Genomic DNA, 111,864 nt, shown 5'->3' with positions numbered 1-111,864 from the left:
CGGCGAGGCCGCGGATGAGGCCACCGCCTTCCAGCGCGGCGTCTCGCGCGGCGCGGCCGACTCGGCGCTGGCCGCGCTCAAGAAGGCCGGCGTCACCGTCACCGAACTGCCGCCGGCCGAAGTGGCCAAGCTGCGCGAGAAGGTCAAGCCCGTGATCGACAAGTACACGGCCAGCGTGGGCGAGGCCACGGTCAAGGAATTGATGGCCGAGATCAGCAAGGTCCGCAACTAGTCCGGACAATGACGGCGAGCGGCGTGGCCTCCTGAATGGCACGCCGCTTGCTGGACTCTTCAGTGCGCAACAAGCCTCTTCCCTTCGCCCTCCTGCTTCCCCTGCTGCTGGCTGCACAGCCGGTTGCCACCGACAGCTACCTCCCTGCGCTTCCGGCCATCGCACGCGCGCTGGGCTCGGCCAGCGCCAGCCTCACCGTCTTCGTGCTTGCCTTCGGCATCGCGCAGTTGATGTGCGGGCCGCTGGCCGACCGCTGGGGCCGCCGCCCGCTGCTGCTGGCCGGGCTGGCCTGCTACGTGCTGGCGGGCCTGGGCAGTGCGCTTTCGTTCCATGTGGCCATGCTGGTGGCCTGCCGCGCGCTGCAGGGCGCCGCGATGGCGGCCGTGCTGGTGTGTGCGCGTGCCGCCGTGCGCGACCTCTATGCCCCGCAGGACGGCCTGCACGTGATGGCGCGCGGCCTCACCGGGCTGGGCATCGTCGCGCTGGCCGCACCGCTGCTGGGCGCCTGGGTGGTGCAACTGGCCGGCTGGCGCTGGGTGATGGCGCTGATGGCCGCCTATGCCAGCGTGTTGTGGGTGCTGTGCTGGCGCGGCTTTGCCGAAACGCTGCCGCAGGGCAGCGCCGCCAAGGCCAGCGCCGGCAGCGTGCGCGAGGTCTTCGCCAGCCGCAGCTTCCGCGTCTGGGCCTCGGTGGCGGCCAGCACCTATGCGGGCATCTTCTGCTTCCTGCTGCTTTCGCCCATGGTCTACATCGAGTACCTGGGCCTCTCGCCGGCCCTGTACGGCTGGATCCCCGCGGGCGGCTCGCTGGTCTACATCTTCAGCACCATGGCCTGCCGGCGGCTGCTGCGCCGCTGGGGGCCGCTGCGCACCGTGCGCCTGGGGGCTACGCTGAGCCTGGTCGGCCCCTGCATCCAGGCCCTGGGCTGCCTGCTGGCGCCGCAGGCCGTGTGGCCGCTGCTGCTGGGCCATGCGGTGTACGTGCTGGGCCATGGCATCCACCAGCCCTGCGGCCAGGCCGGCGCCGTGGCCGACCTGCCCACCCAGGCCGGGCGCGCGGTCTCGTGGTCGGGCTTCGGCATGATGGCGGCGGCCTTCTGCGTGGGGCAGGTGGCGGCACAGTTCGTCGATGCGCAGCAAAGCCACGGCGCCTGGCCCATGGTGCTGCCCATGCTGCTGGCCGGCGTGCTGCTGATGCTGCTGGCCTGGTGGCGGCTGCCGCGCTTGTACGGCGCGCGCTGAAAGTCCTTTCAGCGATTGCGCCGCGTGAGCACGCGCGGCGCCTCATCGGGCGCATTGCCCCAGGTGCCCACGTTCGCAGACTTGAGCAATGCCGAGGCATTGCCCGTCAGCGCCAGCTCCTGCGCCGCGGCGAGCAAGGCCGGGCCGAACTGCTGCATGCGTTTGGCCGTCAGCCGCAGTGAAGGGCCCGCGATCACGATCACGCCCGTGGCCGGCTCACCCTTGCGCTGCACGGGCGCGGCCATCGAACTCATGCCCGGCGCATAACCTTCCTCGATCAGGCTGAAGCCGCGCTTGCGGTGCTCGTCGAGCTGCTTGAGCAGCGCCTTGAACGAGGTGGGCGCCTGCGGGCCGTAGTGCCGCGGCTGGCCCATGCCCTGGTGCGTGACGTACTCGATGGCCAGATCTTCGGGCAAGGTCATCAGCCAGGCCTGCCCCGCTGCGCTGCAAGACAGGCGCAGGTCGATCCCCATGTCGGGGTCGTACAGCAGGCCCGAGCGCGCGCCCTGCGCCTTGGCCACCAGCGTGAGGCGCTCGCCGTCCACGATAGCCAGGCGCACCAGCTCTTCGGTGCTCTGCGCCAGGCGGTTGATCACGGGCTGCGACAGATCGACCACGCCCGACTTGCTGATGAAGCGCATGCCCATCGACGCCATCTTGGTGGTCAGCGCATAGTCGCCGCGCGTGGGCAGCTGCCGTACATAGCCCAGGCGGATCAGCTCCTGCAAGCTGCGGTGGCAGCCGCTGCGCAGTTGCTTCAGGTCGGTGGCGATCTGCACCAGCGCCGCCCCGTCGGGGTGGTCGATCAGGTGTTCGAGGATGGCCAATGATTTTTCGAGGGCGCCGCTCATGGTCTTGCCGTCTCCAGCTGCTTTCAATTTTTGAAAGATATCAAAAAGTTGAACGCCTTTCACAAAATTGGCAGCATCGCATGCACTTTTGTTCAGAACTCAGGAGACACCCAATGGCCGCTTACCGTCCCGTGCGTCGCGCACTGCTTTCATTGCTGGGCGCGGCCGCGCTGCTGGGCGCCACGCCCGGCCTGGTCCACGCCCAGGACATCAAGGAGCGCAACCTGCGCTTTGCCTTCAGCCTGGCCAAGGACCATCCGCTGGGGCAGGGCGCGCAGAAGTTTGCCGACGCCGTCGCCAGCAAGAGCGGCGGCAAGATGAAGGTCACGCTCTTTCCCAACGCGGTGCTGGGCGGCGACCCGCAGAACCTTGCGGCCGTGCGTGGCGGCACCTTGGATTTCACATCGATGGCCACGGGCCTGATCGCTTCCATCGACAAGCGCTTCATGGTCTTTGACCTGCCCTTCCTGTTCAACAACGCGCAGGAGGCCTATGCGATTGCCGACGGCCCGGTGGGCACGCAGATGCTTGACGACCTTGCCAAGCACGGCGCCATCGGCCTGGGCATCTGGGACCTGGGTTTCAGGCACATGACCAACAGCCGCCGGCCCATCACGAAGTTCGAGGACGTGCAGGGCCTGAAGATTCGCGTGATTGCATCGCCGATCTTCATCGACCTGTTCAACACGTTGGGCGCGAACCCGCTGCCCATGACCTTCGGCGAGGTCTATGGCGCGCTGGAGTCGCGTGCCATCGACGGCCAGGACAACCCCGTGGCCGTCATCGAATCGGCCAAGTTCGCGGAAGTGCAGAAGTACCTCTCGCTCACGCGCCATGTGTACACAGGCATGCCTTTTCTCATGAGCAAGAAGACCTGGGACGGCATGTCCGAGGGGGAGCGCGCGATCATTCGCGCCGCCGCCGACGAGGCCAAGCAGGAAGAGCGCAAGCTCACGCAGCAAAAGGAAAGCCAGGCCGTGGAGGGCCTGAAGAAGCTCATGCAGGTCAATGAGGTCAGCGCGCAGGAAGTGGCGCGCCTGCGCCAGAAGGTGCAGGGCGTCACGGCCAAGTTCACCGCAGAAATCGGTGAAGGCGTGGTACAGCAGGTCAACGCTGAGCTCACGCGCCTGCGCGCCGCGAAGTAAGGGCAGGCATGGCATTGCAAGGCAGGGCTGCGCTGGCCATGTGGTGGGACATGGCGTCCGATGCGCTGGACGAGTTTGCGCACTGGCACGCGCATGAGCATTTCCCGGAACGTCTGGGCATACCGGGCTTCCGGCGCGCGAGCCGCTGGGTCTGCGCGCAAGGCGGCGAGGGCATCTTTGTGCTCTATGAGCTGGAAAGCCACGCGGTGCTGGGCTCGGCGCCCTACCTCGCGCGGCTCAACGCGCCTTCGCCCTGGTCGCAGCGCATGATGCCGCACCACCGGAACATGGTGCGCAGCCAATGCCATGTGCTGGAAAGCGTGGGCGGCTGCACGGCACAGCAGATGCTGACTGTGCGGCTCGCACCCGCGCCGGGCCAGGCCGAAGCCTTGCGTGCAGCCTTGCGCGCGCTGGGAGAGCAATGGGCGCAGCAAAGCGGCGGTGTGGGCCTGCACCTGTTGCGGCATGAGGCGCCGGTTATCGGCGCAACCGAAGAGCAGCGCATCCGTGGCCTCTCGGACCAGGTGGCCGACTGGGTGCTGCTGGTGGTCGGCTATGACGCGCCGGCGCTGCAGCAGTGGGCGCGAGAGGCGCTGAGCGATTCAGCGCTGGCGCGCATGGGCACTGCGGCTCAGGTCACGCGCAGCTCCTACGCGCTGGCTTATGCCGCAGTGCCAGAAGACGTGACTCGCTTCTAGCCCGCGCTGGGCGCGAAGTTCTCCGTGTCCACCTCGCCCGTGGCCTGCGGCGCATAGCGTGGGCCGACCACGTTGTGCTCGCCGATCAGCGTTTCGAGCTGCGCCATCTGCGCGGGCGTCAGCCGCACGTCGGCCGCGCCGATGTCTTCGTGCAGATGGTCCAGTTGCGTGGTGCCCGGAATGGGCACGATGTGCGGCGCCTTGTGCAGCAGCCAGGCCAGCGCGAGCTGCGCGGGCGTGCAGCCCACTTCGGTGGCCAGTGCCTTGTAGGCCGGCAGCAGCTTCAGGTTGGCGGCGTAGTTCTCGGGCGCGAAGCGCGGCATGGGGCGGCGGATGTCCTTGGCGTCGAGCGCGCCCACGTCGTGCAGCGTGTCGGTCAGGAAGCCGCGCGCCAGCGGGCTGAAGGCCACGAAGCTGGCGCCGATCTCGCGGCAGGCCTCGAGCACCGCGATCTCGGGGTTGCGCGTCCACAGCGAGTACTCGGTCTGCACGGCCGTGATCGGATGCACCGCATGCGCCTTGCGGATCGTGGCGGCCGAGACTTCCGACAGGCCCAGCGTGCGCACCTTGCCCTGGCGCACCAGATCGGCCATCGCACCCACGCTGTCTTCGATGGGCACTTTCTTGTCCCAGCGGTGCAGGTAGTACAGGTCGATCACGTCGGTCTTCAGGCGGCGCAGGCTGTCTTCACAGCTTTGGCGCAGCGCCTCGGGCCGGCCGTCGATCACGCGGCGCAGCACGCCGTCTTCGCCGCGCACGCCGCCCAGCCCGCCCTTGCTGGCCAAGGTGAAGCGGCTGCGGTGCGGCGCCAGCACGCGGCCCACCAGCTCTTCATTGGCGCCAAAGCCATAGAGCGCGGCCGTGTCGAACAGCGTCACGCCGGCATCGAGCGCGGCCAGCAGCACGCGCTCGGCCTGCTCGGGCGAGGGCGGCACGCCGTAGGCGTGGGAGAGATTCATGCAGCCCAGCCCGATGGCCGAGACGGTGAAAGGTCCGATGGCGCGTGTGGTTTGCATGGTCAGCCGCCCAGCTGCTGCTCCAGCTGATGCAGCACCTGGTAGCAGGGCAGCACCTGGGCCACGCTGGAGTTGGGCTCGCGGCCTTCCTTGATGGCGGCGAAGAACTCGCGGTCCTGCAGCTCGATGCCGTTCATCGACACGTCGACCTTGGAGACGTCGATCTTTTCTTCCTTGCCGCTGAACAGGTCGTCATAGCGCGCGATGTAGGTCGCGGTGTCGCCGATGTAGCGGAAGAAGGTGCCCAGCGGGCCGTCGTTGTTGAAGGACAGGCTCAGCGTGCAGATCGCGCCGTTGGCGGCCTGCAGCTGGATGCTCATGTCCATGGCGATGCCCAGGTCCTTGTGGATCGGGCCCTGGATGGCGTTGGCTTTGACGATGGGGCTGCCGGCCTGGTAGGCGAACAGGTCCACGGTGTGGGCGGCGTGGTGCCACAGCAGGTGGTCGGTCCAGCTGCGCGGCTGGCCCAGCGCGTTCATGTTGGTGCGGCGGAAGAAGTAGGTCTGCACATCCATCTGCTGGATGTTGAATTCGCCGGCCTCGATCTTCTTGTGCACGTACTGGTGGCTGGGGTTGAAGCGGCGGGTGTGGCCGCACATGGCGACCAGGCCGCTGGCCTTGGCCGCTTCCACCACCTGCTCGCCTTCCTTGAGCACGTCGCACAGCGGAATCTCCACCTGCACATGCTTGCCGGCCTTCAGGCAAGCCAGCGTCTGCTCGGCATGCATCTGCGTGGGCGTGCACAGGATCACGGCGTCCACTTCCTTGATGGCCAGGCTGTCGGCCAGGTCGGTGCTCACGTGCTTGATGCCGTACTTGTCGGCCACTTCCTGGGTCTTGGCCAGGTCGCGGCTGATCAGCGAGACGACTTCCACGCCGTCAATGTTCTTGATGCCGTCCAGGTGCTTGATGCCGAAGGCGCCGGCGCCGGCCAGGGCTACTTTGATGGTCATGTCGGTTTTCCTTGCGAGAGTCGGGTTGGCGGTTCAGTTCTGTTCTTCGAGGATCAGGTGACCCACGGCGGTGTTGGAGGCGGGCACATGGAAGAAGCGATGCGCCACCTTCGGCGCCGGGCCTGCGCCGTTCACGTCGGCCATCGCGCCGCGCGCGATCAGCCACATCACGAGCTCGATGCCTTCGCTGCCGGCCTCGCGCACGTAGTCGATGTGCGGCACGGCGGCCAGGCCATGCGGGTCGGCGATCAGCCGGTCGAGGAACTGGTTGTCCCACTCCTTGTTGATCAGGCCGGCGCGCGCGCCCTGGAGCTGGTGGCTCATGCCGCCCGTGCCCCAGATGTGGACGTTCAGGTCCTCGTCATAGCTTTCCACGGCCTTGCGGATCGCGCGGCCCAGGTTGAAGCAGCGCTGGCCGCTGGGCACCGGGTACTGCACCACGTTCACCGCGAAGGGGATCACGGGGCAGGGCCAGGCGCCTTCGCGCGGGTCCTTCTCGCCGCACATCAGCGACAGCGGCACCGTCAGGCCGTGGTCCACGTCCATCTTGTTGACGATGGTGAGGTCGAAGTCCTGCTGGATCACGCTCTGCGCGATGTGGCTGGCCAGGTCGGGGTGGCCCACCACCTTGGGCACGGGGCGCGGGCCCCAGCCTTCGTCGGCCGGCTGGTACTCGGCCGCGGTGCCGATGGCGAAGGTGGGGATCATGTCCAGGCTGAAGGCCGTGGCATGGTCGTTGAAGACCAGGAAGACGACGTCGGGCTTGTTGTCCTTCATCCATTGCTTGGAGAAGTCATAGCCCGCGAACAGCGGCTTCCAGTAGTCTTCCTGGGTCTTGCCCAGGTCCATGGCCGCGCCGATGGCGGGCACGTGGGAGGTGTAGACGGATGCGGTGATGCGGGCCATGTCAATGTGCCTTGTTGGGGTGATTGGCGCCTTGGGGCTGGTTCTGCGGCTGGGCGTCGCCGTCTTCGCCAAGGTAGCGGTTGCCTTCGACCGAGCGGCCGCCGCGGATCATCATGTCGCGGTACTCCTGCTCGGTCATGCCGGTCATGGAGCCGGCCATCTGCTGGAAGCTGCGGCCGTCGGTGGCGCCGATCTTGGCGAGGAAGTAGATGTTGCCGCCTGTGCGCATGCACCAGTTCAGGTCGCGCGCCAGCACGGCCTGCTTCTGCTCCTCGCTCATGGGCCATTCGTCGAGGTAGGCGCGCTCGTCGGCCTTGAAGCGTTCGCGGTTCTCGGCCTTCATCAGGCTCATGCAGAACTGGTTGAGCCAGTAGCCCTTGCGGCTTTGCTCGGCGTCAAAAATGATGGTGCCTGGTACATCCAGGTAGGGTTTGTCGAGGGACATGTCAAAAAGCTCCTGCAAGTCGATGCGGTGTCGCGCATGCATGGCGCGCACGGGGGCGCGTGTTTCAGATCTTCGGCAGCTTGGCGGCGGCGATCACCTCGGCCCAGCGCTGCGTGTCGGCCTTGATGTGTTCGCTCAGCTGCGCCGAGCTGCTGCCCTTGGCCGTCAGGTTCAGCTCGGCCAGTTGCTTGACCACGTCGGGCTGCGCGACGGCGGCCTGCACTTCGCGGCTGAGCCGCTCGACGATGGCCGGCGGCGTCTTCGCGGGCACGGCCAGGCCGTTCCAGGAACTGGCGTCCATGGAGGCCAGGCCGCCGCCGCTTTCCGCAGCCGTGGGCACCTGGGGCAGTTGCGGCGAGCGCTCGCGGCCCGTCACCGCCAGCGCGCGCAGCGTCTTGCCCTGGATCTGCGTCAGCAGCGGCCCCAGGATGTCGAGCATGACGTGCAGTTCGCCACCGCGCACGGCGGTGATGACCGGCGGCGTGCCGTTGAAGGGCACCACCTGGGCCTGGATGCCGGCCTTGAGCTTGAACAGCTCGGCCGCGAGGTTCTGCGTGGTGCCGATCTGTGGCGTGCCGATGTTCAGCTGGCCCGGATGGGCCTTGGCCCAGCTCACCAGCTCGCCCAGCGTCTTGAACGGGCTGTTCTCGGCCACGGCAATCACCAGATCGAAGCGCGCCAGTTGCGAGACCTGCGTGAAGTCCTTGATCGAGTCGAAGGGCAGCTTCTTGAAGTAGGCCTCGCTGACGGCCGTGCCGCTGGAGACCAGCAGCAGCGTGTGGCCGTCGGGCTGGGCGCGTGCCACCTGCTCGCCGGCCACGATGCCGCCTGCGCTGGGCTTGTTGTCGATCACCACCGGCTGGCCGAGCCGCTTGGCCAGCGCCTGCGCCACCACGCGCGCGGTCAGGTCGGCGCCGCCGCCGGCCGCATTGGGCACGACGATGCGCAGCGGGCGCGAGGGAAAGCCGGCCTGCGCCTGCGCCACGCCCGCGGCACTGCCGGCCGCGGCCAGCGAGGCCAGTTGAAGTAGAAAGTGGCGCTTGGTCGTCATGCCGGTGTCCTCAAAAGCAGGGCTGTCTGTCTGTCAACGCTCAACGTCCATTGCTCAACGCTGAACGGCTTCCTCAGGCCAGTACAGGCGCATGGGGTTGTCCACCAGCAGCTTGCGCTGCAGCTCGGCCGTGGGCGCGATGTGCGGGATGAAGTCCACCAGCAGGCCGTCGTCGGGCATGTGGTCCTTCAGGTTCGGGTGCGGCCAGTCGGTGCCCCACAGCACGCGGTCGGGGAACTCTTCCACCACGCGGCGCGCAAAGGGCACCACGTCCTGGTAGGCGTTCTGTTCGCCATCGAGCGCCTTGGGGCCGCTGATGGTCAGGCGTTCGGGGCAGCTCACCTTGCTCCACACGTTCTTGTGTTCGCGCATGAACTTCAAAAACAGCGCGAACTCCTCGCTGTCCACGCCCTTGCTCACGTCGGGGCGGCCCATGTGATCCACCACCACGGTGGTGGGCAGGCTGGTGAAGAAGTCCCACAGCTCGGGCAGGTCCACGGCCTCGAAGTAGATGACCACATGCCAGCCCAGCTTGGCGATGCGGCCGGCGATTTCCATCAGCTCGTCCTTGGGTGTGAAGTCCACCAGGCGCTTGACGAAGTTGAAGCGCACGCCGCGCACGCCGGCGTCGTGCAGTTCCTGCAGTTGCTCATCAGAGATGCTGCGCTTGACCGTGGCCACGCCGCGCGCCTTGCCGCCCGAGGCCTGGCAGGCGTCGACCATGGCGCGGTTGTCGGCGCCGTGGCAGGTGGCCTGCACGATCACGTTGCGCGCAAAACCCAGGTGGTCGCGCAGCGCAAAGAGCTGGGCCTTGCTCGCATCGCAGGGCGTGTACTTGCGCTCGGGCGCAAAGGGAAATTCATCGCCCGGGCCGAACACATGGCAATGCGCGTCGACGGCACCGGCAGGCAGCTGGAACCTGGGTTTGGACGGGCCGGCGTACCAGTCCAGCCAGCCGGGGGTCTTGGTGAAGTTGCTCATGGGCTCAGTCCAGAGATATGTTGGCTTTGCGAATCACATCGCCAAAGCGCTGGCTCTCGCTCTTGACGAAGGTGTTGAACTCGGCGCGCGTGGCCGGGAAGGGCTCATAGCCGAAGACCTTGTACTTCTCCAGCATCTCGGGCGAGGCCAGGGCGGCCTGCACGTCGGTGCGGATCTTGTTCGTCACGGCTTCGGGCAGGCCCGGGGGCACGGCCAGCGCGTTCCAGCCGATCACTTCGAAGTTGGCAGGGCCGCCCGATTCAGCCACCGTGGGCACTTCGGGGAAATGCGGCGAGCGCTTGGGCGCGGCCACGGCCAGCAGGCGCAGGCGGTTGGCGCGGTACATCGGGCCCGCGGTGCCGGCGCTGCCCAGCGCGAACTGCAGCTCGCCCGTGGAGACCGAGGTGTAGAGCTGCGTGGTCTCCTTGAAGATCACATGCTCCATCTGCGTGCCGGTCACGCTTTCGAACAGCTCCGAGCCCAGGTGCACGGGGTTGCCCACCGACCACGAGCCGTAGTTGAGCTTGCCCGGGTTGGCCTTGGCGTCGGCAATGATGTCGCCCACGCTCTTGTACTTGCTGTTCGTGCCCACCGTGAAGAAGAAGTAGGTGCGGAACAGCGGCAGCAGCGTGTCGAAGTCCTTCACCGGGTCGTAGGGCAGCTTCTTGAACAGGGCCGGGTAGGCGGCCAGGTGCACGTTGTCCAGGATCAGGATGTCGGTGCCGTCCTTGGCGCCGCGCTTCCACGCGTCGATCGCGATGAAGCCATTGCCGCCGGGGCGGTTGTCCACGGTGACGGGCTGGCCCCAGCTGCGGCTGAGCTTCTCGGCGATCACGCGCGCCGCGCCATCGGGTGCACCGCCCACGGGGAAGGGCGTGATGATGCGCACGGGCTTGCTGGGGAAGCTGGTGGCCTGCGCGTTCGCAGCCATCGGCAGCGCCGACAGGGCCAGCGCGGCGCCGGCCAGGCCCATCAGCGTGCGGCGGGTGCTCTTGTTGTGTTGCATCTCGGTCTCCTCGTTGCTTGGTTGAGTGGTGGGACAGGGAACTCGGTCGGTCGATCCAGCAGGTGTCAGTCGATGTACTTGAGCCCGGCCGCGGCCAGCGGCTCGCGCATCTTGTACATGTCCAGGCCGAGCACGCCGCTGGCGAGCTTGGCGCGCTTCTCGCCTTCGAAGGACTCGCGCTTGCGTGCGGCCTCCAGCGTGGCGGCGGCCTTCTCGCGCGGCACGCAGACCACGCCGTCGTCGTCGGCCACGATCACGTCGCCCGGCGTGACCAGCATGCCGGCGCAGACGATGGGAATGTTCACCGAGCCCAGTGTGGCCTTGATCGTGCCCTTGCTCGAGATGGCCTTGCTCCACACCGGGAAGTTCATCTCCTGCAAGGTCTTGACGTCGCGCACGCCCGCGTCGATGACCAGTGCGCGCGCGCCGCGGGCCTGGAAGCTGGTGGCCAGCAGGTCGCCGAAATAGCCGTCGGTGCATTCGGCCGTGACGGCCGCGACCACGATGTCGCCGGGCTGGATCTGCTCGGCTGCCACATGCATCATCCAGTTGTCGCCGGGCTGCAGCAGCACGGTGACGGCGGTGCCGCTGACCTGCTGGCCCGCGAAGATGGGGCGCATGTAGGGCTTGAGCAGGCCCACGCGGCCCATGGCCTCGTGCACCGTGGCCGAGCCCAGCGCGGCCAGGCCGTCGGCCGTGTCGCGGTCTGCGCGGGTGATGTTTCTATAAACGACGCCAAGTTCGTACATGAAGAGGGTGCTCCGTTGAGAGTTTTGCGGCAGGCGTGAAAGGGGCGGGCGAAGCGCTCAGCGGCCCTGGCCCTTCAGGCGTGCATCCAGGCGCGGGAACACGCGGCGCACGTTGGCTTCGTAGATCTGGTGCTTGTCTTCGGCGCTCAGGATCTTCGAGGCTTCGATGTAGCGCTTGGTGTCGTCGTAGTAGTTGCCGGTGGTCGGGTCGATGCCGCGCACCGCGCCGATCATCTCGCTGGCGAACAGCACGTTCTTGACCGGGATCACGGTGTTGAGCAGGTCGATGCCCGGCTGGTGATACACGCAGGTGTCGAAGAACACGTTGTTCATCAGGTGCGTGTCCAGCAGCGGCTTCTTCATCTCCTGCGCCAGGCCGCGGAAGCGCCCCCAGTGGTAGGGCACCGCGCCGCCGCCGTGCGGGATCAGGAACTTCAGCTCGGGGAAGTCCTTGAACAGATCGCCCTGGATCAGTTGCATGAAGGCCGTGGTGTCGGCGTTCAGGTAGTGCGCGCCCGTGGTGTGGAAGCAGGCGTTGCAGCTCGTGCTCACATGGATCATGGCCGGCAGGTCGTACTCCACCATCTTTTCGTAGATGGGGTACCAGTGCCTGTCGGTCAGCGGCGGGCTGGTCCAGTGGCCGCCCGAAGGGTCGGGGTTCAGGTTGATGCCCACGGCGCCGTACTCCCTGACGCACTTCTCCAGCTCGGGAATGCAGGTGGCGGGATCCACGCCGGGCGACTGCGGCAGCATGGCCACGGGCACGAAGTTTTCGGGAAAGAGCTGGCTCACGCGGAAGCACAGCTCGTTGCAGATGGCGGCCCAGGTGCTGGAGACGTTGAAGTCGCCGATGTGGTGCGCCATGAAGCTGGCGCGCGGGCTGAACAGCGTGATGTCGCTGCCGCGTTCCTTCATCAGGCGAAGCTGGTTGCTCTCGATGGACTCGCGCAGCTCGTCGTCGCTGATCTTCAGATCGGCCACTTTGGGCATGACGGCCGGGTCCTGGATGCCGGCGATCTGCTGGTTGCGCCAGGCCTCCAGCGCCTTCGGGGCGGTGGTGTAGTGGCCGTGGCAGTCGATGATCAGACTCATGGGAAATGCTCCTCGGGGTTGTGGGGGCGTTGCCGGCGATGCGCGCGCCGGCTTCAGACGGGTTCCATGCCCTGGCGGCGCTTGGCCTCGGCCGCCTCGGGCGCGGCCATGAAGGCCAGCAGGCGGCGCACGGCATCGGCCTGCGCCGAGCCGGCAATCACGCCGGCGGAAAACACGGTGTCGATGGCAATGGCCGGCGGCAGCGCGCCGACGATGGCGATGCCCTCGACGTGGATCAGCTCGCTCAGTTGCTGAAAGCCCAGCGCCACCTCGCCGCGGGCCACCAGCGAACCCACGGGCACGCCGGGCGGCGCCTGCACGGTGCGGGCCTTCACCTCGTCGGCGATGCCCCAGCGCTCGAACAGCTTTTGCAGCGCCACGCCGCTGGGGCCGGTGGAATAGCCCACGGTGGGCGCGGCCAGCACGGCGGCGCGCACGGCTTCTTCGCTGCCGATGTCGGGTTGGGGGCTGCCCGCACGCACGGCCACGGCCGTGCTCGACAGCACCAGATCCACCTTGCTGCCGGGCAGCACACGGCCTGCGGCTTCGAGCTTTGCAATGGCGTCCGCAGCCAGAAAGACCACGTCAAAACTTTCTTCGCCGGCCTGCACGCGCCTGGCGGCGTCCACGCCGCCCACCGATTCGATGTGTACGGGCTCGCCGCCGGCCGCCTGCCAGGCCGTGGCAAGCTCGGCCAGCACCTGGCGCGTGGCCATGGACGAAATGCCTTGAAGGGGGGTGGTCATGCGCCTTGTCTCCAGAAGGCGCCCGGGCCGCTGCCGGGCGCTGGTCCAGGAACGCCTTTTTTCGAGTGCCTGGGCGGTGGCAACAGCTGCCTGGCGCGCGGCTCGCAAAAGCGATTTCCTGCCGCGCATTCTGCGCAGCCCAGGCCCCGGCGCCCAGCGGGCCCACCGGCTAGCAGTTAGATCAAAACGGCATAGCTGATGGTATGGTTGCAGCTTTATGAACAGTCTCGCGGTGCCGTCTTGGACCTGAAGCAGCTCGAATACTTCGTCCGCGTGGCCGAGCTGGGCAGCTTCACGCGCGCCTCGCAGGCGCTGGACGTGGCCCAGCCCGCGCTGTCGCGCCAGGTGCGCCTGCTGGAAGTGGAACTGCGCCAGAACCTGTTGGTGCGCAACGGCCGCGGCGTGACCTTGACCGACGCGGGCGCGTTGCTGCTGCAGCATGGCCGCGGCATCCTGCACCAGGTGGCGCGCGCGCAGGAAGAGCTGGCAGGCGCGCGCGACGGCCTGGCCGGCCGCGTGGCCCTGGGCCTGCCGCCCAGCGTGGCGCGCGCCTTCGCGGTGCCGCTGATGCGCGCCTTTCGCCAGCAGATGCCGCACGCGCAGCTGTCCATCAGCGAGGGCCTGTCGCTGGCCATGCAGGAGGCCCTGGGCGCGGGCCGGCTGGACATTGCCGTGCTCTACAACGTGCGGCCCGTCGCGGGCCTGGACATCGAGCCGCTGATGGAGGAAGAACTGGTGCTGGTGCAGGCGCGCCCGCCCGGCCTGCAGGAAGACCCGCCGCTGCCCCTGCCGCTGGCCGCGCTGGCTGCGCTGCCGCTGATCATCCCCAGCCGGCCCAACGCCATCCGCATGCAGGTGGAAGCCGAACTGGCCGCGCTGGGCCTGCGGCCGCAGGTGGCACTGGAGATCGACGGCGTGCCCGCCATCCTGGAACTGGTGGCCGAAGGGCTGGGCAGCGCCGTGCTCACGCGCCATGCCGTGAGCAGCGCGGTGCGCCCTTCAGCCTTCTCGGTGCGCGCCATCGGCGAGCCCGGCCTGCACGTGCGCGCCTGGCTCGCCACCAGCTCGCAGCGCCCCGCCACGCGCACGCAGCAGGCGGCGCTGGGGTTGTTGCGGGAGGTGGTGGGGCAGCGGAGGGATTGAGGGGCGTGTTGTGCCAGGGCCGTTGCACGCTGCGTGTTGAGCATTGAGCGCTGGGAAACGTGTTTGCCACACTCTTGAAAGCCAACGGTCTGCAAACTCACGTTGAGTTCTCGCTTTTGGAGCGAGCTGACATGCGCGACAGACCCAGGGCAAGGTGCAAGATCAACGCTCGAGCGGCCCACTTGCCCTATTCCTCGCAAAGGTATCCTGCCAGCAATCAAACGATCCGGAGGTATGCGCATGGGCGAACTCGAGAGCAAATCGTCTCGACTGCAGCTAAGGATTGAAACGCAAGGCCCAGCACCATCGGCCGTCCGGGACGGGGCGGCTCCGCGAACCATCCTGCTATGTCTTGTATCGGCGGTGGTGGCCTCACTGGTAACCATCGGATTCTGTTTCAACAGAATCGACTGGGATCTGATTCAGCAAGTTCATGGCACTTTCTGGGCGGCATTGATAGTCGCTCCGATCACGCTAACCGGCGTGTTTTTGACGAACAACAGCCACGACCGTCGCGCAACGGCTCAACTTGCCGCGGAGGCGGACAAGTCGGACAAGCAACTGCTCCACGATGCGGATCGCCTCGCCATGCAACTGGATCATGCGGCCAATGAAGCTCAGATTGCACGCCAACTGAACATGCGCCGGGAGGTCTACCTAGAGGCGGCTGAAGAGATGGTCCGCGCCAACACATTTCTCGGGTCGATGTTCAATCTCGACTACGAAGATCCCAAGGCACTTGAAGGTTTGGCGGGATATGTCAGCGCAAACGCGAAGGTCTTGATGGTCTCCGAACCAGACGTTGCCTATGAAGCGCTGCGGCTGCAGACGATGGTCGGAAAGCTAGCCTTACTCGCAACGCCCGCCGGCGTATCGGCCTCTCGCATACATGCCGAGGCCAAGCTTGCAGAGGTCCGCGCCGCTCGGCTCGGCCAGAAAGTCCAGGCGTTGGAGGAGGAACAACAAGGCGTTGATGCTGACAACGCCTCCTCTCGCTGGATGCAACTGGGCCAAGAGATTGGGCGTTGCAGAGCAGCTCATATCGAGGCGTTGAATGTCTCCGCAGACCGTTTCGGGAGTTCGGCTGAGGCTCGCCGGAATTTTGTAGCCTTCCTCAGACCGCATATCAACGAGATTGGTGATCAGCAAGTACGGGTGCTGGCTCGACTCCGTGTGGAGCTAGGCTTCGATGCGGACGAGGAACAAATGCTCGCGGAAGCCCGTGAAGTCCGGTGCGCAATATTCGCCCAGGTCGATTCGGTGCTCGAAGGGTTGGGAGCTCGCACGAAGGTAGGGGCTCCTGATACATAAGGGCGGGTTAAAAATCCGAACTGCAACACCCGCAGTTTTCAGTAAACAAGCGTGCCAGGAGATGAAGGCGATGCAATTGGCTGGGGCATGAGGCCTGGGAGTCGCACTCTCTTCGCGCAGATCAGTCTGCCCGTTGCGGCGGCGCTGGCTTGATGGCCGCGTCCTGTCTTTGCTGTACGCTGTGGAGAGGTCGAATTCGGCATGCCCAGGTGCCGAGTGCGTTTCCATACAGGCTCGGCCGGATTCTGCCGTAGCGAGCACGCGCGGGATGCGCGCAAAGCACCAGCGCGATTCACGCCTTGCTTCGCTGATCCAACAATTTTTCAGCCTCAGCGTAGCTCAAGACCAGAGCCATCGATTCAGCAAACTGCTGCACCCGCCAAGGGTCTATCAGATCGGGGTTGCTCAGATCGGTGTGCATGTCGACAACTAGCTGCGGGGTCGGGTTCTGCCGAGTAAACATTGCACCCGTGCCGTGCTGGGACACCACCCACCGTTCGTCATCTACGACCAGTTCACCAAAAACGCGAATACCTACAAGCCGTTCATTGCCGCGAACCTCTGGGTGGCGCTCTAATAGCGCACAACTCAGGCGGCGCTGGTGCATCTTCAGTTCGTCTAGCAAATCACTGCTCATTGACACCTCATGCCGATGGACCCAAGAACGTCCGCTCTTGGGGCCGAATGCTGCCGCACAGCCGCCGCTTCGACGATAAAGACATTCACCCATCCGCCGGGTTCACGCCGCTACGCCAATTGGCCCATGGGCCACGGGCGGCTCTAAATCTGCGGCCAGGGCTCCCCTTCAGGCGGCAGCAGATGCCACAGCCCCTCAGGCAAGCCCGCAAAGTTCTGCACAAAGCGCGCAGCAGCACGCCCTTCGGCCTGCACATCGCGGATCACGATGGCCGCGATGCGCGTCGGGTGTTGGCGCGCGACCTGGGCGTAGATCTCGGGGTCGGCCTCGCCTGAATCGCCCACCAGCAGGAAGCGGCGCCGCGGGAAGTCGGCCAGCAGCCGCTCGATCACGCCGAGCTTGTGCGCACGCGAATCGCCGCTGCCTGGGATCAGCGTGTTCCAGCGCGTGCTTTCGCGCAGGTGCAGGCTGCCGGCCGGGAAGGCTTCGGTCTGCAGAAAGTCTTCCAGCGCCGGGGCCAGCTGGAAGGGGCTGGCCGAGAGGTAGTGAAAGCGCGTGCCTTCGGCTTTCGCCAGCCGGCGAAAGTGCGCGGACAGGCCCGGCGCGGCCTGGAAGGGGCGCACAAAGGTGTTGAGCAGCATCTCGCGCCGGTCGTTCACCTGCGTGATCTTGACCGTGTCGTCGATGTCCGAGACCACCGAGAGCCCGTCCTCGGGCACCAGCAGCGCATGGCCCAGGAACTGGCGCGCATCGCCTTCGGTCAGTTGGGCGCGAAAGCCCACGGTGCGCGCGTCGGGCGGCAGCGCCCGGGCGTCGAGCACGATGCGCGCCTGGCTGCGGCCGGCCGCGTCGGTGGGCGGCAGGGCATGTGGCTGGCTCTGCAACGGTGCGTCGAACACGAGGTCCACCACCTTGGCGCGTTCCGAATCGGTCAGAAAGAGGGCGCAGCGCGCATCGAAGCGGGCGCGGTCTTCGGCGGGCAAGGTGGCGCGGTCCAGCCCCAGGTAGCGCGCGAACAGCGCCTGCACGCCGCGGCGGCGCTCGCGTTCATAGACCCAGGCATGGATGTCCACCTCCACGCGCTGGGCATCAAGCCAGCGCGCGATGGCAGGCACGAAGAGCACCTGTTCGTCGGCCCGCAGCGCGCGCGCCCTGGCGCGGCCGGGCCAGGCCGCCATCAGCGCGGCCAGCAGCGCGGCGCGCTGCAGCAGGTGGCGGCGTGTGGCGGCGCCGCAGGGTGCGGGCGCTTCACGCTCCATGCTCGTAGGTTACAAAGGCAAAGGGCAGGCCGCTGGCGGCGATGTGCGATTCGCGCGCCGTCTCGCGCCAGGCCGGGCCCAGCGTGGGGGCGAAAGCGTCGCCTTCAAAGTCCTGCGCGATTTCGGTGACGATTGCGCGCCGGGCCAGCGGCTCGGCCTCGGCATAAATCTGGGCGCCGCCGATGACCCACAGCTCGTTCACGTCGCCGGCCAGCGCAAAAGCTTCCTGCAGGCTGCCCGCGCGCTGCGCACCTTCGGCCTTCCAGTCACTCTGGCGCGTCACCACGATGTTGGTGCGGCCCGGTAGCGGGCGAAAGCGCGGCGGCAGCGAATCCCAGCTCTTGCGGCCCATGACCACGGGCGCGCCCAGCGTCTGGCGCTTGAAGTGCGCAAGGTCTTCCGGCAGGTGCCAGGGCAGCGTGTTGTTCGCGCCGATCACGCCGTTGGCGGCGCGCGCGTAGATCAGGTTGATGCGCGGGCTCATGCCTTCTTCAAGCCTTCACACCGCCACGGGCGCCTTGATGGCCGGATGCGGGTCGTAGCCCTCGAATTCGAAGTCTTCGTACTGGTACTCGAAGATGGACGCAGGGCGGCGCCTGATCTTCAGCGTGGGGTAGGGGCGCGGCTCGCGCGAGAGCTGCAGCGCCACCTGCTCGGCATGGTTGCTGTAGATGTGGCAGTCGCCGCCGGTCCAGATGAAGTCGCCCACCTGCAGGTCGCACTGCTGCGCAATCATGTGCGTGAGCAGCGCATAGCTGGCGATGTTGAAGGGCACGCCCAGAAAGATGTCTGCGCTGCGTTGATACAGCTGGCAGCTGAGCCGGCCTTCGGCCACGTAGAACTGGAAGAAAGCGTGGCAGGGCATCAGCGCCATCTTGTCCAGCTCGGCCACGTTCCAGGCGCTCACGATGATGCGGCGCGAGTCGGGGTTCTTCTTCAGCGTGTCGATCACCTGGCTGATCTGGTCGATGTGGCCGCCGTCGGGCGTGGGCCAACTGCGCCACTGAACGCCATAGACCGGGCCCAGGTCGCCGTCTTCGCGCGCCCATTCGTCCCAGATGGTCACGCCGCGCTCGCGCAGCCAGTTGTTGTTGGACGAGCCTTCCAGGAACCACAGCAGCTCATGGATGATGGACTTCAGATGGACCTTCTTGGTCGTGACCAGCGGGAAGCCTTCATTGAGGTCAAAGCGCATCTGGTGGCCGAACACGCTCTTGGTGCCCGTGCCCGTGCGGTCGGCCTTGAACACGCCGTGCGTGTCCACATGGCGCATGAAGTCCTCGTATTGGTGGCGGATCGGATGGGGGGTCATTTCAGTCGGAGCCAAAGAGGGTGTCGAGGGCATCTTGGATCTGGTCCTGGAAGCGCTTCAGGTTGTCTACGGGGCGTCGCAGGTCGGTGACAGGCAGCGCGCCGATGGATGCCGTGTCCATCACGACGGATTTGCCGGCCGCCTGGAACTCGGGGTTGAGGTTGCGCACACGCGCTTCGAAATGGGTGCGTGCATACAAGGGGACGACCACCCGCGTGTGCAGGCCGCCAAGAAAGTCGTTCTGGACATCCAGAAAAAACGGGATCGCCTGGCGATCGGAAGGATCGGGGTTGGCATATACGTCAAAGCGCGGCATCGTGGCGGCCCGGATCATCAATCCTGGCGGCCGTCGCCCAGGCTCCTGCCAAAGCTGCGGTACTTCGCCAGCGGAAGCCCCTCACGCGCGATGCGTTCGTTGTAGGCGGCGATGGCCTCCTTGTTGTCTTCCGCCCAGCGCTCCCAGTAGCGGCGCTTGACTTCGGCGGCGAGCAACTCGTCCACCGTCTGAGACAGGTTCATGCCCATCTCGCGGGCCATCTCCAGCACCTTGGAATTCAGCGACAGGTTCGTCGCCTTCTTGGGGGCATTGTCGAAGCGGAGCATGGGAGATCCTCGTGAGGAAAGGATGCGCAGATTTTATGCGCATGACTGCTGAGCGCGCCGGGCGCCCGGCCATGCTCCAATCGCGACCCCATGTCTTCGTCTTCCCTCGTTGCCTGCCGCAGCGGCTGTGCTGCGTGCTGCATCGCGCCTTCGATCAGCTCGGCGATTCCCGGCATGCCCGGCGGCAAGCCCGCAGGTGTGCCCTGTGTGCAACTGGACGAGCAACTGCGCTGTCGCATCTTCGGCCAGCCGCAGCGCCCGGCCGTCTGTGGCGGCCTGCAGCCTTCGGCCGAGATGTGCGGGGCCGACCGGGACCAGGCGATGGTGTGGCTCACCCGGCTGGAGCAGGCCACGGCGCCTGCGCGCTGAACGGCGCGCTCAGGCGTCGAAGGCCTGGCGCACCTGCGCGATGAAGGCCGTGGCCAGGGCCGAGGGCGGCTCGTTGCTGGGCCTGAGCATGTGGACCTTGTGCGTGGGCGCGGCGCGCAGCGGCCGGTAGCTCAGCTTCTGGCCGTTCCACGCGCGCGCCGTGAGTTCGTCGACGATGGCCACGCCGGCCCCGCAGGCGGCCAGCGAACAGGCCACCTGGCCCGAACGCACTTCGATCTGCGCATTCGGTTGCAGCCCCTTGTCCTGCCAGTGCCGCGCGATCAACTGCCCCTGCGGCGTGTCGGAGCTGAACGCGATCAGGCGCTCATCCCGAAGGTCTTGCAGCCTGATGTGCCTGTGCGCCGCCAGCCGATGGTCGGGCCTGAACACGCAGGCAAAGGACCAGCGCCCCACCACCTGCGAGCTGAGCATCGGATGCTCCACGGGCAGCGTGGAGATCGCGATGTCGGCCTCGTGCCGCACCAACTGCGCCACCATCTCGCGCACCAGCTGCGTTTCCATGTAGATGCGCGCGGTGGGAAAGCGGGCCGTGAGCGCCGAGATGGCCTGCGGCACCACCTCCAGCGCCGTGCTGGGGCTGGCCAGCACGCGCAGCGACAGGCCCGTGCCTTCCTTCAGTTCCTGCGCGCGGCGCTCGATGCGCTGCACGCCCTGGTAGACCCGGTCCACTTCCGAATAGAGCGCGCTGGCTTCGGGTGTGGGGCGCAGCTTGCCGCGCGTGCGTTCGAACAACTGCATGCCCAACTGCAGCTCGATGTGGCCGAGCATGCGGCTGATGCCCGGCTGCGAGACATGCAGCAGGCGCGCGGCATCGGTCACGGAGCCCGTGAGCATCACCGCCCGGAACACCTCGATCTGTCGGAGATTCATCGCCAGGAAGCACGCAGTTTGAATAACCTGATGTTATGACCAAGGCATGCCATGGTATTTGTGGCTATGGCCGGCCTGAAGCACCATCGAAGCCGTCAGACAGACAGATGGAGACAACCAATGAGTTCTGCGCTTCCCCGCCGCCGCGTGCTGGCCAGCCTGGCGGCCTGCACGGCCGCACTGGCCACTGGCGGCAGCTTTGCATCCACCCCGTGGCCCAACAAGGCCGTGCGCATCATCGTGCCCTTTGCGCCCGGCGGCGGCGCCGATTCTTCGGCGCGCCTGCTGGCCGACCTGTTCGCGCCGCAACTGGGGCAGGGCGTGATCGTCGAGAACAAGCCCGGTGCGGGCAGCGCCATCGGCGTGACTGCGGCGGCCCAGGCCAGGGACGGCCACACCCTGCTGATGGCCAGCAACAGCATGGTCATCAACCCTTCGCTCAACCCGCAACTGGCTTCAGACCCGGCGCGTGACTTCGACGCCATCGGCATGGTGTCGGCGCAGCCGCTGGTGCTGGTGGTGCCGGCCAACTCCCCGGCCAAGTCCTTCAAGGAACTGCTGGCGCTGGCCAAGGCCAGGCCCGGCATGACGGCCGGCAACAGCGGCAATGGCACCCTGGCCCACATCGCCTCGGAAATCTTCGCGGGCCAGGCCGGCACGCAGATCACGCCCGTGGCCTACAAGGGCGAAAGCGCGCTGCTGCCCGAGATGATCAGCGGCCTGGTGGACTTCGGTTTCCTGAACCTGCCCAGCGTGGCTGCGCACATCAAGTCGGGCCGCGTGCGCGCGCTGGCCGTGTCTTCGCCGCAGGACGTGGCGGAGCTGCCCGGCGTGCCCACGGTGCGCGCGCTGGGCTTTGCCGCGCTTGAAGTGCAGGGCTGGGCTGCGCTGCTGGCGCCCAAGGGCAGCATCGCGCCAGAGGGCCTGACGCGGCTGGAGGGCCTGCTGGCCCAGGCCCTGGCCTCCGACGCGGCCAGGACCCGCTTCGCCCTGCTCAACGTCACGCCCTTCGTGCTTGACCGCGCCGCCACCACCGAATTCCTGCAGCAGGAGACGGCGCGCTATGCCGGCGTGATCAAGGCGCGCGGCATCAAGGCGGGATGATGACGCTCGCCCCCGCAACCCTCCCTTCGTCTTCATCGTCGGACGCCATCTTCCACACCGACGTGCTGGTGTGCGGCGGCGGCGTGGCCGGCACCATGGCCGCCGTGGCCGCGGCCCGCGCCGGGGCCCGCGTGATGCTGATGGAGCGCTATGGCTTTCTGGGCGGCAACGCCACGGCGGGCGCTGTGGCCCAGTTCAACAGCTGGCAGACGGCCAATGGCCGCACGGTGGTCGCGGGCCTGGCGCAGGAGGTGGTGGACCGGCTGCGCATCTACGGCGCGGCCGCGGCGCATGAGCGCTTCGTGATGTCCACCGGCCACCGCATGGACCGCGTGGCCTACGCGCCCGAGGTGCTCAAGCTGGTGCTGGACGACATGGTCAGCGACGCGGGCGTGCTGCCGCTTTTGCATGCCAGCGTGCTGGACGTGCAGCGCGAAGGCCGGCGCATCGTGCAACTGCGCGCGCTGACCAAGAGCGGCATCGTCGCCATCCGGCCGGGCGTGCTCATCGACAGCTCGGGCGACATGGACGCGCTGCGCAAGGCCGGCGCCTCCTTCCTCGAACTGGAGGCGGATGAAGCGCTGCAGCCCGCCACCATGATGTTCCGCTTCGGCCCCATCGATTTCGATGCGCTGGAGGCTGCCGACATCCAGGCGCTGGCGCGGCGCGGCTATGAAGAAGGGGCGCTGGCCCGCGCAGCATTGCATGTGGCGCGCGACCCCTATTCGCAGGACGGCTGGTTCAACGTGAGCCGCCTGGCCATCGACGCCACCGACGCCATGGCCCTGGGCCGGGCCGAGATCGAAGGCCGCCGCCAGGCCTGGAGCGCGGCCAAGTTCCTGCGCCACAGCGTGCCCGGCTGCGCCGACGGCCGGCTGCAGGCCTTCGGCACGCAGGTGGGCGTGCGCGAAACGCGCCGTGTGCAGGGCGAGCATGTGCTCACGGCGCAAGAGCTGCTGGCGCCGGTGGCCTTCGACGACGCGATTGCGGCCGGCGCCTACCCCATCGACATCCATCCGGCCGCGGGCGGCGAGCTTGAATATTCGGCGCTGGGCGAAGACCACGCCTACCAGATCCCCTACCGCAGCCTGTGCCCCGTGGGCCTGGACAACGTGCTGGTGGCGGGCCGCGGCATCTCGGCCTCGCACAAGGCGCTGGCGGCGATCCGGGTCATGACCATCTCGATGGCCGTGGGACAGGCTGCGGGCATGGCGGCGGCCCTGGTGGTGCAGGGCGCGGGCAGCAGCGTGCGCAATGTGCCGGTGCCACGGCTGCGGGCGGCGCTGCTCGATGCGGGCGCGCTGCTGGCCTGAACGGCCGCGCACCTGCAAACCTGTGTTGCGATGGCTCACAAGTCTGCACGCGCGCGTCGGGTAAGCTGCACTGTGAACACAGGCGCGCGCAGCAGTAGCAGCGCGACGCTCCGGAAGGAATGCAGTGAGATCAGGATGGGGGGCGCTGGCATGCGCCCTGGCCGCGGCCTGCACGGCGTGCGGCAAGTTGTCTGGCGATTCGGCCATCGACCGCACGATCGCCAAGGCCAAGAACTACTTTCAAGCCGATGCGCGCCAGTGCTCCGTCGCCCTGTGGGGCGATTCGGTGCTCTATGGCGGCTACGACCTGGGCGAGTCGCGCCTGGATGAACCGCCGGCCGATGCGCTGCGCCGGCTGCGACCCAGATGGAAGGTCACCGACCATTCGTCCAACGGCGCCAGCGCCACCTACTTCAGCGACGACTTTCTGCGCAGCGAACTGCCCGAGCGCGTGCAGCTGATCCAGTACGGGCACAACGACCAGATCCTCGAGCTGCCGTATGAGGAGCGCATGCGCGAGATGATCGAGCATGCGCAGGCCAAAAAGCGCAGTCTGATCATCACGGGGCTGAGCAACGTCGAGCGGACCGACAAGGAGATCGGCTACCACGCGATGGCGCGCCGGCTGGCGCAGCAGCATCACGTGTGGTTCGCCGACTTCGGCAACGTGGAGTTCCACGACGGCGACACCTTCGACGGCCGACACCCACGCCCCGCCTATTCACTGCGCCTGGTGCAACGCATCGTGCAGACGCTGGACCAGGTGGCGCCTGAATGCGCCAGTTCCTGAACTGAGTCGCTCAGCCCTCCATGGCTGGCGCTGCAGCGCGAAAGGCTTCCGTTTCTTTTTTCTCGCGGCTGCGCTGACGCCCCGATGGCGGGCCGTCCTGCACGGCGGTCACAGCGCGCTCCCTACGGTAGGTGTTCACTTCAACCCCAACCCTAGGAGATAGCGATGACTGACGACAAGAAGGCAACCGGCCTGGGCGCCGCCGTAGGTGGCGTGGCCGGCGGTGTGGCAGGCGGCGCTGCAGCGGGCGCGGCCGTGGGCGGCATGACGGGCCCCGTGGGCGCAGCCGTGGGTGCGGCGGCAGGCGCGGTCATGGGCGCGATGGCCGGCAAGAGCATGGCCAAGGTGGATCCGGCCGAGGAAGACTCCTACTGGCGAGACAACTTCTCGAGCCGCTCCTATGCCAGCGGCGCCAGCTATGACGACTACGGCCCGGCCTACAGCCACGGCGTGAACTCGTACGCCAAGTACCAGGGACAGGGCCGCAGCTTCGAGGACCTGGACGCGGACCTGGGCCGCGACTGGAGCGGCGTGCGCGGCCGCTCGACGCTGGACTGGGACCGTGCCAGGCCCGCCTCGCGCGATGCCTGGCAGCGTCTGAGCGACCGCGTCGAACGGGCGGTGCCAGGCGATTCGGATCGGGACGGGCTGTAAGCCCGGCAGGGGGCGCGGCGGCCTGCGGCCTCAGTGGCCCTGCGCCGCCTGCGCGCGCAGCACGCGCCCCGGGTTCATGAGGCCCTGCGGGTCCAGCGCGCCCTTGATGGCGCGCATCATGCCCAGCGCCACGGGCGACTTGTGCTTCTCGAGCTTGTGCACCTTGAGCTCGCCGATGCCGTGCTCGGCCGAGAAGGAGCCGCCGAACTTCTCCACCTGGTCGTAGACCAGCGTGTTCACTTCCTCCTCGCGCTCGCGCAGGAAGGCCTTGGGGTCGCCGTCGACCGGCACCTGCACGTTGTAGTGCAGGTTGCCGTCGCCCAGGTGGCCGAAGTTGACCAGGCGCACGCCGGGCAGGCGCTGCTGCAGCAGCACGTCGGTTTCGGCGCAGAAGGCCGGGATGCGGGAAACCGGCACCGAGATGTCGTGCTTGATGTTCAGCCCTTCCTCGGCCTGCGCCAGCGAGATGCTCTCGCGGATGTGCCACAGCTCATGCGCCTGGGCCAAGCTCTCGGCCACCACGGCATCGCTCACGCAGCCGGCCTCGAAGGCGGTCTCCAGCAGCGCCTCGAAGCGCGAGCGTGCGTGTTCCTCGGACTCGTTGTCGGAGTTCTCCAGCAGCACGCTGTAGGGCACCTCGGGGTTGTCGATGAAGGGCACGCGCAGTTGCGGCATGTGCTTGTCGACCAGGCTCAGCGCGAAGCGGCCCATGACCTCGAAGCCCGTGAGCCCCGAACCCAGGTGCTGGTGCGCCAGGCCCAGCAACTCCACCGCCGCATCGAAGCTGGGCACGGCGGCCCAGGCCGTCAGTTGCACGGCCGGGCGCGGGTACAGCTTGACCGTGGCGGCCGTGATGATGCCCAGCGTGCCTTCGCTGCCCACGAAAAGGTCGCGCAGGTCGTAGCCCGTGTTGTCCTTGCGCAGCCCTGAAAGGCCCGACCACACCTCGCCCTGGGCCGTGACCACTTCAAGGCCCAGGCACAGCTCGCGCGCATTGCCGTAGCGCACCACCTGCGTGCCGCCGGCATTGGTGGCCAGGTTGCCGCCGATGGTGCAGCTGCCTTCGGCTGCCAGGCTCAGCGGGAACAGGTAGCCGGCCTTGTCGGCGGCCTCCTGCAGCACCTGCAGCACACAGCCTGCTTCCACGGTCATGGTCAGGTTGGCGCCATCGATCTCGCGGATGGCGTTGAGCCGCGTCAGGCTCAGCACCACCTGCTGGCCGCTGCTGTCGGGAATGGCGCCCACGGCCATGCTGGTGTTGCCGCCCTGCGGGACCAGCGTGACGCCCGCGGCCGCGCAGGCCTTGACCACCGCGGCCACCTCGGCCGTATTGGCCGGCCGCACCACGGCCAGCGCCTTGCCGCGTGCGCGCTTGCGCCAGTCCTGCTCGTACGACGCGAGGTCGCCGCCGGTCAGCACATGGGTGGGGCCGACGATGGCCTGGAGGGAAGCGAGAAAGTCTGCAGGGGCGGCGTGGGTCATCGAGGGAACAGGACAAACGGGGAAGGGGAGGGCCAAGGTTAAGCGCTGGCATTGTGTTTGCCAATCCTGATAATTCGAAGAGTTATGTTTGATCTTGCGAACAAAGTCAGCATGCGCCAGCTGCGCGCCTTCGAGGCCGTGGCGCGGCATGGCGCCTTCGCGCCGGCCGCGCGCGAGCTGTTCATCACCCAGTCGGCCCTGTCGGGCCTGATCCGCCAGTTGGAAGAAGCGGCCGGCGTGCGCCTGCTGGAGCGCACCACGCGCACCAGCGGTCTCACGCAGGCCGGCGGGCTGCTGCTCGAGGACGTGCGGCTGGCGCTGGGCTCGGTTCAGCACGGCCTGCGCCGCATGGACGAGCTGGCGTCGCTGCGCGAAGGCGTGCTCACGCTGGCCGCGGCGCCCTCGGTGCTGGCCGCGGTGGTGCTGCCCTGCCTGCCCGCGCTGCGCGCAGCGCACCCGGGCATCCGCGTGGTGCTGCGCGAGGAAAGCGGCGGCGTGATCGTGCGTTGCGTGCGTGATGGCGAAGTGGATTTCGGCGTGGGCGGCTGGCATTCGCAGGCCCAGCACCTGGACGCGCTGCCGCTGTTCAGCGACCGCCTGGGCGTGGTGGCGCCGGCCGGCCACCCGGTGCTGCGCAAGCGCCGGCTGGTGGGGGCCGACCTGGCCACGCAGGTGTTCGTGGGGCTGACGGGCGACACCGCCATCAGCGAGCTGCTGGGCGCGCAGGCCAGCCTGCCCGTGGCCGTGCGCGAGCCCGCGCTGCGCGTGTCGAACCCGCCGCTGATGCAGCAGGCGATCCGCGCCGGGCTGGGCCTGGGGCTGGTGCCCGCTCTGGTGGCGCAAAGCCCTGGTTTTCAGGGGCTGAGCTTCAAGCTGCTGGCCGAGCCTGCGCTGGCACGGCGCATTGTGGTGCTGCGCAACCCGCGGCGCTCGCTCTCGGCGGCGGCGGCGCTGTACCAGGAAGCCATCGTGCGACAGGCGCGCCGCGTGGCTCAGCAGCCCGGCCAGGGCTTCGTGCTCAGCGAGGATTGAGCCTGCCGGCCGCGCGCAGCCGCAGCCGCACATGGGCCGCGCAGGCGACGAACAGCAGCAGGCACAGCACGATTTCCAGGCCGGCCAGAGCACGGCTCAGGGCCAGTGTGTCGCTCCAGGCGCGCACCACGCCTTCGGTGAAGTACAGCCACACCAGCAGGCTGACCCAGCGGTAGGTGTACATGCGGTGCTTGAGCAGGCCCGCCAGCGGGATCGTGAGCGGCAGCACCTTGAGCGCGAGCCAGGAGCCGCCGGGGCGCAGGGGCGCCAGCCACAGCTCCCAGGCCAGCCCCAGCACGATCAGGCCCAGCAGGCTGCCCACGGCCAGCCAGCGTGTGGCGTCGACGATCACGGGGGGCTGGGAAGGGGCTGGGTTCACGGAGCGGAGAAATGCACGGAGGGCGCGCTGCGAACAGGCGTTGCGCCGGGCTGGGCCAGGGGTGGGCCAGGCGGGTGGCATCATACCGAGCATGAATCGCCAGCAACTGTGGCAGGACCTGAGCCGCTTTCCGTGGCGCAACACCGCGATGGTGTTGGGCGAACGCTTCCGCGAAGACCGCCTGGGCCTGACGGCCAGCAGCCTCACCTTCACCACCACCATGGCGCTGGTGCCCTTCTTCACGGTGGCGCTGGCGCTGTTCACGGTTTTCCCCATCTTTGCCGATCTGCAGCAGGGCCTGGAGCGCTGGCTGGTCCAGAGTCTGATCCCGCCCAACATCGCGCGCCAGGTGCTGGGCTACCTCAACCAGTTCGCCAGCGCAGCCAGCAGCCTGGGCGTGGCCGGCCTGGTGGTGCTGCTGGCCACGGCCATCGCGCTGATCCTGACCATCGACAAGACGCTCAACAGCATCTGGCGCGTGAGCGCGCCGCGCCCGCTGGGCCAGCGCGTGCTGGTCTACTGGGCCGTGATGACGCTGGGCCCGCTGCTGCTGGCGCTGAGCCTGTCCACCACGGCCTGGGTCTTCGCCGCCTCGCGCGGGGTGGTGGGCGACGGCGGCGGCTTGCTGCGGCCGGTCTTCGACAGCCTCGAATTCCTGCTGCTGGCCGGCGGCGTGGCGGCGCTCTATCACTATGTGCCCAACACGCGCGTGCGCTGGTCGCATGCCTGGGCCGGGGGGCTGTTCGTGGCCGTGGCCATCGCGCTGGCCAAGCGCGTGCTGGGCCTGTACCTGGGCTCGGTGCCCACCTATTCGGTGATGTACGGGGCTTTCGCCACGGTGCCCATCCTGCTGATCTGGATCTACGTGGCATGGGTCATCGTGCTGCTGGGCGCCGTGATGGCCGCCTACCTGCCCAGCCTGCTGACCGGCGTGGCCCGCCCCGGCGGCGCGCCGGGCTGGAACATGCAGCTGGCCGTGGAAGTGCTGCAGCAGCTGTGCGCCGCGCGCGAAGGCCCGCGCCGCGGCCTGACGGTGCCCGAGCTGGCCCAGCGCCTGCGCGTGGGCGTGCTGCAGCTGGCGCCCGTGCTCAAGACCCTGGCCACGCTGGACTGGGCCGTGGAAGTGGCCGACGACCCGCTGAGCGATTCGCCGCGGCATGTGCTGCTGATCGACCCCGAGCGCACGGCGCTGGCCCCGCTGGCGCAGGCGTTGATGCTGCCGCGCGAACCTTCGGTGCAGGCACTCTGGCAGGGCGGGGCGCTGGCCGATCTGCGCGTGGCGGACGTGCTGGGTCCGGCGCCGGCGCCACGCTGATCCGCAGGCGCTGCCGCCGCCTTGCGGCGCCATCCGGCGTGTGCTCTGGCGCGCTTCCTGCGTGTCTGCCGGGGCTGCATGCTCTTACACTTTTGAGCGACGCGCGGAGTCCGCGCAACCGGTCGATGATGCGCGCGCACAAGCGCAGAAAAAGAAGGATGGCGGCATGGCCGAGTTCGTGAAGATGGTGGTCTACGTGGCCCGCAGCAAATGGGGGCGATGGCCCGCTGCGGACTTCGTGCCGGCCGCCCGGCAGACCGCGCTGGCGCAGTGCATCACCGGTGCGCTCGTCGAAGACGGTGCCGCCATCTTCCACATCGTCGAAGGCCCGGCCCCGGCCGTGGACCGCTTCATGGCTTTTGTGTCCCTGTCCCGCCACCTGAGCAATGTGCGCGTGGTGCACGACTACAGGCGCGAGAACCGCCTGTTCGCCGACATGCCCCTGGCCCACATCTCGGACCCGGCCTGGAGCGAGCGCATCCAGAACCTGCTGGCCGGCGGCGAGGTGATCCGCGGCGACGTCTGGCAGTTCTGCGTGGAAGTGTCCGAGCGCGTGCGCCCTGCCCCTTGAACGGGCCCGCCCCTCGCAACTGGACACCCCTCTTCACCAGCCCTTCACGCGACTTTGCACATCGCTGCGCCGCACAGGCGCGAGCGCAACATTCGGGGCACAAGATCGAGGCGTCGTTCAACGAAAAGGGGAACACGCACATGAAACTCTCGAAGCTCACCGCCGCCGCACTGGCTGCCACCCTGGGTCTGGCCTCCGTCGGCGCCCATGCCCAGCACGGCCATCGCGACGGACGCGACCGGGACGACCATCCCGGCTACTCGCAGCGTCATGAGGCATGGCGTGGCCACGCTCCCGAGCGCCGCTACGAGCGCCATGACCATGGCGACCGTCATGACCGCTACGACCGCCGTGACTATCGCGACTATCGTGCCTACGGCCCGCAGCCGCAGTTCTACCGCGGCCAGCGCCTGCCGGCCGAGTGGCGCGGCCACCAGCACCGGGTCAACGACTGGCGCGCCTACCACCTCTCCGCGCCGCCGCAGGGCCAGCAGTGGGTGCAGGTCGGTTCTTCGGACTTCGCGCTGGTCGCGCTGGCCACGGGTGTGATCACCTCGCTGATCCTGGCCAACAACTGAGCCAGGTCAGCAGGTCGCCCCGGCTTTGGCCGGGGTGCCTCAGCGCTTCTCGACGCCGATCTGGGCGGCGATCTCCGCCACAGGATCCTTGAATCGCGCCAGGCCGCTGGCCACTTCGGCATCGATCTCGCTGCCGCTCACAGGCGACAGCCGGGTGGTGCCCAGCCGCTGCGCGAAGTCGCGCAAGGCGTTGCCTGTCAGCGTCTTGCGCAGCTCGGCCTCCAGGCTGCGCACGATCTCGCCCGGGGTGCCGGCGCGCACGGCCAATGCCGTCCAGAGCGCGAAATCGAAATCGATGCCGCTTTCGCGCACGGTGGGAACGTCTGCAAGGACGGGCTCGCGCTCCTTCGATGCGCTGGCCAGCACCCGCAGCTTGCCTGCCGCGGCCAGCGGCACGACCGGCGTGGTGTCGACCAGCGCAAGGTCCAGCACACCCACGTTCAGATCGTTCAGGATCTGCGGAAAGCTCCTGTAGCTGACGTGGCGGAACCTGCCGCCCATCTTCGTGCCCAGCAGCGTGGCGCCGACCTGGTAGGACAGGCCCGAGGTGCCCAGTGACACGGCCTCGGGTTCCTTGCGCATGGCCGTCTGCAGGTCAGCCAGCGTGCTGAATCTCGAGTTCGCAGCCGCGACCAGCACGGTCCATGCGCGGGAAACACCGATCACCGGAACCAGGTCGGTGGGCGTGTAGGGCAGGTTGGTGCGCAGCAACGGGTTGAAGACCATGGGCTGAGGGCCGATCAGCAGCATGGTGTAGCCGTCGGCCGGTGCCGACAACAGCGACTGCATGGCGATGAGGCCATCGGCGCCAGGCTTGTTCTCCACGATCACCGGCTGCCTGATCTGCGTCGAGAGCTGCTCGGCGATCACGCGGCCCAAGGTGTCACCGCCGCCGCCAGTGCCCACCGGCAGCACCATGCGCAGACTTCGGGACGGATAGCTATGGGCGCGCACAGGCAGCGCGCAGGCCAGCGCTGACGAGGCCAGCAGGCCGGTGAGGCTGCGGCGGGTAAGGCCATGGTGCATCGGGTTGTCTCCGTTCATTCTTGGGTCTAGAGCCTGCGCCGCTGCGGGCGCTCGATCAGGCCGCAGCCGCCGGCGCGGCTTCCTCCGCGGGCGCACGGACCAGGCGGACGGCGGTATAGCTCAGCACCGTCGTCCCTTCCTGGTTGAGCACGTCGATGCGCGATCGCAGGATTGCGCGCCCGGGCTTGGAAGTCAGTCTTCGCTCAATGACTTCGCACTCCACATGGAGGGTATCGCCCACGCGCGTGGGCGCCTTCATCACCAGCGTGGCTTCCAGAAAGGCCAGCCCGATGCCTTCCATCGTGCGTTTGGCCAGGCCCTCGGCATAGGCATAGACGAGCGCGCCGGGCACCACCCGGCCCGACAGCGCACTGTGGGCGCGCTCGGCGTCGTCCACGCTCGTGAACAGACCTTCGGTCAACCAGCTCGCATTGACGAAATTCACGAGGTCGGTCTCGGTGATCGTGCGGCCGCCGGAGCGGTGCCGCAGGCCTGGCGCCAGATCATCCCAATAGAGCGCCCTGTCCATCATCTTCATTGCAGTCCTTGGTGAATGCCTCTGCATGCCATTGCATGAATGGGCCAGCGCATTCTGGGGTCGGCGGCTGCTGCGGGCGCCCCCCGCAACGGGTGGTGTGCTCCATCGACGATGCAGCGGCGAAGCCCGCCGGTATCATGAAATCATGCTCTTGCGTCACGGTGATCGCGCGCCTTTCACGCCTTTGTCGTCACGGTCTGCGATGCGCCGTCCATGACACGCACGCTCGCTCCCCGCCTTGCCTCGGGCATGGTGCCCCGCACCTCGCTGGTGAATCGGCTGATGGACGCGCGTCGCAAGCGCTGCATCGTTCTTCAGGGGCCACCCGGCAGTGGCAAGACATCACTGCTGCTGGCCATGCGCGGGCAACTGCTGACGCACGGCTTCGAGGTCGCCTGGCTGTCGCTGTCACAGGAGGACGGCGATCTCGACACCTTCCTGCAGGGACTGATCGCAAGCCTGGGTGGCCTGGACCCGGCCTTGGTCCGGCCCGCAGCGCTGCTGGCTGGCGAAGGGCCGCGCGATGCCGATGCGGTGGAGCACTGCATGATCGCGCTGGCCCAGGGCCTGGCAGCCCGCAGCGGCGAACTGGTCCTGATGATCGACGACGTCCATCTGCTCACGACGGCGCCCACCTTGCAGGCGCTCACCTGGCTGCTGGACTATGCGCCGTCCGCGTTCCACTTGGTGCTGGCCTGCCGCGAAGCCCCGCAGCATCCGCTGGGCACGGCGGTCGCCCGACTGCGGCAACGCCAGATGGCGGTCGATTTCTCCTGGCCCGACCTTCGCTTTTCGCTGGCGGAGTCGCAGCAGTTTGTGCAGAGCCGGCTGGGCGCGCTTGCGCAGCAGGAGGCCATGCGCCTGCACAAGCGCACCGATGGCTGGATCGCAGGGCTTCAATTGCTGTGCCTGCACTACAAGGAGCCAGCCACGCCGTTGCCCGAGATGCCGCTGAGGGATGCAGGAAGTTTTGCGGCCTACTTTGAGCAGCATGTGCTCGAACACCTGTCTGCGGCCGACGTCGAGCTGCTCACCCGCGTCGCCATCTGTCATCGCGTCTGCGCCGATCTGGGCGCCGCGTTGCTGGACGGCGCGCGCAGCCCAGCGCAGATCGAGCAGCGCCTGGCGGCGCTGGAGCGCGACAGCCTCTTCATCGCCCAGGAGCAGGAGCGCGGCCAGCATGTCTGGTGGCGGCTGCACCCGCTGCTGCGCGAAGTCCTGCAAGCCAGGATCGAAGGCGGCGAGGGCGAAACCCTGCCCTCGCTGCATCGTCGCGCCTGGCGCTGGTTCGCGGTCCATCAGATCGTCTCGGAAGCCGTGCATCACGCCGTCCTGGCCGGCGAGGCCGAGGCCGCCGTCGCGATGCTTTCGGACTGTTCGCGCGAACTGCTGGAGCGGGGGGAATTCGCGCTGATCAAATCTCTGCTGCGGCGGCTGCCGGTGCAATTGCTGCAGCGGCATGTGGGCCTGCGTCTTGCGCAGGCCCATGTGCATCTGAATTCGCGCGAGTTCGCCGCGCTGGATGCCGGCCTGGCTGCGCTGGCGGGAGAGCCGCTGACGCCCTTGCAACGCGCCGAACTGGATTTGCTGCACTGCGCCACCGCGCTGCATCGCGACGATGTCGATGCTGCTGCGCGCGCGCTGGGCTGCCTGGAGTCGCTTCCCGCGGGCGCCGACGCGCTCTTGCGCTCCACCCGCGCGAATCTGACGGCCTGGACGCATTTGGCGCGAGGCGAGTACGCGCTTGCGCGCGAGGTGCTGGGGCGGCGCCATGCGCAGCACGATGGACCGGTGGCTCGCCTGACCGGCATGTGTCTTGAAGGGCTGCTTCACACGCTGGAGGGCCGCATGGGCGATGCGGAACACCTGTACCGGCAGGTGCTCGACGCCGAATGCGACGGCCCCGCGGGCGTGCAGCTGTCCCAGCTTGCCGCGGCACTTCTGGGCGACGTGCTGTATGAAATGGACGAGCTGGACGCCGCATGTGCCCTGCTGGACTCGCGCATGGACCTGATCGAGCATGCGGGCATTCCCGAAGCCATCCTGCGTGCTGCCCTGGTCCTGGCCAGCGCGCACTGGCTGTGCGGCCGGCGGCTCGAAGCGCTGGCTCAGCTCGATCGGCTGGAAGACCATGCCGCGCGGCGCGAACTGCCCCGGCTGCAGGCGCACGCGCTGTGCCTGCGCGTGCGCCTGCAGCAGCAACGCGGTGAGATGCTCGCGGTGTCGGAAGCCCTGTGCAAGCTGGACGAGCTGGCAGCCAGACGCCGCGGCCAGGAGGATTCGGTCTCGCAGGAGATCATGCGCCTGGCCGAACGGGCACAGATCGCCGTGCACCTCAATCGCGGCGAACTGGCGCCTGCCGCCGATGGGCTGCGCGCGCTGTTGCAGCGCTTTCAGGCCGCGGGTCGGCTTCGGCCTGCGGCGGCGCTTCTGGCGCAGCTTGCGCTGGTGGAGCGAAACCTCGGCAACGAGGCCGAGGCCGTCCCGATGCTGATCGACGCGCTGCGCCTGGGCCATCGTCTGGGGCTGGTTCACACCTTGCTGGACGTCTCGCGCCGCGTGCCGGCCGCGCTGCACGGGCTGGTGGAGTCAGGCACGCTGGAGCCGGTGCTGGCGTTCTACGCGCAGCGCCTGCTGGACGTGGCGGGCCGCCAGCGCGCGCTGCACGGCGTTGCGCAGGCGCCGGCGGCGCAGCGCGAGCCGCTGGAGCCGCTCAAGGAGCGTGAGCTGGAGATCCTCGGCCTGCTGGCCCAGGCATTGCCCAACAAGAAGATCGCGCGGGTTCTGGGCCTCTCGCCCGAGACGGTGAAGTGGCATCTCAAGAACATCTATCTCAAGCTGGGCGTCAGCGCGCGGGACGCCGCAGTCGCGCGGGCGCGCGACCTGCAGCGCTGAACGTCGCCGCTGCTGTTCAACGCGGTGCCGTGCTCCGGAAATCGGGGCTCAGAAGCCGCCGCGGCCGCCGCCGCAGATGAGGGTCTGCCCGCTGATGTAGTCGGATTCGGGCAGGCAGAAAAGATAGATCGCGCCGGCGGCCTCTTCAGGCGTTCCGAGGCGCCCCAGCGGGATCTCGCGCTCAGCCAGTGTTGCGCGCTCGGCCGGAATGCCCACGCGCACCTCGTTGCCGTCGATGTTGACGAGGGCGCGCTCACCCTGGGGCACGCGCTGGGTCAGCCGCGTTTCGATCGCGCCGAACGCCACGCAATTGACGTTGACCTTCATGCGTCCCCACTCCTTGGCCATTGCTTTGGTCAGGCCGATGACGCCCGCCTTGGCAGCCGAGTAGTTGACCTGCCCCGCATTGCCGCCGGTGCCCGAGACCGACGAGACATTCACGACCTTGCGAAAGATCTCGCGGCCCTGCGCCTGCTCGGCGCTGCTGGCGCTGCGCAGGTAGGGCTGCGCCGCGCGGAGCAGGCGAAAGGGCGCACTCAGGTGGCAGGCCAGCATGGCCTCGAACTGCTCGTCGCTCATCTTCTGGATCACGTTGTCCCAGGTGTAGCCGGCGTTGTTGATGATGATGTCGATGGCACCGAAGCGCTCGAGCGTGGCAGCCACCACGCGCGTGCCGAAGTCGGGTGCGGCCACGTTGCCTGCGCAGGCCATGGCCCGTGCGCCTGTGCCTTCGATCTCGGCGACCACCTCGTTTGCAGGCGCCTCGTCGAGATCGTTCACGACCACGGCTGCGCCGGCGCTGGCCAGCTTGAGCGCCACGGCGCGGCCGATGCCACGGCCGGCGCCGGTCACGATGGCCACTTTGGATTCAAGGCTTCGATGCATGTTGGTCTGTGTGTGCATGGCGTCAATGTGTGTCCGCGCGGCCGTAGAGCGTCACCACGCAGGCGCCGCCCAGCCCCAGGTTGTGCTGCAAGGCGATATCGACCTTCTGGACCTGGCGTGCCTCGGCGCTGCCGCGCAGCTGGTGCGTGAGCTCGTAGCACTGTGCGAGCCCGGTCGCGCCCAGGGGATGGCCCTTGGACAGCAGGCCGCCCGACGGATTGGTGACGCACTGGCCGCCGTAGGTGTTGTCGCCATCGAGCACGAAGCGCTCGGCCTGTCCTTCCTGGCACAGGCCGATGGCTTCGTAGGTGAGCAGTTCGTTGTGCGCGAAGCAATCGTGCAACTCGCACACGCGAACATCCTTCGGATCCACGCCGCTGTGTTCATAGACCGCTTGCGCCGCAGCGCGCGACATGTGGAAGCCCACGTAGCCGATCATCGAAGGCGGATCGAAGGACTCCACCACGTCGGTGGTCATGGACTGCGCGAGCACCTGGACGTCGGTGCGAAGGCCGTGGCGGCGAGCGAATCGCTCCGAGACCACGATCGCCGCGGCCGCGCCGCAGGTTGGCGGGCAGGCCATGAGGCGCGTTGCCACGCCCGGCCAGATCGCCTTATCGTTCATGACATCGTCCACCGTCAGCACGGTGCGGAACATCGCGAGCGGATTGTTGGCGGCATGGCGGCTGGCCTTGGCCCGGATCGCCGCGAAGGTCTCGAGCTTCGTTCCATACTTGCGCATGTGCTCGCGCCCGGCGCCGGCAAAGCAGCGCACGGCGCGCGGCACGCCTTGCGCGTCCGCCGTCAGCGTCTGCCAGACGGGGTGGAAGCGCTCGCGCGTCTGGGGCCTGTCGTCCCAGTGCGATTGCAGGGCGCCTGGCTGCATCTGCTCGAACCCCACGGCGAGCGCGCAGTCCACCTGGCCCAGCTCGACCGCCGTGCGGGCCAGGAAGAGGGCCGTGGAGCCCGACGAACAGTTGTTGTTGACGTTGAAGATGGGGACGCCGGTGCGCCCCACTTCGTACAGCACGGTCTGACCGCAGGTGGAGTCGCCGTAGACATAGCCGGCGTAGGCGGACTGGACCTGGTCGTAGGCGAGGCCGGCATCGTCAAGGGCGCGGCGCACGGCCTGGGCGCCCATCTCCACATAGCTCAGGCTTGCGCCCGGCTTCGTGAACGGGATCATGCCGACGCCGGCAATGAAGGTCTTCTGGCTCATGGATTCAAGGCTCGCAGAGGGTGTGGGTCTGAGCCTGATCTTGTCGTGCAGCGGCCCGCGAATCACCACCCTGGTCGGGGGGGCGCGGCCGTGGCACCGACGTACATGGCACGCAGTTCGCGCTTGAGCACCTTACCGACCGGGCTGCGCGGAAGCTGTGCCACCAGTTGCAGATCGGCCAGGCGCTGCGTCTTGCCCAGCTGTGTGTTGCACCACTTCAGGATCTCGTGCGCATCGGGCCGCGCGCCCGCAGGCGGCACCACGAAGGCCACGGGCGTCTCACCCCAGCGATCGGACGGCACGCCCACCACGGCGGCATCCTGCACCTGCGGATGGCGGCGCAGTTGCAGCTCGAGGTCGCTCGGATAGACGTTGAAACCGCCGCTGATGATCATGTCCTTCTTGCGGTCCACCAGCACCAGAAAGCCATCTGCATCGAAGTAGCCGATGTCGCCACTGCGCAGGAACCGTCGGCCTTGCGCATCGAACCAGTCGAGCCCCTCCTTGCCCGCGTGGCCGTGATAGCCCTCCATCATGGTGTCGGACCTGCCGACGATCTCGCCCGGCTCGCCCGCAGGCAGGATCTGGTCGTGTTCGTCGATGATGTGGAACTCGCTGCCGCCGGCTGGCCGGCCCACGGTGTGCAGCTTGTCGGGGTGGCGATGCGCTTCGAGCGTACAGCTGCCGCCCCCTTCGGTGGTGCCGTAGAACTCCAGCAGGCCGCCGGGCCAGCGCTGGATGGCGTCGCGCTTGAGCTGCGCAGAGAACGGAGCGCCCGCGCAGAGCTTCATCCGGAAGCGGCTGAGGTCGAAGACATCGAAGTGCGGCTCGGCGAGGATGCGCTGGTACTGCACTGGCACCAGCATGGTGTGCGTGGCGCCTTCGTCTTGCGCCAACTCCAGGTAGCGGGACGCATCGAACTTGGGCATCAGCACCACGGTGCCGCCGCCCGCCAGCGCAGGAAAGAGCGCCACCAGCGTGGTGTTGGAATACAGCGGGGTCGCCAGCAGCGTCACAGCGTCGGCCGTGAAGCCCAGCAGTTGCCGGCGCGCAACCTGGCTCGCCCTTCGCTCGTGCGATTGCACGATCCCCTTGGGCGCTCCCGTGGTGCCCGACGAGTAGATGATGTTGAAGGGCCACTGGGCTTCAATGGTCACGGGCCTCGCGCGAGCGTCTGCCGCAGGCAGCCAGGCGCCAAGGCTGCCGATGCCTTCACCGAGCTGGATGCACAGGTCGGAGAGCCCGGCATCGCGGATCAGCGCCAGCGTGCTTTCGTCGGCAAAGACCAGACGAGCCGGGCCGTCCTGCACCATCGCCGCCAGCGATTCGGGCGTAGTCGTCGGTGGCAGGGGCGCCACCACCAGCCCCGCACGCACGGTGGCGAGGAAGGCTGCCACATAGGGGATAGAGGTGGCCGCGCAGATTGCGACGATGTCCCCGGCTCGCAGCCCCTCACGCTGCAGCCCCAGTGCGATCCGCTCCACCAGCGCATCCAGTTGCGCGTAGGTGCTGCGCTGCAGCCCGCAGACCAGGGCCACCGAGTCGGGCCGCTCGCGCGCCTGGTCGCGCACGAGGTCGGCCACTGCACAGAAAGGGGAAGAGGATGGGATCGGAAGGGCGTTTGACATGGCAGCGGCAACGCCGGGGACGTTTCCGGACGCAAGTTGCTTCGCCAGGATGCTACGCAGGGCCCGCAAAAGAGCACCCCCCGAACCGGGGGGGGCTCTGGCGGATTGCCGATCGCGCCAGCATGCATGGCATCGAGGCCGCGCCAAAGAAAAAAGCCAAGCCGTTCTTCGCGAACGTCTTGGCTTTCAATGCGCCCGCGCAACTCGCGTTGCCGCTGGGTCTTTGACCTTGGCTCCCCGACCTGGGCTCGAACCAGGGACCTACGGATTAACAGTCCGGCGCTCTACCGACTGAGCTATCGGGGAATGGATGTCGGTTGGTCATCAAAAAGCCCGCGTGGATTCGCATCCGACGGGCTTCTTGCGGGCTGCCTGCTGTGATGAGCTGGCAGCACTTCTTGTGTTTGGCTCCCCGACCTGGGCTCGAACCAGGGACCTACGGATTAACAGTCCGGCGCTCTACCGACTGAGCTATCGGGGAATAAGCCCGCTAGTATAGCCAATCTTTGCGGGGCTCCGGAAGATTCGCTTCCTGCAGTTGCAAAAAGTGTCGCGGCGCTGCGCATCTGCAGACCGCGGCCCTCCCAGCTTCAGCGCATGCCCTGCTGCATGCGCGCCATCAGGGCGCGCGCAGCACCCTCGGGATCGTCGGCGCCCACGATGGCGCGCACCACCGCGATGCTGCCCACGCCGGCTGCCAGCGCCTGCGGCAGGCGATCCATGTCGATGCCGCCAATGGCCACCAGCGGATAGCCGCGCATCAGGTCGGCGTAGCCGTGCAGGCGCGCCAGGCCTTGCGGCGCAGTGGCCATCTTCTTGAGCGTGGTGGGGAACACGGCGCCCAGCGCAAGGTAGCTCGGGCTCACGGCATCGGCGCGCACCATCTCGGCATAGCCATGGGTGCTCACGCCCAGGCGCAGGCCGGAAGCGCGCAACTGCTGTACTTCGGCCGGCGTCAGCGCGTCCAGGTCTTCCTGGCCCAGGTGAACGCCATAGGCGCCGGCCTCGATGGCCAGCTGCCAGTGGTCGTTGATGAACAGCAGCGCCGACGTGCCGCGCACCGCTTCAACGGCGGCCTGCACTTCACGCGCGATCGCAGCCGGGTCGTCGGACTTGAAGCGCAGCTGCACCGTGGGCACGCCGGCGCGCGCCATGCGGCCCACCCAGGCCGCGTCGGGCAGCACGGCGTACAGGCCCAGTGCGATGGGGCAGGGCGGGAAGCTGTTGGCGCGCGCGGCGGGTGGGAAGCTGCCCAGGCCGAAGTCGCGCGGATCGGCAGGCCATTGCGCGGCATCGAAGTGGCCCAGCCGTTCGGTCTGTGCCTGCCACGCGCGGGCCACGCACTCGCTGTCGATGGCGATGAAGCCCAGCCGAGCGCAGGCTTCGCGCGCGCCGCGGTAGACCGGCGCGTCGCTGCTGAAGCCGTCGAAGGCGGCGGCGGGGTGGCCGTCGAAGCGCGCGCTGTGCGCAGCCAGGATCGCCCGTGCGATGTCGGAAGCGTTCTGCGTCATGGTGGAACTCATTGCGCGTGGTGCCAGAAGGGCGTGCCCAGCACCGGCGTGCTGGGTTGGGCGCTGTCCTGCGCCTGCATGGCGCCAGCCAGTCGCGCGGCGCGGCCGGCCTGCACGGCGTCTGAGAAGGCGCCGGCCATGGCCACCGGGTCCTGCGCCAGGGCCACGGCGGTGTTCAGCAGCACGCCGTCATAGCCCCACTCCATCACCTGGCAGGCATGCGAGGGCAGGCCCAGGCCGGCATCGACGAGCAGGGGCACATCAAGCCGTTCGCGCAGCACCTGCAGCGCATAGGGATTGACGGGGCCGCGGCCGGTGCCGATGGGCGCGGCCCAGGGCATGACGGCCTGGCAGCCCACGTCGACCAGGCGCTGGCACAGCACCAGGTCTTCGGTGCAGTAGGGCAGCACCTGGAAGCCGTCGCGGATCAGCCGGTCTGCGGCTTCGACCAGGTTCAGCGTGTCGGGCTGCAGCGTGTAGTCGTCGCCGATCAGTTCGAGCTTGATCCAGGGCGTGTCGAACAACTCGCGCGCCATCTGTGCGGTGGTGATCGCTTCCTGGATGCCGTGGCAGCCCGCCGTGTTGGGCAGCACGGGCACGTCCAGGCGGCGCAGCAGTTCCCAGAAGCCCTGGCCGCCTTCCTGCTCGCCGTTCGCGCTGCCGGTCGCGGCGCCCTGGCGGCGCACCGAGGCGGTGAGCATGGCCGGGCGTGCGCGCCTGACGGCGGCTTCGAGCACGTCGGGCGAAGGGTAGCGCGCGGTGCCCAGCAGCAGGCGGCTTTCGAAACGCTGGCCGTACAGGACCAGTGCGTCGTCTTGGGGGGTGTTCATGGGGGACTGGCTCATGGTTCAGCCTCCGGTCACTGGGCGGATGATTTCGACTTGATCGCCTTCGTGCAGCAGGTGCGCGGCATGCTGGCTGCGCGGCACGAACTCGCGGTTGACGGCGGCGGCATAGGGCGGCTGGGCGGCCAGCAGGGTCACGGCGTCGGCCACCGTCGCGCCTTCGGCGATCTGGTGGGGCTGGCCATTGATCTGGATGTTCATTCGGGCGTGAAGAGGTTCAGGTTGAATCGTTCGGCCAACGGCGTGCGGGTGCCGGCTCGCGGCGCGGCCAGCTGTTCCAGCGTGGCGTCCAGCATGGCCGGCGAGATCATGAAGCCGTGGCGGTACAGGCCATTGACCTGCAGCATGCGCGGCGCCAGCCAGCGCAGTGCGGGCAGGTTGTCGGGCAGGGTGGGGCGGCTTTGCGTGGCGATCTCGAGGATGCGCGCCTCGGCAAAGCCGGGGTGCACGGCATAGGCCGCGCTCAGCAGCTCCAGCGTGGAGCGCACGCTGGGCGGCGAGAGGTCGTCGCTTTCAATCTCTGTCGCGCCGATGACGAAGAGATGATCGGGCTTGGGCGCGATGTAGATCGGGTAGCGCGGATGCACCAGCCGCGTGGGCCGCGTGAGCGTGACTTCGGGCGCATGCACGCGCGCCACCTCGCCGCGCACGCCGCGCAGCGCATGGCTTGCGGGCCAGTGCGCGCGGGCGCCCAGGCCGCGGCAGTCGATGAGGCGCTCGCCCTCGGCGGGCAGCGCGAAGTCCTCGGGCGCGCGCGGGCTGTGCCAGTGCAGCTGCACGTTGGGCATGGCGGCCAGCGTGCTGTGCAGCGCGGCCAGCAGCGCGCGGTTGTCCAACTGGCCCTCGCCGGGCAGCAGCACGCCGCGTGCAAAGCGCCGCTCCAGCGAAGGCTCCAGCGCCGTCACGGCCTCACCATGAAGCGCCTGCATGGCAGGCAGCGTGGGCTCGGCCGCCTGCGTGCGCGCCAGCGTCTGCGTGAAGCGCGCGGCCTCGGTGGCGTCCTGCCGGTGCCACAGCAGCAGGGTGCCTTCGCGCTGGAAGAACACGGGCGCATCGAGTTGCGCCAGCAGCTCGGGCCAGCGCTCCAGGCCATACTGGCCCATGCGCACCACGGGCAGCGGCGCGATGGCCGATTCGGCCAGCGGCGCCAGCATGGCGGCGGCCACGCGCGCGGCGGCGCCCTGGGCGTCGGGGCCCTGGGCTTCGAACAGCTCCACTTGGCAGCCTGCGCGCGCGAGCTGCAGCGCCAGCAGGCGGCCGATCAGTCCGCCGCCAAGAATGCGCGCGGTGTGGAAGGGAAGGGAAGGGGAACTCAACATGACCAGACGATGACGTGGCCGATAATTTTCCGGCCATGACGACAACAACAACTCCGCCCACCCACGCGCGCTACCTGCGCCTTCTTTCGGTCGCCGGTTCCGACAGCGGGGGCGGCGCCGGCATCCAGGCCGATCTCAAGACCTTTGCCGCGATGGGCTGCTACGGCATGACCGCCATCACGGCGCTGACGGCCCAGAACACGCAGGGCGTGCGCGGCATCCACGCGGTGCCGCCCGACTTTCTGCGCGCGCAGCTTGCGGCCGTGATCGAGGACATCGGCGTCGATGCCGTCAAGCTGGGCATGCTGCACGCGCCCGAGGTGGTGGGCGTGGTGGCCGAGGCCATCGCGCGCTACGGGCTCGACAAGGTGGTGCTGGACCCGGTGATGGTGGCCACCAGCGGCGACCGCCTGATTGCCGAAGAGACCGTTCAGGAACTCGTGCGCCAGCTGTTCCCGCGCGTGGCGCTGATCACGCCCAACCTCGACGAAGCCGCGCTGCTGGTGGGCCACGCCATTGCCGACGCCGACGCACTGGAAGGCGCGGCCGACGAACTGCTGGCCCTGGGCGCGCGCGCCGTGCTGCTCAAGGGCGGCCACCTGCCCGGCGACGAAGTGGTGGACCTGCTGGCCACCGCCGACGGGCAGCGCCAGCGCTTCAGCGCGCCGCGCATTGCCAGCCGCAACCTGCACGGCACGGGCTGCACGCTGTCTTCGGCCATCGCCTGCGGACTGGCGCAGGGCCTGGCGCTGGAGCCGGCCGTGGCCCAGGCACGCGCCTACATCCGCGGCGCCATGCAGGCTGGCGCGCAGGTGCAGATCGGCCAGGGCCACGGGCCGCTCAACCATGGTTTTGCGCCAGTGCCGACGCACCGGCTCCCGGCTGCGTAGCACCGCGGGTCAGCCGCGCCAGCACGAAGGTCAGCGCCAGCGTCGGCAGGGCCGAGCCCCACTGCGGCGCCCATTGCGCGCAGGCGTGGTAGGTGGCGATGCCCAGCAGCCACAGCGCAGCGGCGCTCCACACCACGCGCTCTTTGTTGGCCCCGCTCACGGCCTGGCCCGCGCCCAGCCGGCCCAGGATCACGCCGTACAGCGGCACGAAGACCGAGCTGAGCATCAGCAAGAAGGGCTCGAGCTGGTGCATGGGCAGCACCAGCGCCAGCGCGATGCACGCCGCGGCCAGCAGGAGGCCCCAGTGGCGCACGCTCCAGCGCGGGCGCAGGCTGTGGGCCGAAACCGAGCCCGAATACACATCGCCATAGGCGTTGTCCAGCTCGTCGATCAGGATCAGGCCCAGCGCGATCAGCCCGCCCTGCGCCACCAGCAGCGCCGTGACCAGCGAGCTGCCCGGCTCGGCCGTGCTGACCACCATCACGCCCAGCGCATAGCACCAGATGTTGGCCAGCGCGTAGCCCAGCCAGGTGCCTGCGAAGGCGCCGCCGATTCGGCCCTTGCCGGCGCGCAGGCCATGGCGCGCGTAGTCGGCCACCAGCGGCAGCCATGACACGGGCATCGCGATCACCAGGTCCATCGCGCTGAACAGGCCCATCTGGCCGTTGCCGGGGCGGTTCCAGAAGCCGTCGAAGCCCTGGGCCTGCAGCCTTGCGCCGAACTGCCACGTGAGCCACAGCAGCGAGCACAGCACCAGCGGCAGCCCGAAGCGCGCGACGAACCGGCGCACCAGCGTGACCATCGAACCCGTCAGCAGCGCCAGCAGCACCGCGCCCCACAGCAGGGTGCCCAAGAGTACGCCGCCCCAGCCCGTCAGGTCGAGGCCGAAAGCCTGCTTCGCGATGGCCTGCGTGCCCTCGCGCATCACCACCAGCTCGAAGGTGGTCCAGCCGATCAACTGCACGATGTTCAGCAGCACCGGCAGCCGCGCGAAGGCGCTGCCGTAGGTGGCATGCATCAGGCCCGCGCTGGCCAGACCGCTCTGGCTGCCCAGGCGCGCCGTCCAGGCCAGCAGGCCCGCGCCCACGCAGGAGCCCAGCACGATGGCAAGCACGGCATCGCGCGTGCCCACGGCCGGCACCAGGTAGGCGCCGATCTGCATCACCAGCAGGCCCACGCCCAGGCTGAACCACAGCGACAGGTGGTCGTGCCAGCGGAACACGCGCGCCGCATCGGGCAGCGGCGTGAGCGCCTCGTTGGCGGAGGAAGAAGAGGAAAGGGGTTGTGCCATCCAGATGCTCCAGTGCAAATGAGTGGCAGGTCGGCATCCGGTGGCGGGGCCAGGCGGCTGTCCTTTTTGGAAGCGCCGCGGGGTCGGGCTGAACGGAAAGCTTCCCTGCGCGAGGATTACCTCAGGCCTTCCTCGGAAGAAAGGCGGGACAGGTTCAAAGGGTCTGATCTCAGCCGGGCCGTCTTTTGGACGGCCCAGCACCCCTAGCGAGCGGACTATTGTAAGGAGGGTGGGAAGGGAGGCCGTGGCGATGGCCGCGTTGTGGCTCCCTCTCCCTTTGGGACAGGAGAAAGACCGCCTCAGCCCAGCAGATCGGCCAGCGCGCGCGCCACCACCTTGGTCGCGCGGCGCAGGTCTTCCAGTTCCAGGCGCTCGTCGCTGCGCTTGGCGTGCGATTCGAGCACCGTGCGCGGGCCGGCGCCGTAGATCACGCCCGGGATGCCGTTCTCGACGTACAGGCGCACGTCGGTGTACAGCGGCGTGCCCACGGCCGGGATGGCGGTGCCGAACAGCGCCTGGCCATGCTTTTGCAGCGCATCGACCAGCGGCTGGTTGCCGGCCAGCGGCTTCATGGCGTTGGCCAGCAGCAGGCGGCGGATCTCCACCTGCAGCGCCTTGCCGCCGCGCGGCGGCGCGAAGCTGGCCGCGGCCCTGGCGATGGTCTGGCGGATCGCGGCCTCGACCTGCACCGGTTCTTCCTCGGGGATCATGCGGCGGTCCAGCTTGAGCACCACCTTGCCGGGAATCACGTTGGTGTTGGTGCCGCCCTGGATCAGGCCCACGTTCAGGTAGGGGTGCGTGATGCCCGCAACCTGCGAGCGCACCTGCAGGTAGTCGGTGTTCAGCGCATACAGCGCGTTGAGGATGTGCACGGCGCCCTGCAGCGCGTCGGTGCCGCTGTCGGGGATGGCCGCATGCGCCATCTCGCCCTGCACCGTCACTTCCATCTGCAGGCAGCCGTTGTGGGCCACCACCACTTCGTAGCTGAAGCCGGCGGCGATCATCAGGTCGGGCTTCGTGAGCCCCTTCTTGAGCAGCCAGCCCGGGCCCAGTTCACCGCCGAATTCCTCGTCGTAGGTGAAGTGCAGTTCCACACCGCCCTTCTGCGGCCTGGCCACGGCCTCGAGCGCGCGCACGGCGAAGGTGAAGCTGGCGAAGTCGCTCTTGCTCACGGCGGTGGCGCGGCCGTAGATCTTGCCGTCGGCGATCTCGCCACCGTAGGGCGGACGCGTCCAGCCTTCGCCCGGAGGCACCACGTCGCCATGCGCGTTGAGTGCCACCGTGCGGCCGCCGCTGCCGTAGGGGCGGCGCACGATCAGGTTGGTGATGGACTCCAGGCCGTAGTCCTTCACCTCCTGCGCAGGCACGGCGTGCTTCTCGGCCTCGAAGCCGAAGGCCGCGATCAGCTCGGCCGTGCGCTGCGCATGCGGGGCGTTGTTGCCCGGTGGCGTGTCGGTGGGCACGCGCACCATCTCCTGCAGGAAGCGCACTTCCTCGTCGAAGTGGGCGTCGATCCAGGCGTCGAGCGCGGCGTAGGTGGCGGCGGCGGTGGGGTTGTTGCTCATGGCTGTGGTTCCAGGGCCAGGTTGTCCAGAAGGTGCTGCAGGGCCTGCACGGCCAGCTGCATGTCGTCGCTGGTGCTCGATTCGAGCGGGTTGTGACTGATGCCGCTGTTGAGGCCGCGCACGAAGAGCATGGCCTGGGGCATCACCTCGTGCAGCTTCATGGCGTCGTGGCCGGCGCCGCTGGGCATGCGGAAGACGGGCAGGCCCAGCGATTCGACGGCGCGCTCCCAGCGCTGCTGCCAGGCCGGCGCACTGGGCGCGGCGGCGGCGCGCATGGTCTCTTCGAGCGTGTAACGCAGGCCGCGGCGCTCGCAGATGTCCTTCAGCGCGCCCAGCACGTCGGCCACCACGGCATCGCGCTGCGCGTCGATGGGCGCGCGGATGTCCAGGCTGAACCTGCAGTTGCCCGGCACCACGTTGATGGAGCCGTTGGGCACCTGCAGCATGCCCACCGTGGCCACCGAATCGGCGTCGCGCGCGGCGCGCTGTTCGGCAAAGAGGATCAGCTCGGCCACGGCGCAGGCCGCGTCGCGGCGCCGGTCCATCGGCGTGGTGCCCGCATGGCTGGCCATGCCGATCACCTCGCCCACGAAGCGCACGCTGCCGTTGATGGAGGTGACCACGCCCAGCGGCAGGTCCAGCTCATTGAGCACCGGGCCCTGTTCGATGTGGACCTCGACGAAGCCCAGGTACTTCGACGGATCGCGCTGGATCTTGGGGATGTCTTCGGGCTTCAGGCCCGCGTGCGCCATCGCGGCGCGCATCGTGATGCCGTCGGCGTCCTGCTGGTCCAGCCAGGTCGGGTTGAAGTGGCCGATGAGCGCGCCCGAGCCCAGGAAGGTGGCCTTGTAGCGTTGCCCTTCCTCTTCGGCAAAGCCCACCACCTCGAAGGCGAAGGGCAGGCGGCGGCCCTGGTCCTTGAGCGCCTTCACGCAGGCCATGGGCACGTAGATGCCCAGGCGGCCGTCGTACTTGCCGCCGTTGCGCACGGTGTCGTAGTGCGAGCCGGTGAGCAGGGTCTTCCCGTCCGGGCTCTGGCCTTCATAGCGCCCCACCACATTGCCCACCGCGTCGATGTGCACGCTGTCGAAGCCGATCTCGCGCATGGTCTGCGCGATCTGCGCCGCGGCGGCGCGGTGCGCGTCGGTGAGGTAGGTGACGGTGAGCTGGCCCTGTTCGGCGTAGCCCGGGTCGCTGTGCACGGCCAGTGCCTCCTGCCAGTCCCACACCAGCTCGCCCAGCGCGTTGGCGACGCCGAACTTGTCGTTCAGGCGGATCTCTGCGATGCGATGGATGTTGCGCAGCGCTTCGGCACGCTCGAAATCCGGATGGTGGTGCACGCGGCGCTCGAAGGTGGCGATGATCTCGGCCTTCGTCAGGCCCGTGCCGCGCGGGCCGCGCACGGCCAGGATGAAGGGGAAGCCGAAGCGCGCGTTGTAGTCGGCATTGAGCTGCTGGATGCGCGCAAACTCCTCGGGCGTGCAGTTCGTGAGGCCGGCCTTGTTCTGCTCGTTCGTCGATTCGGCCGTGAGCGACTTTGCGACCATCGCCTTGCCCGCCAGTTCCGGGTGGGCGCGGATCAGGCCCAACTGCTCGTCGACGGTGGCCGCGGCCAGCGCCTGCACCAGCGCATGCTTCAAGTGCGCCAGCGAGCGGAAGGGCCGCGTGTCGAGCGCGCGCTGCGCGATCCACGGTGAATGCTCGTACACGCCGTCGAGCAGGGTGATTGCGTCCTGCGGCGTGGCGGCGTTGAGCTGATCCAGGGTCAGGGAAGGCATCTCTATGTCCTTTGTCTCAAGCGGTGAACGGATGCACCTGCTTCCAGTGGCGCGCGAGGTCCACGCGGCGGCAGACCCACACGTCGGCATGCGCCTGAATGTGATCAAGGAAGCGCTGCAGCGCCGTGATGCGGCCGGGCCGGCCCAGCAGGCGGCAGTGCATGCCGATGCTCATCATCTTGGGCCGGTCCAGTCCGGCCGGATCCCCTTCTGCGTACAGTGCGTCGAAGCTGTCCTTCATGTACTGGAAGAAGGGGTCGGCATGCGAATAGCCCTGCGGCAGCGAAAAGCGCATGTCGTTGCAGTCCAGCGTGTAGGGCACGATCAGCTGCGGCGCCACGCTGCCGTCGCTCTTTTGCACCTGCATCCAGAAGGGCAGGTCGTCGCCGTAGTAGTCGCTGTCGTACTCGAAGCCGCCCCAGTCGGCCACCAGGCGGCGCGTGCGCGGGCTGTCGCGGCCCGTGTACCAGCCCAGCGCGCGCTGGCCCGTGAGCTGCTCGATGGCCTCCATACCGAGGCGCATATGTTCGCGCTCGGTCGCTTCGTCGATGCTCTGGTAGTGAATCCAGCGCCAGCCATGGCACGCGATCTCGTGCCCCAGTTCCGTGAAGGCCGCCGTCAGCTCGGGGTGGCGCTGCAGCGCCATGCCCACGCCGAACACGGTCAGCGGCAGGCCGCGCTTCTCGAACTCGCGCAGGATGCGCCACACGCCCGCGCGCGAGCCGTATTCGTAGATGCCGTCCATGCTCACATGGCGGTCGGGGAAGCTGGCCGGGTTGAACATCTCCGACAGGAACTGCTCCGAGCCCGCATCCCCGTGCAGCACATGGTTCTCGCCGCCTTCCTCGTAGTTCAGCACGAACTGCACCGCCACGCGCGCGCCGCCGGGCCAGCGCGCATGGGGCACGTCGCGGCCGTAGCCGATCAGGTCGCGGTAGTAGGGCTGGGTGCTGTCGTAGGTCTGGGCCATGGTGCGATGGACAAACGGGAGTGCGGGAATTGCGCGGGGTTGCGAAGACGGCCGGCCTTCTCAGGAAAGCGCCAGCGCGATGTCGCTGGTAGGCACCGGCCGGTCGAAGGTGAGGTTGGCTTCCACATGCAGCAGGTGCTCGGTCATCAGGCGCACGGCGCGCTCCTCGTCGCGGGCGGCCAGGGCCTTCACGATGTCGGCATGCTCGTCGTTGGAATGGGCGGCCTCGGTGGCGCTCTGGTACATCAGCGTGATCAGTGCGCAGCGCGAGATCAGCTCGCCCAGCATCTGCGCCAGTACCTGGTTGCCCATGAGTTCGGCCATGCGCACGTGGAAGTCGCCCAGCAGCTCGGTGCGCTCGGAAACGTCTTCGCCGGCCACCGCGGCCTTTTCCTGTGCCACGTGTTCGCGCAGGGCCTTCAGGCGCGCGGGCGTGACGGTGCGCACGAACTCGCGCGTCATCGCCACCTCGAGCATGCGCCGCACGGCGAAGACCTGACGCGCCTCGTCGGCCGAAGGCGTGGCCACGAAGGCGCCGCGCGCAGGCTCCAGGCGGATCAGGCGGTTCTGCGAAAGCTGGAACAGTGCTTGCCTCACCAAGGTGCGCGAGACGCCGAAGTGGTCCGCCAGCTTCTGTTCGGCCAGCTTGGCGCCGGGCTGCAGGCGATGCTCCACGATGGCCCGGGTCAGGGCCTGGACGATCGCGTGGGTGGACGTGGACTCCATGAATTCATGATAGTCCCGGCCCCAGATTTTCTATACACTTTTGTGGACGATGCGTCGGAGGCCCTGTGCCCGGACGCCGCAGCAACCAACGAGGACAACGCCCATGGGATTGAGCACCCACGTGCTGGACACGATGCATGGAACACCCGCCGCCGGCATGGCCGTGGCGCTGTACACCACCGCCGCAGACGGGCAGGCCACGCTGGTGCGCCGCTTCACGCTCAACGCCGACGGGCGCAGCGACGGCCCGCTCTACGACAACGCGAGCCTGCGCGTGGGCACGTACAGGCTGGTCTTCGACGTGGCGGGCTACTTCAAGGCCCGCGGCGTGTCGCTGCCCGAGCCCAACTTCCTGAACCAGGTGGCGCTGGACTTCGGCGTGGCGCACACCGACCAGCACTACCACGTGCCGCTGCTGGTGAGCCCCTGGAGCTATTCGACCTACCGCGGCTCATGAGCGCGCGCGGGGCCGGGCCCGGCCCGGCCGGCCGCTGCTCACTCCTGCAGTTGGCCCTCGGTCAGCGTGTCGAGCTGGAAGCGGCCGCTCTTGTCCCACAGCCAGGTGTCGGTCCACACCACGCCATTGCGGCCGGGCGGGGCCGGGAAGGGCGCGTCGGCGCGCACCATGCGCTCGATTTCGCGCACCACCTCGGGCGCATGGCTGGGCGCGCGCAGCCAGTTCAGCCGGCGCACGCCGCCGTCACTGTCCAGCGTGACCTGCAGCGTGCCGATGGCGTAGAGCAGCGGCGGCAACTTGCCGGCGTAGATGCGCGAGGCGTGCCGCTGGTAGATGTGGCGCGCCGCGCTCTGGCGGTAGGCGCGGGCGGCAGCCGAATTGGCGTCGGGCGCCGGGGCCGGCGCGCGGGTGCCGCAGCCGGCCAGCCAGGTGGCGGCCGCGGCCAGGGGCAGCGCCAGGGCGCTGCGACGCACGAAGGAAGCGGGTGCATGGAAGGTTCGCATGCGCTCAGTTATACCCGTGGCCCGACCCTCCTGGAGGCAGCCGATGCTCGATGAACTGCTCAGCCGCCTGCTGCGCGAAGCGGGTGTGCTCGTGCGCGTGCATGCCACGCAGGGCTCGGCGCCGCGCGAGGCCGGCACCTGGATGGCCGTGTGGCGCGAGGGGCTGACCGGCACCATCGGCGGCGGGCAGCTCGAGTTCCAGGCCATCGCGGCGGCGCGCGCCTTGCTCGATGCGCCGCCGCAGCCCGGCGACGACGCGCCGGTGCGCTACCCCCTGGGCCCCAGCCTGGGGCAGTGCTGCGGCGGCGTGGTGCATCTGCGCTTTCAGCGCATCGCGGCTGCAGATATCGAAGCCCTGCGCCATGAACTGACCCCGCCACTGCAACCCGTGGCCCTGTTCGGCGGCGGCCACGTGGGCGCCGCCCTGGCCCGGTTGCTGGCGGGCCTGCCCTATGCCGTGCGCTGGATCGACAGCCGCGACGGCGTCTTTCCCGCGGCGCTGCCGGCCCGGGTGCAGACCGAGCACAGCGAGCCTGTACAGGATGCCGTGGCGCAGCTGGCGCCGCACTCGCAGGTGCTGATCATGAGCTTCAGCCATGCCGAAGACCTGGACATCGTGATCGCCTGCCTCCGGCGCCTGCGCGAGAAGGGCGACCTGCCCTACGTGGGCCTGATCGGCAGCAAGACCAAGTGGGCCACCTTCCGCCACCGGCTCGAGGCGCGCGGCTTCAGCGCGGATGAACTGGCGCGCATCACCTGCCCCATCGGCATTCCCGGCATCACGGGCAAGGAGCCCGAGGTGATCGCCGTGGCGGTGGCGGCACAGTTGTTGCTCCAACGCCCGGCGACCGAGGGTTAACCGCAGGCACGCGGCGCTTCCGCCATGTTGGTGGAGTCCCTCAAACTGTATACACTTCGGTCCACAAACAGTGCCGCAGCGGAGCGAGAGGTGTCCCCACGACACCGGCGTTCGCGGCCCATTCTGCTTACAGCGCCCGCGGTGGTGAGCAGGCACCAAGGATGATCTTCACGAATCCTCGCGCCGTGTGCATCTGCGGTCTCGGGCGATCTGCGTCGTTGCAAATGCTCGCAATAGCTTGGGCTATTGCTGCGCTTTGCGCCTCGCAGCTCATCCCGATCCGCAGCGCACACTTTCCGCTCGATTCGTGAAGAGCATCCCTAACCTTGGTCTGACCATGGACAGCTACCTTCTCGACTGGGCCAACCTGCTGCTGCGCTGGGTGCACGTCATCACCGCCATCGCCTGGATCGGCGCATCCTTCTACTTCGTGATGCTGGACTCCAGCCTGGAGAAACCCCAGGACCAGGAGTCGCTGGACAAGGGCGTGGGCGGCGAACTCTGGGCCGTGCACGGCGGCGGTTTCTACAACAGCCAGAAGTACCTGCTCTCGCCCAAGAAGCTGCCTGAGCACCTGCACTGGTCGTACTGGGAAAGCTACTCCACCTGGCTCTCGGGTTTTGCGCTGTTCACGGTCTCCTACCTCTGGAACGCCAGCAGCTACCTGATCGACAAGAGCAAGATGGACTGGCAGCCCGGCGCGGCCATCGGCGTGGCGCTGGCCTTCTTCGTCGTGTTCTGGATGGTCTACGACGCCATCTGCCAGATCTTTGGCCGCCGCAAGAACGGCGACACCATCGTGGGTGTACTGGTGGCGCTGACGGTGGCCTTCGCCGCCTGGCTGGCCTGCCAGTGGTTCGCGGGCCGCGCGGCCTTCCTGCTGGTGGGCGCGATGATGGCCACGGCCATGAGCGCCAATGTGTTCTTCTGGATCATCCCGGGCCAGCGCAAGAACGTGAAGGCGCTGCGCGAGGGCCGGCCGGTCGATCCGGTGCACGGCATCCGCGGCAAGCAGCGCAGTGTGCACAACACCTACTTCACGCTGCCGGTGCTGTTCGCGATGCTGAGCAACCACTACAGCTTCACCTACATGCACGAGCACAACTGGATCGTGCTGCTGCTGATCATGCTGGCTGGCGCCGGCATCCGCCAGTTCTTCGTGCTGCGCCACCGCTGGAAGCTGGGCCAGGTGCGCAACCCCATCGGCTACGCACTGATCGGCGTGGCGGTGCTGGGCCTGACGATCCTGTGGATGAAGCCGGCCCCCGTGGCGGCGCCCGCGCCCGGCGCCGCCGCCGTCGCGCCCGTCGCCTTTGCCGACGTGCAGAAGGTGCTGGAACAGCGCTGCTACCTGTGCCACGGCGCCACGGTGCAGCAAAAGAGCGTGCGGCTGGACCAGCCCGGCGAAGTGGCCCGCCATGCGCAGGGCATTGCGCAGCAGGTCAGCACCAAGGTCATGCCGCTGGGCAATGCCACGCAGATGACCGAGGACGAGCGTGCGCTGATCGGCCGCTGGTTCAAGGAAGGCGCGAAGACGCAGTAGAGGGCGCAGCAGCGCGCCACAATGGACGCCGTGTCCAACACCAAGCACGGATCGGAGTCCTTCGCGCATGCTCAGTCACGCCGTTCAATACGTGGGCGATGCCTACGACCACAGCACCCCGCTGGGCCCGATCGATGGGGCCGGCTTCAAGGCCGCCATCGACGACTTTCCCTGGGCCGCCCAGCATGCGCAGTGGGACAAGGCGCAGGAGGGCCCGCTGCCCTGCCTGATCCTGCGCGCCGAGGTGGACCAGCGCGAGCTCTGGGTCACGGCGCTGGGCGGCGAGCCGGGCGATGCCTACCAGCTGCAGTCGGTGAGCATTCAGATGCGCAAGAGCCTGTTCGGCAAACCCAAGGCGCAGCACGACGCCACCGCCTTCGACGTGGACGACCGCGCCACGGTGGACCAGCTGATCGACCTCTTTGCCAGTGCCAGCTATGCACAGCTGGATGCGCAGGTGCAGCGACTCGCGCGCGAGTCCGACTGAGCGCACCGCCGCAGGCACCCGCGGCTGCGCTGCCGTCGTACGCCCTCGCGGGCATGTGATGATGCGGCGCTGCGCCCGCGCACCCGCGCCTGCCGATGGTGCAGGCGGGTGAAGGCGCCCTTGATTTCAGACCCCATGAGTGAGCACGGAGACCGAACAATGATGGCATCGACGCTGCCGGCGCCCCAGCCGCAGGATGACCCGCGCGCCTTTCTGGCGCATCTGTACCAGGCCGCGGTCACGCGCGCGCTGCCGCTGGCCAACATGGGCGCGCACCTGCCGCCGCCGCCCAGGGGCCGCACCTTGGTGCTCGGCGCGGGCAAGGCCGGCGGCTCGATGGCGCAGGCGCTCGAAGCGCTGTGGCCGGCCGACGCGCCGCTCGAAGGGCTGGTGGTCACGCGCTACGGCCACATCCCGCCGCGGCCCGAGGGGCTCAGGCAGCGCATCGAGGTGGTGGAAGCCGCCCACCCCGTGCCCGACGCGGCCGGCCTGCGCGCGGCCGAGCGCATCCTGGCGCTGACCGAGGGCCTCACGGCCGACGACCTGGTGCTGTGCCTGATCTCGGGCGGCGGCTCGGCGCTGCTCACCCTGCCGGCCGAGGGCCTGACGCTGGAAGACAAGCAGCGCATCAACAAGCAACTGCTCGAATCGGGCGCCCACATCGGCGAGATGAACTGCGTGCGCAAGCACCTCTCGCGCATCAAGGGCGGGCGCCTGGCCGCGGCCTGCGCGCCGGCCCGCGTGCTCACGCTCACCATCAGCGACGTGCCCGGCGACGACCCGGCCGTCATCGCCAGCGGCCCCACCGTGCCCGACGCCAGCACATGCGCCGACGCGCTGGCCATCCTCGATCGCTACCGCATCGAGCTGCCGCCCGCCGTGCGCGCGCAGTTGCAAAGCGGCGCGCTGGAAACGCCCAAGCCTGACGAGCCCGTGTTTGCGGGCCAGCAGGTGGCACTGATCGCCACGCCGCAGCAATCGCTGGAAGCTGCGGCCGAGGCCGCGCGCGCCGCCGGCATCGAGGCCCACATCCTCAGCGACGAGATCGAAGGCGAATCGCGCGAAGTGGGCAAGGTGCATGGCGCACTGGCGCGCGCCGTGGCGCTGCGCGGCGCGCCTTTTGCGCGGCCCTGCGTCATCCTTTCGGGCGGCGAGACCACGGTCACCGTGCGCCCGCGCCCGGCCGGCTCGCCCAAGGGCCGCGGCGGGCGGGCCGGCGAGTTCTGCCTGGGCCTGGCCGGTGCGCTGGCCGGCCAGCCCGGCGTGTGGGCCCTGGCCGCCGACACCGACGGCATCGACGGCGTGGAAGACAACGCCGGCGCCCGCGTCACGCCCGACACGCTGGCGCGCGCACAGGCCGCGGGCCGCAAGCTGGCCGAGCACCTGGACCGCAATGACGCCTATGGCTATTTCGATGCCATCGGTGACCTGGTGCTGACCGGCCCCACGCACACCAACGTCAACGACTTCCGGGCCCTGCTGATTCTTTGAGCGCGCCGGGCGCTGGCGCAACAATTGCTGAGCGAAAAAAGCCCTGCGCGGGCGAGATGCCGGGAAAACCCGTGGCTTTCATACCCGCGCTTGCATAGGCACTATGACCAGTGCGGTATGTCGGGCTGCGCCAAAGCCAGGACCATCGCCGGATGAATCCGCCAGAAGGGCGCCTGGCCCTCGGCGCGCCGACCCACGAGCACAGCAGAACATGAGCACAAGTCCAGCAGCCAGCTTGGCCGCCCCCCCTGAAGCAAGCGCGCAGCCGGTGCGCTTTTTCCATCGCGGCCAGGTGGTGGAGGTGCAGGGCGCCCATCCCACGCGTTCCGTGCTCGACTGGCTGCGCGAGGACGCGCGCTGCACCGGCACCAAGGAAGGCTGCAACGAAGGCGATTGCGGTGCCTGCACCGTGGTCATCGGCAGCCTCGACGAGCAAGGCGCCACGCCCGGCCTGACGCTGCAGACGGTCAACGCCTGCATCCAGTTCCTGCCCACCCTGCAGGGCAAGGCGCTGTTCACGGTCGAAGACCTGCAGCCCATGGCGCGCCGCTGCGGCGCGGCGCCCGAAGCCGACGCCCTGCACCCGGTGCAGCAGGCCCTGGTCGAGTGCCATGGCTCCCAGTGCGGCTTCTGCACGCCGGGCTTTGCGATGTCGCTGTGGTCCAGCTACGAAAAGCACCAGCGCGCGGGCAGCCTGCCCACGCGCCAGCAGCTGGCCGACGACCTGTCGGGCAACCTGTGCCGCTGCACGGGCTACCGGCCCATCCTCGATGCCGGCCAGCGCATGTTCGACCTGCCTGCGGCGCCGCTCGATGCGCAGCCCGTGATCGCGGCGCTGCAGGGCTTGCGCCAGAGCGGCTCAGGCTCTTTTCACTACGCGGCGCCCGCGCGCGGCATCGGCGTGGCTGGCCGCACCGACCGCTTCTGGGCCCCGCGCACGCTGGACGAACTGGCCAGCCTGCGCCTGCAGCACCCCGAGGCCCGGCTGCTGGCCGGCTCCACCGACATCGGCCTGTGGGTCAACAAGCAGTTCCGCGACGTGGGCGACCTGATCCATGTGGGCGAGGTGGCGCAGCTGCAGCAGGTGGCCGACGAGGGCGACGTGCTGCGCATCGGCGCCGGCGCCTCGCTCGAAGCCGCCTGGCGCGCGCTGGTGCAGCGTGCGCCCAGCCTGCAGGACGTGTGGCTGCGCTTCGCCTCGCCGCCCATCCGCAATGCCGGCACCATGGGCGGCAACGTGGCCAATGGCTCGCCGATCGGCGATTCGCCGCCGATCCTGATGGCGCTGGACGCGCAGATCGAACTGCGCCGCGGTGATGCAGTGCGCCGCATGCCGCTGACGGACTTCTACCTGGACTACATGAAGAACGCGCTGCAGCCAGGCGAGTTCGTGCAGGCCCTGCGGGTGCCGCATGCGGCCTTTGCGCGGCAGCTGCGCGGCTACAAGATCAGCAAGCGTTTTGACTGCGACATCTCGGCCCTGTGCGCGGGTTTTGCCATCGAGCTGGATGGCGAGACCGTGCGCAGCGTGCGCCTGGCCTACGGCGGCATGGCCGCGACCGTCAAGCGCGCCGCGCAGGCCGAAGCCGCGCTGGTGGGCCAGCCCTGGACCGAGGCCACGGTGCGCGCCGCGCAGCAGGCCCTGGCACAGGACTTCAAGCCGCTGTCGGACATGCGTGCCAGCGCGGCCTACCGGCTGCAGGTGGCGCAGAACCTGCTGCTTCGCCTGTGGCTGGAGACGCGGCCCGCCGATGCGCTGCCCGCCAGCGCCACCAGCGTGTTCAGCGTGATGCCGCATCAGGCCGCCTGAAGGAGTTGCCGCAATGAACAAACCCCTTTCCCCCGACCTGCTGCAAAGCGCAGAAGCCTTTGCCGACTACCGCCGCAACCAGTCGGTGCGCGTGGACGATGCTGCCGAGGCCAAAGCCCATGCGGGCGGCGCGCGCGTGGGCATCAGCCGGCCGCATGAATCGGCCGCGCTGCATGTGGCCGGTGCCGCCCCCTACATCGACGACCTGCCCGAGCTGGCCGGCACCCTGCATGCGGCGCTGGGCCTGTCGCCCGTGGCCGCGGGCCGGCTGCTCGGCGTGGACGTGGCCGCGCTGCGCGCCCTGCCCGACGTGGTGGACGTGCTCGTGGCGGCCGACGTGCCGGGCAGCAACGATTGCGGCTCCATCGTGCATGACGACCCGATCCTGTGCGCGGGCGAGATCCGCTTCATGGGCCAGCCGCTGTTCGCCGTGATCGCGCGCAACCGCCAGGCCGCGCGCCGCGCCGCCGCGCGCGCCAGGGACATGGTGCGCGTGGAAGCCGGCACGCCCGTGCTCACGCAGCGCGAGGCGCATGCCCAGGGCCGGTACGTGGTGCCGCCCATGCACCTGGTGCGCAGCGCCGGCACCAACACGCATGGCGCCGCGGCCCAGCCCGCGGTGCAGGCCGCCATCGCCGCCGCGCCGCACCGCCTCAAGGGCAGCCTTGAAGTGGGCGGGCAGGAGCAGTTCTATCTGGAAGGGCAGATCAGCTACGCCATCCCGCGCGAAGGCGGCGGCATGCATGTGCACTGCTCCACCCAGCACCCGAGCGAGATGCAGCACCTGGTGGCGCATGCGCTGGGCGTGCGCTCGCATGCGGTGCAGGTGGAGTGCAGGCGCATGGGCGGCGGCTTTGGCGGCAAGGAGTCGCAGTCGGGCCTGTTCGCGTGCGTGGCCGCCATTGCCGCGCGGCGCCTGGGCCGCCCGGTGAAGCTGCGGCTGGACCGCGACGACGACTTCATGATCACCGGCCGGCGCCACTGCTTCAGCTACGACTGGGAAGTGGGCTACGACGACGCCGGCCGCGTGCTGGGCGCGAAGATCGACATGATCTCGCGCGCGGGCCATTCGGCCGACCTGTCGGGCCCGGTGATGACGCGCGCGCTGTGCCACTTCGACAACGCCTACTGGCTGCCCGAAGTGGCCATGCACGGCTACTCGGGCAAGACCAACACGCAGAGCAACACGGCCTTCCGTGGCTTCGGCGGCCCGCAGGGTGCGATCGCCATCGAAAGCATCCTGGACAGCATCGCGCGCGAGCGCGGGCTGGACGCACTCGACGTGCGGCAGGCCAACTTCTACGGCACCGCGCAGAACAACGTCACGCCCTACCTGCAGACCGTGCAGGACAACATCGCCGCGCCGCTGGTGGAGCAGCTGGCCGCCAGCAGCGACTACCGCGCGCGCCGCGCGGCGGCAGCCGCCTTCAACGCCGGCAGCCCCGTGCTCAAGCGCGGCATCGCGCTCACGCCGGTCAAGTTCGGCATCAGCTTCAACGTCAAGCACTTCAACCAGGCCGGCGCGCTGGTGCATGTCTACACCGACGGCTCCATCCTCGTGAACCATGGTGGCACCGAGATGGGGCAGGGCCTGAACACCAAGGTGGCGCAGGTGGTGGCGCATGAACTGGGCGTGGCCTTCGACCGCGTGCGCGTGACGGCGACGGACACGACCAAGGTGGCCAACACCTCGGCCACGGCCGCGTCCACGGGCGCCGACCTCAACGGCAAGGCCGCGCAGGACGCGGCGCGCCAGATCCGCGAGCGGCTGGCCGCCTGCGCGGCGGCGCGCCATGGCGGCACGGCCAGCGAGGTGCGCTTCGCCAACGACAAGGTGCAGGTGGGCGGCCGCGAGCTGGGCTTCGACGTGGTGGTGGGCGAGGCCTACCTCGACCAGGTGCAGCTGTGGTCCGATGGCTTCTACGCCACGCCCGGCCTTTCGTGGGACCGCGACACCATGACCGGCCGCCCCTTCTACTACTTCGCCTATGGCGCCGCCGTGAGCGAGGTGATCATCGACACGCTGACCGGCGAATGGAAGCTGCTGCGCGCCGACGTGCTGCACGACGTGGGCCGCTCGCTGAACCCCGCGGTGGACATCGGCCAGGTGGAGGGCGCCTTCATCCAGGGCATGGGCTGGCTCACCACTGAAGAGCTGGTGTGGCACCCGCAAAGCGGCAAGCTCATGACGCACGCCCCCAGCACCTACAAGATCCCCACGGCCAACGATTGCCCGCCGGTGTTCAACGTGCGCCTGTATGAAGGCGACAACGTCGAGGACTCCATCCACCGCAGCAAGGCCGTGGGCGAGCCGCCGCTGCTGCTGCCCTTCTCGGTCTTCTTCGCGATCCGCGATGCGGTTTCGGCCGCGGGCGGGCACCGCGTCGATCCGCCGCTGGCGGCACCGGCGACCAGCGAATCCATCCTGCGCGCGCTGGGCGCCGTGCAGGCGAGCGGGGGCCGCGCCGGTGCCTGATGCGCCGCCGCAGGCGCCCATGGGCAAGCCGCGCAGCGCGGCGCCGCTGGAGCGAATCGACCTGCACCTGATTCGCGTGCTGCACACGGTGCTGACCGAGCGCAGCGTCTCGCGCGCGGCGATCCGCCTGGGCACGCACCAGCCGGCCGTCTCGGCCGCGCTCAAGCGGCTGCGCACGCTCACCGGCGACGCGCTGCTGGTGCGCTCGGGCGCAGGCATGGTGCCCACCGAAGTGGCGCTGGCCATGGTGGAGCCGGCCGCCGCCATCCTGCGCGCGGCGCAGATGCTGTTCACCGACGCGCGCGGCTTCGAGCCGCAGACCGCCGAGCACAGCTTCCGCATCGCCGCCAGCGACTACCTGGACCCGTTGTTCCTGCCCGCGCTGGTGTCGGAAATCAAGCGCCAGGCGCCGCTGTCGCGCATCGAGATCCATCCGCTGTCGGCCGAATCGGACTACCACGCGCACCTGGCGCAGGGCGACGTGGACCTGGTGATCGGCAACTGGCTGCAGCCGCCGGGCGACTTGCACCTGGCGCGGCTGTTCGGCGACGAGGTGGTTTCATTGGTCAGCCGCGACCACCCGGCCGTGCGCCGCGGCTGGGACGTGAAGACCTGGCTGGCGGCCGAGCACATCGCGCCCATGCCCACGCACCCGGGCGCGCGCGGCGTGATCGAGCAGATGCTCGACGCGCAGGGTCTGCAGCGCAACATCAGCACGCGCTGCGCGCACTTCGGGCTGATCCCGGGCATGGTGGCCTCGAGCCTGCTGGTGCTGACCACGGGCCGCCAGTACTGCGAGCGCGTGGCCCAGCACCTGCCGGTGGTGATCCTGGACTGCCCGGTGGAGCTGCCGCGGCTGATGTACTACCAGCTCTGGCATGCGCGCAGCCATGCCTCCAGCGCCGGCCAGTGGCTGCGCGCGCGCACCAAGGAGGTGGCAGCCGCGCTGCGACCGCCGCCGCGCGAGACCCCGGGGCCTGGCTGAGCCCTGCGGCGCGCCCGCCTTCCCCTTTCCGACAACAACAGCAGAGAAAGAGACAAACCCATGAACTGGACCGAACGCGTGTTCAAGCTGAAGGAGCACGGCACCAGCGTGCGCACGGAGCTGGTGGCAGGCCTGACCACCTTCCTGACGATGGCCTACATCATCTTCGTCAACCCCTCGATCCTGGGCGATGCGGGCATGCCCAAGGACGCGGTCTTCGTCGCCACCTGCCTGATCGCGGCGCTGGGCACCACCATCATGGGCCTGTACGCCAACTACCCCATCGCGCTGGCGCCGGGCATGGGCCTGAACGCCTACTTCGCCTACGTGGTGGTGCTGCAGATGGGCTTCACCTGGCAGGCGGCGCTGGGCGCGGTGTTCGTCTCGGGCTGCCTGTTCCTGGCCGTCACGCTGTTCGGCCTGCGCGGGTTGATCATCCGCGGCATTCCGCATTCGCTGCGCTATGCCATCACGGTGGGCATCGGGCTGTTCCTGGCGCTGATCGCGCTCAAGAGCGCGGGCATCGTGGCTGCATCGCCCGCCACCTACGTGACCCTGGGCGACTTGCACCAGCCGCCCGTGGTGCTGGCCGTGCTGGGCTTCGTGCTGATCGTGGTGCTGGACAAGTGGCGCGTGCCCGGTGCCATCCTGATCGGCATCGTGGCCGTCACGGTGGCTTCCTTCTTCTTTGCCGGCAACACCTTCCGCGGCGTGTTCTCGGCCCCGCCGTCCATCGCGCCCACCTTCCTGCAGCTGGACATCCAGACCGCGCTCTCGCACGGGCTCCTGAGCGTGATCCTGGTGTTCTTCCTGGTCGAGCTGTTCGACGCCACCGGCACCCTGATGGGCGTGGCCAAGCGCGCGGGCCTGCTGGTGCCGGGCAAGATGGACCGGCTCAACAAATCGCTGATGGCCGACAGCGGCGCCATCTTTGCCGGCGCGCTGCTGGGTACTTCCAGCACCACGGCCTATGTGGAAAGCGCCGCGGGCGTGCAGGCCGGCGGGCGCACGGGCCTGACGGCGCTGACGGTGGCGGTGCTGTTTTTGGCCTGCCTGTTCATCTCGCCGCTGGCCGGCGTGGTGCCGGCCTACGCCACGGCCCCGGCGCTGCTCTTCGTGGCCTGCCTGATGCTGCGCGACCTGACCGAACTGGACTGGGACGACACCACCGAGGTGATCCCCGCCGCGGTCACGGCCCTGGCCATGCCCTTCACCTATTCGATCGCCAATGGCCTGGCCTTCGGTTTCATCACCTATGGCGTGCTGAAACTGCTGACGGGCAAGGCCAACGATGTGCACTGGATGGTGTGGTTCATCGGCGGCCTGTTCCTGTTCAAGTTCATCTACATCGGCGGGCATTGACGCCGCCCCCGGGGAAGGGGCGGTGCGGGCCCGGCGCTTGCTTGGTGCTGAGCCTGCACGAGGCGGCGAGAATGCCGCCCGAATTTGTCCGAAAAAAGAACCAGAGCGACGACCGAAGGCCAGCATTCATGTCCCATCCCCGACTCCAGCTCACGGGCATCACCAAGCGCTACCCCTTAGTGGTGGCCAACAGCGAGGTGTCGCTGACGGTGATGCCTGGCCAGGCCCATGCCGTGCTCGGCGAAAACGGCGCCGGCAAGTCCACGCTGATGAAGATCATCTACGGCTCCGTCAAGCCCGACGAGGGCAGCGTCCTGGTGGACGGGCGGGCCGTGAGCATCCGCAACCCGCAGGAGGCGCGGCAGCTGGGCATCAGCATGGTGTTCCAGCATTTCAGCCTGTTCGACACGCTGACGGTGGCCGAGAACGTGTGGCTGGGCCTGGACAAGCACCTCTCGCTGGCGGAGGTCACGCGCCGCATCAGCACCAAGGCTGCCGACTACGGCCTGCACATCGACCCCGCGCGCCCCGTGCACACCTTGTCGGTGGGCGAGATGCAGCGCGTGGAGATCATCCGCGCGCTGCTGACCGACCCCAAGCTGCTGATCCTGGACGAGCCCACCTCGGTGCTGACGCCGCAGGCCGTGGACAAGCTCTTCGTCGTGTTGCGCCAGCTCGTGGCCGAGGGCTGCTCCATCCTCTACATCAGCCACAAGCTGCATGAGATCCGCGCGCTGTGCTCGGCCTGCACGGTGCTGCGCGGCGGCAAGGTCACGGGCGTGTGCGACCCGCGCGAGGAAAGCAACGAATCGCTGTCGCGCCTGATGATCGGCGCCGAGCCGCCACCGCTGACGCACCGGCCGCAACAGCTGGGCGCGGTGGCGCTGCAGGTGCAGGGGCTCAGCCTGGCGCGCGAGGACCAGTTCGGCGTGGACATCGAACAGCTCGCGCTGGAAGTGCGTGCGGGCGAGGTGGTGGGCATCGCGGGCGTCTCGGGCAACGGCCAGAAGGAGCTGCTGTACGCGCTCTCTGGCGAAGACGTGCGCGCCGCACCCGATGCCATCCGCCTCTTCGGCCAGAACGCGGGCCGGCTGCGGCCGCGCGCGCGGCGCCGGCTGGGCCTGCATTTCGTGCCCGAGGAGCGGCTGGGCCGCGGCGCCGTGCCCACGCTGGCGCTGGCGCACAACCTCCTGCTCACGCGCGACGACGCGGTGGGCCGCGGCGGCTGGCTGCGCATGGGCGCGCTGGAAAAGCAGGCCGCCTCCATCATCGAGCGCTTCAAGGTCAAGGCCGGCGGGCCGCAGGCGGCGGCGCGTTCGCTTTCGGGCGGCAACCTGCAGAAGTTCATCGTGGGCCGCGAGATCGATGCTGCGCCGAAGCTGTTCATCGTCTCGCAGCCCACCTGGGGTGTGGATGTGGGCGCGGCGGCCCTGATCCGCGCCGAGATCCTGGCGCTGCGCGACGCGGGCTGCGCGGTGCTGGTGGTCAGTGAGGAGCTGGACGAATTGTTCGAGATCAGTGACCGCATGCATGTGCTGGCCAAGGGGCGGCTGTCGCCCTCCATCGCGCGGGCTGCGGCCACGGTGGCGCAGATCGGGGAATGGATGAGCGGGCTGTGGCCCGGGGCGGCGGCGCCCCTGGCCGCCGAAGGCGCCAAGGAGGTGCAGCATGCTGCGGCTTGAACCCCGCCCCCAGCTCTCGCGCTTCTGGAGCTATGCCTCGCCGCTGCTGGCGCTGGCCATCACCGTGCTGATTGGCGTGGCGCTGTTCGCCGCGCTCGGCAAGGACCCGGTGCGCGGCCTGCAGGTCTTCTTCTGGGAGCCCATCAAGAGCGGCTACGCCATCGGCGAGCTGCTGGTCAAGGCCACGCCCCTGCTCATCATCGCGCTGGGCCTGGCCGTGTGCTTCCGCTCGAACGTCTGGAACATCGGTGCCGAAGGGCAGTTCGTGGTCGGCGCCATCGCGGCCGGCAGCGTGGCGCTGCTGGCCGACAAGAGCACGGGGCCGTGGATCGTGCCCGTGATCCTGATGGCCGGCGTGCTGGGCGGCATGGTGTGGGCCGGCCTCGTGGCCTGGCTGCGCGACGTGTGCAATGCCAACGAGATCCTGGTCAGCCTGATGCTGGTCTATGTGGCCACGCTGACGCTGGTGTATCTGGTCACCGGGCCGCTGAAGGACCCGATGGGCTACAACTTCCCGCAGAGCAAGACCTTCGAGGCCGTCACGCAGATCCCGCGGCTGGTGAAGGGCTCGCGCGTGAGCATCGGTGCGCTGATCGCGCTGGCCGGCGTGGCGCTGCTGTGGGTGTTTCTGTTTCGCACCCGCGCGGGCTTTGCGCAGCAGGTGGGCGGGCTGGCGCCGGCGGCGGCGCGCTACGCGGGCTTTTCGGCCCGGCGCGCGCTGTGGACGGCGTTGCTGGTCTCGGGCGGCGCGGCCGGCCTGGCCGGCGCGCTGGAAGTGGCCGGCCCCATCGGCCAGCTCACGCCCTACGTGCCCGCGGGCTACGGCTTCGCGGCCATCATCGTGGCCTTCGTGGGGCGCCTGCACCCGGTGGGCATGGTCTTCTCGGCCCTGCTGATGAGCATGTTCTACATCGGCGGCGAGCTCGCGCAGTCGCGCCTGGGCCTGCCCAAGTCGCTCACGGCCGTGTTCCAGGGCCTGCTGCTGTTCTCGCTGCTGGCCTGCGACACGCTGGTGGCCTATCGCATTCGCCGCCAGGCGGCGCGGACTTCCACGCCCAACGCCCAACGCCCCACGCTCAACGCGCAGAACTGACATGGACAGCTACGCACTCCTTCTGGCTTCGATGCTCAGCGCCGGCACGGTGCTGGCCATCGCCGCGCTGGGCCTGCTGATCAACGAAAAAGCCGGCATCGTGAACCTGGGCGCCGAGGGCATGATGCTGTGCGCCGCCATCGCGGGCTTTGCCGCTTATGTACACACGCACAACCCCTGGCTGGGCTTCCTGGCCGGCGCCGCGGCCGGCGCCGTGCTGGCGGCGCTGTTTGGCGTGCTGGTGATCTGGCTCAACACGAACCAGTACGCCACGGGCCTGGCACTGTCGCTGTTCGGCGTGGGCTTCTCGGCTTTTGTGGGCATCAACTACGTGCAGGCCAAGGTGCCGGGCGGCTTCAGCTATGCGCTGCCGGTGCTGGGCGACATTCCCTGGCTGGGCGTGGCGCTGTTTCGCCACCACCCGCTGGTCTATGGCGCGGTGCTGCTGGCCATCGGGCTGGTCTGGTTCCTCTACCGCACGCGCGCGGGGCTGGTGCTGCGCTCGGTGGGCGAATCGCCCGAATCGGCCCATGCGCTGGGCTACCCGGTGCGGCGCATCCGCCTGATGGCCGTGGTGGCCGGCGGGGCGCTGTGTGGCGTGGCGGGCGCCTTCCTGTCGGTCAGCTACACCGGCCTGTGGGTGGAGAACATGGTGGCCGGCCGCGGCTGGATCGCGCTGGCCCTGACCACCTTCGCCACCTGGCGCCCGGCGCGCGTGCTGCTGGGTGCCTACCTGTTCGGCGGTGTCACGCAGCTGGCCTTCCACTTGCAGAGCGTGGGCGTGCACGTGCCCAGCCAGGTGCTGGCCATGATGCCCTACCTGGCCACCATCGTGGTGCTGGCGCTGATCTCGCGCAACCCGGCCTTCATCCGCGTGAACATGCCTGCGTCCATCGGGAAACCCTTCTACCCGGGCTCATAATTGCGGGCGATTTTTTCCGCCAACTCCCTTCTCCTTCCTCTTCCTTTTTCAAGGACTTCGCTGATGACCGAACTGAACAAGCGCTCCCTGCTCAAGCTTGCGGCCCTGACCGCCGTGGCGTCTGCCGCCCTGATCGGCTGCGGCAAGAAGGAAGAGGCCGCTGCGCCCGCCGCCGCCCCGGCACCGGCACCCACGGCCGCTGCGCCCGCCCCGGCGGCTGCACCGCTGGAAATCGCCTTTGCCTATGTGGGCCCGGTGGGCGACGGCGGCTGGACCTTCGCGCACGACAACGGCCGCAAGGCGCTGGAAGCCGAGTTCGGCGACAAGATCAAGACCACCTTTGTCGAAAGCGTGCCCGAATCGGCTGACGCCGAGCGCGTGTTCCGCGACTTCGCCAGCCAGGGCAAGAAGCTGATCTTCGGCACCACCTTCGGCTACATGGAGCCCATGCTCAAGGTGGCGAACGACAACAAGGAAATCAGGTTCGAGCACGCCACCGGCTACAAGACGGCCGAGAACATGCGCACCTACGACAGCCGCACCTACGAAGGCGCGTACATGGCCGGCATCATCGCGGGCGCGATGACCAAGTCCAACAAGCTGGGCGTGGTGGGCTCGGTGCCGATCCCCGAAGTGCTGCGCAACATCAACAGCTTCACGCTGGGCGCGCAGTCGGTGAACCCCAAGATCACGACCAGCGTGGTGTGGGTCAACGAATGGTTCAGCCCGCCGAAGGAAACCGAAGCCGCCACCGCGCTGCTCAACGGCGGCGCCGACGTGCTGTTCCAGAACACCGACTCGCCGGCCGTGCTCAAGACCGCGCAGGAGCGCGGCGCCCGCGCCTTCGGCTGGGACAGCGACATGACCGCCTACGGCCCCAAGGCCCACCTGGGCTCGGCCATCATCAACTGGGGCCCGTACTACATCAAGGCCACCAAGGAAGCGCTGGAAGGCACCTGGACCACGGGCCAGACCTGGTGGGGCGTGAAGGAAGGCGCGATCGACATGGTCTCCATCGCCGAGGACGTGCCGGCCGAAACCAAGGCCAAGGTCGAGGAAGTGAAGGCCGGCCTCAAGGCTGGCACCTACAACATCTGGAAGGGCCCGCTGGTGGGCCAGGACGGCAAGGAGATCCTCGCCGCCGGCGCCGTGGCCGACGACAAGTTCCTCTCGGGTGTGAACTTCTACATCAAGGGCGTGGAAGGCAAGGTGCCGGGCAAGAACTGATCTTCAGTTCAGGCAGTGCCACAAGGGCCGCAGATGCGGCCCTTTTTTCGTTCTGAGCCGGGCCGCGCGGTGCTCAGCGCACATCGAGCTTCTTGTGTTCCCCCAACTGCGGCCGGGCTTCGCCCGTCACTGCCGCTTTGGCGATCTTGAGCAGTTGGCTCACCTTGCTTTCCTTCACGTCCCAGAACTCGGCGTGTTCGATGCGCACGGCCAGCAGCGCGAGGTTGGGGTCTTCAGGGCCATCGGGGAACCAGGCCTTGGCCGCGGCGTTGAACAGCGCCTGCTTGCGCGCCGCATCCTCCAGCACCATCGCGCGGCCCGCGATGGAGACGTAGCTGTCGGAATCCGGGTTCGCGTAGGCCACGTTCACGCCATCGTCCTCGGCCAGATGGCTCACGATCTCGCCATTGCGCGGCACGAAGAAATACAAGGTCGCATCCTCGTCCACCGAGCGGTTCTGCGTGGTCAGCGGCTGGCTGTGCAGCATGCCGCCGGCATGGCGGTGCGTGTACATGCCAAAGCGGGTGTCCTTGATCAGGTCCCACAGGCGGGCGTGGTCGTTGGCATGGGTGGTCATGGTCGGGTCTCCAGTAGCGGGGAACAGATGGAAAGTGCCGGCACCGATCCATGAACAGCACGAATGCCAGCTGCTGAGTGCACCGTAGGCCGCGCCGCTTGTGCCCCGGCCCCGAGAAGGCCGCGTGGCGCTGTGGGTACCCGCTGACCCGCCTGTCAGCCCGAAGGCGGCTTATGCTTGCGGGCCAAGTCCCCCACGCACTGCATCATGAGCCTGCCCTTCAACCCCGCCGCCATCTTTGCCGACCGCATGCCCGAGCTGCTGCGCACCATGCCCAAGGCCGAGCTGCACATGCACATCGAAGGCTCGCTGGAGCCCGAGCTGATCTTCGCGCTGGCCCAGCGCAACGGCGTGAGCATTCCCTACGCCAGCGTGGAGGAACTGCGCAGCGCCTACGCCTTCACCAACCTGCAGAGCTTCCTGGACATCTACTACGCGGGCGCCAGCGTGCTGCTCACCGAGCAGGATTTCTACGACATGGCCTGGGCCTACCTGCAGCGCGCAGCGGCCGACCATGTGCTGCGCACCGAGATGTTCTTCGACCCGCAGACCCACACCGAGCGCGGCGTATCCATGCAGACCGTCGTCCAGGGCCTGCACCGCGCCTGCGTCGATGCCAAGGCCCAACTTGGCGTGGACGCCGCGCTGATCCTGTGCTTCCTGCGCCACCTGAGCGAGGAATCGGCCTTCGAGACGCTGGAACAGGCGCTGCCCTTCAGGGACCTGTTCATCGGCGTGGGCCTGGACTCGAGCGAGGTGGGCCATCCGCCCGAGAAGTTCGCGCGCGTGTTCGCGCGCTGCCGCGAGCTGGGCCTGCACCTGGTCGCGCACGCGGGCGAGGAGGGCCCGCCGGCCTACGTGTGGAGCGCGTTGGACGTGCTCAAGGTCGAGCGCATCGACCACGGCGTGCAAAGCATCAAGGACGCCGCCCTGATGAAGCGCCTGGCCGCCGACCGCATTCCGCTCACCGTGTGCCCGCTGTCCAACCTCAAGCTCTGCGTATTCCCCGACCTGGCCCAGCACAACCTCGGTCAACTGCTGGACGCGGGCCTGGTCGCCACCGTCAACTCCGACGACCCAGCCTACTTCGGCGGCTACGTCAACGAGAACTTCACCCAGACCTTCGCCGCCACCGGCCTGAGCGCCCAACACGCCTGGCAACTGGCGCGCAACAGCTTCGAGGGCAGCTTTGCCAGTGCCGACGCCAGGCGCGTGTGGCTGGACAAGGTGGATGCGCACTTCGCGGGGTTTGTGTGAGGTGCGTGCGCCTTGACTGAAATGGGTGGGGTACTGGGCGCGCTGTGATAGGAGGCTTCCGGCCAAGAGCAGAAACTCGCCAGCGACCGCTCTGGGACGACATGGGCGTGCCTGCGCAATCAACGCCCCGATAGCGGTGCATCGGGAAAAGTGGACGGCGGACGGCGCCCGACCGCCAACTCAATGCCAGTTCGCAGCGATCGTCGCCTGCAAGGCTGCCCGATCACACGATCGCATCATTCGAAGTGATCGCGCTCCTCACGGATTTCTTCCCTCTGAATCTCGCGATCATGACCTTCGATCTCTTGTTCGATCCATTGCGCCACGGGGTACTCGAATCCAGCGGCCAGCCATCTGCGCAAGGTGTCTCTGCGGCCCTTCAGATGCAGGCTTGCAGGGCCCATCCAGCCTCCCGAATGGAACGACGCACTGATGCCTGATTTAACGCCCGAGATGTGCCCGTACCTGATCAGCAATTGCCGCGTCAGCTTGCCGCCGTGTTCATCATCGAGCGTAGGAAGCGCCGCATGCGCAATCAACGCGGCTCGCTCGTTGGGGTCAACCTCGATCCAAGCCAAGATGCTGTGCTCCGGCATGGAGGCAATGGGGCCTCGCGGTTCGCGTTCGTCCATCGTGCCGATCCCGCCCTTCAGCCAGTGATACAGATCACTTCGCCACTTCGGCAGAGTGCCCTCGAATTGTCTGGCCGTGACCTGCCAAGCTCCTTCGGGATCCAGGGGAACCAACTTTTTTACCAGTTCCTCGACGGTGTTGTCGTAACTCAGCCTGAATTCATTGCCCATCGCAACAAGGATCGCCTCAAGCAACGGCATGGCAAGAGAAGGCGCCTCCTTGACCAATCTTTCGCAAGCGCGACTCCAGCTGTAGCCGAAGTGATGCCCCAGGACGCGGGGGCCGGGAATGGTCTCCACCGCAATGGCAAAGATGAACTCCGGGCCGCAGGGCAAGGGTTGATCTGGCGCGCCCGCATTCATCAACCCAATGAGCATTTGCAACGCCTCGGGAGTCCCTTGCGCGCGAAGCGACCGGAACAGCCGCTCCGCGAGTGACAGCGGCAAGGCTTTCATTGCCCCGCCGAACTGCAGCAGGCCGAACGGCGAAGGGTCTATCCAACCCGACTCCAGGGCGTCGAGACAACGTTCGAAGTCGGCGTCAGCGTACGGCGACCGCAGGATCACTTCTGCGCCCAGCGCTGCCGTGTCCTGGCTCTGGAACATCTCCGCCAACCAGGCGCCAAATCGCTCGGGCGATTGCGTCGTCATGCCCGTCAGATAGCCATTCAGGCAAGTGACATGGCCAGACTTGCGGGCCGATTCTGTCAGGGGGCGAAGCAGGTCGTTATGCGTATCGCCCGCAGCCAGTTGCTCGCCAAAGTACCAGATCGCCGGGCTCTGGATGGTCGGCGTCAGCAAATGCGATATCTCAGCCAGGCGAAGCGGGTTCGCGGCCACGCGCCGCGCGAGCGCTGCAACCAGAGCCTTCGCATGCGTCGGCGCCAGCTTGCGCCTTTCGCGGAAGTCCTCCTCCCATTCGAGCCAATCCACGTCGAGGACGTAGCGCTGAAAGCGACTGGCCAGGTCGCGACGCGCGTAGCGACGGGCCAAACGTCGGATGCGCTGCTTGATCTCGGCGTGTTGCTCGTCCGTGTCGCGATCCTGCCAGCGCCAGAAGAAATTGTTCAGCTGGCTAGATGCCATGGCACTGTCAGAGGTCAACTGCTCCAAGACCTGAAACGCGAGCTCGGCGCAGGGCTGCAGGCGGATCTGATGACTCACAGCATCGAGCAGGGCTGAGCAAACTTGCGGCCGCAGTGCCGCCGGCCATGTCGCGGTCTCGTCGACCAGCGCGCGGAAATAGAGCAGGTGCGCCTGCCACCAGTCGCCGTAGGTGGCCGGACGCCACAGCTTCGCTCGCGGCTGGAGTCCTTGGTATTCTGGCCCCACGGTCCGAAATCCCGTGCCGCCTGCATTCAAGGCTGATCCCATTGCCTTGAGACCGAGCAGCCGTTCGGCATCTGTGCTCCCTCTGAGCATCGTAAGCAGGGCGGGCAGCCGTTGCTCGGGACTAGCCTCCGTCGCAGCGGCCTCGGGTCCGATGAGGAAGAGCCCCAGCAGCGTGCCGGTCGCGTTGTTCGAGTAGTCCGAGTTTTCGTTGACCGCAAAGCGCGCCAAAGCATTCAGAGCCCTCACGGTGTACTGCGGCCAAACGGCGATCTTTTCAAGGGCCCAAACGATGTTCTGGCGATCCGACTTGAATTCCGCGAGCTCGGCATCCGACCACGCAGCCACCGTGTTCTCCAGCAGGCGCAAGACAGCGGCCGGGTTGGGTTCAGCCAAGGTGGACAGAAATCGTGATCCCGTCGCCGAAGTCAGCACCGCACGGCTGGAGAAGACGCCCTCCGGCTTCAGAATCTGCTCGACGACGAACGCAGCATCCTTTCCTTCGGCGAACCTGAACTTGTTCAAGAACCAGGCGTGGAGCGATGCGGGCATGGTCTCAAAGACCGACACGAAATCAAAGCCTCGCCCGTAGCGTGTCCAGAACTGCTTCCAAAGGTAGATGTGGAGCGCTTTTGGAACAAAGAACAGAGTTCGGCTGCCCTGCAGAACGCGTCGAGACCGGAGGCTCTGGACGATTTCCTGGAAACGTGCCCAGCCGATCGTTTGATCCACCTTGTGCACCAGCCCCGCGATGTAAGCAGCCTCATCCGAGACGGGGTCTTCAAATCCGAATCGACTGAACAAGGCTAGGTGGTGAGCCACGCAGTCAACTTGCCTTGACGCTGCGCCCTCCTGTGCTCCATAGCCGTGCAGGAACCGCGACCAGAGCGGGATGGTTGCCGGTGGCCGCAGCAAATCAGCGGGATTTGCCGCCAGATTCTCTGCAACCGCGTGCGCAACGCGCGGCGAGCCTTCACAGATTTCGACCCAACGCCTCAGTCCATCGGATTCGCCCACTCGGCTGGCGAGGATCTTGCGGATGGTTTCGTCGGGGATTCGCGGCGCTTGGAGACGGACGATCTCGTCGTCATTTCCCTCGTCGTGGCCGTGGTCCAGGGAGATCAACTTCAGCGCGCCACAGCGCGTCTTCAAATGGCGCCACACGTCGGACATGTCGCCCTCCGACAGATCGTCGAGCACGAGCACGAGAGGCTTGGTCCAGCCGGTCCTCAGCAACTGTCGGAACAACGCCGTCTGACCGAATTGCGCGCCATGGCGCAGGTACAACACCGCAGGAGCGAGATGTGGCGCCCTCAGGGCCTCGAGCACCATGCGCGTCTTGCCCAAACCCGGCTCACCCAGGACGCGGATGTGCTTCGCGTCGCCGTCGATGCCTGCCCGAATCTGATCGATCAGCTCAGCCTGAGCCGGCGCCGACTCAAACGCATTGCTCATGTGCGCATCGCGAGCCCACTCGTTGAGCACCCAAGCTTCCTGGATGGTGTCGAAGGTCAGCCCTGCCGCAATGCCCGGGTAACGCTCGGCAAAGCTTGCCAGCTGGCTGGCCCCCAGGACGTCGACCATCCCGGCACAATCTCCCAAGCCCAAAGACTTGAACACGCTGATGACGCGCTCGCAGGCGTCATTGCGCTGCTGAGGGGTGAGATCGTGCCCCGTGCACACGACCACGTAGCGCCCTCCTCTTGCGATCAGGCGAGCCACCTCGGGGAAGAGGTTGCCGGCCTTGTCGATCAACTCTCCGCGGACTGAGCTCTCCGTCCACGGCTTGAAAGAGATGCCGGACTTCAGCTGAATGCCCGTCAGGCCAGCTGCAAAGAAACAGTCTGCAGGAACCGGCGCGCCCGCAGGAACGTCAATTTCTGCGTCGATGCCGCCATCTGCGACGGTGAGCCGACTCGAGATCGTGACGACGGCAGGACTGAGCTTGGCGTAGGCCGACTCGACCTTCAAGAGGCTAGTCAGCAAATCCACCGCGCCCTCTGCGGTGAGGGGCAGTACGGTCGAAACGGGGACGCTGATCATTGGGGTCATATAGACGTTCGCGAAGGAGAATTGCTCCGGAATTCTGGAGCAACGCGGTGGCTCGGACGTCTGCTTCTTTGGGCGCCGATAGGACTTCGTAGTCCAGCGTCGAAAGTCCTTTGGGACTGGTCAGCCAGAACTTGATGTTCCGAATAGCTAAGGTGAACACAAGGCGTAACTATCCGCGAAGGCTCACGGCCTGAGCAGATCGAAGTGGCCTGAAGGCGTTTTTACCTAGCCGACTGGCCGCTCTCGGGCAATCTATCCGCCTGGTCCGCCGACGGCACCGGGCACCAAGCGGAAGTTCGTGCGTCGACGTTCTGCTCCGCTTCAGATCATCCCGGCGGGGGCTTCAGCCACGTTGTGGCAGACCGCAGCGGCGATGCAGAGCCGCAACCCGCTCAAGCGAATCGCTAACGCCCTATTCCTCGCGCGGCCGCGGGTAGCCCGCCTCCGCCCACCGCTGCGCCGACGCGCGGTTGAGCTGGTGGTTCGGCCCCACGCGCACTGCCGCCAGCGCGCTGCCGTCCGCCCCGGTGGCCGTGAGCGTTGCAACAGGGTTCTCTTCATCTGGCTCGATGTCGAGCGCGACCGTTACGCGCGCGCCGCCGACCTCGATCTGAACTTCCTTGTGCAGCTGCGCGGCCACATGCTGCTCATGCCTGCGCAGCACCTCGCTGGCCGTTTTCACCAGCGTGTTGAAGGCCGACACATCCAGCGGTTTGGGGTTCTTCTTGTCGCGCCCCATCGTCCAGGGGCCGACCAACGCAGGCTCGGCATGACCATCAAGGGTCATCGCCACCGCCCATCCATCGTCATCCTCGTTCTTGATGACGCTGGCCGTCCAGCCGTTGTCGCGCCAGAGGCGATCTTCGTGGATTGAGGGGATGTCTTCGTCGAGGGAGTCGGGCATGTGCAGATCTGGGTTCGCAAGGGCAAACCCGGCATGCTACTGCCCGCCGCCGCCCATCCGGCCTGCGCGGATCACCTGAACCGAAGTGCCGGCGCTGATCCTGCGGCGCCGCTGCACCCACGCGTTCCCCATCGCCCCCGCCGCCATCAGCACGCAAGTGCCGATGAACACCGCGTGCATGCCGATGTGCCCGCCCACGTAGCCGCCCAGCAGCGGCCCGGCGACCTGGCCCGCGTACTGGGCAGAGACCGACCAGCCCAGCATCTGGCCCGCGGCGTTCTCGGGCACGTTGTGGCGGATCACCGCGGCGATGCAGGGCAGCAGCCCGCCCAGCGACAGGCCCATCAGGAAGCGCAGCACCACCAGCTGCCAGCCGGCCGTGACGAAGGCCTGCGGCACCAGCAGCAGGGCCGAGACGGCGAGGCAGGCCACGATGACGTTCCAGTGCCCGATGCGGTCGGCCAGCTTGCCCAGGCGCGCGGCCGAAAGGATGCTGCCCAGCGCGGCGGCCGACATCACCACGCCGGCCATCAGCGTGACCTGCGCGGCATCGTGCACCAGCGTGGCCACGTACACGGTGATGATGGGTTCGATGGACATGTTGGCCAGCATCAGCAGCATGCCCGTGACGAACATGGCCGTGACCGGGCCCTTGTCGGGGATGGCGGCCCAGCCTGCGCCCAAGGGCTTGCCCCGGGCATCACGTGGGCGTGGTGCTTCGCGGATCAGCAAAGCGGTGGCGATGAAGGCCACGAAGATCACCGCGCCGGCCGCGAAGAAGGTGGCGCGGATGCCGATCAGCGGCGGCAGCACGCCGCCCACCAGCGGCCCCACGAGGTTGCCGGCCATGATGGCCGACGACAGGGTACCCAGCGCCCAGCCCGCGCGCGCCTTGGGCGTTTGCGTGGCCACCAGCAGCATCGAGCCCGAGGCGTACCCGCCCAGGAAGCCCGCGAGCAGCCGCAGCCCCACCAACTGGTAGACGTCCTGCGCGACGCCGATCAGCGCCATCGCCACGGCCATGCCCAGGCTGGCGCGGATCAGCATCAGCTTGCGTCCGTACAGATCGGCCAGGCGGCCCCACAGCGGCGCCACCAGCGCGGCCGTGAGGAAGGTGGCGCCATAGGCTGCGCCCGACCACTGGACGATGGCCGCGTGCGCCTTCACGCCCAGTTGCTCCACATACAGCGGCAGGAAGGGCAGCAGCAAGGTCATCGCCACGATGGTGGTGAAGGAGCCGAACATGCACACCGCGAGGTTGCGGCGCCAGGGGCCTTCGTCGTGTTCTTTCTGGTGGGCGGATGGGGAAGGTGCGGCGACGGATGACATGCGGCAGGTGCGGGGTTTGCGCCATTCTGGGCGGGCGCGCGGCATTGCGCCCTTGCCGATGCGCGGCCCGGGCCATCGCGAGCCCAGACCCCTGGCTGCCCTGGCGTCGGCATGTGCTCGCCGAGGCCTCTACAATTTCGGCCTCAACGCTGCAGTGCCCCGGCTGCAGCGTTTTTCTTTGTTCATTCCGGGGCCATGTAGAGGAACACCATGTACAAAAACCTCGCAGCCGCATTCGCGGCCGCCTGTTTTTTCTCCCCCGTTTTTTCACAGCAAGCACCCGGCTCGGCGCCCCCGCTCAAGGTGGGCTTCGTCCAGGTTGCGCCCATCGGCGATGCCGGCTGGGTGCGCCAGCATGACGATGGCCGCAAGGCCATGGAAGCCGCGCTGGGCAACCGCGTGCGCAGCACCACCGTCGAGAACGTGCCCGAGGGCGCAGACGCCGAGCGCGTGATCCGCGACCTCGCGCAGCAGGGCCACGGACTGATCTTCACGCCCAGCTTCGGCTACATGGAGCCGACGCTGCGGGTGGCCAAGGACTTCCCCGAGGTCCGCTTCGAATCGGTCACGGGCCTGAAGACCGCGCCCAACGTGGCCACGGCCAACGCGCGCTACTACGAAGGCCGCTACCTGGCCGGCATCGCGGCGGGCCGCATGACGAAGAGCAACGTCGCAGGCTACGTGGCCGGCTTTCCGATCCCCGAGGTGCTGCAGGGCATCAACGCCTTCACCCTGGGCATGCGCTCGGTCAACCCCAAGGCGCAGGTCAAGGTGATCTGGCTCGACCTTTGGTTCGACCCGCCCAAGGAGCGCGACGCGGCCATGACCCTGTTCAACCAGGACGCCGACGTCATCGCCTTCCACACCGGCTCCACGGCCGTGATGCAGGCCGCGCAGGAGCGCGGCAAGCTCGCCATCGCCTACCACTCCGACATGCGCAAGGTGGCGCCGCAGGCGCAGGTGCTGGCCGTCACGCACCAGTGGGGCGGTTACTACACGCAGCGCGCGCGCGAGGTGCTGGAAGGCCGATGGAAGCCGGGCTCGGTCTGGGGCGGCGTGCGCGAGGGCATGATCCGCGTGGGCGATTTCGGCCCCAAGGTGCCCGAAGCCGTGCAGCGCGAAGTGCTGGCGCGGCAGAAGGACATCGGCGAAGGCCGGCTGCAGCCCTTCCGCGCCGCTGCCGATGTGCGCGACAACGAAGGCAAGGTGGTGATCGCCAAGGGCCAGAGCCTGAGCGACGCGCAGATCCAGCAGATGAACTGGCTGGCTGAAGGTGTGCAAGGCCGCATCAATCGTTGAGGGCGCAGGGCAGGGCGCCCATATGAACCCCATACGCATGCAGGCATGGCGCAGGCCGCCGGCCTGCGTCAAGATCGCATGCCTGAGCGTCTGCTCTCCCTGATTCCCCAAGAAGACGATGAAAAAAGCCTACCGCGCCAGCCTGCTTCGCTTCGATGACGAAGGCCAAGCCCTGTACGAGCAGGACGGCCTGCTGGTCACCGGCCCCGATGCACGGGGTCGTGAGCGCGTGCTCGACGCGGGCAGCCATGCGGCGCTGGCTGCCAGCCATGCCGATGCGCAGCTCACGCATCTGCCCGGGCGCATCCTGGCGCCGGGCTTCGTGGACATGCACATCCACTTCCCGCAGCTGGACATCATCGGCGCGCCGGCCGACGGCCTGCTGCCCTGGCTGGAGAACTACACCTTCCCGGCCGAATCGCGCTTTGCCGAGGCTGCCCATGCGCAGGAGGCGGCCACCTTCTTCTTTGACGAACTGCTGCGCCAGGGCGTGAGCACGGCGCTGACTTTCTGCACCTCGCATCCGGCCTCGGTCGATGCCTTCTTCGGCGAGGCGCAGCGCCGCGGCCTGCGCATGCTGGGCGGCAAGGTGCTGCAGGACCGGCATTCGCCCGATGGCGTGCGCGACCAGACCGAGCAGAGCCTGATCGACACCGAAGCGCTGATCCAGCGCTGGCACGGACAGGACCGGCTGGGCTATGCCATCACGCCGCGCTTCGCGCCCACCAGCACCGAAGCGCAACTGCGCGGCGCGGGCGAACTGGCCGCGAAGTACGCCGACACCTGGATCCATTCGCACGTGGCCGAGAACAAGGACGAGGTGCGCTGGGCGCGCGAGCTGTTCCCGAAGGCGCGCTCCTACCTGGACGTGTACGCCGGCTTCGGCCTGATGCGCGAGCGCGCCGTGTACGCGCACTGCATCCACTTCGACGACGCCGACCGGCAACTGATGCACGACACGAAGACGGCCGCGGCCGTGAGCCCCACCAGCAACCTGTTCCTGGGCAGCGGCTTCTTCGACTTCGAAGGTGCGCAGCGCACGCACATGCGCCACGGCCTGGCCAGTGACGTGGGCGGTGGCACCAGCTTCAGCCCCTTCCACACCATGCTGGCGGCCTACTACATCGGCCGCGAAGGGCAGACCAAGCCGGGCCTGAGCCTGGCGCCCTCGCGCCTGTGGTGGCTGCACACGGCCGGGGCGGCGCAGGCGCTGGGCCTGGCCGGCACCATCGGCAACCTGCAGCCGGGCTGCGAAGCGGATTTCCTGGTGCTCAACCCCCAGGCCACGCCGCTGCTGGCGCGCAAGAGCGCGCGTGCCGATTCGCTGGAAGAGCTGCTGTTCGCGCTGATCGTGCTGGGCGACGACCGCCTGATCGAGCGCACGCACGTCGCCGGCCGCTGAGCGGGGCCGCAGTGGGGCCCACCTAGAATGCCGGCCCTACCGAGGAAGCGCAGATGAGCATCAAGAGCGACAAGTGGATCCGCCGCATGGCCGAGCAGCACGGCATGATCGAGCCTTTCGAGCCCGGCCAGGTGCGTCAGTCGCCGCAGGGCCAGAAGATCGTGAGCTACGGCACCAGCAGCTATGGCTACGACATCCGCTGCGCACCCGAGTTCAAGGTCTTCACCAACATCCACAGCACGGTGGTCGATCCGAAGAACTTCGACGAGAAGAGCTTCGTGGACATCAATGCCGACGTCTGCATCATCCCGCCCAACAGCTTTGCGCTGGCACGCACGGTGGAGTACTTCCGCATCCCCCGCAACGTGCTGACCATCTGCCTGGGCAAGAGCACTTATGCCCGCTGCGGCATCATCGTCAACGTCACCCCCTTCGAGCCCGAATGGGAGGGCTATGTGACCCTGGAGTTCTCCAACACCACGCCGCTGCCGGCCAAGATTTATGCAGGCGAGGGCTGCGCCCAGGTGCTGTTCTTCGAAAGCGACGAGGTCTGCGAGACCAGCTACAAAGACCGCGGCGGCAAGTACCAGGGCCAGCACGGCGTCACCTTGCCCAAGACGTAAGCACCCCCCAGGCCGCTTCGCGGCGTGTAAGCCGATTCCGCTTGCTGGCGGCGTGGGGTTCGGGCCGCAACGGCAGGGCGTACCATCGCGCGCACGGCGGCGCTTCGGGGCGCTGCATGGAGCCAAGACATGCGCTGGGAAGGCAACGAACAATCCGAGAACGTGGAAGACCGCCGTGGCAGCGGCGGCGGCGGTGGGTTTCCCATCGGCGGCCGGGGCATCGGCCTGGGCACCGTGGCCGTTGCCGTGGTTGCGGGCCTGATCTTCGGCGTCAATCCACTCACCATCCTCGGCCTGCTTTCAGGCGGTGCACCGACCGAGGTCGTGCAGCAGCAACAGGGCCCGGCGCAGGCCCCGCCGGCCGACGACCGCGAGGCTGCCTTTGTCTCCACCGTGCTGCGCAACACCGAGCAGGTCTGGGGCCAGGTCTTCCAGGCCAACGGCGCCAGCTACCAGCAGCCGCGCCTGGTGCTGTACCGCGGCGTGACGCCCACGGCCTGCGGCGCGGGCCAGAGCGCCATGGGCCCCTTCTACTGCCCTGGCGACAAGAAGATCTACATCGACCTGGGCTTCTTCGACACGCTCAAGCAGCAACTGGGCGCGCCAGGCGAGTTCGCGCGTGCCTACGTCATTGCGCACGAGGTGGCCCACCATGTGCAGGACCAGCTGGGCGTGACCGGCCGCGTGGACGCGCTGCGCGGCCGTGTGAGCCAGAGCCAGCAGAACGAGCTGAGCGTGCGCGTGGAACTGCAGGCCGACTGCTTCTCGGGCGTGTGGGCGCACCACTCGCAGCAGTCCAAGCAGTGGCTGGAGCCGGGCGACATCGAATCGGCGATGAACGCGGCGGCCAAGATCGGCGACGACGCGCTGCAGCGCTCGGCCGGCCGCGCCGTGGTGCCCGACAGCTTCACCCACGGCAGCAGCGCCCAGCGCCAGCGCTGGTTCGCGGCGGGCTACAAGACGGGCAGCATCGAGGCCTGCGACACCTTCGGCGCCTCACGCCTTTGAGCCTTCGGGCACCCCCTGACAGGCCCTGCCGGGGCCTTTTCCCTGCCCCTGGCGTGGTTTTGTGACAGGCGGGTGAAGCGCTGTGGCCCTGCCGCCACTGCCGCTTTTTGCGGCAATGCGACAATCGCGGGTTCATGAGTACTCTCTATTCCGACCTCGCGCTGGCGGATTCCCTCAAGCGCGCCGTAGCCGACATGGGCTACGAGAACATGACGCCGATCCAGGCGCAGGCCATTCCGGTGGTGCTGACAGGCCAGGACGTGATGGGCGCAGCGCAGACCGGCACCGGCAAGACGGCCGCCTTCTCGCTGCCGCTGCTGCAGCGCCTGCTCAAGCACGAAAACGCCTCCACCTCCCCGGCCCGGCACCCCGTGCGCGCGCTGGTGCTGCTGCCCACGCGCGAACTCGCCGACCAGGTGGCCCAGCAGATCAAGCAGTACGCCAAGTACACGCAGCTTCGCAGCACCGTGGTGTTCGGCGGCATCGACATGAAGCCGCAGACGGCCGAGCTGAAGAAGGGCGTCGAGGTGCTGGTGGCCACGCCCGGCCGCCTGCTGGACCACATCGAAGCCAAGAACGCGGTGCTCAACCAGGTCGAGTACGTGGTGCTCGACGAGGCCGACCGCATGCTGGACATCGGTTTCCTGCCGGATCTGCAGCGCATCCTTTCGTACCTGCCCAAGCAGCGCACCACGCTGCTGTTCAGCGCCACCTTCTCGCCCGAGATCAAGCGTCTGGCCGGCAGCTACCTGCAGAACCCCGTGACCATCGAGGTCGCGCGGCCCAACGAGACGGCTTCCACCGTGGAGCAGCGCTTCTTCCGCGTGCATGACGACGACAAGCGCCGCGCGCTGCGCCAGGTGCTGCGCGAGCGCGGCCTCACCCAGGCTTTTGTCTTCGTCAACAGCCGCCTGGGCTGTGCGCGCCTGGCACGTTCGCTGGAGCGCGACGGCCTCAAGACCTCGGCCCTGCACGGCGACAAGAGCCAGGACGAGCGCCTGAAATCGCTGGCCGCCTTCAAGGCCGGCGAGGTGGAACTGCTGGTGTGCACCGACGTGGCCGCGCGCGGCCTGGACATCAAGGATGTGCCCGCGGTCTTCAACTACGACATTCCCTTCAACGCCGAAGACTACGTGCACCGCATCGGCCGCACGGGCCGTGCCGGCGCTTCCGGCCTGGCCGTGAGCTTCTCGGGCGGCGGCAACGATGCGCGGCTGGTGGCCGACATCGAGAAGCTGATCAAGAAGAAGATCGAGCTGGAGCCGCTGGACCTGGAGGCCGACCGTCCGCGCGGCCGCATCAACGACGGCCGCCGCCACTGGCGCGAGGAAGGCGAGACCGGCGACGCCCGCGATGCGCTGGACCAGCCGCGCGAAAGCCGCGAGGCCTATCGCTCGCCGCGCCCGCACCGTGCGCCGGCTGCGCCGCGCGATCCCTTCTTCGACCGGCCCTACGAAGCCAGCGAAGGCGACCAGCCCGCGGCCTGGGAAGCTGCCGGCAAGGCGCCCGTTGCCCGCGCGCCCTCCGCCAACATCCGCGCCAAGCGCAAGGTGGCGGCGCTGTTCAAGGCGGCAGAGCCTTCCAACTGACCGAACCGAAGGCTTCGACCGTCCTCGGAACAAGGCGCCTCGCAAGGCGCCTTTTTTGTGCTCGGAGGGGGTGGTGTTCAGCCCGGCTGCTGCGCCGCCTCGCAATGCACCTCGATGCGCTCGCGCTCGTCCAAGGTGCTGCCGATGCGCACGGCCGTCAGGCAACCGCCCCAGACGCAGCCGGTGTCGGTGGCCAGCAGGTCGGGGCGCGACACATAGCCCAGCGTGGACCAGTGGCCGAAGGCGATGGTGGCATCGGCCGTGCGCCGGCCCGGCACGTCGAACCAGGGCATGAAGCCGGCCGGGGCGCTGGCGGCGTCGTCCTTCGTGTCGAACTCCATCACGCCCTCGGCGGTGCAAAGGCGCAGGCGGGTGAGGGCATTGACGATCACGCGCAGCCGCGCGCTGCCGCGCAGGCCGTCGTCCCAGCGGTCGGGTTCATTGCCGTACATCTGGTGCAGGAACTCGCCCAGCTGCGGGCTGCGCAACACGGCCTCCAGTTCGGCGGCGCAGGCCAGGGTCTGCGCCACGTCCCACTGCGGCAGCACGCCTGCATGCAGCATCAGCAGGTCGCGTCCGCCGATGCGCCGGTGCAGCGCCATCGACTGCTGGCGCAGCCAGTCAAGCAGGGCCTCGCGGTCGGGCGCCGCGAGCAGCCCGGCCAGGGTGTCGCGCCGGCCGGGCTTGCGCACGCCATGGGCCACGCCCAGCAGGTGCAGGTCGTGGTTGCCCAAGAGGCTCTGGGCGGCGCCGCCCAGCGCATGCACGCGGCGCAGCACGGCCGCTGAATCGGGGCCGCGGTTGACCAGGTCGCCCAGCAGCACGAGCTGATCGCGGCTGGGCGAGAAATCCAGCATATGAAGCATGCGGCCGAGGGCTGCGTCGCAGCCCTGCACGTCGCCGATGAGATAGAGTGCCATCTCCGCATTCTCCCCAGAAGGTGCGTCCGCGCCTTCGTCCCCTTCGATGGACGTTCTGTTATTGGCGTTGCTGACCACCTGCAACGCGATCTTCGCCATGTCTGAAATGGCGCTGGCCACCAGCCGCCGTGCGCGTCTGGCGGCTTTGGCCGAAGCCGGGGATGCCGGCGCCGCCGCGGCGCTCAAGCTCATGGAGGAGCCCACGCAGTTCCTGTCGACGGTGCAGATCGGCATCACCTCCATCGGCATGCTCAGCGGCATCGTGGGCGAGGCCGCCTTCGCCGGCCCGCTGGCGCTGCGAATGGAAGGCATGGGCATGGGTGCCGGCGTCGCCAGCGTGGTGTCCACGGCCGTGGTGGTCACGGGCATCACCTTTTTCTCCATCCTCTTTGGCGAGCTGGTGCCCAAGCGCATCGGTCAGCTCTACCCCGAGCCCGTCTCGCGCTGGATCTCGCGCCCCATGCGCGGCCTGGCCAAGGGCGCCAAGCCTTTCGTGCTGCTGCTCTCGGGCGCCACGGCCGGCGTGCTGCGGCTGCTGCGCATCGACGCCACCGGCGCGCGCGCCGTGACGGAGGAAGAGATTTCGGCCAGCCTGGAAGAGGGCGTGGATGCCGGCGTGATCGAGCAGCACGAGCACCAGATGGTGCGCAACGTGTTCCATCTGGACGACCGCCGCCTGTCCTCGCTGATGATCCCGCGCTCGGACATCGAATGGATGGACGCCGGGCTGGACGTGGGCCAGGCGCTGGCCCAGGTGGCCGAGGCGGCCAAGCTCAACCTCGTGCACTCCTGGTACCCGGTGTGCCGCGGCTCGCTCGATGACGTGGTGGGCGTGGTCAGCGTGGCCCAACTGCTGCAGCTGGACCGCGGGCATGCGGACACGCTGGGCGATGTGGCGCAGGCGGCTTCCTTCGTGCCCGAGACGCTGTCGGGCATGGAGCTGCTCGAGCAGTTCCGCACCCGCGCCGGCCGCATGGTGTTCGTGGTGGACGAATACGGCGTGGTGCAGGGCCTGATGACGCCGCGCGACCTGCTGGAAGCCATCACCGGCGAGCTGCAGCCCGGCGTGCCGGCCGATGCCTGGGCACGGCCGCACGAGGACGGAAGCTGGGATCTGGACGGGCTGATGCCGGTGTCGGAGCTGCGCGCGCGGCTGGCGATCCGAGAGCTGCCCGACGAGGACCGCGGGCTCTACAACACCGTGGCCGGCCTGCTGATGGCCGTGTCGGGCCAGTTGCCCGGCGTGGGCCAGCGCGTGGAATGCGCGGGCTGGCAGTTCGAGGTGCTGGCGCTGGAAGGCCGGCGCATCGACCGCGTGCGCGCCCGGCCTGAGCCGGCGGCCAAGCCCGAGTCCTTCGACCCCTCACTGTGAGGCGTTCTGGCGCTGCGCCTCGTGGCGCCAGCGCCAGGGCGGCACCGCGCGCGCAGGGCCGTCTTGCCAAAGCCCGATGCGCCGTGCCCGCGCGGCCTCTTCGGCGGCGGCATAGCGCGCACGGCCGGCCGCATCCTGCGCCTGGCTGAAGGCGCGGTACCACCAGGCCAGGCCGGCCTCGATCTGGGCCAGGCCCACATCTTCAGCCGCGTGCCCCGCTGCGGCGGGCTTGATGACCTGGCACACGCGCCGGCCATAGGCATCCGTGTCCACGCAGTGCAGCGCCACGCGCTGGCCCTGCACGCGCGCACGCAAGGCCTGCCGCGCGCGGCGGCCCCAGGGCTGGCCGTGCTCGGGGGCGTCGATGGCGTGGAGGCGCACTGTCTGCACCGCTGGCTGCGCATCGCAGCGCACGCGCAGGCTGTCGCCGTCCTGGACGGCGAGCACGAGACACAGCAGCGTGGTGGTGGCGATGGGCATGGGCGGTGATTGGCCAGGGGCGAGCGCGGCCAAGAGAGGCTAGCCTACACTTTTGCGCCCGCACCGGCGCCCGACCTGCGCGCGCCCTGTGCCTTGAACCGCCCCCCTGGAGACCCCCATGCCCGGACTGCTTCCCGACGTCGATCCCGACGGCCTGCTCGAATTCTCGGTCGTCTACACCGACCGCGCGCTCAACCACATGTCCAAGCGCTTCACGGGCGTGATGCAGGACATCCTTTCGATGCTCAAGGAGGTCTACAACGCCCACACGGCCGTGCTGGTGCCCGGCAGCGGCACCTTCGGCATGGAAGCCGTGGCGCGCCAGTTCGCCAACCGCGAGAAGGTGCTGATCGTGCGCAACGGCTGGTTCAGCTACCGCTGGAGCCAGATCTTCGACGCCGGCGGCCTCGGTGGCGGCGCGGTGGTCTGCAAGGCCCGCAGGCAGGGCGACGGCCCGCAGGCCCCGTGGGCGCCATGCCCGGCTGAGGAGGTGGCCGCGACGATCCGCGCCGAAAAGCCCAAGGTGGTGTTCGCGCCGCACGTGGAAACGGCCAGCGGCATCATCCTGCCCGACGACTACCTGCGCACCGTGGCCGACGCCGCGCACGAGGTGGGCGCGCTCTTCGTGCTCGACTGCGTGGCCTCGGGCGCGATGTGGGTGGACATGCGCGCCACGGGCGTGGACGTGCTGATCAGCGCGCCGCAGAAGGGCTGGAGCGGCTCGCCTTGCTGCGCGATGGTGATGCTCAGCGAACGCGCGCGCGCGGCCATCGACGGCACCACCAGCAGCAGCTTCTCGTGCGATCTGAAGAAGTGGATGCAGATCGCCGAGGGCTACGAGAAGGGCCAGCATGCGTACCACACCACCATGCCCACCGATGCACTGGTGCGCCTGCGCGACGTGATGCGTGAAACGCGCGACTGGGGCTTTGCGCCCGTCCGGGCCGCGCAGATGGAGCTGGGCCACAAGGTGCGCGCGCTGCTCGAATCGCGCGGCTTTCCGAGCGTGGCGGCCGAGGGCTTCAAGGCCCCGGGCGTGGTGGTCAGCTACACCACCGACCCGGGCATCCAGAGCGCGAAGAAGTTCATCGAGCTCGGCCTGCAGACCGCCTCGGGCGTGCCGCTGCAGTGCGACGAAGGGCCGGATTTCATGAGCTTTCGCATCGGCCTGTTCGGGCTGGAGAAGTGGAAGAACGTGGACCGCAGCGTGGGCCACCTGCGCGCAGCGCTGGACAAGATCGCGCCGTAGCCGGGGCAAAAGGGCGCTACGACGGCGCCAGCAGCACCACCAGCGCGCCCGCGCCGCCGTCCGACGGCCGGGCCTGCACGAAGGCCATCACTTCCTTCTTCTGGATCAGCCAGCGCTGCGCCTTGAGCTTGAGCACGGGCTGCTTGCCCGGCGAGCCCAGGCCCTTGCCATGCACCACGCGCACGCAGCGCAGGCCGTTGCGCCATGACTGGCGGATGAACTGCGCCAGCGCCTCGCGCGCCTCGTCGCTGCGCAGGCCGTGCAGGTCGATCTGGCCCTGCAGCGACCAGTGGCCCGCGCGCAGCTTGCGCGTGACCTCCGTGCCCACGCCGGGCCGGCGAAAGCTCATCTGGTCGTCGGCATCCAGCAGGGTGCTGACGTCGAATTCGTCGCTCAGCGCCTCGCGCAGTGCCTGCGCCTCGTCGCGCAGGTGCTGACGCGCGATGGGTTCGGGCGGCGTGGGCGCCAGCACCACCACCGGCTTGTGGCGCAGCGGCCGCGTGGCACCCGTGTCGGCGCCGATCGCGCGCGCAAAGAGGTTCTTCTCGGCCAGCTGCTTCTTGGCCTCGGCGGCGCGCCGGGCTTCGGCCTGCGCCTGCTGCTCGCGCTGCTCGGCCAGTTCGCGCTGGACCTGTCGCAGATCGGCGAGGCTCTTGAGGGAAGGGGGACGACTGGGCATGGCGACGGGCGAGGGATTGGGCGGATGCATCGGGAAGGGGTCTGCGCGCGCAGGGGTTGCGCAGGCGTCTCGCGTCAGCCTGCGTCCATCTTACAAAAGGCCGGCTTCCGCCATCGAAAGACTGCGCCCCGGCCCGACCACCACATGGTCGAGCACGCGCACGTCCACCAGCGCCAGCGCGGCCTTGAGCGATTGGGTCAGGGCCTCGTCGGCCCGCGAGGGCTGGACTTCGCCGCTGGGGTGGTTGTGGGCCAGCACCACCGCCGCCGCGTGGTGATGAAGGGCGCGCTGCACCACCTCGCGCGGGTACACGCTGGTCTGGCCCAGGGTGCCGCGAAACAGCTCCTCCAGCGCCAGCAGCCGATGCTGGCTGTCGAGGAACAGCACCGCGAAGACCTCGTGCGGGTGATGGGCCAGGTGCAGCTGCAGGTAGTCCTTCACGGCCTGGGGGGCATCGAAGGCAGGCCGGGCCGCCAGCTGCTGGGCCAGCGCGCGGCGCGCCAGCTCCAGCACCGCCAGCAGCTGCGCGCGCTTGGCGGTGCCGCCCAGGCCCTTGACCTGGCGCAGGTCTTCGGCGCTGGCCTGCAGCAGGCCGGCAATGCCGCCGAACCGGTCGAGCAGCTGCTGCGCCAGCTGCAGCACATGGGTGCCGGCCATGCCCGTGCGCAGCAAAAGGGCGAGCAACTCGCTGTCGCTCAGGGCCGCGGCGCCGCGCGCGATGAGCTTTTCACGCGGGCGCGCGTCGGCCGGCAGATCCTTCAGACCCATGACATCTCCCTCCCTTTGGGGGCTCTGTCCAGGCCATTCGGGCGCCCGCACAGGCCCTCTTTTAAAATCCGGGACCAGTTTATCGGGGCCCGCCCTTGTCCTTGCCTACTTCTGCGGCCGTGGTTCAGCCCGGCTCCTTCCTCACCTTGCACTACCGGCTTGCCGGCCCGGCCGGGGACATCATCAACACCTTCGCCGACAAGCCTGCCACGCTGTCGCTGGGCACTGGCGAACTGTCGCCGGCCATGGAACAGCGCCTGCTGGGCCTGGCCGAGGGCACGCACACCACCTTCGAGCTGCCCGCCGGCGAGGCCTTCGGCGAGCGCAATCCCGAGATGCAGCAGTGGGTGGCGCGCTCGCTGATGCGCCAGCTGGGCGACCCGGACGAACAGTACGCCGTGGGTGACGTGGTGCAGTTCCCCACGCCCGACGGCACGGGCAGCTACGCGGGCGCCGTGATCGCCCTGAGCGACACGGCGGTGCAGTTCGACTTCAACCACCCCCTGGCCGGTCAGCCCGTCACCTTCGAGGTGAAGCTCATCGGTGTTCTCTGAGGCGCCCATGGCCGTGAACGAAATCCTGCTGGCCGAACCGCGCGGTTTCTGCGCGGGGGTGGACCGCGCCATCGAGATCGTGGAGCGCGCCATCGCCAAGTTCGGTGCGCCGATCTACGTGCGCCATGAGATCGTGCACAACACCTATGTGGTCAACGAACTCAAGGCCAAGGGCGCGATCTTCATCGAGGACCTGGCCGAGGTGCCGCCCGGCGCCACGCTGGTGTTCAGCGCGCACGGCGTGAGCAAGGCCGTGGAGCAGGAGGCGCGCGATCGCGGCTTTGCCATCTTCGATGCCACCTGCCCGCTGGTGACCAAGGTGCACGTGGAAGTGGCCAAGCTGGCCAAGGAAGGCTACGAGTTCATCATGATCGGCCACAAGGGGCATCCCGAGGTCGAAGGCACGATGGGGCAGCTTTCCAGCGGCATCCACCTGGTCGAGGACGTGGAGGACGTGCACAAGGTGCAGCCCGCGCAGACCGAGAAGCTGGCTGTGGTCACGCAGACCACGCTGAGCGTGGACGATGCAGCCGAGATCGCCGCCGCCGTGCGCGCGCGCTTCCCGGCCGTGCGCGAGCCCAAGCAGCAGGACATCTGCTACGCCACGCAGAACCGGCAGGATGCCGTGAAGATCATGAGCCCGCAGGTCGACGTGGTGATCGTGGTGGGCAGCCCCACCAGCTCCAACAGCAACCGCCTGCGCGAGCTGGCGCAGCGCCTGGGCACGCCGGCCTACATGATCGATTCGGCCGAGGAATTGCAGGTGGAGTGGTTCGACGGCAAGGCCCGCGTGGGCCTGACGGCGGGCGCCTCCGCGCCCGAACTGCTGGTGCGCCAGGTGATCGAGCGCATCAAGGCGCTGGGGGTGGTGGCCGTGCGCACCATGCCGGGCGTGGAGGAAACGCTCAAGTTCCCGCTGCCCAAGGGGCTGAAGCTGGGTGACGCCGCCGCGCCGCCGCATCACATTTCCTGATCTGTTTTGCCATCCAGCCAGCGGGCGCTTCATGCAAGGGGCGCCCGCAGCTTTTTCTGGATCCACACGCATGAACGCTTCCGAACCCATGGGCGCCACGGACTGGCGCGAAGCCATCGAACTCTCGGCCCAGCGCCTGGCGCCGCACACCGGACCCTTTCTGCGCCAGACGCCGCTGTGGAAGCTGCCGGCCTCGCAGTTGGGCCTGGGGCCTGAACTCGAGGGCGTGGAATGCTGGCTGAAGCTGGAGCATCTGCAGGCCAGCGGCAGCTTCAAGGCCCGCGGCATGATGAATCGGCTGCTGGCCCATCCCATTCCGGCCAGCGGCGTGGTCGTGGCCTCGGGTGGCAATGCAGGCATTGCCACCGCTGCGGCGGCGCGCGCCCTGGGTGTGCGCTGCGAGGTTTATCTGCCCGGCGTGTCGCCCGAGGCCAAGCGCGCCAGGCTGCGTGCGCTGGGCGCCGACGTGCGCGTGGTGGGCGATCTGTACGTCGACGCGCTGAACGCCTGCCTGGCGCGTCAGCAGGAAACCGGCGCGCTGCTGACCCATGCCTATGACCAGAGCGAAGTGGTGGCCGGCGCCGGCACGCTGGGCCGCGAGATCGAATCGCAGGGCGGGCTGCCCGACCATGTGCTGGTCAGCGTGGGCGGCGGCGGCCTCATCGGCGGCCTGGCTGCCTGGTTCGGCGCGCGCAGCAACGTGGTGGCGCTGGAGCCCGAGGCCGCGCCCACGCTGTACCGCGCCCGTGAAGCCGGCCAGCCCGTGGACGTGAGCGTGGGTGGCATCGCGGCCGACTCGCTGGGCGCCAGGCGCATCGGCGAGATCGCCTGGGGCATCACCCAGCGCCACGTGCAGCAGGCGCATCTGCTGGACGATGCGGCCATCCGCAGCGCCCAGCTGTGGCTGTGGAACCAGATGCGCCTGGCCGTCGAGCCCGCGGCGGCCCTGCCGCTGGCGGCATTGCAAAGCGGCGCGTTCAGGCCTGCTGCCGGCGCCAAGGTCTGCCTGATCATCTGCGGCGCCAACGTCGATCCAGCCTCGCTGGCCTGACGGCGTTCCAGAAAACCCCTTTCCCTAGAATCACCCGATGCTCGACATCAACCTGCTTCGCAAGGACCTGCCTTCGGTCGTTGCCCGCCTCGAAACCCGCAAGAAAGACCAGCCCTACCTCGACGTGGCGCGCTTCACGGCCCTGGAGGCCGAGCGCAAGACGCTGCAGACGCGCAGCGAGGAAATCCAGGCCCGTCGCAATGCGCTGAACAAGCAGATCGGGCCGCTCAAGGCCAAGGGCGAATCCGTCGAGGCCCTGATGGCCGAAGTGGGCGCACTCAAGTCCGAGCAGGAAAGCTCCGCCACGCGCCTGGAAGCGCTGCAGCCCGAGCTGCAGGCGCTGCTGCTGGGCGTGCCCAACCTGCCGCATGCCAGCGTGCCCGTGGGCAGCAGCGAGGCCGACAACGTCGAAGTGCGCCGCTGGGCCCCCGTGGGTGGCGCGGGCGCCGACGCGCCGGCCCTGTCCTTCGAGCCGCGCGACCATGTGAGCCTGGGCGAGCCGCTGGGCCTGGACTTCGAGATGGGCGTCAAGCTCGCGGGCTCGCGTTTCACCGTCATGAAGGGCAGCATCGCGCGCCTGCATCGCGCGCTCGCGCAGTTCATGATCGACCTGCAGACGCAGCAGCACGGCTACACCGAGTGCTACGTGCCCTATATCGTCAACACCGACACCCTGCGCGGCACGGGCCAGTTGCCCAAGTTCGAAGGGGACCTGTTCGCGGCCAAGAAGGGCGGGCAGGACGCCGAGCCCGTGCCCGACACGCAGGCCCTGTACCTGATCCCCACCAGCGAGGTGCCGCTGACCAACTTCGTGCGCGACACCGTGACGCCCGAAGCGCAACTGCCGCTGCGGCTGACGGCCCATACGCCTTGCTTCCGCTCTGAAGCGGGCAGCGCCGGCCGCGACACGCGCGGCATGATCCGCCAGCACCAGTTCGACAAGGTCGAGATGGTGCAGATCACCCATCCCGAGCACAGCTACGACGCGCTCGAACAGATGGTGGGCCACGCCGAAGCCGTGCTGCAGGCGCTGGAGCTGCCCTATCGCGTGGTGCTGCTGTGCACGGGCGACATGGGCGCCGGCGCAGCCAAGACCTATGACCTGGAAGTGTGGCTGCCCGCGCAGGACACCTACCGCGAGATCAGCTCGGTGAGCAACTGCGAGGCCTTCCAGGCCCGTCGCATGCAGGCCCGCTTCAAGAACGCGCAGGGCAAGAACGAACTGGTCCACACCCTCAACGGCTCGGGCCTGGCCGTGGGCCGTGCCCTGGTCGCGCTGCTCGAAAACCACCAGCGCGCCGACGGCAGCATCGGCATCCCCAAGGCCTTGCAGCCTTACCTGGGCGGTTGCGAGGAACTGCGCGCGGGCTGAGGGCAGGGCGCGCGGCGGCGCATGCACTTTTTGCGCACCGCCCGCCAGGAAGACGCATCGGGCCTGCTATACTGCAGGGCTTCGACAAATTTGCGTCTTGTGGAGAGGTGGCAGAGTGGTCGAATGTACCTGACTCGAAATCAGGCGTACGGTTTCCCCGTACCGTGGGTTCGAATCCCACCCTCTCCGCCATGAACCGAAAGGGGCTAGCAGTCATTCACTGCTAGCCCCTTTTTCGTTGGGTCGAAGTCGCCTGGCGTCAGGCGCTCTACCGGCCAGGCGCATACCGCTCGACCTTCGTGGCGGCCAGCTGGTAGCCGCTGACGCCGTGGACCGAGGTGGCGCGCCGGGCTTTCAAGGGGCCGCTGAGGACGCATCGGATCCATGGCGCAGCCTGGTGCCGCAGTCGGTCCGGTACCGAAGAACGCTCGCAAGCCCGCATGGGTCCGATCGCAGGTCATGCGCCTTGCCACGCATGGCTTGAGTTGCCGCCAGATCGAGGCCCTGTTCAATCGCCGCTTCGGCGCGCACCTGACGATCGGCAAGTCATGGGTGGCCGAGTTCCTGAAGGTGCATGCCGCCGAGATCGCGCAGCGCAGGAAAGCCATGCGGCGGCAGGCGACTCGTCCCTTTCCGGTCAATCACACTTGGGCGCTCGACCTGAGCTTTTTCACCACGAGCCCGGGCATGCACCTTGCCATGCTGGGCATCCTGGACCATGGCTCGCGCCGGCTGCTGTGCCTGAAGCAGTTGCCGCGCAAGTGCGCGCTGGCATTGCTGGGCTACTTGTTGTTGGCGATGGCCCGCCATGGCCTGCCCAAGGTGATCCGAACCGACAACGAGGCGATGTTCACGAGCAGGCTGTGGCAAACGGCGCTGCGCGCGCTTGGCATTCGCCACCGGCGCAGTCAGCCGGGCTGCCCCTGGCAGAACGGGCGTATCGAGCGGCTGTTCGGAACGCTCAAGCCCTTGCTCCAGGCCGCGTTCGGCCCGGCACGGCGGCATCGCTGCGCCGGGCGCTCAGGAACTTCGTGTGGTTCTACAACCATGTCCGGGTTCATCAGAACCTGGCCGGCCTGACGCCAATGGAGGCCTGGCATGGCTGCACCGTCGCCGCTCAAGGAATAGGCAGAATCGAGCGGCGGTCACCCCGACCCAAAGGCCGAAACAACGCAAATCCTGACCAAACGCCCTCTGTCAACGTCAAAACGCCTCCGGGCGAGGTGCGCAGCGCCAAGATGGACGCGAGGACAGGACAGCGCCCTGAGTAACTTCTACAACCGCTCATACTGGAAACATGGAGAGTGATTGCCTATGCCAGCTACGCGTTCCTTTTTCCGGCGGTGGTTCGCCCTGATTTTGCTGCTTGCAACGGGAGGCTGTGGACATGCCCAAGGCCAGGGAGAACCGCTTCTAAGGAGGCTCATGACTGATCGGCTTGAAATGGAAGTGCACGTGACCGACGCGCAAGGTCGTCCGATTTCGGATGCCACGCTGTGGATCAGCACGGCACGTGATGTCGGTCTCAAGACAGGAGAGCCAAACCTTGAAGCGATGCAAAGAATAGCCACGCGCTATGCGAGTCAGAATGACTTCTTGAGCGCCGGTGATTTGACGGTGGCAGTGTTCCGGCGAACAGATGTAGAAGGTATCTATAGAGAAGATCACGAGGCGAGGACATCAGATAAGAAGTACCCCTACGTCATGGCAGCGATCAAGCGCGGGTATCAGGCGCAAGCCATTGAAGGGACGGCGATGCTCAATCGCCGGCACACAGTCACCATCCGGCTGCAGCGTGATCCGCAGGCCGCACCCATCGATCCGCGAATGGAAGAATTGGATCGTTTGATGGCCCTGACGCGTGCCCCCCTCGCGGGCGAAGACATAACGAGTGAGGCACGGATGCGCCGCCTGGAACAAGCCAAGGGGCAATTGCAGGCACTGGCCCAAACCTTGGAGAAAGAAGGCAAGAACGACGAAGCCAGTGCTGCCTACTGGCAACTGGCCGACTATCCATCCGTGACCAACAAGACCTCGGCCGATGGCAGCATGCGTATCGTTGGCTATGCGAATGGCGGATCAGGGCCTCAGCAGGACGCGCTGCAGTTGAAGGCCATAGCACTTAACACGCGCACCCCCGATCTACAGATCGACAAACGAATCATGGCCAAGGGATTCTCCCGCCATGACATTCGAACCAAAGAACATGGGCTGGCCTATTTGGAGGCATTCAATGAGGTTGCCAACAATCCTAGCGCAGCACCTGTCTTGCCTCGCACATACGAAGTTGCCATCTATCAGTCCATCCGCTGGACGACACCAGGCGAGGCCTGCGCACTGCTGCAGCGAGCCTATCGCTTCGAGCCTTTCATGATGCCGCTCAAGAGGTGGCGGGCGAGGTTGGACGACATACGGGCGATGGACATTCGACATGGCTTGCCAGCGCGTCCATGTGTGATTGATGGCTTGCCCTCCACATAGTTGAGTGTGCTGTGCCGTACGAAGCTCGCACACCCTTGAGGTGCCTATCGAACTTTGCCTTCCAACAGGCCGCTCTCATGCGGCCTCATACGGCATGCTCATCGACGCGCGCAAGTACGACGGCGCCTCAACTATGTGACGGGCGAGGTGCTCAGGTTCAAGACACATACCGCCGCGAGGACTCCAACATCCTTCGGTCGAACTCGCCTGGCGCCAGGCACTCTACCGGCCAGGCGCATACCGCTCGACCTTCGTGGCGGCCAGCTGGTAGCCGCTGACGCCGTGGACCGAGGTGGCGCGCCGGGCCTTCAAGGGGCCGCTGACCCAGACGGTGTCCATGGTGCTGAGCGACTTCATGGGCTTGTCCAGCAGCACGTGCAAGATCTGGTTGGCGGGCGGCGGGGGCGTGTGGATGCAGGCGCCGTAGTGCGGCACCAGCAGCAGCTCGCGCAGGCCCTGCGCCGTTTCCTCGAGCGGCACGACGTAGCCGGGCAGGCGGATCAGGGCGCCGTCCATGGCCGCGTTCAAGGGCGCGTCGTCCCAGATCCTGCGCAGGCGGCGCAGCGCCTCGGCCGCGCGCGGGTCGTCATCGGAGAGGTTGCGCAGGTCCAGCCCGCCGGTCTGGAAGTCGGCCCAGGGGTTCCAGTTTTTGGGCAGCAGGTCGTCCCAGCCGATGGTCTTCGGCGCCTGGCCCTGGGCCAGCGTCGCAAGCGGGTGGGCGGCGAGCAGGCCGCTGCAGGCGGCCAGCAGGGCGGTGCGGCGGTTGAACGTCATGGTGCGATGCGTTGGGGGCCGGGCGACTGGGGCGTGAAGGGCGCCAGGCGCTTGAACAGTTCGGGGCCGCCGAAGCTGGGCAGGTCGTGTTCGTGGTCGTCGTGCGGCGCCACGCCTTCGCGCGACTTGCGCAGCCACACGCGGGCGAGCGCGGGGTCGCGGCTCACGCCTTCACCGCGCTCGTAGGCACGCCCGAGCGCGCGTTGCGCGCGGGGGTTGCCGGCGTCGGCGGCGCTGCGCAGCCATTCGATGGCGGCCTTGCCGTCCCGCGCAACGCCTTCGCCGCGCAGGTGCGCCAGGTACAGCGCGTACTGCGACTTGGAGGCGCAGGGGTCGTCGGCCTTGGCTGTGGCGCGGTACAGGCGCACGGCGGCTGCAGGGTCGGGCGCGATGCCGCCCCAGCCTTCGCGGTAGAAGTCAGCCAGCTGGCACGAGGCGCGCACCGAGCCGGCCTGCGCAGCCGCGCGAAACCATTTGAGCGAGGCGGCGGCATCCTTGCGCACTTCGGCATTGCCGTGCAGCAAGGCAAAGGCGAGCTCCGTTTGCGCAGGCGCGTGTCCGGCCTGGGCCGCTTGCTGCAGGTAGCGGTGCGCGCGCGCCAGGTCCACGGCCTGGCCCGTCAGGCCGCTGTAGTGGCGCGCCAGCGCATAGGCGGCTGGTGCCGAGCCGCTTTGCGCCGCCTGCGTGTACAGCTGCAGCGCGCGCTCGCGGTCCATCATCACGCCCTGGCCCGACTGGTATTGGCTGGCCAGGTCGTACTGCTGCTGGGCCTGTGCCTGGCGCGCCTTGCCGTTGTTGTCTTTGCTGGCCTGGGCCGATGGCGCAGTGGCAAAGGCCGCGAGCACCAGCGCGGCGCGCACGAGGGTCTTGCGATCGATCAGAAATGGCATGGCACGCATGAGGTTCGTCAGGGAAACAGGAGGGCCGCTTGTGGCGCCACCTCCTGTTTCTCTGGCGCTTCAGCGGAAGGTCTGCGTCACGTCGGTGGGCACCACGATCTCGCTGGCCGGCGTGAGGCCGATGCTGACCGTGCGACCCGCCTGCAGCGTGGCCAGGATCTGCTGCGCCTCGGCGAGGGAGCCCAGCCGCTGCGTGCGCAACACCTCACCCGGTTTGGCATGCACCGATTCCACGGGGCCGCCGCGGTAGGTGATGTTGCGGTTCAGGCCCGGGCTGAACTGGGTGGTGTTCTCGGGCAGGTAGCCGGCATAGCTGTCCTGCACCTGGATCGCGACCTGCACGTAGTAGCCGCCCGGGTCGTTCGTGAACTGGTCGGTGGCGGTGACGATGCCGTTGGCCAGGAGCGGAATGCTCGGGTTCTTGTTCTGCGGCCCGACGAAGCCCTGGACGATCTTGCCGCCGTCCAGCAAGGTGGCGGCCACCGACGCGTAGCCGTTCTCGCGCCCGGGCTTGAAGGGCCCCGAGGTCTCGATGCTCTTGTACGAGGGGTTGGCCGCGTCGCTGGTGGCGTAAGAGACCACGGAGCGGCGCTTCTCCAGCTGGTTGGCGAATTCGCTCGTGATCTTGACACCGCCGATCTCCGGCGAGTCGTAGACGCGCGAGCGCATCGCTTCGAGCATGGTCATCTGCTTGCCCACGTTGGCCGGGTCGCGGTTGTAGGCCTTCAGGCCCTGGTAGACCTCCACGATGGGGAACTGGTTGGTGTGCTGCGGCGAAACGAAGTCCACCTCCAGCGACTGCTGCAGGTAGCTGAAGCCGGCCTGGAAGGCCAGGCGCAGCCAGCCGCTGGTGGCCGAGGGACTGCCCAGGCTGCCCACGCCATAGCCGCCGTGGTAGCCGAAGGTGTAGAACTTGCCGTCGTCGGGGTTCTTCACGCGGAACAGCATGTTGGTGGTGCCTGGCGTGTGGCCCGGCGCCCAGATCACCATGATCTGCACGTTGCCGTAGTCGTACCACTCGTCGTACTTGTAGAAGTCGGTGGTGCGCGCGCGGATCTCGGTTTCGGATGCGGGCAGCGCGCCGGCGATGTTCCACGGGTTGCCGCGCTGGTCCTGCTGGATGCCCGAGGACTCTTCCTTCGAGGCCCATAGTTTGATCGGCTTGCCCGCGTTGTCCATCATGCGCAGCTGCTCGACGACGGTGCCGTAGTGGTCGCCATGGCCGTGCGTGAGCCAGATGTCGGTCACCGAGCGCGGGTCCAGTCCCAGCAGCTCCATGTTCTTCCAGTACTGGTAGCCGCTGTTGGGCCAGCCGGCGTCGATCTTGATGACCTTGTCGTCGGACTTGTCCGCGGGCGTGCCCATGTCGGCCACGAACAGGTACGAGGCGACCTCGTTGTCGCCCACGTAGTACATGGTGTTCTTCACCATCTCGAAGGGCTCGGTGCTGCGCGTGTAGGGTGCGTTGGTCACGCCCGTGGCGTTGATGTCCACGTAGGCCTGGCCCGAGATCGGGTCGTTGCCCTTGTCGGCGAGCATGGGGCTCAGTGAGGGCACGTCCCACACCGGCTTGCCGTCGCTGGTGGACTTGGGCGTGAAGTACCAGATCGCGACGACCTTGGCTTTCTCCGATGCCTCGTGGTTGCTGTCGAACAGCAGGTAGGCGGCCTGCCTGGAGGTGGTGCTGTAGTGGTAGTCGGCCGTGACCGGGATGGAGGCGTAGTCCGATGCCGCACTGTCGCCATAGCTGGCGGTGTTGACGTTGAAGACCTTGACGTCGGGCGAGACGGAGTAAGTCTCCTCGTAGCGCTTGATGGGCACGGTGTAGGGGCGGCCGGCCTGGTCGGCGCGCACCATGTGCCCGTCGCCCACGGTGATGGTGCCGCCCGTTTTGCCGTAGATCCAGCCGGCGGCCACCATGGGGCCGGGCACGTCGTTGTTGCGCGTGACCTCGGGGCCGTACTTGGCGGCGTCGAACTGCGCGTTGGCCGAGCTGCCCTTGCGCAGGATCACGTTGAAGGTCCTGGCCGGGTCCTGCGCGAGCTGCACGGTGTTGTCGCCTTCACCGGGCAGCCAGTCCACCAGGTTGCCGGGCACCAGCGCGGCAGCGACGGCTGCGGCGTTGTCGCTGCTGCCGGCGTCCAGCGTGAGCTTGCGCGGCCCATCCTGCGCGAGCACGGCCACGCTGACCTGGCCGCCGCCCACTTCGGGCGCGCCATAGACGATGCCGGCCGCGCGGAAGGAGGCGCTGGCCGGAGGTGCGGGCGGGGGCGGTGCAGGCGGGTTGGGTGCGGGCGCCGGCGCAGGGGGCTGCGCTGGAAAGAAGAAGCCGGGGTTGCCGCCACCCCCGCCGCCGCAGGCCAGCAGCGCCGAGGCGGCGATGGCAACGGGCAGCAGGCGCCAGGGTCGGTTGATCGATTTCATCAGTCTGTCTCCTCTTGGTTGTGTGTGGGCAGGAAACCGGTCGCACGCATGCACGCACGCCGCGAAAAAGGCGGCGTGCCTTCAGCGCGATGGCGCAGGGGCGGCAGCGCGCGTCAGCGGACCATGCAGGGGCGCTTGGGGTCGAAGCGCCAGCCCGGGATCAGGGCCTGCATCGCCACCGCGTCGTCGCGCGCGCCCAGGCCGTGGCGCAGGTAGAGCTGGTGGGCTTGTTCCACCTGCGCCATGTCCAGCTCCACGCCCAGGCCGGGGCGCTGCGGCACCTGCACATGGCCGTTGACGATCTGCAGCGGCTCGTGCGTCAGGCGCTGGCCGTCCTGCCAGATCCAGTGCGTGTCGATGGCCGTGACGCGCCCGGGCGCCGCGGCCCCCACATGCGTGAACATGGCCAGCGACACATCGAAGTGATTGTTCGAATGCGAGCCCCAGGTCAGCCCGAAGGCCTGGCACAGCTGGGCCACGCGCACGGAGCCGGCCATGGTCCAGAAATGCGGATCGGCCAACGGGATGTCCACGGCCTGCAGCGACAGGGTGTGCGCCATCTCGCGCCAGTCGGTGGCGATCATGTTGGTGGCCGTGGGCAGGCCCGTGGCGCGGCGGAATTCGGCCACCACCTCGCGGCCCGAAAAGCCGCGCTCGGCGCCGCACGGGTCTTCGGCATAGGCGACCACGCCGCGCATGCGCCGGCCCAGCCGGATCGCGTCTTCCAGCAGCCAGCCGCCGTTGGGGTCCAGCGTGATGCGGGCCTGCGCAAAGCGCTCGTGCAGCGCCGTGACGGCATCGACTTCCTCGTCACCGTGCAGCACGCCGCCCTTGAGCTTGAAATCCTCGAAGCCGTAGCGCGCCTGCGCCGCCTCGGCCAGGCGCACCACCGCCTGCGGCGTCATCGCGCACTCGTGGCGCAGGCGCAGCCAGTCGTCGCGGGCCGCGGCTTCCTCGCGGTAGGCCAGGCCGGTCTTGCGGCGCTCACCCACGTAGAACAGGTAGCCCAGCATCTGCACGGCGCTGCGCTGCTGCCCGTCGCCCAGCAGCGCCGCCACCGGCACCTGCAGGTGCTGGCCCAGCAGGTCCAGCAGGGCCGACTCGGCCGCCGTCACCGCATGGATGGCCACGCGAAGGTCGAAGGTCTGCTGGCCGCGCCCGGCGCTGTCGCGGTCCGCGAAGCGCGCACGCATGGCATTGAGCGCCACGTTGTACGCGCCGATCTGGCGGCCCACGATCAGCGGGCGGGCGTCTTCCAGCGTCTGGCGGATGCGCTCGCCGCCGGGCACCTCGCCCACGCCCATGTGGCCGGCGTTGTCCCAGAGGATCAGCAGGTTGCGCGTGAAGTACGGCCCGTGCGCACCCGAGAGGTTCATCAACATGCTGTCGTGGCCCGCCACCGGCACCACGCGCATGTCGGTCACGACGGGTGTCGCGCCAGCTGCGTTCGCGCACGCTGGCGCCGCCGGGGCCAGCCCGGCTGCGATGTCTGCGCTCATCGATCAGTCCACCGAGATCTTGCGGGTCTCGATCAGCTGCTTCCAGCGCTTGTATTCCTGCGCCTGGTAGGCCGTGAACTGCGCCGGCGTGCTGGCCACGATCTCCAGGCCCAGGTCCAGCATGCGCTTCTTGACCTCCGGCGCGTTGATGGCGGCCACGGCGGCGGCGCCGAGCTTGTCCTTCACCGCGGGCGGCAGGCCCTTGGGCGCGGCCAGGCCTTGCCAGGAATAGACCTCGGCGCCCTTGACGCCGGCCTCGGCCAGGGTGGGCACGTCGGGCAGCACGGGCGAGCGCTTGTCGCCCGTCACGGCCACCGCGCGCAGCTTGCCGGCCTTGATGTGCGGCAGCACGGCATTGACGTTCTGGAACGAGAAGTCCACCTGGCCGCCCAGCAGGTCGTTGATGGCCGGCGCGCCGCCCTTGTAGGGCACATGCAGGCCCTGCGTGCCCGTCTGCTGCCAGAACACTTCGGCAGACAGGTGGTCTGACGAGCCCGCGCCCGAGCTTGCGAAGCTGATCTTGCCGGGCTGCGCCTTCAGCGAGGCGATCACCTCGGCCACGGTGCCTTCCTTCTGCTTGAGGCTGGCGACCAGCACGTTGGGCGCCTGCACCGGCACGCTGATGTAGTCGAAGTCCTTGGTCGCGTCGTAGGGCACGCTCTTGAGCAGGTGCGGGGCGACCACGAAGGTGCCCAGCGACGAGACCAGCAGCGTGTAGCCGTCGGCGGCTGCGCGCGCCACCTGCGCGGCGCCGATCGTGCCCGTGGCGCCGGGCTTGTTGTCGACCACGAAGGTCTGGCCCAGCGTGCTCTGCATCTGCAGCGCCATGGCACGCGCCACCATGTCGGTGGAGCCGCCGGCCGGGAAGGGCACCACGAGGGTCACCGGCTTCTCGGGCCAGGCGGGGGTCTGGGCACTGGCGCCCAGCGCGAGGGCGCAGGCAAAGGCCGTGAGCAACTTCTTCATCACTGATCTCCTGGAGTTGTCCTTTGTTGCGGCGCGCGACAAAGTTATCGTTAACATGTTGTTGAGTTAACGATAACCAACAGTGGGAGTTGTTCTGTGCGTGATTACCCTGATAACGGTAACTTGAAGGTCGGCGGGTGGGCTGGCGCGTGGACCGCCCGCCGTCTTCAGCTGCTCTGGCGCTGGATGATCGAGAAGCCGAGGTCGACCACGGAGGGCGACACCGAGCCGCCCTCGGCCCTTGCCACCACCATGTCCGCGGCCAGCCGGCCGATCTGCGTGCCGTCGATGCGCACGGTGGTCAGCGGGGGCGAGGCATCGGCGGCCACGCCCTGGTCGCCCAGGCCCACGATGGCCAGTTGCGCCGGCACCTGAAGCCCCAGCTCGCGCGCCTCGATGGACGCGCCCAGCGCGAGCATGTCGGAACTGCAGAACACGGCCGTGACCTCGGGGTTGCGGGCCAGCAGTTCGCGCAGGCCCTGCCTGCCGCTGCCCATGGTGCTGGGCGGGCGCGTGAAGGCCGGGGCGATCCTGCTCAGGCCCAGCGAGGCCACCTGCGCATCGAAGGCCTCGATGCGCGTGAGTGCGCGCTGGTCGTCGGCGCTGACCATCGCGATGTGGCGATGGCCGCGCTGGTGCAGGTAGTCCACCACCGCCGCGCCGATCTGCGCGTGCGAGAAGCCGACCAGCATGTCCACCGGCGTGGCCGTGAGCTCCCAGGTCTCGACCACCGGGATGCCGCTGGCGCGCAGCGCACGCCGTCCTTCCTCGCTGCGCACCACGCCGGTCACCACGATGCCGTCGGGGCGGCGCTGGATGGTGGCCCGCAGCAGATCGTCTTCGCGCGCCTGGTCGTAGCCGCTCTGGCCGATCATCAGCTGGTAGCCGCGGTCGTGCAAAGACCGGTCCAGCGCTTCGACCATCTCCTGGAACACCGGGCCCACCAGCGTGGGCAGCAGCGCCGCCACCAGCCTGGCGCGCGAGCGGCGCAGCCCGCTGGCCATGGCATTGGGCACGAAGTGGGTCTGCGCCACCGCCTGCTGGACCCGCGCCAGCGTGTCGGGCGCCACCTTCTGCGGCGTGTTGAGTGCGCGTGAGACGGTCATCGCGGACACGCCGGCGATGCGGGCGACGTCCTGGATGGTGAACGGCTTGTTGGCGGTGGGGATGCTCAAGATGGCAGTGGCGGAGCGCGCCGGATGGGGCCCCGATTGTGACAGCCGGCTCCCTGCAATCCCGCCCGCCTGAACAAGGGCAGCGTCTGCAAGGAGGCGGCGCCGCCGCCGCGGCTCAGTGCGTTTCGCGAAAGACCTGCATGGCCGCCTCGACGCCGCTGCCCGCCAGCGGCACGCCCTGGATCCGGAGCCCCATCTCCACGCCCGCGACCATCGCGATCAGCGTCAGGTCGTTGATGTTGCCCAGATGGCCCATGCGGAACATGCGGCCCTTGAGCTTGCCCAGCCCGGTACCCAGGGACAGGTCGAAGCGCGCATGGATCACGCGGCGCAACGCGTCCGCGTCCACGCCCGCAGGCGTGATCACGCCGGTGAGCACGGGTGAGTGGCAGCGCGCGTCCGCGCATTGGATGGGCAGCCCCCAGGCCGTGACGGCCGCGCGCACGCCTGCGGCCCACCTTTGATGGCGCGCGAAGACATGGTCCAGCCCCTCGGCCTCCAGCATCTCGATGGCTTCGGCCAATGCGTAGAGCAGGTTGGTGTTGGGGGTGGAGGGCCAGTAGCCCGTGCTGTTCATCGCGACGATCTCTTCCCAGTCCCAGTAGGCGCGCGGCAGGCGGGCGGCACGCGATGCCTCAAGCGCCCGCTGCGACAGCGCGTTGAAGCTGATGCCCGGTGGCAGCATCAGCCCCTTCTGGGAACCGCTCACGGTCACGTCGACCCCCCATTCGTCGTGCCGGTAGTCGGCACTCGCAAGGCCCGAGATCGTGTCCACGATCAGCAAAGCCGGGTGGCGCGCGGCGTCGATGGCGGCGCGCACCGCGCGGATGTCCGAGGTCACGCCGGTGGAGGTTTCGTTGTGCACCACGCAGACCGCGCAGATGCGGCCCTGCGTGTCCTCGCGCAGCCGCGCCTCGATGAAGTCGGCGTCCACGCCATGGCGCCAATGGCCGGCCTGCGGCAGCCACTCGTCGGCGCGGGGCGCGGCGATCAGCTCGGCGTCCAGCCCCAGCCGCGTGGCCATGCGGTGCCAGAGCGATGCGAAATGCCCCGTCTCGTACATCAGCACCTTGTCGCCGGGGCTGAGTGTGTTGCACAGCGCCGCCTCCCAGGCGCCGGTGCCCGAGGCGGGGTAGATCACGACCGGCTGCGCGGTCCCGAAGATCCGCTGCATGCCTTCGATCACCCGGCGGCCCAACTGGGCGAACTCGGGGCCGCGATGGTCGATCGTGGGCAGGCTCATGGCGCGCAGCAGCCGGTCGGGCACCGGGCTGGGGCCGGGAATCTGCAGGAAGTGGTTCCCCGTGGGATGTGAGTTGAGGCTGAGCATGGCGAAGGAAAACGGAGTCGAGGAGGAGGTCGAGGCAGGCGGCGCGCCTAGCGCGTCATCTGGCGCGAGAGACCGGTCTGCGGCAGGTAGGCGCCGGCTGCGCGCAGGCGCGTGACCAGGTCCTCGGTGTCCAGGTCGCAGGCGGGCTGGCCGGTGGCGAGCGACTGGGCGGCGGCGGTGGCGGCGGCCTGGCCCATCAGGTAGGCCGCCGACTGCGCGCGGATCGAGCCATGCACCTTGGTGTCGCTCGAATGGCAGCGCCCCGCGACCCACAGGTTCTGCGAGCCCCTGGGCACGAGGATGCTGTAGGGAATGCCGACGCTGCCGCCGTGGCCCAGGTTGTCCTTGCCATGGAAGTCCTGCAGGAAGCGCTCGTACTCGGCCTTCGAGGTGTTGGTGGGGTGTACGTCGGTGGGCCGGTTGTAGACCGCGATCTGGTCCGGAAACTGCCTGCGGTTGCGGAAGTCCTCGATGGTCAGCTCGAACTCGCCCACGATGCGCCGCGAGTCGCGCACGCCCATCACGGGCGCCGTGCTCAGCAGGTCGATGTGCTCGCAGCCGGGCACGTAGCGGCGGTAGAACTCGGTGTATTCCACCGCGAGCTTGCGGCCGTGCACCATGCCGTCGGACAGGCTGCGCACCGACAGCGGGTTGAGCCCGAAGACATGGCCGGCGTTCAGCGTGGCGCTTTGCGGGCCGATCTTGTTCATGCCCGGGAAGAAGCGGTCTTCCTGCGAGAAGAAACCGTCCTCGATGCCCTGCGGCACCAGCTCCTTGCGCACGCGTTCCTTGACCGCATCCACGCCGCGCCAGTCCGAGCCGTAGGCCGGGTCGTCCCAGTTCATGGCGCCGATCAGGGAGCACAGCGTGGAGGGGGCGACGGAGTCGGTGTCACGCAGCACCACCTTGCATTGGGCGCCGCTCATGGCGGCCAGGGCCGCGTCGCCGGTGGCATCGATGAAGGCCCTGGCCTTGATGTACTCCAGGCCTTCCACGCTGGACAGGACCACGCCGTCGATGCGGCCGTTCACCATCTCCGCGTCGGCCACGCGCGAGAAAAAGCGCAGCTCCACGCCGGCCTGGACCGCGAAGTCGTCGAGGATGCGCTTGAGCGCCTCGGGCTTGAAGGGCACCCAGCGGTTGAGCTGCGAATGCAGGAACTCGGGCACCACCTGCGGGCCGAAGGCCTTCTCCTGCCACATGCGCTCCAGCAGCTCGCGCATGAAGCCGCCGGCCAGCATGCGCTCGCCGTCGGACACCGGCCCGAAGGAGGCCACTAGGCCCGAAGTGCCCATGCCGCCCAGGCAGCCCGTGGCCTCGACCAGCAGGGTGCGCAGACCCAGGCGGGCGCCGCAGATGGCCGCGGCGCTGCCGGCCGGGCCGCCCCCGGCGACCACCAGGTCGAATTCGGAGCCGGCGCGGATGCTTCGTTGGTAATTGAATGTGCTCATGGATCGATGCAGGATGAAAGGCGGCGCGTGGCCGCAGAAAACTACTTGACCGGCAGGGGACGCGTGACCTGGGCGAAGCGCTGGATCTCGTCGCGGATGAAGCGGCCGAAGGCCTCGGGCGGCAGGGCCGCCACCTCGAAGCCCATGTCGGCCATCAGGCGCGCCACCTGCTCGTCCATGAGCAGTGCCACGATGTCGGCCGAGATCTTCTCGGCCACCGCCGGGGCGATGCCGGCAGGGCCGCAGAAGCCGGCCCAGTTGACGGCTTCGTAGCCGGGGTAGGTCTCGGCGATGGCCGGCCAGTCGGGGTAGAGGGGGCTTCGCCGGGCGCTGGTCACGCCCAGCACCTTCAGCTGTCCGGACTTGACGAAGGGCTCGGCCGAGCTGGCCACGGCGAAGCCCATCGGGACCAGCCCGCCCACCATGTCGGTGTACAGCTTCGCGGCGCCGTTGTAGGGCACATGCAGCATGTCGATGCCGGCCGTGCGCTTGAGCAGTTCGCCCGCCAGTTGGGCGGCGGTTCCGATGCCGTTCGAGCCGAAGGACAGCTTGCCCGGCTCCTTCTTGGCCAGCGCGACCAGTTCCTGGATGCTGTTCGCCGGCAGCGACCTGTCGGCCACCAGCACCGTCGTGTAGTAGCCCAGGCGTGCCAGCGGCGTGAAGTCCTTGACGGCGTCGTAGGGCAGGTCCGAGCGCTGGACCGCGTTGATGCTCAGCGAGCTGCCCAGCAGGCCGAAGGTGTGGCCGTCACGTGGCGCGCGCGCCAGCGCGGTGCTGCCGATGACCACGCCGCCGCCCGGCTTGTTCTCGACGATGACCGAGCGCTTCCAGCGCGCCTCCAGGCGCTCGGCCAGGATGCGCGCCAGCCGGTCCGCGGCGCCGCCCGCCGTCTGGGGAACGATCAGGTTCACGGTGCGGCTGGGGTAGCTCTGTCCCCAGGCGTGGAAGGCGGGTGCGAGGCCGGCCAGCCCCAGGATCTGGAGGGCGAGCCGGCGCGAAGGCGGCGTCGCCCAGCGAGTCGCGGTCATGGATGTCTCCTTGGTTTTCTGCGATGCAACAGCGCAAATTCTTCGGTGGGGGCGCCCATCGATCAATTGAAAAGTAGGGGGTATCCATTAACCTTTGGTTAATTGCAGAAGCGCGAGGATCGACGGATGAATCTGAGACACATGGAGGTGTTCCGGGCGGTCATGCTCACCGGCAGCATCAGCGGGGCGGCCGAAATCCTGCATGTCTCGCCGCCTGCCGTGAGCAAGCTGCTGGCCCATGCCGCGCGGCAGAGCGGGCTGGTGCTGTTCGAGCGCATCAAAGGCCGGCTGGTACCCACGCCCGAGGCCCAGCAGCTCTACCAGGAGGTGGAGAACCTCTGGCGCGGCGTGGAGCGCGTGCGCGACGTCACGCGCAGCCTGGGCGACCCGCATTCGGGTGTGCTGCGCCTGGCCGTCTCCGCCAGCCTGGGCACCTACCTCGTGCCGCGCGCGGTGGCGCTGCTCTACGAACGGCATGAGCGCATCAAGGTCAGCATGGAGGTGCGGATCGCGCCCATCATGGTCGAAGCCCTGCTGGACCAGAGCGCGCACCTGGGCATCGCCATGCAGCCCATCGACCATCCCAACCTGTCGGCGGTGCGGCGTTATGCCTGCGCCCTGGCCTGCGTGATGCGCAGCGACCACCGGCTGGCCGCCAAGCGCGAGATCGTGCCGCGCGACCTGGCGGGCGAGCGGGTCATCTCCTCGCCGGCCAGCACGCCTTACGGCCAGAGCCTGCGCCGCGCCTATGGTGCGGCGGCGCGCTCGGCCAAGCTCGACGTCGAGGTGCGTTCCGCGGCCAGCGCCTGCTGGTTCGCCCAGGCGGGCGCGGGCATTGCCATCGTCGATCAGGCCGCGGTCGCCGGCCAGTCCTTCAGCGGCCTGGTGGTGCGCCCCTTCCGTGCCAGGGAGTCGCTGGACGTGCGCATCCTGCGCAATGCCTACCGGCCCCTGTCCCTGGTGCATCAGAACTTCTGCGACGCCTTTGAGCAGGTGTGGAACGAAAGCATGGCCGCTGGGCGCCACTGATATGAGAAAAAAGACTTCCTTTTTCCCTCTTTGTGCGTTCACATTCACGGCCCTGAATGCATCATCAGCGGCCGCCTGCACCGGGTGCCGGAGCACGGGGGCCCAAGGGTTGCGACGACGCGGACGCAGCCATTGACGACAGGGCTCAAGCCGCGCCGTTTTACGCCGATATGGAGAAGGCATCGATCCGGCGTGGGCTGGACAGTGCCTTTCCATTCTTTGCTACATGTCCCAAGCTGCGCAAACCGCTGCGAACGCGTTCATGCAGGCCGATGCCTGCGCGAGCCCCATGGCCCGGCGCATTCTGGTGGACCGGCGCCGCGCGGTCGCCGGCTACCGCCTGGTCGGCCCGCTGAAGCCGCAGGCATCCGCCGCCGCCCCCCAGGCCCTGGGCGCGCCGTCCCTGCCCGATGCGTCGGCCGGGCTCGCGCCTTCAAGAAAGCCGAACTTCCTGAGCTGCACCGGCGCGCAGCTGGCGCAGATGCTCGCCTCGCCCCGTCCGCCCGATCCGGGCCGGCTGGTGCTGGAGCTGCAACCCAGCCCCGACGACGGCAGCGGCAACGCGCCCTTCGACCTCGCGCAGCTGCAGCAGGTGCGCAGCGCGGGCTTCAGGCTGGCGCTGGAAACGCGCTGGCTCAGGGAGCATCCGGCGCTGGGGCCGCTGGTCTCGCACGTGCTGCTGTGCATGCGCGCCCACACGCCCGACGAGCTGGCGCGCATGGCCCTGTACCTGCGCCAGCAGGGCCCCGTGAAGACGGTGGCGCTGGGCCTGCGCTCCTCGCATGAATTCGAACGGCTGTCCGATGCGGGCGTCGATCTGTTCGAGGGGATGTGGTTCTCGCACGGCGAGCACCAGCACCAGCCCCCGCAGCGCGGCGCCGTGGCGCCCTATGCCTCGCTGATCCAGCTGATGAACCTGGTGCGCAGCGAGGCCGAGCTTCCGGAGATCGAGGCGCTGCTCAAGCGCGAGCCCACGCTGTCCTACCGGCTGCTGCGCTACATCAACACCTCGGGCTTCGGCCGGCACCTGGAGATCTCGTCCTTCCGCCATGCCGTGATGACGGTGGGCATGAAGCGCCTGTTCCGCTGGACGGCCATCCTGCTGGCCAGCTCGCCGGCCGACCATGTGGCGCCGGCGGCCAGCACGGTGGCGATCGTGCGCGGCCGCGTGATGGAGCTGCTGGCCGCCGGCACCATGGCGCCGGTGGAGGCCGAACTGGCCTTCGTGGCCGGCACCTTCTCGATGCTCGACGTGCTGCTGGGCATGGACCTGCGCGAAGCCCTGTCGCTGGTGAGCCTGCCTGCAGAAGTGAGCGAGGCCGTGCTGCATGGCCGCGGCGTCTTCGCGCCCTACCTGCTGATGGCCAAGGCCTGCGAGTCGGGCGACGAGGCACTGATCGACCTGCTCTCGCAGCGCCACGGCTTCACGCGCGACTGGACGGTCGATGCCCATGCGCGGGCGCTCGATTGGGCCGAGCGGCTGGACTGAAGCCGCGCCTCAATCGCTCGCCTGGGCCAGCACGCGCAGCAGCGCGCGGTTGCATTCCTCCAGCCCCACGCCCGCGGTCTCGCGCGCCTGCCGCAGCGCGGCGGGCTGCTCGCCTTCGAGCGCGCGCGCCAGCTGCAGCACGCCGGCATAGGGGCCGGTGCCGCGCAGCAGCGCGTCGGGCATGCGCTCGGGCAGCGGAATGCGCGCCAGCAGGGTGCGCAGCGGCTGCGACTGCAGAAGGTCCAGCTGCGAGAACATGGCCGTCAGGAAGACCTCGCTCTGCAGCTCCTGCTCCAGGCCCGCGTCCATCAGCTCGGCCGCCAGCGCCGCGCGCAGCCCCAGCGCCACATGGATCGGGTCCAGGTCGCGGTCATCGGCGGCCGTGGTGAGTTGCTCGGCCAGCCAGCCGTTGAGCGGGCGGTGGCCCATCATCATCACGCCGTGGCGCAGCGAGGCCACGCCGCCGCGCAGCCCCAGCCCCGCGGAGTTGAGGTAGCTCAGCAGCCGGTAGGCCAGCGTGGCGTCGCGCGCCAGCGCGTGCTCGATGGCCTCCAGCGGCAGTTCCCGGTCCAGCGCGTTCATCACGCGCAGGATGGCGCGGCGCCCGGGGTGCAGGGTGCGCGCGCGCATGCCGTGCAGCACGTCCTCGGTCGGCCAGCCGGCCACGGCCCAGGCGCCCTGCTGGTCCAGCGCGTGCTGGACCAGCGCCGTGCCGGCGGCGCCCGCCACCAGGCTGCCGGCCGTCACGGGGCTGGGGCTGTCGGGGCGCGTGCCGAAGCGGCCCCGGGCCACGTCCTCGCGCAGCTGCATGGCCACGCGCAGGGCCTGCGCGGCGTCCTGCTCGCCCAGCACCACGCACACGTGCGTGAACAGACCCGTGGCGCCGGCCAGCGCCTGCAGGCTGGCGGCGTCGCCCGAGACCAGCATGGACGCGCCGCGCTCGTGCGCGCGGCGCACGGCCGCAGTGATGCCGCCCCGGCGCAGCCACGCGGCGGGCACGTCGATCTGCGGCGATTGCGCATCGGCATGCGCCAGCACGCTTTCGAGCAGGCTCGGCGTGGCCGGCGACAGCAGCAGGTGCGGCGACTGGGCCGACCAGAGCTCGGACACCGTGCGCAGCAGGTGGCCGCCGTCCGCCCCGGGCGATTCCTCGTGCGCGAAGAGCTGCAGGCCGGCGAGCTGCCGCCTGCGCGACCACAGGGCCCGGTAATGCAGCGCCAGGCTGCCAAGCACCGATTGAGCCATGAGGCGCCGCGATCAGCTGATGAAGTTGAACAGCGACAGCTTCTGGATCTGCGCGTACGAGCCCAGGGCCGCCGAGTAGACCGTCTGCTGCGTCTGGAACTCCGACAGGGCCTTGACCACGTCCAGGTCCTCGGCGCGCGAGCGGTCGGATTCGAGCTGCACCGCGCGCGATTCCTGCCGCGCGGCGATGTTGTCCACCTGGTTGAGCAGGTCGCCCGCGCGCCCGCGCGAGGCCGACAGCCGGGCCATGCCCGCGTCGATCTGCGCCAGCGCCTGCGCCACGCCCTGGTTGAGCTGCGCGCCGCTGTCCTCGCGCACCGTGGCGATGGCCTGGTCGAGCACGCCGAACAGGCTGCTTCGCGTGCTGGGCGTGATGCTCAGCGCATCGCCCTGGGCCGGCGTGCCGCTGGCGACGAAGGACAGGCCATCGAAGCTGATCGCCTGGCCCGACTGGTAGGGCTGGCCGGTCTGCACGGCGCTGTTGCTGTCCAGGTCCACCACGTCGTAGGTGGTCAGGCCGTCGGCGACGGAAAAGCGCACTTCGTAGCGGTGCCCGGTCAGCTCGGCGGGGTTGCGCACCTGGCCGGCATCGGTGGAGACACCGCCCGTGCCGACCGTGCCGCCGCCTGCCCGGGCAATGCCGAAGACGCCGTTGCCCGTGGGCACGTCCATCCAGGTGGCGAAGCCGTCGAGCGCCGCGGGCACGCCCACGTCGGAAGACGCGCTCTGTCCCGCGATGCCGTCGAAGGACACGCCACCGCCGTCGACGAAGGGCTGCGCCGAGCTGCCCAGGCCGCCGAACAGCGGCAGGCCGTTGGAGTCCTTGGCGTTGGCGTAGCCCAGCAACTGGTCGCGCAGCGCCACCAGCTGCTGCGCGATGCTGGCGCGGTCGGCGCTGGAGGTGGTGCCGCTGTTGGCCTGCAGCACCAGCGTGCGAAAGCTCTGCACGGCCGCCACGGCATCGCCCAGCGTGGACTCGGCCACGGTGATGGCGTTGCGCTGCACCTCCAGCGAGCGCTGCTCGCTGGCCACGCGCGCCTGGCGCGTGATGGCGCGCTCGGCCTGCGCGGCGGCCGTCGGGTCGTCGCTGGGGCGCAGCACGCGCTTGCTCGCGCTGAGCTGCGCCTGCAGCTTTGAAAGCTGCGACTGGCGCGACATCAGCTGCTCCAGCGCGTTGTCATAAGTGTTGGCGCTCGAGATGCGCGTGGTGAAACCGGCCATGGCTTGTTGCTTTGTCGAAGGAGAAGCGCGCCGCCTCAGGGCATGCCTTGCAGCAGGGAGTCGAAGATGCTCTGCGCGATCTGGATCATCTTGGCCGAGGCCTGGTAGGCCTGCTGGTACTGCAAAAGCCGCGCGGCCTCTTCGTCGAGGTTCACGCCAGAGATGTTGGCGCGCTCGCTTTCGAGGCTGGTGGCGATGGAGCCCGAAATGCTGGCCGCGTACTGCGCGCTTTGCGAGCGCACGCCCATCTCGGCCATCAGGCTGGCATAGCCGTCGGCCAGGGTGGCGCCGTCGAACATGGCCACGTCGCGCAGGCCCAGCAGCGCGCTGGCGTTGCCCGCGTTGAGCTGGCTGTAGCTGGCCGATGCGGCCTGCACCGTGATCGTGTCGCCGGCCTGCGGGTTGCCGCTCAGCGTCAGGGTCCAGCCGTTGAAGCTGATGGGCTGGCCGGCCGTGTAGGCGATGCCGCTCGGGTCGCCCGTGCCACTGCCGGCCACGTCGAAGGTGCCGGCAGACGTGAAGGTCAGGGTCACCGTCGCGCCCAGGCTGGCATGCGCCTGGCTGGCCGACACGCCGGCCACGGCCACCGTGCCGCGGTTGCTGCTGCTCGCGCGTGCTTCCACGGGGCTGGCCGCGGCGATCTCGCGCGGTGAACTCAGGGCCGTGGCCGTGCCATCGGCCGCGCGCGCATAGGGCCGCAGCGTGAAGCTGCTGCCCGCGGCGGCGCTGCCGCCCGAGAGGTCCAGCCTGAGCCCGTCGATCTCGATGGGCATGGGGCCGGTGAAGGTGGTGGTCTTGCCGTCGGACAGCCGCTGCACCGCGATGGAGCCGCTGCTGCCGAACACCACCTGGTAGGACGAAGCGACCAGGGCCGTCGGGTCGGCCACCTCGGCGCTCACCGTGGCCGTGCCCGTGTTCCATGGCGCAGGCAGGGCATCGGGAATGGCGATGGGCGTGAAGAAGTCCGAACCCGGCTGGCCGTTCAGGTCCACACCCAGGCGGTGCTGCGTGTTGATGGCCGAGGTGATGGCCAGCGCCATGCGGCCCAGCCCGTCGCGCGCGGCGGCCAGGTCGCCGTTCTGGAAGCGCAGCAGCCCCGCGACGGCGCCGCCGCCCAGGCTGGATTCGTCCAGCTCCTGCGTCACGGCGCCGCGCGTGATGGTCAGCGCGCGCGTGCCGTCGGCCGCGCCCTGCAGCGCGACCTGGGCCACCGAGCTGCCCAGCACCAGGGCCTGGCTGCCCACGAAGATGTTCAGGCTGCCGTCGTCGCCCGCCACGGTGGAGGCCTGCACCTGGCCGTTGAGCTGGCGCACCAGCTCGTCGCGCTGGTCCAGCAGGTCGTTGGGCTGCTGGCCGCCGCCCTGGGCGCGCTGCACCTGGCCGTTGAGCTCGGCGATGCGCGCGGCCAGGCTGTTGATCTGGGTCACGGCGTCGTCGAGCTGGCCGTTCACGCCGTGCTGCAGATCGTCGATCTGGGCCTGCGCGTTGCGAAAGCGCGCGCTCATCTCCTGTGCGCGCGCCAGCACCACGTTGCGGGCCGTCACGTCGGTGGGCGTGCTGGCAATGTCGGAGAACGCGTTGACCAGGTCGTTGACGGAAGCGCCCAGGCCGCTGGTGCCGCCCTGCAGGATGTCTTCGAGCGCCGCGAGCCGGTCGGCGCGCGTGGCGTCCATGGCCTGCACCGAGCGGGCCAGGGCCGCCTGCCGCGTCACGAATTCGTTGTGCGCCCGCTCCACGGTGAGCACCTGCACGCCCTTGCCGACGTAGCCCCCGCCCGTGTACTGGCCTTCCACCTGCTGCATCACGGCGCTCTGGCGCGAATAGCCCACCGTGCTGGCATTGGCGATGTTGTGGCCGGTGGTCTGCAGCGCCATCTGGTTGGCCAGCAGGGTGCGGGTGCCGAGGTTGAGCAGTGAACTCATGTTTGCAGGGATCGGTTGAGCTGGACGACGGCGTTGATGGCGCGGTTGAGCTTGCTGGCGTAGTGCGGATCGGTGGCGTAGCCCGCGCGCTGCAGCTCGGCGGCATAGGCCTGGGCCGAGGCGGTGCTGGCGCGCGCCTTTTCGTAGCGCGGGCTCTCGCCGATGAGTCGAGCGTAGTCGCGGAAGGACTCTTCATACGAGTCATAAGCGCGGAATTTCGCGCTCACTTTGCGCGCTTGCCCGTCGATGTATTCGGTGGTGGTGATGGTGGCCACCTTGCCCGTCCACCCGGCCGTGGCCTTGATGCCGAACAGGTTGTGCGAGTTGCTGCCGTCCGCATGGCGGATCTGGCTGCGGCCCCAGCCGGTCTCATGGCCGGCCTGGCCGATCATGAAGGCGGCCGGAATGCCCGTGTCCTGCGCCACGCGCTGCGCCGCCTGCGCATGCTCTGAAACGAAGCCCTGCTGTGTGGCGCCGGCGCGCCCGCGGCTGCCCGAGGCGCCCAGCGCCACCGTGGGCACCGCGCCGGGGCTCACGATCTGCTGGCTCAACTGGCGCGTGATGGCATCGGTCAGCCCGCCGGGCATGCCGGCCAGCTGCACCGCGAACTGCTGGTCCAGCAGGTCGGTGCCCAGCTTCTCGCCTTCGCTGTCCATCAGGCCCGACTTCATCGTTGCCTCGCGCATGCTCTTGATCAGCTCGCGCATGAACAGCGATTCGAACTGCCTGGCCGCTTCCTTGACCGCCTTGGGGTCGTTGCTGCCGGCCGAGAACTTCAGCGCGTTGAGCGAACGCGCATCGGCCGCCAGGCCCTGGCTGAAGGGGTTGGTGGCGCCCACGGACATCAGATCACCTCGAGTTCCGCATTGAGTGCGCCCGAAGCCTTGATGGCCTGCAGGATGGCCAACAGGTCCTGCGGCGTGGCGCCCAGCGCATTGAGCGCGCGCACCACGTCGGTCAGCTGCGTGGAGGCGGGCACCTGGATCATCGCGCCGGGCTCCTGCTTGATCTGGATGCTGGCCTGCTCGGCCACCACGGTCTGGCCGCGCGACAGCGGCGCGGGCTGGCTGATCACCGGCGTGCTGCTGATGGTGACCGACAGGTTGCCGTGCGCGATGGCGCAGGCATTGAGCGTGACGGCCTGGTTCAGCACGATGGAGCCGGTGCGCGCGTTGATCACCACCTTGGCGGCCGGGGCCGTGCGCTCCAGCGTGATCTCTTCAAGCTCGGCAATGAAGTTCACGCGCGCGCCCGGGTCCTGCGGGGCGCGCACTTCCACCGTGCGGCCGTCGATGGCGCGCGCAGCGCCCGAGCCCAGCTTGCCATTCACGGCCTGCGCGACGCGGCGCGCGGTCTGGAAGTCGGCCGCGTTCAGGCCCAGCGTGATGGTCTCGCCCTCGTGCAGCCCGGTGGCCACGGCCCGCTCGACCTGGCCGCCGCCGGGGATGCGGCCGGCGCTCAGGTGGTTGATCTGCACCTTGCTGCCGCCGGCTGCCGCGCCGGCACCGGCCACCACCACATTGCCCTGGGCCAGCGCATAGATCTCGCCGTCGGCACCGCGCAGCGGCGTGGCCACCAGCATGCCGCCCTTGAGCGACTTGGCGTTGCCCATGGAGGCCACGCTGATGTCGATGGCCTGGCCCGGCTGCGCGAAGGCCGGCAGCTCGGCCGTGA

Annotated in this window: 103 protein-coding genes and 3 tRNA genes (2 of these 106 cut by a window edge); 47 read left to right on the top strand and 59 right to left on the bottom strand. The window is 68.5% G+C overall.

Annotation, left to right across the window (positions count from 1 at the left end):
- Both PGB34_RS03190 and PGB34_RS03185 read left to right on the top strand, forming a co-directional pair.
- A protein-coding gene (locus tag PGB34_RS03190) for a TRAP transporter substrate-binding protein (protein ID WP_271426616.1) crosses the window boundary here: on the top strand, positions 1-232 show its 3' end. It extends 776 nt beyond the left edge of the window; the window shows 232 of its 1,008 coding nt (coding positions 777-1,008); the start codon falls outside the window, past its left edge; its stop codon occupies positions 230-232.
- A gap of 62 nt (positions 233-294) precedes the next feature.
- A complete protein-coding gene (locus tag PGB34_RS03185) occupies positions 295-1,473 on the top strand; it encodes an MFS transporter (protein ID WP_271426894.1) in 1,179 nt (392 codons plus the stop codon).
- 8 nt (positions 1,474-1,481) lie between these two features.
- On the opposite strand, the gene PGB34_RS03180 is transcribed toward PGB34_RS03185, so the two are convergent.
- The gene (locus tag PGB34_RS03180; RefSeq protein WP_271426615.1) at positions 1,482-2,324 is read right to left on the bottom strand and encodes an IclR family transcriptional regulator; all 843 of its coding nucleotides are present in this window, start codon (positions 2,322-2,324) and stop codon (positions 1,482-1,484) included.
- Positions 2,325-2,437: 113 nt separating this feature from the next.
- On the opposite strand from PGB34_RS03180, the gene PGB34_RS03175 reads away from it, so the two are divergent.
- Together PGB34_RS03175 and PGB34_RS03170 are read left to right on the top strand one after the other, a co-directional pair.
- Positions 2,438-3,469, top strand: a complete 1,032-nt coding sequence (locus tag PGB34_RS03175; RefSeq protein WP_271426614.1) for a TRAP transporter substrate-binding protein — start codon at positions 2,438-2,440, stop codon at positions 3,467-3,469.
- Positions 3,470-3,477: 8 nt separating this feature from the next.
- Positions 3,478-4,167 carry a hypothetical protein gene (locus tag PGB34_RS03170; RefSeq protein WP_271426613.1) on the top strand — a complete coding sequence of 230 codons (690 nt, stop codon included), beginning with the start codon at positions 3,478-3,480 and terminating at the stop codon, positions 4,165-4,167.
- Here PGB34_RS03170 and PGB34_RS03165 read toward each other — a convergent pair.
- The 10 genes from PGB34_RS03165 to PGB34_RS03120 form a co-directional block, all read right to left on the bottom strand.
- A complete protein-coding gene (locus tag PGB34_RS03165; RefSeq protein WP_271426612.1) occupies positions 4,164-5,183 on the bottom strand; it encodes an aldo/keto reductase in 1,020 nt (339 codons plus the stop codon). The genes PGB34_RS03170 and PGB34_RS03165 overlap by 4 nt on opposite strands.
- A 2-nt stretch (positions 5,184-5,185) precedes the next feature.
- Complete coding sequence (locus PGB34_RS03160; protein ID WP_271426611.1) at positions 5,186-6,136, bottom strand: Gfo/Idh/MocA family oxidoreductase; 951 nt, start codon at positions 6,134-6,136, stop codon at positions 5,186-5,188.
- Between the two features lie 33 nt (positions 6,137-6,169).
- Entirely contained in the window at positions 6,170-7,042 is an 873-nt protein-coding gene (locus PGB34_RS03155; protein WP_271426610.1) for a class III extradiol dioxygenase subunit beta, read from the bottom strand.
- 1 nt (position 7,043) lies between these two features.
- Entirely contained in the window at positions 7,044-7,487 is a 444-nt protein-coding gene (gene ligA / locus PGB34_RS03150) for a protocatechuate 4,5-dioxygenase subunit alpha (protein ID WP_271426609.1), read from the bottom strand.
- 64 nt (positions 7,488-7,551) lie between these two features.
- A complete protein-coding gene (locus PGB34_RS03145) occupies positions 7,552-8,538 on the bottom strand; it encodes a Bug family tripartite tricarboxylate transporter substrate binding protein (RefSeq protein ID WP_271426608.1) in 987 nt (328 codons plus the stop codon).
- A 54-nt stretch (positions 8,539-8,592) separates the two neighbouring features.
- Complete coding sequence (locus PGB34_RS03140) at positions 8,593-9,519, bottom strand: amidohydrolase family protein (protein WP_271426607.1); 927 nt, start codon at positions 9,517-9,519, stop codon at positions 8,593-8,595.
- A gap of 4 nt (positions 9,520-9,523) precedes the next feature.
- Positions 9,524-10,525, bottom strand: a complete 1,002-nt coding sequence (locus tag PGB34_RS03135; RefSeq protein ID WP_271426606.1) for a Bug family tripartite tricarboxylate transporter substrate binding protein — start codon at positions 10,523-10,525, stop codon at positions 9,524-9,526.
- Between the two features lie 65 nt (positions 10,526-10,590).
- A complete protein-coding gene (ligK, locus tag PGB34_RS03130; RefSeq protein ID WP_271426605.1) occupies positions 10,591-11,274 on the bottom strand; it encodes a 4-carboxy-4-hydroxy-2-oxoadipate aldolase/oxaloacetate decarboxylase in 684 nt (227 codons plus the stop codon).
- 57 nt (positions 11,275-11,331) lie between these two features.
- Positions 11,332-12,366 (bottom strand): amidohydrolase family protein, encoded by a 1,035-nt coding sequence (locus PGB34_RS03125; RefSeq protein ID WP_271426604.1) that lies wholly within the window; start codon positions 12,364-12,366, stop codon positions 11,332-11,334.
- A 53-nt stretch (positions 12,367-12,419) separates the two neighbouring features.
- Positions 12,420-13,112 carry a substrate-binding domain-containing protein gene (locus PGB34_RS03120; RefSeq protein WP_271426603.1) on the bottom strand — a complete coding sequence of 231 codons (693 nt, stop codon included), beginning with the start codon at positions 13,110-13,112 and terminating at the stop codon, positions 12,420-12,422.
- A 240-nt stretch (positions 13,113-13,352) separates the two neighbouring features.
- On the opposite strand from PGB34_RS03120, the gene PGB34_RS03115 reads away from it, so the two are divergent.
- Positions 13,353-14,255 carry a LysR substrate-binding domain-containing protein gene (locus tag PGB34_RS03115; RefSeq protein ID WP_271426602.1) on the top strand — a complete coding sequence of 301 codons (903 nt, stop codon included), beginning with the start codon at positions 13,353-13,355 and terminating at the stop codon, positions 14,253-14,255.
- A 240-nt stretch (positions 14,256-14,495) separates the two neighbouring features.
- Complete coding sequence (locus PGB34_RS03110; protein ID WP_271426601.1) at positions 14,496-15,566, top strand: hypothetical protein; 1,071 nt, start codon at positions 14,496-14,498, stop codon at positions 15,564-15,566.
- A gap of 292 nt (positions 15,567-15,858) precedes the next feature.
- Here the strand turns inward: PGB34_RS03110 and PGB34_RS03105 are convergent, their stop codons facing one another.
- The 6 genes from PGB34_RS03105 to PGB34_RS03080 all read right to left on the bottom strand — a co-directional run bounded on the left by PGB34_RS03105 (position 15,859) and on the right by PGB34_RS03080 (position 19,377).
- Positions 15,859-16,203: a DUF6896 domain-containing protein gene (locus PGB34_RS03105; protein WP_271426600.1), complete on the bottom strand. Its 345-nt coding sequence runs from the start codon at positions 16,201-16,203 to the stop codon at positions 15,859-15,861.
- 143 nt (positions 16,204-16,346) lie between these two features.
- Positions 16,347-17,462: a phosphatidate phosphatase App1 family protein gene (locus tag PGB34_RS03100; RefSeq protein ID WP_271426599.1), complete on the bottom strand. Its 1,116-nt coding sequence runs from the start codon at positions 17,460-17,462 to the stop codon at positions 16,347-16,349.
- On the bottom strand, positions 17,452-17,946 hold the full coding sequence (locus PGB34_RS03095) for a dihydrofolate reductase (protein ID WP_271426598.1): 495 nt from the start codon (positions 17,944-17,946) through the stop codon (positions 17,452-17,454). The genes PGB34_RS03100 and PGB34_RS03095 overlap by 11 nt, the downstream gene beginning before the upstream one ends.
- A gap of 15 nt (positions 17,947-17,961) precedes the next feature.
- On the bottom strand, positions 17,962-18,774 hold the full coding sequence (locus PGB34_RS03090) for a thymidylate synthase (RefSeq protein WP_271426597.1): 813 nt from the start codon (positions 18,772-18,774) through the stop codon (positions 17,962-17,964).
- Position 18,775: 1 nt separating this feature from the next.
- A complete protein-coding gene (locus tag PGB34_RS03085; RefSeq protein ID WP_271426596.1) occupies positions 18,776-19,090 on the bottom strand; it encodes a CcdB family protein in 315 nt (104 codons plus the stop codon).
- 17 nt (positions 19,091-19,107) lie between these two features.
- The gene (locus tag PGB34_RS03080) at positions 19,108-19,377 is read right to left on the bottom strand and encodes a type II toxin-antitoxin system CcdA family antitoxin (RefSeq protein ID WP_271426595.1); all 270 of its coding nucleotides are present in this window, start codon (positions 19,375-19,377) and stop codon (positions 19,108-19,110) included.
- Positions 19,378-19,467: 90 nt separating this feature from the next.
- Between PGB34_RS03080 and PGB34_RS03075 the strand changes: the two genes are divergently transcribed.
- Positions 19,468-19,746, top strand: a complete 279-nt coding sequence (locus tag PGB34_RS03075; protein WP_271426594.1) for a YkgJ family cysteine cluster protein — start codon at positions 19,468-19,470, stop codon at positions 19,744-19,746.
- Between the two features lie 9 nt (positions 19,747-19,755).
- Here the strand turns inward: PGB34_RS03075 and PGB34_RS03070 are convergent, their stop codons facing one another.
- On the bottom strand, positions 19,756-20,637 hold the full coding sequence (locus PGB34_RS03070) for a LysR substrate-binding domain-containing protein (protein ID WP_271426593.1): 882 nt from the start codon (positions 20,635-20,637) through the stop codon (positions 19,756-19,758).
- 120 nt (positions 20,638-20,757) lie between these two features.
- On the opposite strand from PGB34_RS03070, the gene PGB34_RS03065 reads away from it, so the two are divergent.
- The 4 genes from PGB34_RS03065 (at position 20,758) to PGB34_RS03050 (ending at position 24,498) form a co-directional block, all read left to right on the top strand.
- Entirely contained in the window at positions 20,758-21,741 is a 984-nt protein-coding gene (locus PGB34_RS03065) for a Bug family tripartite tricarboxylate transporter substrate binding protein (protein WP_271426592.1), read from the top strand.
- Positions 21,738-23,054 carry an FAD-dependent oxidoreductase gene (locus tag PGB34_RS03060; protein WP_271426591.1) on the top strand — a complete coding sequence of 439 codons (1,317 nt, stop codon included), beginning with the start codon at positions 21,738-21,740 and terminating at the stop codon, positions 23,052-23,054. Before PGB34_RS03065 ends, PGB34_RS03060 begins: the two co-directional genes overlap by 4 nt.
- 187 nt (positions 23,055-23,241) lie before the next feature.
- Positions 23,242-23,844, top strand: coding sequence for an SGNH/GDSL hydrolase family protein (locus PGB34_RS03055; protein ID WP_271426590.1), 603 nt, complete (start codon positions 23,242-23,244; stop codon positions 23,842-23,844).
- A 165-nt stretch (positions 23,845-24,009) separates the two neighbouring features.
- Positions 24,010-24,498, top strand: a complete 489-nt coding sequence (locus PGB34_RS03050; protein ID WP_271426589.1) for a glycine zipper domain-containing protein — start codon at positions 24,010-24,012, stop codon at positions 24,496-24,498.
- A gap of 30 nt (positions 24,499-24,528) precedes the next feature.
- On the opposite strand, the gene PGB34_RS03045 is transcribed toward PGB34_RS03050, so the two are convergent.
- Positions 24,529-25,980 carry an FAD-binding oxidoreductase gene (locus tag PGB34_RS03045; RefSeq protein ID WP_271426588.1) on the bottom strand — a complete coding sequence of 484 codons (1,452 nt, stop codon included), beginning with the start codon at positions 25,978-25,980 and terminating at the stop codon, positions 24,529-24,531.
- Positions 25,981-26,064: 84 nt separating this feature from the next.
- Here PGB34_RS03045 and PGB34_RS03040 point away from each other — a divergent pair, with 84 nt between their 5' ends.
- Positions 26,065-27,012 (top strand): LysR family transcriptional regulator, encoded by a 948-nt coding sequence (locus PGB34_RS03040; RefSeq protein ID WP_271426587.1) that lies wholly within the window; start codon positions 26,065-26,067, stop codon positions 27,010-27,012.
- Here PGB34_RS03040 and PGB34_RS03035 read toward each other — a convergent pair.
- Positions 26,999-27,391 (bottom strand): DUF2069 domain-containing protein, encoded by a 393-nt coding sequence (locus tag PGB34_RS03035; RefSeq protein ID WP_271426586.1) that lies wholly within the window; start codon positions 27,389-27,391, stop codon positions 26,999-27,001. The two genes, PGB34_RS03040 and PGB34_RS03035, sit on opposite strands and share 14 nt — an antisense overlap.
- 91 nt (positions 27,392-27,482) lie before the next feature.
- On the opposite strand from PGB34_RS03035, the gene PGB34_RS03030 reads away from it, so the two are divergent.
- From PGB34_RS03030 to PGB34_RS03020, 3 genes are all read left to right on the top strand, one after another.
- Positions 27,483-28,706 (top strand): YihY family inner membrane protein, encoded by a 1,224-nt coding sequence (locus tag PGB34_RS03030; protein ID WP_271426585.1) that lies wholly within the window; start codon positions 27,483-27,485, stop codon positions 28,704-28,706.
- A gap of 166 nt (positions 28,707-28,872) precedes the next feature.
- Entirely contained in the window at positions 28,873-29,277 is a 405-nt protein-coding gene (locus tag PGB34_RS03025; RefSeq protein WP_271426584.1) for a BLUF domain-containing protein, read from the top strand.
- Between the two features lie 140 nt (positions 29,278-29,417).
- Positions 29,418-29,855, top strand: coding sequence for an RcnB family protein (locus PGB34_RS03020; protein ID WP_271426583.1), 438 nt, complete (start codon positions 29,418-29,420; stop codon positions 29,853-29,855).
- A 39-nt stretch (positions 29,856-29,894) separates the two neighbouring features.
- On the opposite strand, the gene PGB34_RS03015 is transcribed toward PGB34_RS03020, so the two are convergent.
- Together PGB34_RS03015 and PGB34_RS03010 are read right to left on the bottom strand one after the other, a co-directional pair.
- Positions 29,895-30,881 carry a Bug family tripartite tricarboxylate transporter substrate binding protein gene (locus PGB34_RS03015; protein WP_271426582.1) on the bottom strand — a complete coding sequence of 329 codons (987 nt, stop codon included), beginning with the start codon at positions 30,879-30,881 and terminating at the stop codon, positions 29,895-29,897.
- A gap of 55 nt (positions 30,882-30,936) precedes the next feature.
- Complete coding sequence (locus PGB34_RS03010; protein WP_271426581.1) at positions 30,937-31,419, bottom strand: MaoC family dehydratase; 483 nt, start codon at positions 31,417-31,419, stop codon at positions 30,937-30,939.
- 213 nt (positions 31,420-31,632) lie between these two features.
- On the opposite strand from PGB34_RS03010, the gene PGB34_RS03005 reads away from it, so the two are divergent.
- Positions 31,633-34,314 (top strand): LuxR C-terminal-related transcriptional regulator, encoded by a 2,682-nt coding sequence (locus PGB34_RS03005; RefSeq protein WP_271426580.1) that lies wholly within the window; start codon positions 31,633-31,635, stop codon positions 34,312-34,314.
- 48 nt (positions 34,315-34,362) lie between these two features.
- On the opposite strand, the gene PGB34_RS03000 is transcribed toward PGB34_RS03005, so the two are convergent.
- From PGB34_RS03000 to PGB34_RS02960, 9 genes are all read right to left on the bottom strand, one after another.
- On the bottom strand, positions 34,363-35,199 hold the full coding sequence (locus tag PGB34_RS03000; protein ID WP_271426893.1) for an SDR family NAD(P)-dependent oxidoreductase: 837 nt from the start codon (positions 35,197-35,199) through the stop codon (positions 34,363-34,365).
- Between the two features lie 22 nt (positions 35,200-35,221).
- Entirely contained in the window at positions 35,222-36,418 is a 1,197-nt protein-coding gene (locus tag PGB34_RS02995; RefSeq protein WP_271426579.1) for a lipid-transfer protein, read from the bottom strand.
- A gap of 62 nt (positions 36,419-36,480) precedes the next feature.
- The gene (locus PGB34_RS02990; RefSeq protein WP_271426578.1) at positions 36,481-38,046 is read right to left on the bottom strand and encodes a class I adenylate-forming enzyme family protein; all 1,566 of its coding nucleotides are present in this window, start codon (positions 38,044-38,046) and stop codon (positions 36,481-36,483) included.
- Positions 38,047-38,276: 230 nt separating this feature from the next.
- A tRNA-Asn gene (locus tag PGB34_RS02985) sits at positions 38,277-38,352 on the bottom strand.
- Between the two features lie 99 nt (positions 38,353-38,451).
- Positions 38,452-38,527: transfer RNA gene (locus PGB34_RS02980), tRNA-Asn, on the bottom strand.
- A gap of 109 nt (positions 38,528-38,636) precedes the next feature.
- A complete protein-coding gene (gene thiE / locus PGB34_RS02975; RefSeq protein WP_271426577.1) occupies positions 38,637-39,557 on the bottom strand; it encodes a thiamine phosphate synthase in 921 nt (306 codons plus the stop codon).
- Between the two features lie 8 nt (positions 39,558-39,565).
- Positions 39,566-40,387 carry a thiazole synthase gene (locus PGB34_RS02970; protein WP_271426576.1) on the bottom strand — a complete coding sequence of 274 codons (822 nt, stop codon included), beginning with the start codon at positions 40,385-40,387 and terminating at the stop codon, positions 39,566-39,568.
- 18 nt (positions 40,388-40,405) lie between these two features.
- Entirely contained in the window at positions 40,406-40,603 is a 198-nt protein-coding gene (thiS, locus tag PGB34_RS02965; RefSeq protein WP_271426575.1) for a sulfur carrier protein ThiS, read from the bottom strand.
- Complete coding sequence (locus PGB34_RS02960) at positions 40,600-41,721, bottom strand: FAD-dependent oxidoreductase (protein ID WP_271426574.1); 1,122 nt, start codon at positions 41,719-41,721, stop codon at positions 40,600-40,602. The genes thiS and PGB34_RS02960 overlap by 4 nt, the downstream gene beginning before the upstream one ends.
- A 35-nt stretch (positions 41,722-41,756) precedes the next feature.
- On the opposite strand from PGB34_RS02960, the gene thiD reads away from it, so the two are divergent.
- Positions 41,757-42,611, top strand: coding sequence for a bifunctional hydroxymethylpyrimidine kinase/phosphomethylpyrimidine kinase (gene thiD, locus PGB34_RS02955; RefSeq protein WP_271426892.1), 855 nt, complete (start codon positions 41,757-41,759; stop codon positions 42,609-42,611).
- On the opposite strand, the gene PGB34_RS02950 is transcribed toward thiD, so the two are convergent.
- The 5 genes from PGB34_RS02950 to PGB34_RS02930 form a co-directional block, all read right to left on the bottom strand.
- Positions 42,562-43,902: a purine-cytosine permease family protein gene (locus tag PGB34_RS02950; protein ID WP_271426573.1), complete on the bottom strand. Its 1,341-nt coding sequence runs from the start codon at positions 43,900-43,902 to the stop codon at positions 42,562-42,564. The two genes, thiD and PGB34_RS02950, sit on opposite strands and share 50 nt — an antisense overlap.
- 299 nt (positions 43,903-44,201) lie before the next feature.
- A complete protein-coding gene (locus tag PGB34_RS02945; protein ID WP_271426572.1) occupies positions 44,202-45,467 on the bottom strand; it encodes a M20 family metallopeptidase in 1,266 nt (421 codons plus the stop codon).
- A complete protein-coding gene (gene uraD, locus PGB34_RS02940; protein ID WP_271426571.1) occupies positions 45,464-47,245 on the bottom strand; it encodes a 2-oxo-4-hydroxy-4-carboxy-5-ureidoimidazoline decarboxylase in 1,782 nt (593 codons plus the stop codon). The genes PGB34_RS02945 and uraD overlap by 4 nt, the downstream gene beginning before the upstream one ends.
- A 16-nt stretch (positions 47,246-47,261) precedes the next feature.
- The gene (puuE, locus tag PGB34_RS02935) at positions 47,262-48,215 is read right to left on the bottom strand and encodes an allantoinase PuuE (RefSeq protein WP_271426570.1); all 954 of its coding nucleotides are present in this window, start codon (positions 48,213-48,215) and stop codon (positions 47,262-47,264) included.
- Between the two features lie 60 nt (positions 48,216-48,275).
- Positions 48,276-48,941, bottom strand: coding sequence for a GntR family transcriptional regulator (locus PGB34_RS02930; protein ID WP_271426569.1), 666 nt, complete (start codon positions 48,939-48,941; stop codon positions 48,276-48,278).
- A 103-nt stretch (positions 48,942-49,044) separates the two neighbouring features.
- Here PGB34_RS02930 and uraH point away from each other — a divergent pair, with 103 nt between their 5' ends.
- Positions 49,045-49,398 carry a hydroxyisourate hydrolase gene (gene uraH, locus PGB34_RS02925; RefSeq protein WP_271426568.1) on the top strand — a complete coding sequence of 118 codons (354 nt, stop codon included), beginning with the start codon at positions 49,045-49,047 and terminating at the stop codon, positions 49,396-49,398.
- A gap of 38 nt (positions 49,399-49,436) precedes the next feature.
- Here uraH and PGB34_RS02920 read toward each other — a convergent pair whose 3' ends face one another.
- Positions 49,437-49,901, bottom strand: a complete 465-nt coding sequence (locus tag PGB34_RS02920) for a hypothetical protein (RefSeq protein WP_271426567.1) — start codon at positions 49,899-49,901, stop codon at positions 49,437-49,439.
- Positions 49,902-49,944: 43 nt separating this feature from the next.
- Here PGB34_RS02920 and xdhC point away from each other — a divergent pair, with 43 nt between their 5' ends.
- The 12 genes from xdhC to PGB34_RS02860 all read left to right on the top strand — a co-directional run bounded on the left by xdhC (position 49,945) and on the right by PGB34_RS02860 (position 65,838).
- Entirely contained in the window at positions 49,945-50,760 is an 816-nt protein-coding gene (gene xdhC, locus PGB34_RS02915) for a xanthine dehydrogenase accessory protein XdhC (RefSeq protein WP_271426566.1), read from the top strand.
- Between the two features lie 337 nt (positions 50,761-51,097).
- The gene (locus tag PGB34_RS02910; RefSeq protein WP_271426565.1) at positions 51,098-52,303 is read left to right on the top strand and encodes a urate hydroxylase PuuD; all 1,206 of its coding nucleotides are present in this window, start codon (positions 51,098-51,100) and stop codon (positions 52,301-52,303) included.
- A 67-nt stretch (positions 52,304-52,370) separates the two neighbouring features.
- Complete coding sequence (locus tag PGB34_RS02905) at positions 52,371-52,790, top strand: hypothetical protein (RefSeq protein WP_271426564.1); 420 nt, start codon at positions 52,371-52,373, stop codon at positions 52,788-52,790.
- 159 nt (positions 52,791-52,949) lie between these two features.
- Positions 52,950-54,281 (top strand): glycerate kinase type-2 family protein, encoded by a 1,332-nt coding sequence (locus PGB34_RS02900; RefSeq protein WP_271426563.1) that lies wholly within the window; start codon positions 52,950-52,952, stop codon positions 54,279-54,281.
- 211 nt (positions 54,282-54,492) lie between these two features.
- On the top strand, positions 54,493-56,091 hold the full coding sequence (gene xdhA, locus PGB34_RS02895; RefSeq protein WP_408647817.1) for a xanthine dehydrogenase small subunit: 1,599 nt from the start codon (positions 54,493-54,495) through the stop codon (positions 56,089-56,091).
- A 13-nt stretch (positions 56,092-56,104) separates the two neighbouring features.
- Positions 56,105-58,567: a xanthine dehydrogenase molybdopterin binding subunit gene (gene xdhB / locus PGB34_RS02890; RefSeq protein ID WP_271426561.1), complete on the top strand. Its 2,463-nt coding sequence runs from the start codon at positions 56,105-56,107 to the stop codon at positions 58,565-58,567.
- A gap of 19 nt (positions 58,568-58,586) precedes the next feature.
- Positions 58,587-59,552 carry a LysR family transcriptional regulator gene (locus PGB34_RS02885; RefSeq protein ID WP_271426560.1) on the top strand — a complete coding sequence of 322 codons (966 nt, stop codon included), beginning with the start codon at positions 58,587-58,589 and terminating at the stop codon, positions 59,550-59,552.
- A 60-nt stretch (positions 59,553-59,612) separates the two neighbouring features.
- The gene (locus PGB34_RS02880) at positions 59,613-60,914 is read left to right on the top strand and encodes an NCS2 family permease (RefSeq protein WP_271426559.1); all 1,302 of its coding nucleotides are present in this window, start codon (positions 59,613-59,615) and stop codon (positions 60,912-60,914) included.
- A gap of 128 nt (positions 60,915-61,042) precedes the next feature.
- On the top strand, positions 61,043-62,596 hold the full coding sequence (locus PGB34_RS02875) for an ABC transporter ATP-binding protein (RefSeq protein WP_271426558.1): 1,554 nt from the start codon (positions 61,043-61,045) through the stop codon (positions 62,594-62,596).
- Complete coding sequence (locus PGB34_RS02870; protein WP_271426557.1) at positions 62,583-63,689, top strand: ABC transporter permease; 1,107 nt, start codon at positions 62,583-62,585, stop codon at positions 63,687-63,689. Before PGB34_RS02875 ends, PGB34_RS02870 begins: the two co-directional genes overlap by 14 nt.
- Position 63,690: 1 nt before the next feature.
- Positions 63,691-64,611, top strand: a complete 921-nt coding sequence (locus PGB34_RS02865; RefSeq protein WP_271426556.1) for an ABC transporter permease — start codon at positions 63,691-63,693, stop codon at positions 64,609-64,611.
- Between the two features lie 63 nt (positions 64,612-64,674).
- Complete coding sequence (locus tag PGB34_RS02860) at positions 64,675-65,838, top strand: BMP family ABC transporter substrate-binding protein (protein WP_271426555.1); 1,164 nt, start codon at positions 64,675-64,677, stop codon at positions 65,836-65,838.
- 73 nt (positions 65,839-65,911) lie between these two features.
- Here the strand turns inward: PGB34_RS02860 and PGB34_RS02855 are convergent, their stop codons facing one another.
- On the bottom strand, positions 65,912-66,415 hold the full coding sequence (locus PGB34_RS02855) for a pyridoxamine 5'-phosphate oxidase family protein (protein WP_271426554.1): 504 nt from the start codon (positions 66,413-66,415) through the stop codon (positions 65,912-65,914).
- 207 nt (positions 66,416-66,622) lie between these two features.
- Between PGB34_RS02855 and PGB34_RS02850 the strand changes: the two genes are divergently transcribed.
- Positions 66,623-67,672 carry an adenosine deaminase gene (locus PGB34_RS02850; protein ID WP_271426553.1) on the top strand — a complete coding sequence of 350 codons (1,050 nt, stop codon included), beginning with the start codon at positions 66,623-66,625 and terminating at the stop codon, positions 67,670-67,672.
- 236 nt (positions 67,673-67,908) lie between these two features.
- Here PGB34_RS02850 and PGB34_RS02845 read toward each other — a convergent pair whose 3' ends face one another.
- The 3 genes from PGB34_RS02845 to PGB34_RS02835 form a co-directional block, all read right to left on the bottom strand.
- A complete protein-coding gene (locus PGB34_RS02845) occupies positions 67,909-71,676 on the bottom strand; it encodes a hypothetical protein (RefSeq protein ID WP_271426552.1) in 3,768 nt (1,255 codons plus the stop codon).
- Positions 71,677-72,097: 421 nt separating this feature from the next.
- A complete protein-coding gene (locus PGB34_RS02840) occupies positions 72,098-72,589 on the bottom strand; it encodes a hypothetical protein (protein ID WP_271426551.1) in 492 nt (163 codons plus the stop codon).
- 36 nt (positions 72,590-72,625) lie between these two features.
- Positions 72,626-73,918: an MFS transporter gene (locus PGB34_RS02835; protein WP_271426550.1), complete on the bottom strand. Its 1,293-nt coding sequence runs from the start codon at positions 73,916-73,918 to the stop codon at positions 72,626-72,628.
- A 210-nt stretch (positions 73,919-74,128) separates the two neighbouring features.
- On the opposite strand from PGB34_RS02835, the gene PGB34_RS02830 reads away from it, so the two are divergent.
- The 5 genes from PGB34_RS02830 to PGB34_RS02810 all read left to right on the top strand — a co-directional run bounded on the left by PGB34_RS02830 (position 74,129) and on the right by PGB34_RS02810 (position 79,839).
- Positions 74,129-75,217, top strand: coding sequence for a BMP family ABC transporter substrate-binding protein (locus tag PGB34_RS02830; RefSeq protein WP_271426549.1), 1,089 nt, complete (start codon positions 74,129-74,131; stop codon positions 75,215-75,217).
- A gap of 118 nt (positions 75,218-75,335) precedes the next feature.
- Positions 75,336-76,619, top strand: coding sequence for a guanine deaminase (gene guaD / locus PGB34_RS02825; protein WP_271426548.1), 1,284 nt, complete (start codon positions 75,336-75,338; stop codon positions 76,617-76,619).
- A gap of 53 nt (positions 76,620-76,672) precedes the next feature.
- Positions 76,673-77,242: a dCTP deaminase gene (gene dcd, locus PGB34_RS02820; protein ID WP_271426547.1), complete on the top strand. Its 570-nt coding sequence runs from the start codon at positions 76,673-76,675 to the stop codon at positions 77,240-77,242.
- A 129-nt stretch (positions 77,243-77,371) separates the two neighbouring features.
- A complete protein-coding gene (gene ypfJ / locus PGB34_RS02815; protein WP_271426546.1) occupies positions 77,372-78,250 on the top strand; it encodes a KPN_02809 family neutral zinc metallopeptidase in 879 nt (292 codons plus the stop codon).
- Between the two features lie 134 nt (positions 78,251-78,384).
- On the top strand, positions 78,385-79,839 hold the full coding sequence (locus PGB34_RS02810) for a DEAD/DEAH box helicase (RefSeq protein ID WP_271426545.1): 1,455 nt from the start codon (positions 78,385-78,387) through the stop codon (positions 79,837-79,839).
- Positions 79,840-79,916: 77 nt separating this feature from the next.
- Here PGB34_RS02810 and PGB34_RS02805 read toward each other — a convergent pair whose 3' ends face one another.
- Complete coding sequence (locus tag PGB34_RS02805; RefSeq protein ID WP_271426544.1) at positions 79,917-80,759, bottom strand: symmetrical bis(5'-nucleosyl)-tetraphosphatase; 843 nt, start codon at positions 80,757-80,759, stop codon at positions 79,917-79,919.
- 46 nt (positions 80,760-80,805) lie between these two features.
- Here PGB34_RS02805 and PGB34_RS02800 point away from each other — a divergent pair, with 46 nt between their 5' ends.
- A complete protein-coding gene (locus PGB34_RS02800; RefSeq protein ID WP_271426543.1) occupies positions 80,806-82,131 on the top strand; it encodes a hemolysin family protein in 1,326 nt (441 codons plus the stop codon).
- On the opposite strand, the gene PGB34_RS02795 is transcribed toward PGB34_RS02800, so the two are convergent.
- Positions 82,123-82,611 (bottom strand): thermonuclease family protein, encoded by a 489-nt coding sequence (locus tag PGB34_RS02795; protein WP_271426542.1) that lies wholly within the window; start codon positions 82,609-82,611, stop codon positions 82,123-82,125. The two genes, PGB34_RS02800 and PGB34_RS02795, sit on opposite strands and share 9 nt — an antisense overlap.
- A 118-nt stretch (positions 82,612-82,729) precedes the next feature.
- Here PGB34_RS02795 and PGB34_RS02790 point away from each other — a divergent pair, with 118 nt between their 5' ends.
- Positions 82,730-83,860 (top strand): aminotransferase class V-fold PLP-dependent enzyme, encoded by a 1,131-nt coding sequence (locus PGB34_RS02790; RefSeq protein ID WP_271426541.1) that lies wholly within the window; start codon positions 82,730-82,732, stop codon positions 83,858-83,860.
- A 16-nt stretch (positions 83,861-83,876) separates the two neighbouring features.
- Here PGB34_RS02790 and PGB34_RS02785 read toward each other — a convergent pair whose 3' ends face one another.
- Both PGB34_RS02785 and radC read right to left on the bottom strand, forming a co-directional pair.
- Positions 83,877-84,539, bottom strand: coding sequence for a Smr/MutS family protein (locus tag PGB34_RS02785; RefSeq protein ID WP_271426540.1), 663 nt, complete (start codon positions 84,537-84,539; stop codon positions 83,877-83,879).
- A 90-nt stretch (positions 84,540-84,629) separates the two neighbouring features.
- Positions 84,630-85,307, bottom strand: coding sequence for a RadC family protein (radC, locus tag PGB34_RS02780; protein ID WP_271426539.1), 678 nt, complete (start codon positions 85,305-85,307; stop codon positions 84,630-84,632).
- Between the two features lie 95 nt (positions 85,308-85,402).
- Between radC and PGB34_RS02775 the strand changes: the two genes are divergently transcribed.
- From PGB34_RS02775 to PGB34_RS02745, 7 genes are all read left to right on the top strand, one after another.
- On the top strand, positions 85,403-85,861 hold the full coding sequence (locus PGB34_RS02775; protein ID WP_271426538.1) for an FKBP-type peptidyl-prolyl cis-trans isomerase: 459 nt from the start codon (positions 85,403-85,405) through the stop codon (positions 85,859-85,861).
- A gap of 7 nt (positions 85,862-85,868) precedes the next feature.
- Entirely contained in the window at positions 85,869-86,834 is a 966-nt protein-coding gene (gene ispH, locus PGB34_RS02770; RefSeq protein WP_271426537.1) for a 4-hydroxy-3-methylbut-2-enyl diphosphate reductase, read from the top strand.
- Between the two features lie 70 nt (positions 86,835-86,904).
- Entirely contained in the window at positions 86,905-87,885 is a 981-nt protein-coding gene (locus PGB34_RS02765; protein ID WP_271426536.1) for a threonine/serine dehydratase, read from the top strand.
- A 37-nt stretch (positions 87,886-87,922) separates the two neighbouring features.
- Complete coding sequence (gene serS, locus PGB34_RS02760; protein WP_271426535.1) at positions 87,923-89,257, top strand: serine--tRNA ligase; 1,335 nt, start codon at positions 87,923-87,925, stop codon at positions 89,255-89,257.
- Positions 89,258-89,358: 101 nt separating this feature from the next.
- Positions 89,359-89,449 (top strand) — tRNA-Ser (locus tag PGB34_RS02755).
- Positions 89,450-89,716: 267 nt separating this feature from the next.
- Positions 89,717-90,337 carry a DDE-type integrase/transposase/recombinase gene (locus PGB34_RS02750; RefSeq protein ID WP_271426534.1) on the top strand — a complete coding sequence of 207 codons (621 nt, stop codon included), beginning with the start codon at positions 89,717-89,719 and terminating at the stop codon, positions 90,335-90,337.
- A 345-nt stretch (positions 90,338-90,682) separates the two neighbouring features.
- Positions 90,683-91,738: a hypothetical protein gene (locus PGB34_RS02745; RefSeq protein WP_271426533.1), complete on the top strand. Its 1,056-nt coding sequence runs from the start codon at positions 90,683-90,685 to the stop codon at positions 91,736-91,738.
- 222 nt (positions 91,739-91,960) lie between these two features.
- Here the strand turns inward: PGB34_RS02745 and PGB34_RS02740 are convergent, their stop codons facing one another.
- The 9 genes from PGB34_RS02740 to PGB34_RS02700 all read right to left on the bottom strand — a co-directional run bounded on the left by PGB34_RS02740 (position 91,961) and on the right by PGB34_RS02700 (position 103,284).
- Positions 91,961-92,512: a DUF3299 domain-containing protein gene (locus PGB34_RS02740; protein ID WP_271426532.1), complete on the bottom strand. Its 552-nt coding sequence runs from the start codon at positions 92,510-92,512 to the stop codon at positions 91,961-91,963.
- A complete protein-coding gene (locus tag PGB34_RS02735; RefSeq protein WP_271426531.1) occupies positions 92,509-93,402 on the bottom strand; it encodes a tetratricopeptide repeat protein in 894 nt (297 codons plus the stop codon). The genes PGB34_RS02740 and PGB34_RS02735 overlap by 4 nt, the downstream gene beginning before the upstream one ends.
- Before the next feature lie 69 nt (positions 93,403-93,471).
- Positions 93,472-95,835: an MBL fold metallo-hydrolase gene (locus PGB34_RS02730; protein WP_271426530.1), complete on the bottom strand. Its 2,364-nt coding sequence runs from the start codon at positions 95,833-95,835 to the stop codon at positions 93,472-93,474.
- A gap of 113 nt (positions 95,836-95,948) precedes the next feature.
- Complete coding sequence (gene gudD, locus PGB34_RS02725; protein WP_271426529.1) at positions 95,949-97,334, bottom strand: glucarate dehydratase; 1,386 nt, start codon at positions 97,332-97,334, stop codon at positions 95,949-95,951.
- Between the two features lie 3 nt (positions 97,335-97,337).
- Positions 97,338-98,300 carry a Bug family tripartite tricarboxylate transporter substrate binding protein gene (locus tag PGB34_RS02720; RefSeq protein WP_271426528.1) on the bottom strand — a complete coding sequence of 321 codons (963 nt, stop codon included), beginning with the start codon at positions 98,298-98,300 and terminating at the stop codon, positions 97,338-97,340.
- Positions 98,301-98,467: 167 nt separating this feature from the next.
- Positions 98,468-99,475 (bottom strand): LacI family DNA-binding transcriptional regulator, encoded by a 1,008-nt coding sequence (locus PGB34_RS02715; RefSeq protein ID WP_271426527.1) that lies wholly within the window; start codon positions 99,473-99,475, stop codon positions 98,468-98,470.
- Between the two features lie 115 nt (positions 99,476-99,590).
- On the bottom strand, positions 99,591-100,805 hold the full coding sequence (locus PGB34_RS02710) for a pyridoxal-phosphate-dependent aminotransferase family protein (protein ID WP_271426526.1): 1,215 nt from the start codon (positions 100,803-100,805) through the stop codon (positions 99,591-99,593).
- A 47-nt stretch (positions 100,806-100,852) separates the two neighbouring features.
- The gene (locus tag PGB34_RS02705; protein WP_271426525.1) at positions 100,853-102,256 is read right to left on the bottom strand and encodes an FAD-dependent oxidoreductase; all 1,404 of its coding nucleotides are present in this window, start codon (positions 102,254-102,256) and stop codon (positions 100,853-100,855) included.
- Between the two features lie 41 nt (positions 102,257-102,297).
- The gene (locus tag PGB34_RS02700; protein ID WP_271426524.1) at positions 102,298-103,284 is read right to left on the bottom strand and encodes a tripartite tricarboxylate transporter substrate binding protein; all 987 of its coding nucleotides are present in this window, start codon (positions 103,282-103,284) and stop codon (positions 102,298-102,300) included.
- Between the two features lie 126 nt (positions 103,285-103,410).
- On the opposite strand from PGB34_RS02700, the gene PGB34_RS02695 reads away from it, so the two are divergent.
- On the top strand, positions 103,411-104,313 hold the full coding sequence (locus tag PGB34_RS02695; RefSeq protein WP_271426523.1) for a LysR substrate-binding domain-containing protein: 903 nt from the start codon (positions 103,411-103,413) through the stop codon (positions 104,311-104,313).
- Between the two features lie 289 nt (positions 104,314-104,602).
- Entirely contained in the window at positions 104,603-105,802 is a 1,200-nt protein-coding gene (locus tag PGB34_RS02690) for an EAL and HDOD domain-containing protein (protein ID WP_271426522.1), read from the top strand.
- Between the two features lie 9 nt (positions 105,803-105,811).
- Here PGB34_RS02690 and PGB34_RS02685 read toward each other — a convergent pair whose 3' ends face one another.
- The 5 genes in view from PGB34_RS02685 to PGB34_RS02665 are tightly spaced (at most 35 nt apart) and all read right to left on the bottom strand, a layout consistent with a single transcriptional unit that may run on beyond the window.
- Entirely contained in the window at positions 105,812-107,047 is a 1,236-nt protein-coding gene (locus PGB34_RS02685) for a YuxH family protein (RefSeq protein WP_271426521.1), read from the bottom strand.
- Between the two features lie 12 nt (positions 107,048-107,059).
- Positions 107,060-108,268 (bottom strand): flagellar hook-associated protein FlgL, encoded by a 1,209-nt coding sequence (flgL, locus tag PGB34_RS02680; protein ID WP_271426520.1) that lies wholly within the window; start codon positions 108,266-108,268, stop codon positions 107,060-107,062.
- A gap of 35 nt (positions 108,269-108,303) precedes the next feature.
- Positions 108,304-110,190, bottom strand: a complete 1,887-nt coding sequence (gene flgK, locus PGB34_RS02675; protein WP_271426519.1) for a flagellar hook-associated protein FlgK — start codon at positions 110,188-110,190, stop codon at positions 108,304-108,306.
- Positions 110,187-111,035, bottom strand: a complete 849-nt coding sequence (gene flgJ, locus PGB34_RS02670; protein WP_271426518.1) for a flagellar assembly peptidoglycan hydrolase FlgJ — start codon at positions 111,033-111,035, stop codon at positions 110,187-110,189. Before flgJ ends, flgK begins: the two co-directional genes overlap by 4 nt.
- Positions 111,035-111,864 carry the 3' portion of a flagellar basal body P-ring protein FlgI gene (locus PGB34_RS02665; RefSeq protein ID WP_271426517.1) on the bottom strand. 286 nt of this gene lie beyond the right edge of the window, so 830 of the gene's 1,116 nt are visible here — the last part of the coding sequence; its start codon lies off the right edge, out of view; the stop codon is at positions 111,035-111,037. Before PGB34_RS02665 ends, flgJ begins: the two co-directional genes overlap by 1 nt.

The sequence above is a fragment of the Xenophilus arseniciresistens genome (assembly GCF_028023875.1).
Classification (GTDB): domain Bacteria; phylum Pseudomonadota; class Gammaproteobacteria; order Burkholderiales; family Burkholderiaceae_C; genus Xenophilus; species Xenophilus arseniciresistens.
This window is presented reverse-complemented; position numbering and strand designations above follow the sequence as displayed.

Bases quoted from the DNA above. Each gene is read 5' to 3' on its own strand.
- PGB34_RS02845 (WP_271426552.1), bottom strand. From the start codon at position 71,676: ATGATCAGCGTCCCCGTTTCGACCGTACTGCCCCTCACCGCAGAGGGC.
- PGB34_RS02685 (WP_271426521.1), bottom strand. From the start codon at position 107,047: ATGGCTCAATCGGTGCTTGGCAGCCTGGCGCTGCATTACCGGGCCCTG.
- PGB34_RS02835 (WP_271426550.1), bottom strand. From the start codon at position 73,918: ATGTCATCCGTCGCCGCACCTTCCCCATCCGCCCACCAGAAAGAACAC.
- thiS (WP_271426575.1), bottom strand. From the start codon at position 40,603: ATGAACATCCAGATCAATGGCCAGCCCCACCAGATCGCCGAAGGCGCG.
- PGB34_RS03025 (WP_271426584.1), top strand. From the start codon at position 28,873: ATGGCCGAGTTCGTGAAGATGGTGGTCTACGTGGCCCGCAGCAAATGG.
- uraD (WP_271426571.1), bottom strand. From the start codon at position 47,245: ATGCCTTCCCTGACCCTGGATCAGCTCAACGCCGCCACGCCGCAGGAC.
- PGB34_RS03135 (WP_271426606.1), bottom strand. From the start codon at position 10,525: ATGCAACACAACAAGAGCACCCGCCGCACGCTGATGGGCCTGGCCGGC.
- PGB34_RS02710 (WP_271426526.1), bottom strand. From the start codon at position 100,805: ATGCTCAGCCTCAACTCACATCCCACGGGGAACCACTTCCTGCAGATT.
- PGB34_RS02805 (WP_271426544.1), bottom strand. From the start codon at position 80,759: ATGGCACTCTATCTCATCGGCGACGTGCAGGGCTGCGACGCAGCCCTC.
- PGB34_RS03180 (WP_271426615.1), bottom strand. From the start codon at position 2,324: ATGAGCGGCGCCCTCGAAAAATCATTGGCCATCCTCGAACACCTGATC.
- PGB34_RS02900 (WP_271426563.1), top strand. From the start codon at position 52,950: ATGATGGCATCGACGCTGCCGGCGCCCCAGCCGCAGGATGACCCGCGC.
- PGB34_RS02875 (WP_271426558.1), top strand. From the start codon at position 61,043: ATGTCCCATCCCCGACTCCAGCTCACGGGCATCACCAAGCGCTACCCC.
- PGB34_RS02840 (WP_271426551.1), bottom strand. From the start codon at position 72,589: ATGCCCGACTCCCTCGACGAAGACATCCCCTCAATCCACGAAGATCGC.
- ypfJ (WP_271426546.1), top strand. From the start codon at position 77,372: ATGCGCTGGGAAGGCAACGAACAATCCGAGAACGTGGAAGACCGCCGT.
- PGB34_RS03070 (WP_271426593.1), bottom strand. From the start codon at position 20,637: ATGAATCTCCGACAGATCGAGGTGTTCCGGGCGGTGATGCTCACGGGC.
- PGB34_RS02905 (WP_271426564.1), top strand. From the start codon at position 52,371: ATGCTCAGTCACGCCGTTCAATACGTGGGCGATGCCTACGACCACAGC.
- PGB34_RS02785 (WP_271426540.1), bottom strand. From the start codon at position 84,539: ATGCCCAGTCGTCCCCCTTCCCTCAAGAGCCTCGCCGATCTGCGACAG.
- PGB34_RS03170 (WP_271426613.1), top strand. From the start codon at position 3,478: ATGGCATTGCAAGGCAGGGCTGCGCTGGCCATGTGGTGGGACATGGCG.
- PGB34_RS03145 (WP_271426608.1), bottom strand. From the start codon at position 8,538: ATGACGACCAAGCGCCACTTTCTACTTCAACTGGCCTCGCTGGCCGCG.
- PGB34_RS02700 (WP_271426524.1), bottom strand. From the start codon at position 103,284: ATGACCGCGACTCGCTGGGCGACGCCGCCTTCGCGCCGGCTCGCCCTC.
- PGB34_RS03020 (WP_271426583.1), top strand. From the start codon at position 29,418: ATGAAACTCTCGAAGCTCACCGCCGCCGCACTGGCTGCCACCCTGGGT.
- xdhA (WP_408647817.1), top strand. From the start codon at position 54,493: ATGAGCACAAGTCCAGCAGCCAGCTTGGCCGCCCCCCCTGAAGCAAGC.
- flgK (WP_271426519.1), bottom strand. From the start codon at position 110,190: ATGAGTTCACTGCTCAACCTCGGCACCCGCACCCTGCTGGCCAACCAG.
- PGB34_RS02865 (WP_271426556.1), top strand. From the start codon at position 63,691: ATGGACAGCTACGCACTCCTTCTGGCTTCGATGCTCAGCGCCGGCACG.
- PGB34_RS03010 (WP_271426581.1), bottom strand. From the start codon at position 31,419: ATGAAGATGATGGACAGGGCGCTCTATTGGGATGATCTGGCGCCAGGC.
- PGB34_RS02910 (WP_271426565.1), top strand. From the start codon at position 51,098: ATGGACAGCTACCTTCTCGACTGGGCCAACCTGCTGCTGCGCTGGGTG.
- gudD (WP_271426529.1), bottom strand. From the start codon at position 97,334: ATGAGCGCAGACATCGCAGCCGGGCTGGCCCCGGCGGCGCCAGCGTGC.
- ligA (WP_271426609.1), bottom strand. From the start codon at position 7,487: ATGTCCCTCGACAAACCCTACCTGGATGTACCAGGCACCATCATTTTT.
- PGB34_RS02870 (WP_271426557.1), top strand. From the start codon at position 62,583: ATGCTGCGGCTTGAACCCCGCCCCCAGCTCTCGCGCTTCTGGAGCTAT.
- PGB34_RS03155 (WP_271426610.1), bottom strand. From the start codon at position 7,042: ATGGCCCGCATCACCGCATCCGTCTACACCTCCCACGTGCCCGCCATC.
- PGB34_RS02795 (WP_271426542.1), bottom strand. From the start codon at position 82,611: ATGCCCATCGCCACCACCACGCTGCTGTGTCTCGTGCTCGCCGTCCAG.
- PGB34_RS03005 (WP_271426580.1), top strand. From the start codon at position 31,633: ATGACACGCACGCTCGCTCCCCGCCTTGCCTCGGGCATGGTGCCCCGC.
- PGB34_RS02970 (WP_271426576.1), bottom strand. From the start codon at position 40,387: ATGAACACCCCCCAAGACGACGCACTGGTCCTGTACGGCCAGCGTTTC.
- PGB34_RS03100 (WP_271426599.1), bottom strand. From the start codon at position 17,462: ATGGAGCGTGAAGCGCCCGCACCCTGCGGCGCCGCCACACGCCGCCAC.
- PGB34_RS03175 (WP_271426614.1), top strand. From the start codon at position 2,438: ATGGCCGCTTACCGTCCCGTGCGTCGCGCACTGCTTTCATTGCTGGGC.
- dcd (WP_271426547.1), top strand. From the start codon at position 76,673: ATGAGCATCAAGAGCGACAAGTGGATCCGCCGCATGGCCGAGCAGCAC.
- PGB34_RS02720 (WP_271426528.1), bottom strand. From the start codon at position 98,300: ATGAAGAAGTTGCTCACGGCCTTTGCCTGCGCCCTCGCGCTGGGCGCC.
- PGB34_RS02960 (WP_271426574.1), bottom strand. From the start codon at position 41,721: ATGTTGAGTTCCCCTTCCCTTCCCTTCCACACCGCGCGCATTCTTGGC.
- flgJ (WP_271426518.1), bottom strand. From the start codon at position 111,035: ATGTCCGTGGGCGCCACCAACCCCTTCAGCCAGGGCCTGGCGGCCGAT.
- PGB34_RS02930 (WP_271426569.1), bottom strand. From the start codon at position 48,941: ATGGAGTCCACGTCCACCCACGCGATCGTCCAGGCCCTGACCCGGGCC.
- PGB34_RS02730 (WP_271426530.1), bottom strand. From the start codon at position 95,835: ATGAAATCGATCAACCGACCCTGGCGCCTGCTGCCCGTTGCCATCGCC.
- PGB34_RS02860 (WP_271426555.1), top strand. From the start codon at position 64,675: ATGACCGAACTGAACAAGCGCTCCCTGCTCAAGCTTGCGGCCCTGACC.
- PGB34_RS03085 (WP_271426596.1), bottom strand. From the start codon at position 19,090: ATGCCGCGCTTTGACGTATATGCCAACCCCGATCCTTCCGATCGCCAG.
- thiE (WP_271426577.1), bottom strand. From the start codon at position 39,557: ATGACGCAGAACGCTTCCGACATCGCACGGGCGATCCTGGCTGCGCAC.
- PGB34_RS03105 (WP_271426600.1), bottom strand. From the start codon at position 16,203: ATGAGCAGTGATTTGCTAGACGAACTGAAGATGCACCAGCGCCGCCTG.
- PGB34_RS02765 (WP_271426536.1), top strand. From the start codon at position 86,905: ATGAACGCTTCCGAACCCATGGGCGCCACGGACTGGCGCGAAGCCATC.
- xdhC (WP_271426566.1), top strand. From the start codon at position 49,945: ATGCTCGATGAACTGCTCAGCCGCCTGCTGCGCGAAGCGGGTGTGCTC.
- thiD (WP_271426892.1), top strand. From the start codon at position 41,757: ATGACGACAACAACAACTCCGCCCACCCACGCGCGCTACCTGCGCCTT.
- PGB34_RS03080 (WP_271426595.1), bottom strand. From the start codon at position 19,377: ATGCTCCGCTTCGACAATGCCCCCAAGAAGGCGACGAACCTGTCGCTG.
- PGB34_RS03095 (WP_271426598.1), bottom strand. From the start codon at position 17,946: ATGAGCCCGCGCATCAACCTGATCTACGCGCGCGCCGCCAACGGCGTG.
- PGB34_RS03160 (WP_271426611.1), bottom strand. From the start codon at position 6,136: ATGACCATCAAAGTAGCCCTGGCCGGCGCCGGCGCCTTCGGCATCAAG.
- PGB34_RS02745 (WP_271426533.1), top strand. From the start codon at position 90,683: ATGACTGATCGGCTTGAAATGGAAGTGCACGTGACCGACGCGCAAGGT.
- puuE (WP_271426570.1), bottom strand. From the start codon at position 48,215: ATGGCCCAGACCTACGACAGCACCCAGCCCTACTACCGCGACCTGATC.
- PGB34_RS03090 (WP_271426597.1), bottom strand. From the start codon at position 18,774: ATGACCCCCCATCCGATCCGCCACCAATACGAGGACTTCATGCGCCAT.
- PGB34_RS03015 (WP_271426582.1), bottom strand. From the start codon at position 30,881: ATGCACCATGGCCTTACCCGCCGCAGCCTCACCGGCCTGCTGGCCTCG.
- ispH (WP_271426537.1), top strand. From the start codon at position 85,869: ATGGCCGTGAACGAAATCCTGCTGGCCGAACCGCGCGGTTTCTGCGCG.
- PGB34_RS02920 (WP_271426567.1), bottom strand. From the start codon at position 49,901: ATGCGAACCTTCCATGCACCCGCTTCCTTCGTGCGTCGCAGCGCCCTG.
- PGB34_RS03045 (WP_271426588.1), bottom strand. From the start codon at position 25,980: ATGACCCACGCCGCCCCTGCAGACTTTCTCGCTTCCCTCCAGGCCATC.
- PGB34_RS03120 (WP_271426603.1), bottom strand. From the start codon at position 13,112: ATGACCACCCCCCTTCAAGGCATTTCGTCCATGGCCACGCGCCAGGTG.
- PGB34_RS02880 (WP_271426559.1), top strand. From the start codon at position 59,613: ATGAACTGGACCGAACGCGTGTTCAAGCTGAAGGAGCACGGCACCAGC.
- PGB34_RS02695 (WP_271426523.1), top strand. From the start codon at position 103,411: ATGAATCTGAGACACATGGAGGTGTTCCGGGCGGTCATGCTCACCGGC.
- PGB34_RS02800 (WP_271426543.1), top strand. From the start codon at position 80,806: ATGGACGTTCTGTTATTGGCGTTGCTGACCACCTGCAACGCGATCTTC.
- PGB34_RS03000 (WP_271426893.1), bottom strand. From the start codon at position 35,199: ATGCATCGAAGCCTTGAATCCAAAGTGGCCATCGTGACCGGCGCCGGC.
- PGB34_RS02705 (WP_271426525.1), bottom strand. From the start codon at position 102,256: ATGAGCACATTCAATTACCAACGAAGCATCCGCGCCGGCTCCGAATTC.
- PGB34_RS02995 (WP_271426579.1), bottom strand. From the start codon at position 36,418: ATGAGCCAGAAGACCTTCATTGCCGGCGTCGGCATGATCCCGTTCACG.
- PGB34_RS02855 (WP_271426554.1), bottom strand. From the start codon at position 66,415: ATGACCACCCATGCCAACGACCACGCCCGCCTGTGGGACCTGATCAAG.
- PGB34_RS02945 (WP_271426572.1), bottom strand. From the start codon at position 45,467: ATGAGCAACAACCCCACCGCCGCCGCCACCTACGCCGCGCTCGACGCC.
- PGB34_RS03075 (WP_271426594.1), top strand. From the start codon at position 19,468: ATGTCTTCGTCTTCCCTCGTTGCCTGCCGCAGCGGCTGTGCTGCGTGC.
- PGB34_RS03040 (WP_271426587.1), top strand. From the start codon at position 26,065: ATGTTTGATCTTGCGAACAAAGTCAGCATGCGCCAGCTGCGCGCCTTC.
- PGB34_RS02950 (WP_271426573.1), bottom strand. From the start codon at position 43,902: ATGGCACAACCCCTTTCCTCTTCTTCCTCCGCCAACGAGGCGCTCACG.
- flgL (WP_271426520.1), bottom strand. From the start codon at position 108,268: ATGGCCGGTTTCACCACGCGCATCTCGAGCGCCAACACTTATGACAAC.
- PGB34_RS02830 (WP_271426549.1), top strand. From the start codon at position 74,129: ATGTACAAAAACCTCGCAGCCGCATTCGCGGCCGCCTGTTTTTTCTCC.
- ligK (WP_271426605.1), bottom strand. From the start codon at position 11,274: ATGTACGAACTTGGCGTCGTTTATAGAAACATCACCCGCGCAGACCGC.
- PGB34_RS03065 (WP_271426592.1), top strand. From the start codon at position 20,758: ATGAGTTCTGCGCTTCCCCGCCGCCGCGTGCTGGCCAGCCTGGCGGCC.
- PGB34_RS03060 (WP_271426591.1), top strand. From the start codon at position 21,738: ATGATGACGCTCGCCCCCGCAACCCTCCCTTCGTCTTCATCGTCGGAC.
- PGB34_RS02810 (WP_271426545.1), top strand. From the start codon at position 78,385: ATGAGTACTCTCTATTCCGACCTCGCGCTGGCGGATTCCCTCAAGCGC.
- PGB34_RS02790 (WP_271426541.1), top strand. From the start codon at position 82,730: ATGCCCGGACTGCTTCCCGACGTCGATCCCGACGGCCTGCTCGAATTC.
- radC (WP_271426539.1), bottom strand. From the start codon at position 85,307: ATGGGTCTGAAGGATCTGCCGGCCGACGCGCGCCCGCGTGAAAAGCTC.
- PGB34_RS03050 (WP_271426589.1), top strand. From the start codon at position 24,010: ATGACTGACGACAAGAAGGCAACCGGCCTGGGCGCCGCCGTAGGTGGC.
- PGB34_RS02735 (WP_271426531.1), bottom strand. From the start codon at position 93,402: ATGCCATTTCTGATCGATCGCAAGACCCTCGTGCGCGCCGCGCTGGTG.
- PGB34_RS02690 (WP_271426522.1), top strand. From the start codon at position 104,603: ATGGCCCGGCGCATTCTGGTGGACCGGCGCCGCGCGGTCGCCGGCTAC.
- PGB34_RS03140 (WP_271426607.1), bottom strand. From the start codon at position 9,519: ATGAGCAACTTCACCAAGACCCCCGGCTGGCTGGACTGGTACGCCGGC.
- guaD (WP_271426548.1), top strand. From the start codon at position 75,336: ATGAAAAAAGCCTACCGCGCCAGCCTGCTTCGCTTCGATGACGAAGGC.
- uraH (WP_271426568.1), top strand. From the start codon at position 49,045: ATGGGATTGAGCACCCACGTGCTGGACACGATGCATGGAACACCCGCC.
- PGB34_RS02990 (WP_271426578.1), bottom strand. From the start codon at position 38,046: ATGTCAAACGCCCTTCCGATCCCATCCTCTTCCCCTTTCTGTGCAGTG.
- PGB34_RS03110 (WP_271426601.1), top strand. From the start codon at position 14,496: ATGGGCGAACTCGAGAGCAAATCGTCTCGACTGCAGCTAAGGATTGAA.
- PGB34_RS03165 (WP_271426612.1), bottom strand. From the start codon at position 5,183: ATGCAAACCACACGCGCCATCGGACCTTTCACCGTCTCGGCCATCGGG.
- PGB34_RS02885 (WP_271426560.1), top strand. From the start codon at position 58,587: ATGGGCAAGCCGCGCAGCGCGGCGCCGCTGGAGCGAATCGACCTGCAC.
- PGB34_RS02750 (WP_271426534.1), top strand. From the start codon at position 89,717: ATGCGCCTTGCCACGCATGGCTTGAGTTGCCGCCAGATCGAGGCCCTG.
- xdhB (WP_271426561.1), top strand. From the start codon at position 56,105: ATGAACAAACCCCTTTCCCCCGACCTGCTGCAAAGCGCAGAAGCCTTT.
- PGB34_RS02740 (WP_271426532.1), bottom strand. From the start codon at position 92,512: ATGACGTTCAACCGCCGCACCGCCCTGCTGGCCGCCTGCAGCGGCCTG.
- PGB34_RS02850 (WP_271426553.1), top strand. From the start codon at position 66,623: ATGAGCCTGCCCTTCAACCCCGCCGCCATCTTTGCCGACCGCATGCCC.
- PGB34_RS03030 (WP_271426585.1), top strand. From the start codon at position 27,483: ATGAATCGCCAGCAACTGTGGCAGGACCTGAGCCGCTTTCCGTGGCGC.
- serS (WP_271426535.1), top strand. From the start codon at position 87,923: ATGCTCGACATCAACCTGCTTCGCAAGGACCTGCCTTCGGTCGTTGCC.
- PGB34_RS03125 (WP_271426604.1), bottom strand. From the start codon at position 12,366: ATGAGTCTGATCATCGACTGCCACGGCCACTACACCACCGCCCCGAAG.